Below are 114,320 nucleotides of genomic sequence, written 5' to 3' on the forward strand. Positions count from 1 at the left end.
CGCCGTCGACTGCCCGTGCCCACAACTCCCGGTCGGATATCCCTCCCATAGGTGCGGTGGGACCAGCGTCGTTCAGTTCCATGCACTGTATGTGTCCGGCACCCGGCCGAAGGTTCCCGCTGAACTCGCTTTTTTTGACGGACGCCCCTCGGTGTCAATCGCCCCGGGATTCAGGATCTCGGAGCGGAACAAGGGGGTAAGTCATGATCGGCATCGGACTCGGCGCCTACAGGACCTGGCCGGAGGACGAGTATGGACAGTCGTCCTCGGGATGGCGCCCGGGGCTCACCGACGAGGAGGTGTACACGGCTGCGCGCGGCCGGTGGAAGCTCGGTGTCCGCACGGACCGGGAGCGGTACGTGGTTCTCACCGCCATGGGCATCGTCGTGCTGGCCATCGAGATCGAGAGCATCTCGGATGCCGACCCGGAGGGCCGCCGCACCATCAGCGGCACCATCCTCAAGCCCGGCCAACCGGTGTACGGAGGCCCCTTCGACGACCGGACCAAGATCGTCCACCTCGGCCCGGACGGAACACCACCCATACACCTTCGCGCATGAGGCGGTCTCCCCAGCCAGCCCACTGAGCCCTACGCTGGCACACCTACGAGACAGTCCGATCCACCGACACAAGCTGGGTCTACGCATACGTCGGCGCCGCCCCGACCACCAACAACTGAGGTCCAGCGCCAAACCGCTTGACCGAAACCATAGGGGCACCCCCGACGCCGGTCTCGTCTGCCGGATGTGCGCGCGTCGCGATGGTGGCCGTACAGCGGTCGTTGGCACAACGGTGCCAAGGGTAGCTGGCTGAGGTCCTGGATGGAGCGGCCGAGGCGGTCCAGTGACGGGACGACGAGGGTGTCGCCCTCGCGGAGGAAGTCGAGCGCCTTCCAGAGTTCTTCGCGCTCGGCGTTCTTGCCGGACTTCTTGTCGGCGAAGATCCGGATGCACCCCGCTTCGGTGAGTGCGTGGATCTGCCGGTCGAGCAGTTGCCCCTTGGTGGACACTCGGGCGTATCCCACGAGTCCGCCGGTGGCCGGAGGGGCGAGGAGATCGGCGGTGTCGTCGTCCGGAGGCTGCTGCACCCGCCAGATCGTACAGAAAAGGGGCATGCCGAAGTTCTTGAGCACGCCGACTTTTTGACACCGTTTTATGGGCGCGCTCCGGCGCTGATCCGACTGCGAACCGGCCCTAACCGATCTTGCTCAACAATCGGTCGATAGATCAACAGTCGCATCCCCCGCATGACCCCTCAAGATCACCAACAGAGTCTGGCCATTGCGCCTCCCCCCGCCAGTAGGCGAGGTTGCTGCGGTCGCTCAGGGTGTCGGGGTGGTCTTCGCCCAGGACCCGCGCCACGTGAGGAAGGAGTTCCTCGAACGCGGCCGCAGCACCGTAGGCATCCCCCGTTGCGAGGCCGAACCTCCGCTCTGGGTCTGCGGTCGGGGAACCCGCGACACCGCCGCCCCACCCCTGGTCACTTGCCGACGGGGCGGGCACGCACATGCATCCGCTCGCCCTGCTGTCCGAACAGGCTCAGCATCTCCACCGGCTCCGGACCGGCATTGAGCCATGCGTGCGGGGTGCGGGTGTCGAACTCGGCGGCCTCCCCGGCGGTGAGGACGAGGTCGTGCTTGCCCAGGAGCAGCCGCAGCCGGCCGGACAGGACGTAGAGCCACTCGTAGCCCTCATGCACCCGCTGCTCCAGCTCCCCGCCTACCCCGTGTCCGGCGGGGATGACCTGCTTGTAGGCATGGAGCCCGCCGAGGTGGCGGGTCAGCGGCACGAAGGTCATGCCATGGCGGGTGAAGGGACGGGCGTGGATGCGCGGGTCGCCGGTCGTGGGTGCGTCCACCAGTTCGTCCAGTTGCACGCCGTACGCCTTGGCCAGGGGCAGCAGAAGTTCCAGGGTGGGTTTGCGCTGTCCGGACTCCAGGCGCGAGAGGGTGCTGAGGGAGATCCCGGTCGCTTCGCTCAGCTGGGCCAGGGTGGTGCCGCGTTCACCGCGAAGGGCCCGCAGGCGCGGGCCCACGGCGGTCAGGACGGCCGAAAAGTCACTATCTGCCATTCACCTATTTGCCGTCTCGGCAATAAGGTTTGTCAACCGCTCGGGCGTAGGTGGAGCATCTCCCGTGGACGGAGGTACTTCGCATGACTATACAAACGGAACAAATCATGACTGCCGCCCTCGCGGACGGGGAGCGGCGTTATGACGTCGTGGTCGTCGGTGGTGGAGCTGCCGGGCTGAGCGGGGCGCTGACCCTGGCCCGGGCACGCCGCTCGGTGCTGGTGATCGACGCGGGGCGGCCGCGCAACGCTCCGGCGTCGCATGTCCACAACTACCTGGCGCGTGAGGCTGTAACGCCCTCGCAGTTGCTGGCCGTGGGCCGTACGGAGGTGACCGGCTACGGCGGCGAGATCGCGGAGGGCAACGTCGTGTCGGCCGAGCGCCTGGCGGCCGGGGGCTTCCGCCTCGTTCTCGAAGACGGGTCTGCGGTCGCGGCGGGCCGGCTGCTGGTAACCACTGGCCTGATCGATGAGCTGCCTGAAGTACCGGGAGTGGCTGAGCGGTGGGGGCGCGAGGTACTGCACTGCCCGTACTGCCACGGATGGGAGGTCCGCGATCAGCCGATCGGCATCCTGGCCACCGGGCCACTGGCAGTGCACCAGGCGCTGATGTGGCGGCAGTGGAGCCGGGAGGTGACGTTGCTCCTGCACACCGCGCCCGAGCCCGGCGATGACGAGTACGAGCAGCTGGCCGCCCGCGATATCAACGTGGTGGACGGAAGAGTGTCCGGCCTCAAGGTGACCGGCGACCGGCTCACAGGCGTGACCTTGGCCGGTGGCCGGGTGATCCCCTGCGAAGCTGTGGTGGTCGCTCCGCGCTTCACCGCCCGCGCCGACATTCTTACGAGCCTGGGTCTCGAACCCGTCGAGCAGGAGATGGCCGGACAGGTCATCGGCAGCTACATCGCCTCCGACCCGTCCGGGGCAACGCGGGTACCCGGAGTGTGGGCGGCCGGCAATGTCACCACCCTGACCGACACCGTCATCGGCGCCGCAGCCGCAGGGGTGCGCGCCGCGGCCGCGGTCAATGCCGACCTGATCGCCGAGGACACCCGCCGGGCCGTCGCCGCCCGCCGAAGCTGCTTCTCCCCGCAGATGGAACGAGAAGTCTGTGCGCGCGTGCTCGGCGACCGTCGGCACGGCCTGTGAAGGGGCCAACCGGAATACGGCTGGAACAGGCTTGTAGTTGAGCCAGCTCCAGGCATCGATAACCAGCGTGCGCAGACTCACAGCCCCTCCAGGCAGTCGGCCCCACGCCGCCACCAGGGTACGCGGCCAGGAATGCAGCACTTCGCTGCGGCGACGCCGCACGTGATTGCCCGGACAAGTCCTAGTCGAGCGCAGCTGTCGCGGCTCGAAGTTCGTCGAGTGCGTGGCGTGTGAGTTCGGTGAACGTCTGCTGGTTGGTCGGATCGGCCCGCTGAGAGACTCTGTCGGGGATCTTGGGATAGCGGGGTCAGTGGCCTTGCCGCCACCAGCATTCCCAGGTCAGGCCCCGCGCGTCGAGGTACAGCTGAAACGCTGTCAGTGATCGGGGACGGTCGGTGGTCGGGGGCGCGTGGGCCGAGAGGCGCTCGATGTTGATGGCGATGCCGGTCAGGACGTGCTGTACGTGGGTCTTGGCCAGGCCGTGGTAACGGCTGCGGCGTGCCCGGTGCCCGTTGACGAGTTCGCAGACGGTGCCGCCCTCGACGCCGGAGCGGACGGCGTAGGTCCGCCGCCACTCTTCCTCCTGCTGCTCGGTGCGGTTGTGGGCTTGGGCTTGGTGCAAGTGGCGGGGGAGGAAGGTGATGGTGCGGCCTTCTCGGGACTTGGTACACCGGGACCGGTCGGGGCATGGGTCGCACAGCCGACGGTCGAACTTCACTAACTGGTAGGGGGCTTGCGCGGGCGGCTCCAGCCAGTCTCCGCTGGTCTTTCCGTTCGAGCAGGTCGCCTGGCGGCGCTCGAAGTCGATGGTAAAAGCCTCGCGGGTGAAGCCGGTCTGCTGCTTCTCCTGCCAGGAGCCGGACGTCTTGACCGGGCCGATGAGCTGGACCTGATGGTCTCGGGCGGAGCGGTCCAGCAGAGCGGCGGAGGTGTGGCCGGCGTCGATGAGGTGCTCGGCGGGCAACAGCCGACGGGTGCGAAGCCGCTGGTGGATCCCCGGCAGGGCCTCCCTGTCCCTGGTCGGACTGTTGGTGGCCATGTCCGTGATCAGATTGACGCTGTCGTCGGCGTCGCAGGTCTCGGTGACGTGAAGCAGGTAGCCGCTCCAGCGGGTGTCGCCCCGGATGGACCGGCGGGACTCAAGATCGTAGGGCGAGACGATCCTGAGTGCTCCGCGGGGCTGTCCGTCCTGGTCGGCGCGGGGCCGCGGGCGGCCACGGGTGTCGATGAGGAAGTTCTGCACCATGATCTGACGCAGGGCCTCGGCGCGGGGGCCGCGTGCGGTGGGCGGCGTCGTTTCTCCTGGCCGTGCCGGGGATTTCGTCGTTGACAGGTTTGGATAATGAGATTAGCTTTTAGCTAACAGAATTAGCCAGACCTGGAGGATGTCATGACCGAGTACCTTGCCGTCGACGGCGGCACGATCGCTTACGAGGTGGCGGGGTCCGGCCCCCTGATCGTTCTCGCGCACGGCATGGGCGACAGCCGCTCCGCGTACCGTGCCGTGATCCCGCCACTGGTGGCGGCGGGCTATCGGGTCGCTGCGGTCGATCTGCGCGGCTGCGGCGAGTCCAGCGTCGGCTGGCCGGCCTGGAGCCGCACCGCCATCGCCGGCGACCTGCTCGCCGTGATCCGCCACCTGGGCGGCCCGGCCGTGCTCGTCGGCCACTCGATCTCCGGCGGCGCCGCCACCATCGCCGCGGCACAGGAGCCCTCACTGATCACCGCGGTTGTCGAGTTGGCGCCGTTCACCCGCAAGCAGTCGATCCGCCTCGGCGACCTGCGGGTGAAGCGCTTCCGGCGGGGCATGCTGCGGCTGCTCGGCACGGGCGCGTTCGGCAGCGTGCCGCTCTGGCGCTCGTACCTCGACGTGGCCTACCCCGGCGTGAAGCCGGCCGACTGGGCCGAGCGGCTCGGCCGCATCGACTCCCTGCTGCGCGAGCCGGGCCGGATGAAGGCCATGCAGGGCATGGGCCGCAGCGCCCCGACCGACGCCGGCGCGCAGCTCGGCAACGTCCGCTGCCCGGTCCTGGTCGTGATGGGCACGCTCGACCCCGACTGGGCCGACCCGCACGCCGAGGGTTTGGCGATCGTTGATGCCCTGCCGTCCGGCCTCGGTCGCCTTGAGATGATCGAGGGCGCCGGGCACTACCCGCACGACCAGTTCCCCGACCAGGTGGTTTCGCTCATGCTCGCCTTCCGCCGATCGGACGCCGCTCGTGCCTAGGGTCGGCCTGGACCCGGCGGCCGTGGTCGCGGCCGGTGCCGCCCTCGCCGACGAGGTGGGCCTCGCCAACCTGACGATGGGTTTGCTGGCCGAGCGGGTGGGCGTGCGTACCCCGTCCCTGTACAAGCACGTAGGCGGCCAGGAAGACCTCAACCGGCGCATCGCGGTCTTGGCATTGAGCGAGGCCGCCGACGCCGTCGGCGGCGCGGTCCAGGGATACGCGGGCCGCGACGCCCTGGCGGCCGCGGCCCGCGCCTTCCGCGCCTTCGTCTTGGAGCACCCCGGCCGGTACGCCGCGACGATCGGCGTGGAACCGTCCGGCCCGGACGATCCGCTGGCCACCGCGGGTCAGCGGGCGCTCGGCGCGTTCACGGCGGTCCTGCGCGGCTACGAGATCGCAGAGTCCGACGTGGACCACGCCCTGCGTATGCTCCGCAGCCTCTGCCACGGCTTCGCCACGTTGCAGGCGGCCAACGGCTTCCAGTGGAGCGCCGACATCGACGACAGCTTCGAGTGGCTGATCGCCTTCGCCGACCGGGGCCTGCGCGCTATGTGAGAATGCTGCCGCCGTCGACGATCACCACATTGCCGGTGACGTCGTCCTGCTCCATGAGGCCGACGTACACCTTCGCCACGTCCTCCGGCTCCGCCACCCGGCCCAGCAGGGTGTCGGAGCCGAGCAGGTCGAACGGCGCCCCGTCCGGCCACAGCGGCGTACGCACGATCCCCGGGGCGACGACATTGACCCGGATCGGGGCGAGCTCGGCGGCGAGCGACCGGCCCGCGGCGATCAGCGCTCCGCTGACCGTCGCGCCGAGCAGTCTGCCGGTCCCGCCGTGGAACGCGGCGGGACCGCTGTTAGGCGACAACGGCGTGGGCCACGGCCTCACCACCAACGAACGCACGGTCCGCAACGCCGACGCGACTTCGCCGTTCGGTCCGCATCCACTCGATGCGAGGCACACGGAGAGTCAGTGCAACCGCAGTACGCCGGGCTCGTCTGCCGGGTGTGTGCGCGCCGCGATGGTAGCCGTGCGGCGGTCGTTGGCACAGCGGTGCCAACGGTAGCTGGCTGAGCTCACGGGATTGTTGGGTTGCCACAACCCCAACCCCATCACACCACTCAACCCGCAAGGCTCACCGAGAGCCATTCGCACGCTCGCTGCACGCTCGGCCACCGGACGGCCACCACCCCACGCCGACTAGACCCGAGCGGACCTACTCTTGGGAACAAAAGGCCAGCTCAGAGGCGTGGGACGGCGAGATCAGCCACTCAGCGTCGACCTCGGACCTACGCATTACGATGCGGAGATCGCCAGTGCCCGATTCGCGCAGATTCCAAGGTCACCCGAAACAAGAAACCCCAGGTCAGAGGCTTGACCTGGGGTGCAGCATGGAGCCGCCTTCGGGATTCGAACCCGAAACCTACGCATTACGAGACCGTGAGCGATCATGTTGCGTGGTGCCTGCTCGTGCTGTCTGGTGCCGTTCTTCCTGATCAGAGCACATGCGACTAGTTGACCCATACTGCCTCGTACTGCACCGTCCAAAGGCGTCCGGCCACCGGCTGGCCACCGGAGGCGTCAGGATGCCCGCTCATGAGGGTTGTTGGTCTCACACAGACCCTCCTGCGAGTGGTCATCGGCTCGATCAGGATCTGAGACGTCGTCACGGTGTACTCGCGGCCGGTGCGGGCCTCCCGTTCGGCGACAATCATCACCCTCCGGTCGACGACCAATCCCGCGCTTACCGGTGACCCACAGGGCGAATCGGTCTCCCTTGGAGAGCTCATTCCGGTAGCGAACAACGGTCCAGGACAGCAACACGTGGCCGTCGCGACGGAAGGAGTCCAGGTCGAAGGTCTTGAGATTGCAGGTAAGGCGCCACGCTGTCATGAACGACACCCGTCATTGGCGTAGGTAGAGGTGGTGTGAGGAGATGACGTCGGGCGTCCGACACCTCGCGCCCCACAGGACTCGGCGCACGATCTGCCAACTCCCGGACGGGGGCGTGCCGTCGGCTAGCCGAGTCGGGCGCCTGCGGTCATACAGGTCACCATGGGCCCATGGCGGACGATACCGCCTGTGGTCGGTCGTGGGGGTTGCTGTCGTTCACTGCTCTACCGCGGGTGTCAGTTCCTGTTCGGCCCACACGGTTTTGCCGTCCGGTGTGTAGCGGGTGCCTCGTCGGTGGGACAGCTGGGCGACGAGGAAGAGGCCGCGGCCGCCCTCGTCGGTGGTCCGGGCGTGGCGCAGGCGGGTGAGGCTGTTGCTGGTGTCGGAGACTTCGCAGGTCAGGACCTGGTGCCGGATCAGGCGCAGACGGATCGGGCCGGTGCCGTGGCGGATGGCATTGGTGACCAGTTCGCTGACGATCAGCTCGGTGGTCGTCGCCAGATCCGGCAGTCCCCACTTGGTCAGTTGGCCGAGGGTCAGGGACCGGGCCTCGCTGACGACGGCCGGGTCGCTGGGCAGGTCCCAGGAGACCACCTGCTCCGGGCTGAGGGTGCGGGTACGGGCGAGGAGCAGCGTGACGTCGTCGCACGTTGCTCCGATCGGCAGCGTGTCGAGCACGGCCGAGCCGAGGTCTTCCAGCGGGAGGCGGGGGTGGGCGAGGGCGTTGGCCAGGCGGTGCATCCCGGTGTCGATGTCCTGGTCGCGGGTCTCGACCAGGCCGTCGGTGTAGAAGGCGAGCGTGCTGCCTTCGGGAAGTTCCAGCTCGACGGACTCGAAGGGGAAGGAGGTCAGTCCGAGGCCGAGTGGGGTTCCGGCGGGAAGGTCGGGGAAGGCGACCTGGCCATGCGGGTCGATGATCGCGGGCGGGGGGTGGCCGGCCCGTGCCATCGTGCAGCGCCGGGTGACCGGGTCGTAGACGGCGTACAGGCAGGTGGCACCCACCACGGCGGTGGCCGGGCCCTTGGCATCGGTGTCCTCCTCGGTGAGGCGGATGGCCAGATCGTCGAGGTGGGCCAGCAATTCGTCGGGAGGCAGGTCCAGGTCGGCGAAGGCGTGCACGGCGGTACGGAGCCGGCCCATGGTCGCCGCGGCGTTGATGCCGTGCCCGACCACGTCGCCGACGACCAGGGCCACCCGAGCCCCGGACAGCGGAATCACGTCGAACCAGTCACCCCCGACGCCGCGGTGAATGTCGGCCGGCAGATAACGCGAGGCCACCTCGACCGCGCACCCGCCCGACAGGCGCTGCGGAAGCAGGTTGCGCTGCAGGGCCAGGGCCGCGGTGCGCTCGCGGGTGTACCGGTTGGCCATCGGTCCACCTCCTTGAGGTGTGCGGCCCGCGTTGGGGGCCTTGGGGGGATTGGGGGCCGAGGGGAACGCCCGGCGTGGCGGATCGCTAAACGGAAGGGCGTCGTCGCCCACGGCCCTGCGGACGATTCGCCGTCAGACGCGGTGGGCCGGTTCGTGATGAAATCTACAATCTTAGATTTGACTAAGTCAAGTCTTTGCGCGTGGGTCAACTGGCCGGGGGAGCGACGGTGCTCGCGCTTAAGGTGCACAGGGCTGCGTTTCGCTGGTGGGCGGACGCTGCTGCGACCGGCGTGGGAACGGAGCGCGAGGGCCGGCCACCTCGCAGGGGCGCGTTCACCGTGGCCGTGTAGCGACACGGGCGATCGGGGTGCGCGCGCCCGTGGGAGGCGCAAGGAAGAGGCGCTAGCCGCGGGCGGCCGCGCGCCCGGAGCGGGACGCGGGAGGGGCGGGGTCGCGACGATGTGCGTGCCCGGACTCGACCAGGTGGATCTCGGCGTCGGGCAGGTCCTGCTGGAAGGCGCGGGGAGCGCCAGGGCCGAAGATCTCGTCGTTGTCGGGCCGGTCCAGCAGTGCATGGTCCAGGAGCCAGGCGTAGGGGGCAGATCACGGCGGGGAGTCGGCCCCGCCCGTTCTGGGGGCCACCTCGCCACCGTCACCCCTTCCGGCGCGCACACCCGCACCAGAGTTGACTCAGTCAAGTTTTGAGGTTACGGTTGCAGGCCCAGAACGCCGAGTGCATGCACGCGCACTCCACAACGCTGCGTCGGCCCCGTTTCCCGCCGACGGCCGTCGCGCACATCCAGACGGACGCGCGCAAGGCCCAGCAGCGCGGTGGGGAAATGAGCCTTACCGGCCGAAGCCGGGCACCGAAGGAGTGTGACAGCAGTCATGGAGCAGTCAGCTGGAGACCTACTCAAGAGCAAAGGGCTGCGCAACACGGCACCGCGCCGCGCCATCCTGACAGCGCTTCAGGGTCATCCGCATTCCACGGCCTCGGATCTTGAGAGGCGGATCGGGGCGCGCAAGTCCGGCTCCAGCGGACTGTCCAAGCAGGGGCTCTACAACGCGCTGGAGGTCCTGACGAACGCGCAGTTGATCCGCTGTTTCGAGCCGGCCGGCTCCCCGGCGCTCTACGAGTTGCGCGTGTGCGACAACCACCATCACCTGGTGTGCCGCAAGTGCGGGGTCCTCGAGGACGTCGACTGCCACACCGGGGTCGCCCCCTGCCTGGACCCTGTGGAGAGCAAGGGGTTCGCCATCGACGAAGCCGAGATCACCTGGTGGGGGCTGTGCGCGCAGTGCCAGGAGACCGTCGCAGGTTCATAGGCAGCCACCCCCGCCACCCCGCCGGCCCGCCCACGGACGACACACACGCCCCCGACGCGGCTTCTCCGGCACGGCCCACCCAGCAGCAGAGCAAAGCACTTCTTGGATTCGACCGAGTCGAATCCAAGAAGTGCTTTGCCGATTGCCGATGACACCGACGCCTCCCACCGGCCCGGCGGCCGCACGCGCCAGCACCTCGACCCCGGCGCCTCGCCGCACACTCACCACCCCACAAGACTTGACTCAGTCTAATCTAGAGGTAGTGTGGATGCTACGGGCGGACAGGCCACCACAAGGCCCACTCCCCGCCATCAGCCCGCATCCGCCAGCCACCCGCCCGGCCTGCGGCAAGGATGGTCACATCACGCCGAACACACCCATCCCACACACCGGAGGAACGGTCCGTGAACTGCCTGGAATGCACAACAGCCGCATCGTCGGCAGACCCGAAAGCCACCGTCGGCTGCTGCGCTTACTGCGGTGCCGGTGTCTGCCTCGATCACGTCGTAGGCGTCACTGTCCGCCGACAGCCCATCGGCGTGATCCCACAGTCACAGGCCGGAGCACGGCGGCTGGCCTGCTCCACCTGCTACGCGGCGATCAACCCCCGTCAGGCCAGGAGCACCGATCTCCAGCAGCGCCCCGGCCACAAGGAAAGCAGCCAACACCCTGCCGTCGCCGTCCTCTGACTCGACTGACTCCCCCCGCATGCTGTCCCGATCGCCGTGCCCGAGCCCATGGCTTACAGGCCAGGAGTCCGATCCTGCGAGGTCTGCAATCAGCCCACGACTGCCCCGAGCTTCCATCCCTGTAGGATGCCAAAACTGGCGCGTAGCCTCTGATCAGGCTCCTTGCAGTTCCAGGTGATCATGGCATGCTCGGACTGCATGGCGTTGCGCGTGCTGTACCTGATCTTCATCCGGCTGCTCGGACTGCTCCTGCTGCTGTCGCGCTCGGAGGAAACCAAGAACGTTGAGCTCCTTGCGCTGCGCCACGAGGTCGCGGCGCTGCGTCGGCAGATCGGCACCAGGCCACGCCTGACGTGGCCGGACCGCGCCGTGCTCGCCGCCCTCGCCCGGCACCTCCCGAGCAGGCTGCGCCGCCACCGCCTGGTAACCCCCGGCACCCTCATGGCCTGGCACCGCCGACTGCTCCGGTGGAAATGGAAGCAGAAACCCGCCCGGACCGGACGCCCGCCGCTCTCCGAGGAACTCACCGCCCTCATCCTGCGCTTCGCCCACGAGAACCCGACATGGGGCTATACCCGCATCCAGGGCGAACTGCGACGCCTCCGCCACCGAGTCGGAGCCTCCACCATCCGGCGCATCCTGCGCAGCGCCGGCCTCAACCCCGCACCCCGACGAAGCCGCAGCACCCCTACGTGGCGCGAGTTCCTGCGCACCCAGGCCTCCGGACTCCTCGCCGCCGACTTCTTCCACATCGACACCGCGACCCTGAGACGGCTGTACGTGTTCTACGCCATGGAGGTCGGTACTACCCGAACCGTGCACATCCTCGGCATCACCGCCCACCCCACCGCGGCCTGAGCCACCCAGCTGGTCGCGGCTGCACCTGCGGCCGGGCGGATTTCCCTGGCGTGGCGGGCAAGCGGCTGACCGGCTGGATCGTCATCGACATGGACGCCACCATCATCGTGTCCTCCTCCAAGAAGCAGGGCGCCGCCGCGACCTTCAAGAAGACCCACATGGCGGCGTGCTCGCGCGCGGACCTTGGCGATGGCCAGCCTCACCGGTTCGTCCAGGCGTTCCAGGAGCCGGTGCGTGGTGGAGTCGGAGGCGGGCGTCCCAAACAAGGCCCGCTGGTGCAACTGGAGTTGTTCGGCATCGGCCACGCTCGTGGCCCCGAGGACGATCGCCGAGGACAGGCACAGCAGGACATGCGCGCGATCGCGCCAGGTTGCACTGCCCCCGGCCGGGAACAGCCGCTCCAGCGCCGCCGTCAGCCCGACCCGGTCCGCGACCTGGTGCAGCAGCACCGCCCCCGCGTGCCCGACCAGTCCCTTCCCGTCAGCCACCACACGCAGCCGGTGGCCCCACCCTGTACGCTCACTCACCGAAAAGGTGCACCTGTTCTTGCGGCAGATCCGACTTCAGCAATCGCATCCTTGCAGCTCAGGGGCACCTTTTCCTAACCTGCCGTCAGATCGTCCCGATCGGTTGAATACCCGAGGTCGACCGCCACGTCGAGGACTACACCCGCCTCAAAACGGCCGCCTGAAACTTGACATACATGTGAGGAACTCACCGACCACAGATCGCTAGGCCGGCGGGAGGTTGAGGTGGTTGCGTATGGCTCCGACGAGGAATAGCGATCCGAGCACGACGATCGGGCGGTCGGGCGCCGCGGCCCGGGCGGCCAGGCCGAGCGCCTGTGCGGGATTGTCGGCCACCCCGGCGATGGCATGTCCGGTGCACAGGGTTGCCAGCGCTTGGGGCACGGCGGCCCGCTCGCCCTCCACAGTGGTGACGACGAGCGGCCACGTCCGCGGGATCAGGGCCACCATCTCGGCCAGCGCCTTGTCGCGCATGGCGGCGAACACCACCACCGGAGGCCGGCCCAGCAGGCGCTCAGCCTCGGGTATCACGGCCCGCAGAGCGTGGGGGTTGTGGGCACCGTCGAGCAGCAGGGATCCGTTCCAGCCGGCGCCCAGATCGGCTCCGGTGCACAGTTCGAGCCGGCCGGGCCAGCGCAGTTCGGCCAGTGCGCGAGCCCACTGCCCGTCACTCGGCGAGAGCCGTCCGGTCCGTGCGCACAAGGCGTCGACCGCGCCGACCGCGAGAGCGAGGTTCGCCTGTTGATGCGCACCGGGCAGCGGGGGCCGCAGCGCCCGGTGCCGCGCGACGGCGTTGCCGACAAGCACTTCTCCGTCTGCGGCGGCTTCCGCGGTCAGCGCGCACCGCATCCACTGTGCCCTGACACCCCCGCAGTCGTCGAGCACCTTCGTGATGACCTTCCGCGCCTCGTCGCGCACATCGCCGATCAGCACGTCGTCACCGGCACGGATCACTCCCGCCTTGTGCCAGGCCACCGAGGCGAGCGTGTCGCCGAGGAATTCCTGGTGGTCCAGCCCGATCGAGGTGATGACCTTCACTCCGGGATCGAACACGTTCGTCGCGTCGTCGCGTCCGCCCATCCCCACTTCGAGCACCACCGCGTCCACGCCCTGGCGGACGAAAAAGGAGAACGCGACGCAGGCCATGATCTCGAACTGGGTAGCAGCGTTGATCCCGGCGGCATCGAGTTCGTCCACTGCGAACTGCACCGCGGTTACCGCCTCGGCGAACTGCTCGGCACCGACCGGAATCCCGTTGATCCGGATCCGCTCGGTGTACTGCTGGAGGTGCGGGCTCGGCATGCTGCCCACTCGATACCCCGCAGCCACTAGCCCGGCGACCGCCATCGCACACGTCGAGCCCTTGCCGTTGGTCCCCGCCACCAGCACGCCCGGGATCTCATCGCCGCGATGTCCCAACCGGGACAACAAGGCCTGGGTACGCCCCAGGCCGGGCTCGATGCGGGACCGGCCTCGGCTGGCAAGCCACTCGACGCAATCCTCATACTGCATTCGACATCCCGTTTCTGTGATCACGCCCCGAACCCGCTCAGCACCGGGCCTTCCAGAGGGCGTTTCAAGCTTTCGCCCGCATTTAGAGCGATTTGGTGCCCTGGCTGCGCACCTTGCCGACCTGCAGGTATCGCCCTACGCCGCCGCACGCGGCGCTCGGGATCACAGAAGGCCGACGTTCTCCGCTCCTTGGTGCCCGAAATGACGGCTTTCGCGTGCGGGCGCAATGGATCAAAATGGTGCATTTTCTCTTAAAGCGCCCTCTCGGGGCCGCGACAGCTGGGAGGCCTGTGACCATCCGCCCGAGGTGACGTTGACGCTGCTGGCGGCGCTGCTGTACCGCCGGGTGCGGGAGATCAACCGACGCGCTGGTGGAGCTGTCGACCGTGGCGGACGAGCGAGACACTGCGGCCCCTGCGCGCAGGACGGGACGACGCGCCGTGAGCGCCGGTCACAGTGCCATGAGGGTCTTCTGTGACGACCGTTCGCGGCGTTTTTTGGTCTGTGGCGTAGGAGGTTCGAGATCGCCGATGGCGAGCAGCACTTCGTGCAGTGTGTCTGACGCGGCCTGGCGCAACTCGGGCGGCACGGCCTGGAAGAAGTGGGATTCGGCTTCTGACCATGCCTGCATGGTGGCGCCGGCGGTCTCGATTCCGGTGTTCGTCAGCCGAACCCACGAGCTGCGTCCGTCGGTGGTGTCCTGCTCCCGTTCGATCAGGCCCGCCTTCTCCAGCCGCTTGAGCACGGTGGTGACCCCGCCGGAGGTGAGCAGGAGCCGGGTCTTGAGGTCGCTGGGCCGCAGCTCGTAGGGAGCGCCTACCAACCGCAGGGCGCTGAGCACGCCGTAGTCGCTCTTGGTCAGGTTCCGCGACGCGAGCACCGGGGCCAGCGCGTCCTCCAGCAGGACGCCCAGACGGACGGCACGGCGTGCCAACTCGTACCCGGGCCGGTCCAGGTCGGGCATCTCGCGCTGCCGGGCGTCGACCATGCCGTCGATCAGGTCTCGACCACTCGTTCTGCGCGTCATCGTTCCCCCTGGTGGGTGCAGGCCAAGTCCTCCATTGTGGATGATCCTACCACTGGCAAACCAAAAAGCCATTCGACTATCTATTCAGATAGCTTGTTTGTAAGCTACTTTCTGTTGGGGGCCGAGATTCGGTCGCCAAGAGGAGCAGGAGGCGTCCATGAGCTATGGGGAACGGGAAGACGTCCGAGGCGCGGTGGCAGCGCTGGCGACTGGGGCGAACGTCGAGGTCATCCCCCTTCGGGGGGTGGAGCAGAAGCTGTCCGAGATACCGATCAACACCACTGTGACCGTCACCTGTTCACCGAAGTTCGGACTGGATCGGACACTCGACTACGCGGAACTGGCCGTGAAGACGGGTCATCGGGTGGTGCCGCACCTGGCGGCGCGGCAGGTGGCGGACAAGGCGGAACTCCTCGGATTCGTCCGCCGTCTCGACGCTTTGGGCGTCAAAGACCTGTACGTCATCGGCGGCGACGCCGCCACGCCGGCCGGTGATTACACCTCGGCGGCCGAGCTGATCGAGGCGTTGGGCGCGATCGACCACGGTTTGGAGCGCATCGGCGTCGCTTGCTATCCCGAAGGGCACCCGAAGATCGCCGACAACGAGCTGCTCGATGCCCTGCGGCGCAAGCAGCCGCACGCCCACTACATGGTCAGCCAGCTCTGTTTCGACGTCGACACCCTGGTCAGCTGGTTGCGACGGATGCGTTCGGCGGGAATCGAGCTGCCGCTGCGGCTCGGCCTGGCGGCGCCGATGAACATCCTCAAACTGACGGAACTGTCGATCAAGATCGGTGTCGGATCGTCGGTCCGATTCCTGACCAAGCAGCACGGGCTGGTCGGAAGCCTTCTGCGCGGCAGCTCCTACCAGCCCGAAGAACTGCTGTACCGGATCGGCGCGGAGCTGACCTCTGACGAACTGCGCATCGAGGGGCTTCACCTGTTCTCGTTCAACCAGATCTCGGCGACGGTCGGCTGGCAGCAGCGCGTCGGTGGCGCCGCGACGGTTCAGAGGATCTGACCGCCGCCGTGGTGTGGGGAGAGCCGGACGCCGGAGCGCCCCGGCCTCGGGTTGGAGTGGCACGTACAGGGCGGCGGTCGGTACGACGCCCTTTGGGATGACCGCGATCGGCGGTAGTGGAGGTGCATTATGGCGGAGCAGGCAACCGGCGCAGTCCGGTCGTGGACGGTCGGCGATTTCATCGACGCGGTGGCGGATGAGTCGCCGACACCAGGCGGCGGCGCGGTGGCCGGCACGGTGACCGCACTGGCGGCCGCGCTGGCCGCGATGGCCGGCAGGTACGCGCTGCGGCAGGCCGCTGACTCGGCGAAGTTCGCCGGGCTGGTGGCGCGGGCGGAGGCGCTGAGAGCGCAGGCAATAACGCTGGCCGACGAGGACGCGGCCGCCTACGGCCGGTACGTCGAGGCGTCCCGTCTGCCGAAGGAACCGGACCCGCAGGCGCGGCGTGAGGCGATCCGGGCGGCTTTGGACGCCGCGGCCGATGTGCCCGCGGCACTGGCCACAGTGGCGGCGCAGGTCGCGGAGGTCGGAGCCGAACTGGCCGCGTCCGGCAATCCCCGGCTGCGGTCCGACGCGTGCACCGCCGCCCTGCTCGCGGCCGCGACCGCCGGCAGCGCGGCACTCCTGGTGCGGGAGAACCTACGCGCCCGCCCCGACGATCCCCGATCGGCCACGGCCGAACGGCGTGCCGCCCGGGCCGCATCGCTCGCCGCCGACCTCGTTGCTCCCTCGCACCACCTACCAGATGGGACCACGTCATGACCGCACAGCTCATCGACGGCCGCGCGAGGGCCGAGCACCTGAAGGCCGACGTGGCCCGGGAGGTCAAGCAACTCACCGCGGACGGGATCGGCTGCGGCTTGGCCACCGTGATCGTCGGCGAGGACTACCGGGCCGCTGCATACGAGGGCCGGCTGGCCAGGATCGCGGCCGAACTCGGCCTACCCCACCGCCGGCTGGTGCTGCCCGCGACCACCACCCAGACCGACCTGCTGGCACAGGTGCGTCTGCTCAACGACGATCCCTCGGTCACCGGCATCCTCGTGCTGCGGCCGCTGCCGGCACACATCAGTGAGGCCGAGGTGTTCCGGTCGCTGTCCCCGATGAAGGACATCGAAGCGGTGCATCCGGAGAACGCCGGACTACTGGCACTCGGTACACCGCGCTACGTCCCGTCGACGGCGGCCTCGGTGTTCCACGTCCTCGACGAGTGGCTGGACTCGGTCGGTGAGGACCGGCCGGCCTTCTACCACCGCTCGCTGGTCGTCGTTGTCGGCCGGTCCAACAACGTCGGCAAGCCGGCGGTTTCGTTGGCCTACGAGCGTGGGGCGGCGGTGGAGTCGGTGGACGAGTGGGCCAGCCGGACCGGCCGGCTCGGCTGGCACACCCGACGCGCCGATGTACTGATCGTCGCGGCCGGCGTTCCCGGCCTGATCCGGTCGGAACACGTGCGAGCGGGCGCCGTCGTGCTGGACGTGGGCATCAACCCGATGCGGGACTCGAACACCGGCGCCGTCCGGATGGTCGGCGACGTCGACACCGAGGACGTACTGCCCAGGGCCCGGGCGGTGACACCGGTGCCCGGCGGGATCGGGCCGGTGACCGACGTGTGGCTGCTGCGCAACACCGTCACCGCCGCCCGCAACGCCGCCCAGGCCCAACCATCGTCGGTCTCCGCAGAGAAAGAATGGAGCAGGCCATGACCGCTGCCGTAATGCCGGAATCCCAGGCCACATCGCGGGTGTCGGACTACGTGCTGACCTTCTCGTGCCCGGACCAACCGGCCATCGTCCACGCCGTCGCCACATTCCTGGTCGACCACGGCTGCAATGTCGTGGAGAGCCAGCAGTTCGGCGACCGCGAGGCGGGCACGTTCTTCATGCGCGTCCAGTTCGAGCCCGTCAACGGCACCGAGTTCGATCTCGCCGGGCTGCGGCGTGACTTCGCCGACGTGGCAGGGCCGCTGCACATGTCCTGGCGACTGCTCGCCGCCGCGGAGCGAGCGCGGGTCCTGATCATGGTCAGCAAATACGGGCACTGCCTGAATGATCTGCTGTTCCGGGCGAACAGCGGCTGGCTGAACATCGACGTGGTGGCTGTGGTGTCCAACCACCCGGATCTCGCCGTGTTGGCGGACAACTACGACGTCCCGTTCCACCACATTCCGGTCACCGCTGACACCAAGGCCACAGCCGAGGCGACGCTACTGGAACTGGTCGCCGACCTGCGGGTCGACCTGGTGGTGCTGGCCCGTTACATGCAGGTCCTGACGACGGATCTGTGCAAGCAGTTGGAGGGCCGCGCGATCAACATCCACCACTCGATGTTGCCCAGCTTCAAGGGCGGTCGTCCCTATCAGCAGGCTTACCGCAGAGGCGTGAAGCTGGTCGGCGCCACCGCGCACTACGTGACCTCCGACCTGGACGAGGGGCCGATCATCGAGCAGGAGATGGCCAGGGTCGATCACTCGATGACCGCGCAGGAGATCACGGCGCTGGGCCGGGACAACGAGTGCCTGGCGCTGGCACGTGCCGTGCGCTGGCACACCGAGAACCGGGTGCTGCTCGACAACGGCCGCACCGTCGTCCTCCACTGAGCCGCGCGGAGAGAAATCGAGCGCCTGCACACGTTTTCGTGCAACCAGATCGCCGCCACCCTCGAGTGGCACAACGACCTTGGTTCACGGCGTGCGGACAGCCACGGCGTGAACCAACCGGACAACCCCTTCCCGGCTGGTCGGCACACCGCCCCCTTCGCCGACGGAGCGGGTGTCAACTCACGGCACACATCACTGCGTGGGGCCCGAATTCGCCGCAGTAGCGGTGAGACAAAGAGAGGTAAGCAACATGTCCAGCGAAAGCCTTGAGTCCAAGATCCAGCGGTCCGGAAATCCGGCGCACATGCTCCGCAACGCGCCGACCGGGGCGTTTCCGTTTCCGATCCCCAGCGAGTACAGCAACTGGCGCGACGAGCAGGAGTCGTGGAACACGACGGCGGTCCTGTTCGACCAGTCGTTCCACATGACCGACATCTACTTCGAGGGGCCCGACCTGGGCAGGTTCCTGTCCGATGTCGCAGTGAACAGCTTCCGCACCTTCGGGAAGAACAAGGCCAAGCAGCTGATCGTCTGCAATGACGACGGCCGGCTGATCGGCGACGCGATCCTGTTCGGCCTGGAAGACGACAAGGTCAGCCTGGTCGGAACGCCGAGCGCGCCCAACTGGGTGGCGTACCAGGCCGAAACCGGCGGATACGACGTCAAGGTCACCCGAGACGAGCGGACCGTTGAGAACAAGGGCAAGCGTCTGATCTACCGCTACCAGCTCCAGGGACCCGATGCCCTCAAGATCGTCGAGAAGGCGCAGGGCGGCCCGGTCGATCGCATCAAGTTCTTCAACATCGGCGAGTTCACCATCGCTGGTCGCCCGGTGCGGGCCCTGAACCACACCATGGTCGGAATCCCCGGACAGGAGATGACCGGGCTGGAGATGTTCGGCCCGGCCGACGACGGTCCGGCCGTGCTGGAGGCGCTCCTGGAGGCCGGTACCGAATTCGGCCTCCGCCAGGGCGGCGCCCTCGCGTACTCGACGACCGCGGTGGAATCGGGCTGGATCGGCACGTTCGTTCCGGCGATCTACACGGGTGAGCGGATGAAGCCGTACCGGGAGTGGCTGCGCGCCGGGAGCTACGAAGGAGTCGCCTCGCTGGGCGGGAGCTTCGCCTCCGACGACATCGAAGACTACTACGTCACGCCGTGGGACCTCGGGTACGGCCACGTGATCAAGTTCGACCACGACTTCATCGGCCGGGCCGCACTGGAGGAACTCGCCGACCAGCCGCACCGCAGGAAGGTGTGGCTGCGCTGGAACGACGACGATGTCGCCCGTGTCATCGCCAGCAGCCTCTTCGGCGGCAGGGACCGAGCCAAGTACATGAGCACGCCCGCCGCCGGCTATGCGACCTTCCAGCACGACAAGGTGCTTATCGGTGACCGGCTGGTCGGGGCGACGTTCCGGAACGCCTACACCGTCAACATCGGCGGCTGGGCCTCGCTGGCGACGATCGACGAGGCCGACGCCCAGGACGGGGCCGAAGTCACCGTCATATGGGGAGAAGACAACGGCGGAACCGAGAAGCCCGGTGTCGAGCGGCACGTGCAGACACCGATCCGGGCCACCATCAGCACTACTCCCCTCGTGTGATGCCCCTCTGCGGGCGGCACTGAAGTCGAACAGGATGGTGACACAGCGATGACCGCGACCCGGATCGGAACCGGCGTGCCCTGGCACCGCCAGCGGGCACTGACCGACCCTGTTACCGGCACGTCGGTATCCGGTCGGGTCGCGGGGCTCCCCGCGCGCGAGCGTTGCCTGGTCATGGGAATCCTGAACGTGACCCCCGACTCGTTCTCCGACGGCGGAGACTACGTGGCGACCGCGCGGGCGGTGGATCGCGGTCTCGCTCTCGCCGCGGCCGGGGCCGACATCGTGGACGTGGGGGGTGAGTCCACCCGCCCTGGAGCGCATCGGGTCCCGCTCGACGTCGAACTGAGCCGGACGGTGCCGGTCGTGCGCGAACTGGCGGGCTCCGGGGTGATCGTGAGTATCGACACCATGCGCTCCGAGGTCGCCCGCGCGGCCCTGAAGGCGGGAGCGCGTGCCGTGAACGATGTCAGCGGCGGGCTTGCCGACCCTGCTATGGCCGCATCAGTGGCGCGGGCCGGGGTGCCCTACATCGCCATGCACTGGCGCGGACCGAGCAGGACGATGCAGCAGCGTGAGGTCTACCGGGACGTCGTCACCGAGGTCAGAGCGGAACTCGACCAGCGGTTGCACGCCTTGGTCGACGCCGGTATCGCGGCCGAGCGCATCATTCTCGACCCTGGACTCGGTTTCGCGAAGAACAGCGCGCACAACTGGGAGCTGCTACGTCGTCTCGACGAGCTGTCCTCACTGGGCCGCCCGCTCCTCGTCGGAGCCTCCCGCAAGTCCTTCCTGGGCGCGCTGCTCGCAACGGACGGGAGCCCGGCCCCGCCACGCGCGCGGGATGCGGCCACCGCGGCGGTTTCGGCTCTCGCCGCCGCGGCCGGCGCCTACTGTGTCCGGGTGCATGAGGTGGCCGAGACGCTCGACGCCGTCCGGGTCGCCGCCGCGTGGACACGGCATGAGCGGATGGCAACGGGCCATTGAGGCCGCCTGCCGCCGGCGCCCGACCGGGTGATGCTCGACAGGAGAACCCGAGTCCGTTTCGACGACGGACGGGAACTGCTGGACCAGGCGCGGCACCGGATGGCCGCGGTGCGGCTCGACGGGCTCCGGGCGTACGTCGACGATCCGGAACACACCTGGCGGTCCCTCGAGAAACCGCCTGCACCTTCTGAACGTCCTTTAATCGGAGATCAGTTGACCACGTCACCCACCGCCTCCTCGGCATCGACCGCAACCGAGCAGGTACCCGCCGCGGCTTCGCATCCGCCCTCGCACCGGCGCCCACCGACGTTCCACCGGGTCGGCGGGCCGCGACGCTGCTGGGACTGGGTGCTCGCCGGGGATCCCGGGCTCGGCCACCTGCAGGCGGGATGGTCCTCGCTGGTTTCCATGACCGTCTACCTCGCCGTGGGCTACGGCATGTCCAACGCCCTGGGCGTCCCGGCCATGCTGGGGATGCTGGTCTGCGGCCTGATGGGCATGGTGAGCTCCTTCGCGGTCGCCGGGAGCACTCCGCTGCGGCTGGCGCGGGCGATCCTGTGCTTGGCGATCCCGTATGCGGCCATGCTCCCGCTTGCCTCGTGGCTGCACCCGGACCGGCCACTCGAGCTCTGCCTCAACGTGTTCACGGTGGCGCTCGGCAACTTCCTGATCCGGTTCGGGCCCATCGGAATGCTGATCGGCATAGCGATGTTCAGCGGCTTTTCGGTTGGCGTGACGGCCGACATCCCGCTCGAGGACTGCGGCCCGCTCTTCGTCATCGCTGTCGTCGCGTCCGTCGCGGTGCTGGCCGCCCGCCTACTGCTGTGCTACCCCAGGCCCCGCAAGGATCTGCTGCGCACCCAGCGCGCCTTCGTCGTCCAGGCGCGCCGGGTCGTGAACGCCGCCGCGACCGCGCTGGACCCGGATGCCGGCCAGGCCATCGCGATCAGGCGGATCAGCCGTGCACTGCACCGGCTGAACGTCACCACCGTCACCATCGACGGGCACCTCGCCCGGCCCGAGGTCGCCGCCGATCCGCACCTGGCCGAGCTGCTGCACCAGTACCTCTTCGACGCCGAACTCGCCCTGCAGGGCATCGGCAAGGCGGTGCAGCAGATAGCCGGCCGCCCGGTTCCGGCCAAGCTTCGCGAGGCTATGGCCGTCGCACTGGTCATCGCCCGGGACACCCACCTGGGGCAGCTCGACGCGCTTGGCCCGGCCGCCGAGCTGATCCGGCAGCAGACCACCGCCATGCCCGACGGTGCGACCGTCAACGAAGACGAGGTCCGAGCGCTGGCACGGCGCGTCGCCGACCTGCTGGACGTGCTCGCCGACGCCCTCGCCCACTGGCTGAACCTCGGCTGGAGCTCGCCCACGACGCAGGCCAAGGTGTCCTTCCAGCCCACTGTCGCGCTAGAACGTAACCGGCCGGCCGGAACCGGGCCGGCCGCCCGGCGGGTAGGCGCCGCCCAGGGCGGCAGCGGCTGGCGGCGGGCCGTCCCCTACTGGCGTTTGACCCTGCATGCCGGGGCCGCCGCCGCGATCGTCTGCCCGATCGCCGACGCCATCAACCCATCCCGCTACTTCTGGGCCCTGATCGGCGTGATGATCACCTTCGGCGGGACCAACACCACCCACGAGCGCCTGCGCAAGCTCGCGCACCGCATGGTGGGCACCGTCGCCGGCGCGGTCATCGGGATCGCCCTGCTGCACCTGATCGGCCCCGGCCACATCTACTGGACCCTGGCAGTCATCGTGGCCGCAATCGCCTTCGGGGCGTGGGGCTTCCAGCGCCGGTACGCCTACTGGCTCACCGGCCTGGTCGCCGCGCTGGTGCAGACGTACGGCCTGACCACGCCGTACCGCGACATGGACTGGCTCCTGACCCAGCGCCTGATGGACAACGCGCTGGGCATCCTGGTGGCCACCGCATGCGCGGCGCTCATCTTTCCGGTGCCGACCCGCAAGGTCGCCCGCGAGGCACAGCGCGGCTACCTCTCCGCGCTGGAGCACTTGGTCGGCCAGGTGGCGGTGCGCTGGAAGGAACCCGACGCCCCGGTGCGCCTGCGCGGCGCGGCGCGCGGCGTGGACGCCGCCCTGCTACAGGTACAGAGCGCGGTCCTGCCGCTGGTGCGGATGCCGCTCGCAATCCGCGGGCGCAGCGGCGAGAACCTGCTGGCACTGCTCGGCACCGCCACGCAGCACGCGCACGAGCTGGCCGCGGCGGCGGACATCGACATCGACCTCGCTCCGCACCTGCGTACCCGGGTAGACCACATCACCGAGGTGTTCGCCTCCTCCCTGCACGCCCTGGACCGACAGATCGCGACGGGTGAGCGAGACGGCACCTGGATACGGGTCAGCCCGGTGATCCACGAACTGGAATCGGTCCTGAGCGGCCCCCCCGGTCAGCGGGCTGACCGCCTGCATGTCGCACTGCGCGAGCTCGCCGCGCTGGAGGAGGTACTCGCCAGCATCGCGGACACCCGCGGCCTGACCATCATCGCCGCCCCGCCCGCTGCGGTGCCTGTGGCGGACGGCGCTACCACCAGCCCGGTCCCGGCCGGCGTGCCGAGCGCGCCTCCTGCCGTCAGCCGTGACGCCGCGTCAGCCCCCGCCGGTTCCACCATAGGCGCGTCCGCGGGCAATAAGGCGGCCCGTCCCCTCGCGTCCGCCGCTGCGGCCGAAGAACCGTTCCGCGGTGCGGCAGGCAACGCAGGAGCCGTGACCCTCACCGGCTCGCTGCGCTGCCCGGAGCATCCGCGCGGCTGCGAGGCGTGGATCGTCGTGGTGACCAGCCAGGGCGAGCGCCGGGCGCTGGCGCAGGTAGCCGGCGGCCGGTACCAGGTCACCGGGCTGACGCCCGGCACGTACACCCTGATCGTGATCAGCACGGCGCACGCGCCGAACGCCCAGTCCCTGCTGGTGCGCCCAGCAGACGGGGAAATACGGCGCGACATCGTCCTGCCGTCCGCCTCCTGACCGACACGTGGCCGGGGCCGCAGCAACGCTGAGAGAGACACGAGATGTTCCCACTGATGGCTCGCTCCACCTGCACGGACCAGGAAGCGACCGCCGCGTTCAACGAACTCGTTGCGCGGACGGGCGAGCAGATCAAGGCGCATGAGCCCGGGAAAACCCATCTGCACCGTGCACCGGGTCGACGGCCGTTGCTGCAGCGGAACTTCGACGGCTGTACCGGGACCACAGTTCAGTGGCGTGATTCGCCGGAGCGCTTCGGGCCGTGGCAAACGGTCTACGGCCGCGATGATGCCCGAGGCACGCACCACCAAAGCGGTGCTGGGCCACAGCCACCTACTCGCCGCCCCCGCCCTGACCCGCGACTACAACCTGTCCACCCGCCCGCACGTACTGTTGCGGGCTGATCAACGGAGACGATGACCCCCCGTGACCACAATCACCTCACTCGACCCTCAGCCGGGGGATCCGCTCGACCCCAAGCACGGCGGCGAGCTCAATGGCCAAGCCGGCATTGACCTCGACCTGGCCGCCCGCCACGCCCGCGCCATGCTCGCCTGTCTGGGCATCGCCTGCGAGGACGAACACACGATCCGCACCCCCGAGCGGTTTGTGCGCGCGATGGCCGAGATGACCGCGGGACGCCACCGCGACCCCCACCGGTTCCTTGATGTCACCTTCCCCGCCGAGCCCACCGACCCCGGCATGATCGTGGTAACCGGTGTCCGTTTCGTCTCGCTCTGCCAACACCACCTACTGCCTTGGGCGGGCACAGCCAGCGTGGCCTACATACCCGCTCCCGGCGCCCGCATCGTCGGATTGTCGAAACTGGCCCGCCTGGTCAAAGAATTCGCCGCCCGCCCCCAAATCCAAGAACGACTCGGCCAGCAGATCGTGCACGCGATCGACACCAAGCTCAGCACCATCGGCGCAGCCTGTGTGATCCGCGCCTCGCACTCATGCATGAACCTGCGTGGCGCCCACGCCCAGGGCGCCCACATGGTCACCACCCACGTGCTCGGGGCATTTCACGACGATCCAACCGTCCGCGCAGAATTCCTGTCCCTGACCCCGACTACCCAACTCGACCACAACTGGTAGCGATGACCGGCCTGGAAGCGATCCTGGCCGACAACAAGCCGGTGTCCGGTGTCCTCGCCTCGATCTCGCTGGGCACCCTCGGACTTCCTGGCTACCAAAACCGCCCGTCACACCGGCAACGTACTCGGTGGATTCGTCACCTACGCCGCAATGGTGAATTGCCGGTGTATGGGTCTGTACGGTCATCGGTGTAACTCCCGATCATGGAAGTAGCACCTGATGAGCGACATGTCTGTCTCCGTTGAGACGGTTGAAGAGGTTCGGCCGGTCGAGCTGTAGGCGGACCTGCTGGACGACCAGTGATCGGGCAGCTGGTCGATCGTGCCCGCGCCGGCGGCCTGCAGTTGACCGGCGAGGACGGGCTGCTCCAGCAGCTGACCAAGCGCATGCTGGAGTCCGCCCTGGAGGGCGAGATCACCGACCACCTCGGCTACGAGAAGCACGACCCGGCCGGTGCGGGCAGTGGGAACTCCCGCAACGGCATCCGCGCCAAGACCGTGCTGACCGAGGCCGGTCCGGTCGGGATCGAGGTGCCCAGGGACCGCGACGGCAGCACGCCGACGTTGAACAGACTGGTGGCCTTGGTGTGCCGGAACCGGTGGGTGCGGTTGAAGTCCACCAGCCTCCCGGCGCTGTCGCGGATGCCGAGGCGACGGGCGAACTTGGAGAGCGTCTGGTGGACGCTCTCCACGGGGTAGGGCTTGTCGGCGTGACGGTTCATCTTGTGCGCCAGGAACAGGTACTTCGGCCTGACTCCCGCTGCCCAGCGGGGTCCGAGGTGGGCATCGGCCCACTGGTACTGCGCATCCTCGACGCCGCGCAACAAAGGGAGTAAGCAGCAAGGGCGCCGATCACGTGCAATAACCCAATTCTTGCGGGCCGAAGCCAGAAGTTCGTCTTGCCGACGGCCAGTTCGCACCTTGCCTCGCGGTGCCCGCCAGCAACAGCCCGACCGACGGGCAGATCGTCGTGCTCGGGCAAGAACGCTGGCCATTGACTCTGGTTCCGACCTCTGGCGGCGGAGGGCCTTTTGCGGCGCGCAGACGTATGGCCCTCCATTCGGTGCAGCCTAGTCTCGGCGAGTCACGCCAGGTGATTGTCGGAACTCGACAACATCTCAGCCCGCGCGGCGTGAGCCCTGGCAGTACCGCTGCACGCTCGCTGCACGTTTGGCCACCGGATGGCCACCGGACCTTCCCTCAGAGCGGAGACGGGAAGGCGAACGGTGACAAAGCCACAGGTCAGAGCGTTGCGCCAGGTAATGGCTGCTGACGGCTAACCGCAGACCTACGCATTGCGATGCGCAGACTACGAGTGTCCGATTAGCCCTAATTCCAAGGTCAACGGAAACAAGAAACCCCAGGTCAGAGGACTGACCCGGAGTTCACCATGGAGCCGCCTTCGGGATTCGAACCCGAGACCTACGCATTACGAGACCGTGAGCGTTCGTGTTATGTGGTGCTGGGTCATGCTTCCTGGTGCTGTTCTGCCTGATCAGAGCATGTACGGCTGGTTGACCGATACTGCCTCGTGCTGCACCGTCCAAAGGCGTCCGGCCACCGGCTGGCCACCGGAGGCGCCGAAGGCCTCGCTCATCGAGATTGTCGTCCTCCAACAAGGGGCGGTCATGCCGGTGTCTGTGGGTCACTGAGCCTGTGGCGTGTCGGTTCGGGTTGTGAGGTGGCACCGGATCTGCTGGTAGAGGTCGGCTATCTCTTGGGGTATTTCGGGGTGGGCGGCGGCGAAGGCGGTACCGATGCGTGGCTTGCTCTTGCGGTGGATGTCGCGGGTCCGTTCCAGCAGGTTTTCGTCGATGCGTTCCAGGAAGGCCTCGAACTCGCCGGACTTGCCTGGGTCCCCGCCGAAGGTATCGGCGACGGTGAAGACGCCGGTGCGGTTCCAGTACTCCCGCCAGACCTGGAAGGCGTCGTCATCGTCGGGGCGCCTGTCGGGGGGTGCCAGCCGGAGCTTGCCGAGCTGTTTGCTGAGCCCGCTGGCCGGCCCGAATGCGGGACCGTCGGCCACAGCCGCCCAGGGGATCTGGAACGCTTCCAGGTAGTTGATGTAGCCACCGAAGTTGTTGTCGCCGCCAACGTCGACCAGGGCGATGTTGGCACCCTGCGGATCACCGAGTCCAGCCGCACCGTCCTGCCACCAGTGCCCGAGCGCGCCGAGCTCGGTTGAGCCTTCGCACAAGATGACCGCGGAGGCGAACAGCAGCGCCCGCACGTCGGTCAGCAGCAGGTTCTGCAGCCACTCACCGAGCCGCCCTTTGTTCTGCGCGGGAAGAGTGGCGACCCGGGTGCCGTCGGGGTGTGGAGTGAGCCGGACGACATGATCCAGGTCATCGATGCTGGAGCACGGGATCAGGTCCGGACTGTGGGTGATGACGATGCCGTGGACATCGGCAAGGCGGCGGGCCAGACGCCGCTGCATCGTGGGGTGCAGGTTCACCGCGGGCTCGTCCAGCACGACGACCCGCCCCGGTTCGCCGGCGAGCAGAGTGGCCAGCAGGAGCGCCTCCTGGATTCCGGCGCCCGCGAACTGGGCGATACGGGCCTGGTCGGCTTCTCCGACGAGGATGTCGACGGCGACAGTGGAGTCGTCCGCCGGCAAACTGCGCAGGTACAGGGACAGCCCAGTGATGCCAGTGAAGATCCCCCTGGCCTGTTCGAAGCGCTGTTGCTCGTCTGGGTCTCCATTCTTCAGCCGGAACAGCTCGGCGGCCACGCCACTGCCGTCGCGCAGATCAACCGGCGCGCCCAGGGCTGCTAGCGGGAAATGCCGCGCCAGCGGCAGTCGGCGGTTGTCGGTGAGGACCAGCCCGCGGCGCAGCACCTCGGCCAGCACAGTTCGGAATTCGAAGCGGACTTTGGGCTGCTGCTGCTCGTGACCCAGTGCCCGGGCGAGCATGCCCAGACTCACCGGCTGCCGAGCACTGCCGTTCGTCAGGGGTTGAACCTGCATGACGAACGCGACCATCTGATCGAGAGTGTCGAGCATGCGACCGAAGTCGACTGCAGAGGGCTGCGGCTTGCCCGCTCTCTCCGACATCTCCTCGCGCAGGAAGGACCTCAGCACGGCGACACCGCCGGTCGTGTCTGCGTCCGGTGTGTGTCCCAGGGGCGGCACCGTGGTGCGGAAGTGATTCACAAGGCCGTCCATCCACGGGAAGATGTGGCCTCGCTGAAGCCGGTTCCTGCCCGGCCCGTCGACCAGGAGTTGGAAGTCCTCATTGGCGTGGCGGAAGTTCCAGGCGGCCCACCACCGTTCGGGCTGCCGGGCGTTGTAGGCGACACACAATGTTCCCCTCAGCAGGGAACGCACGGAGTCCGCAGCCACTCCCAACTCTGTAAAGAGCGCCAAGACAGCCGCCCGCGGGCTTGGATCGCCGGGGGAAACGTCCTCAAGAGCTGCGGAGGCGACGGCCGCTTCGACGAACCACCGCACCAGGTCTTCCTCCCAGGGCTGGTCGAGCTCGATGTCCAGACTGACGGCGTAGGTGTCGGCCCCGAGCCGGCCCGCCTGCTGAAACACCTCCAGCGGATCCGCGTCTGCGCCGCGCAGCCCGCGCTCCAGAACAAGCAGAGGTAGCGCCACAGCCGACGCCAGGTTCGACTTCCCGGCACCGTTCGGTCCGGTCACGATGGTCGTCCCCGGCCGCAGCGACAGGGCAAGCGAGGCGAAGGAGAGGAAGTCCTCGGCGGCTATTGAGTGAATCTTCATGGAAAGAGAGCCGTTCCTCGCCAGTCAGTCAGTGGTGAACACGTCGGTCTGCATCGCCTCAGGATCATTTCAGACGAACTGTTGTCGCACAGGCTCCTGAGCAACGGCTACTGTCCTCGGCGGGAGTGCTCACGTGCGACTGGCCCGAGCCCGGCGCCCACGCGCCGACGGGGTTACCGGGCCGAGCCGGGCCGTTTGCACTGCGACAGCCGTACGGCGCACGCGCGGGCCTGGCAGGAGTCTCGGTGGTGGGCCGCAGCGCGGCTACTGATTGGGTGACGACGGTGGGCTCAGGAACGTTCGCAACGCACGAGGCTCCTGCGTCATCCAGCGCGCCAAGGCCCGTCCCAGTCGGGCGCGTTCCGCCGGGACAGTAAACATCACCCCTGTACTTGTGTTGACGGTCGCTCCCGTGCAGCCTGGGTGACGAAGGCTTCCAGGCCGCTGCAGGGGTGCATGTAGACGTAGCGTCTGGCGGCGTAGACCTGCACGGTGTTGAGCGCCTCGACTTCGGCTGCGGACAGGGTGCCCGCCCTGTTGCGCGGGCCGAGGGCCACCAGATGCTGCGGGCCGATCGGCAGTACCATTGAGGTGGCATCCCCGAAGGGCATCCCCCATTCCGTGACCCCACTGCTCTGGTTCAGGGTCACCGCGGGGTTGTCGCCGATAAGGAACTTGCCCGATGCGGGTGTGTGGATCTCCACCTGCCAGGTCGACGCCTGGGCCTGCACCTTGCGGAAGGTGCTCTCGACGCTGGTGCGGAAAAGCTTCCCACTCTCGTGGTCCCGCACCGTCTGCGAGCGGTCGATGAGCAGTTCGGCGTAGGCGCCTAGGGTCCTGCGGCCGGTCAGGTGCAGTCCGGTCTCGCGTAGCGCCTCATGGTGCAGTTGCTTTCCATAGATCTGGACCAGCGAGCTACGCAGTTCGGCTCGAACCTTCGCGAACGCGCTTACGTGCACCTCTCGGTAGTGAAGGGAGCGGACGAAGTGCAGTACGACCAGGTCACGGAGCACCGAGGCATGGTCCGGGTCCGCGAACGGAACTCCCGCGTGCACCGCAGCGAGCGCCGCGGGCACCTTCCGCTCGATCGAGCCCCACAGGTCCTCTGCGGCCTCGGAGTCGAAGGCGACGAAGTCCTCGACCCAGCCGCACGCCCGCGTCGTTTGCAGCTTATGCCGACGCTCCGGATAACGAAGGTCGAACGGGAGCAGTCGGCAGCCGCTGCCCCTTGGCCCGGGCTCGGTGAACGCTTTAAGGATCACCTGGGACACAAGGTGCTGCCGCGACGTCTGCTGAACCGCTCCCACTCTCCCAATTCTGCCCGAGCCATCTCAATCTCACAGAGCGCCGAGAATTTCAGTGACCCGAGTGAGCCTACGCAGCGGCTGCCCTTCGCGACGCGTGAGCGGCTCGAAACCCTACGAATCAGCGCGATGCGCTGGGCTCACCGAGCGGCATCGAGGAGGTCGAGGACGGCAAGTCTGATCGGCCGGGGTGTCATCAGGGGATTGTCGTGCAAGACGCTGTCGCTGTCGGCGAGCGGCGCCAGGGCTGCGGCTACGTCGGCGGGCAGCCCGGTCGCGGTGCCCAGGATGCCGGCCAGGAGAATCTGGTGGTGGGCTCGCTGGCTGGACGCAGCGGTGTAGGTGTGACCGTCGAAGTCCCATGCGGCAGTGCTGGTGTTCATGGCGTCGGGGCTGGTGATGGCGGCGATCACGGCTTCCTCAGCCTCGAGGTCACGGCGGATGCGGTGGGCGGTGGCGTCGACAAGATGCGGGCCAGCAAAGGTGACGCCGCGGCGCTGTAGCCGCTCGGCGATGCGCAGCGCGAGGTGAGGCACGTGGGCGGCCGGGGCAAGACTGATCGTCACCTCAATGGCCTCGGGCCAAGTCCAATTGAGTCGATAGCCGCTGGCGAGGTCTTCTTGCAACTTGCGGTACAGACTGCGCGCGTGCGGGTCGTCGGGCGAGAGCCGGGCCAGGGCGATGCGACGCCAGCCGGTGACAGCCAGGTCGATGTCATCGTCGCTTATCAGCTGCGATGACGGTGCTCTGCGCCTTGGGTGAGTCAGAAGCTCCAGCAGTTCGCGTCGGTGGGCGTCAGCAGGACGGAGTCTGCTAGCCACGTGGAGGACGGGTTGGGGGTCGTTGTCAGCCTGAGCTGCCTGGACTGCATGGTTGAGCAGGCGCGGATCTTCCGGATTGGCACCGGCATACCAGGCGAATACCCCTTTTTCTCGAAGGAGTTCAGGGTCGTCGCGCACGGCATCGCTTAGGGCTCGGTCGAGATCTGGGTGGCGAGCGGCAACGGTCGCCAGCCGTGACCACACGTCAGTGAGGTCTAGGCTTTCGCGGCGCACTCGTCCGGCGAGACGCTCGACCAAGCGGTTGTCGCTCTGTTGTTGCAGCGCGGTCCAGTGAGTGGCGATCAGTTCGGTCAGTTGGGGGTCGTAGTCCGACACGAGATCGTCGAGTTCGATGGCGGCGGGACGGCCGTCGTAGCGTTCTACAACGCCTCCCAGCAGGGTGACATCGTCGAGCAGGAGCATGATCACCCAGGCAGTGCGGCGGCGGTCGTCACCCATCTCAACATCGTGGGCGAGCAGTTCCTGTCGGCACTCGGTACGCAGGCGCTGGAGTGCCTGTTGCTGGTGTGTTCGCTGCGTCGTGGCGGAATTGGGCAACAGCGCGGCATCAGTGTCGGGCGCCGTGGAGGAAGTCGGGGCGAGCGCGCGGGCGAGCGCTGTTACGGCGGCCCGGCGCACAGGGCCCGAGGTGTCGTGGCGCCAGTCCTTCGTCAGTTCGATCACGATATCGGCGTCGATGCCGCGCCGTGTGAGCTGCTGGGCGATCAGTGCGCGCAGGGCGGGTGGGAGGGGGTTGAGCAGGGCTGTCGCTTCGGCGACGATCTGTGCCGCTTCCGGACTGTCGAGCGGGCCGTAGCCGATGAGAACGGCGCCGGCCTCGGGAGAAGCCCCGTTCAGACACTGGTGGGCGTAGGCCAAGACCTCGGGGACTTCCGGCCACGCGCCGATGATCCAACCGCGCGCGGTGCCGAAGTCCTCGCTCGGCACCGCGTCAAGGCACAGGCTGGCAAGAGCGCGTGCATCGTGACGTTCCAGGGTGCGCTCGGCCTGAGCACGCTGGAAGGGGGAGGATTCACCGCGTGCGGCCTTCTTACAGTCGATCCAGAGGCTGCACAGGGCGGCGATGACGTGCTGGATGCCCTTCTGCGGGCGCTGCTGGATCAGCTCGACCAAGCGGTCGATGCCCTGCTCGGGTCCCAGGGCAGCCGCGACGACCTCCGTAAAAGGCACCGCGTCGTCAACAGGTCCGTTGATCTTGCGTAGCAGTGCTTCCCGCGCGGCAGGGTCGTCGCCGTAGTTGTGTTGCAGTGCCCGGGCCGCCGCGGCTGTGCCGAAGACGGCGTCGAGCGCGTTGATCAGGTGGTCGCGGACCTGGTCGGTCCTGGCCAGCCGGGCCAGGTTGGAGGGATCGTCCCCGAAGTGGGCGGATTCGCGTAGCAGGCGGGTCTGGGCGGCGTCGCGGATGGCGGGCTCATCCGCCCAGTCGGCAGGCGCCTGGGCCAGGGTGTAGGGGAAGTACTCGTCGGAGGCGATTTCGCGGGCCACCCACCTGACCGCCTTCGGGTCGTGCGGGAATGCGGTGAGCAGCACCCACCAGGCGAGTTCCCGTGACCCGGGGGTGCCGGGTCGGCCGGGGCTGCCCGACAGGATGCCGAAGCAGAGGTCGCGCACGGACTCGTCGCCCCGGGCCGCTTCGCTGACCATCTCCACTGTGGCACGGTCCCAGAAGTCCCCTGGGGAGTCCCGTTCCAGCAGGCTGAGCAACCGCTGGCGGTCGTTCTCATCCCAGGCGGGGGTTGTACCGCTGGTGGAAATATCGCGTTGCAGGGCCCGGTGCGCGCGCAGTGCGACGGCCCGGATGCCAATGGCACCCTGGCGCATGCCCCAGGAGACCATCGCCATCGTCCGGGGATGGTCGGGCCAGCCGGTAACCAGTGCTTCGAGGGCAGCGGCTTGGGTGCGGGCCTCGCTGCCCGAAGAAACTACCAAAGCTAGGGACTGTGCCACTTCCTCGGTGCTGCCCATGCGCTGGGCGAGAGCCTGGGCCGAGGCGTGCTTCACAGTGTGAGAGGGGTGTTCCAGAGCCCGCAGCAAGATCGCCTCGGTGTCCGGTGCGGCGATATTCGCGCGGCGCAGCGCCCAGTATGCGTTCGGGTCGTCGGTGGTGGCTATGGCTTTGCGGGCGAACCATGGGAGCAGGACTCGGCTGGCGGTCGTCTCGGTGAGGGCGCCCGTGAGGGCGGCGAGCAGGCGCGCCCTGTGGGGCATCCAGGGGTGGCGTTCGACGCGGTCGTACAGCACCCGGGCGAAGCGGGTGACGTCGCGGGGAAGCATGCGGACGCCAGCTTCTAGGGCTTCTGCGGCCAGTTCGTGACCGCCCATTTCCGCCTGTGAGTTCTCCGGTCCTGCACTGATGGCCGTCTGCAACAGATCGGCGACCTCACTTGGTCGTCCCTGGCCAGCCAGCAGGGCAAGCAGCACGTCGCGCCAGGAGCGGGAGCCCACCCTGGATCGGACGATGTCCTTCTGGTCGGCCAGGGGCAGGGTCGTCAAGTACTCGGCGGCAAGCTGCTCGGCGACGGCACGGTGGGCGAAGCCCAGGGTGTTGGCTCCCTGCGCGACCAGGATGCCGAGATCGCCTTCGGCTGTCTCCATGACCTGCGGGGCCAAGCGGCGGGCTTCCGCAGGGTCGTAGCCGAATAGGTCGTCATCGCACAGTGCCCGGACCACGCTTGTGCGCCACACGCGGGCGCTGGCGGCAGGTCCTGTCTCGGCCTGGCGCAGTTCGTACGCGACAGCGGCGAGAACCTGGCGGATCTCTCGCGATTCCAGCGCGTTGCCGGGTCGGCGCATGTCCCGTCGGCGAATTGCGGGGTGCTGCTCGACAAGGACGTCGACCAGCCGCCGGTAGGCTTCCATGCGTCGTGTGGGCAGCGGGCCACTCGACCACATCCCGGCCAGCATCAGAAGGAACAGCGGCACGGTAGCCAGTGCCTTCAGGTCGGCTACGGCCTTGACCTCGTCCAGGAAGCGGTCAGCGGTGTCTCTTTTGAGGCGTTGGGCGACCTGGCTTGGACCCCGAGGGTCTGCGGAGGTGGTCGGCTCGGCCGGCACGGCCCTGGCGAAAGCGGCCCGTGCCATGCTCTGCTGCTGAGCTTCAGACAGCGAGGCCAGGTTTCCCACCCGCCAGCCGGCCAGCGGCATCAGGCGGCGCAGGGCGTAAGGGCGGCTCGAAACGATGGCAGCGACGTTACGGCTGCGGACGAAGTTCTCAAGGAGGTTCAAGGCAGGGTGGGCGCTGTCCTCGTCGGTCCATTCGTCCAGGCCGTCAACGACCAGCAGCAGCCGATCGTCGGCCAGGGCCCGTGCCACCAGATCGTGCAGGTGCTGCGCGGAGTACCGTGAGAGCCAGGCCCGGACGGCAGACTCGATCGACCGTTCCGCGTCTTCTTTGAGGTATTCACAGAGAAATGAGAAGGGAAGCCACACCGGCAGGCTCGAGCCGAACTTACCCGCCAACGCTGGGGAACGGGGTGTCTCGTCCAGCAGGTCGGACACAACAAAGCGCAACAGTCTCGATTTGCCCGCACCGGGCCCGCCAGCCACGACCGACAGATCACCGGTGGCCAGCCACTCGTCGCAGGCTCTGCGAGTGACGTCCGCGCCGCCCAGGTCCTCCTCGACTCGGTTGAGCTGTAACATGCGGTCCACGGCGAGCACCTCGTCCCGGCCCTGCCAGAGTGTCTTTCTTCCGAAGGTCTTTTCCCCTTGGCGTGCCGAGTTCTCCTCCCCGTCTCTGTGGGGGCGGCGCCCGGCCGGGTGATCGTCCGTCTGACCCTGATAGTCCGCAGCGTCCCGACTGCTGCCGACCCGGGAGTCCTCGCCGCTGTCGGTGATGTCCAGCATGATGTACTCAAGCGGTGCAGGAGCGTGTGTGGACGTCGCCGGGTTGAGGAGCATTGCCCCGGTGTCCTGCAAAGCGAAAGATGCTCGGTAGAGGCTGCGCAGGCGGGTGCGCAGTTCAGTCACGTCCCGACCAGGCAGCCTGTCTGTCAGTGCCTCCGCTGCCTCGGGGCCGCAGTACCGGGCGACCCAGGAACGGCCGAAGAAGTCGTCGACGACCTCAGGCAGTTGTCGCAGTTGTTCGCTGACCGACTCTTGTCCCCAGCGCTCGAACTGGATCCCATTCCGCTCCAGCCTGTCCGCCTGGCGGTTGAGCTCCTCGGCCAGCTTGATGGGTCGCAGGGCGTGAGTGGTGGCATAGATGAAGACTTCCGAGCGTTCGGCCCAGGAACCTCTCAGGAACTTATCGACCGCCTGGACGATTTTCGCCGCGCTCAGCGTCTTCACGTGCTTCGACTGCAGGGTCGTGTAGCGGCGCTCTGGATCTGTCAGGGAACACGCTTCTGTCTCACGGGTGTTGCGGACGAACAGATCAATGCCTTCTTGGCCCTGCCCTGGCGTGCCGTACAGCTCGGCGTGCTCGGCCCGGCCGTTGCGTTCCGCAAGTCGCAGGAACAGGCGTTCCACGTCCGACCACGGAAGCTGGTCCAAGGGCAGATAGTCGACCTTTGTGACAACCGGCGGCGCAACGCTGCCGGACGGAGGGACGCGCAGGCCCGGAGGCACCTTCCCCGAAGACCGCACCGCCGCCGCGCTCTGTCCAGCCACGATCCGTATCTTCGCACGTCGACCTCACCGATAACACGCAGACGACGTAAGCCGTAGTGCGGGCGCATAAAGCACCCGCGCGGCCAGAGTCGACCGCGCCGATCGCTTCCAGGAGCGCGAGGCGACTCGCTCTCGCCCCCGTCTCCGCACCACGGAGGGGCGCGCAGCGCTGCAAATACGCGCCTTGTGGGAACTCGACAACTCTCAACCCAGCGCGGCCTGAGTCCTGACAGCACCGCTGCACGCTTCCTGCACGCATGGCCACCGGATGGCCACCGGGGCTAGCCTTCGGAGCGAAGGCTAGAAGGCGGATAGAGATAAATCCGCAGCTCAGAGCACTGCGCCGAGAAATGACCACTGACGGCCAACCGGAGACCTACGCATTGCGATGCGTAGAGTGCACGTGCCCGATTTACCCGAATTCCAAGGTCGACGAAAACAAGAAACCCCAGGTCAGAGGCATGACCCGGGGTTCACCATGGAGCCGCCTTCGGGATTCGAACCCGAGACCTACGCATTACGAGACCGTGAGGGATCATGTTGCGTGGTGCCGCGCCGTGCTGCCGAATGACGTCCTGCCTGATCAGAGCACGTTCGGCTCGTTGGTCTGTGCTGCCTCGTAATACGTCGTCCAAAGGCGTCCGGCCACCGGCTGGCCACCGGAGGCAGCTAAGGGTCGGCTCAGGAGTGTTGTCAGCATCCCACAGAGGCGCTGCGGGTGCCGATGATTGCGGAGCTGTCCTGCTCACCGCCGTCCCACTCGGGGAAGTAGAACCCGGGGTCGTAGGTGCGCAGCAGCACCCGCTGTTTGCCTGGTTCCCACGCCAGGGTGAACACGTCGTCGCCGCAGCGCACCGGGCAGCGTTCGGCCTGCCAGCTCCAGGCATCGATAACCAGCGTGTGCAGACTCACAGCCCCTCCAGGCAGTCGGCCCCACGCCGCCACCAGGGTTGCGGCCAGGAATGCAGCTTTCGCTGCGGCGACGCCGCACGTGATTGCCCGGACAAGTCCTAGTCGAGCGCAGCTGTCGCGGCTCGCAGTTCGTCGAGTGCGTGGCGTGTGAGTTCGGTGAACGTCTGCTGGTTGGTCAGATCGGCCCACTGGTCGAAGGCGCGGTCGAAGGCGCGGATGCCGAGTTCGGCGGCGAGGCTCGCGGTCGGTTCCCGTACGCCGCGCTTGTGGAGTGCGTCTGCCATGGCTCCGGCAAGTCCGGCACGCTTAAAGGCGGCGCGCTCCTGCAGTTCGCCGCTGCCGGCGATGACCGGACGGAGCTTGGCGCTGAACTCACGGCGGTCGTCGGTAAAGGTAGCCGTGATCGCGTCGAGGGCCGCGCCGACCGCTTCGAGTGGCGTGGCCGGGCTGGGCGCCTCGGTGATCGCGTCGGCGAGGAGCCGAGCGTGCATGTCCTGGCCGGCGAAGAGCACTTCCCGCTTGTCGGGGAAGTGCCGGAAGAAGGTGGTCTTGGTCAGACCGGCCCGATCGGCGATCTCGTTGACGGTGGTGGCGTCGTAGCCCTGTTCGGTGAACAGGTCGAGTGCGGCGCGCACCAGCCGTTCCCGCGCGTTCGGTTCCCATCGAGCCATGGGGACAGCATAAGTGATGTGACTTGGTACCGTCACGTCGACTATGGTGACGGCACCAAGTCACATCACTTCGCTCCGCGCGGGCGGGGCGCCCCATCCCAGGAGAGCTACTCATGCGTGTATTCGTCACCGGCGCCAGCGGCCACATCGGATCGGCCGTGGTGCCCGAACTGATCCACGGACACAAGGTCGTCGGCCTGGCCCGATCCGACGCCTCGGCCGCCGCCGTCAAAGCCTTGGGCGCCGAGGTGCGCCGCGGCGACATCGACGACCTGGACGGTCTGCGCGAGGCCGCGGCCGACGCGGACGCGGTCATCCACCTCGCGTTCAACCACGACGCCATATCCGCCGGGAACTTCGCCGGTGCGGTGGCCGCCGACTTGGCTGTGGTGCAGACACTCGGCGACGCGCTGGCCGGCACGGGCAAGGCCCTCATCGGCATCGGCTTGACGCACACCGGCGACGCGAAGCGCGACGCGGTGATCGACGCCAACCCCCGCTCCGCCGTCGCGCGCGCGATCGCCGGGTTCACCGAACGCGGCGTGCGGACCGTGCTCGTCGCGATCCCGCCGGTCACGCACAGCACGCGGGACAAGATCGGCTTCATCCCCACGCTGATCAAGACCGCCCGCGACACGGGCGTGTCCGGCTACGTCGGCGACGGCACCAACCGGTGGCCCGCCGGTCACGTCCTGGACATCGGCCACCTCTACCGGCTGGCGCTGGAGAAGGCCCCGGCCAGCTCGCAGCTGTACGCCGCGACCGAAGAGGGCATCACGGTACGCGAGATCGCCGAGACCATCGGCCGCCACCTGAACGTCCCGGCCGTGAGCATCCCGGCCGAGCAGGCCGCGGACCACTTCAAGGCCTTCCCGTTCATGACGCTCGACATCACGATGTCCAACGCGGACACCAAGCAGTTGCTGGACTGGGAGCCGGTCCACCCCGGCCTGATCGCCGACCTCGAAGACGGCCACTACTTCACCACCGACTGACGCCGACCCACCCCACCAGCCCAGCCGGCGGTTAGTCCGCCGGCAGGGCTGGTGGGGGCTCCGCGCCCCCGCCACATAATCGCCCGGACAGGCTCCAGTCGTACTTCACCCTTCCGTGGGGCGGGCGGTGTTGAGTCGGCTGATGGCCTGGCGGTTGGCCGCCCGCGCGGCCTGCAGTTCCTCGTCACGTTCCTCAAGCTGGCCGGTCAGGTCGATCACCTGTGGTTCCAGCGTGGTGATCCGGCTCTTGAGCTGCTCAACGTCATCGGGATCCCCGAGCCCGGACTCCCGCCACGCCTGCTCGCCAAGGAGTTCGGAGAGCTTGGTCTCCAGGTGCCTGACGCGGGCAGCGCGACGGGTGCCGCAGTCCAGTGCATTCGCCAAGTCTGCCTGGAGCGACGCCCGGCTGACGACGGGGCCAGCGTCGTCGCCGGGCGGTTCGGCACCAGCGGCGTGGACCTGGACGAGCAGGTCCCACCCACGAGGGATGACGCGGGTCGTCGATCACCGCGAAATGATCGACCAGATCCACGACCGTCGTGTCCAGGGCCAGGTCATCGCCCTGACCACCGTCAGAACCGTCATCGCCGGCCGACAACGATGACACCAACACCGACCAGACATCCGCCTCGTCGGACGACAAGGTGGCAGAATGCACGGACAACGGAACTCCGGTGATGAGAGGTCTTGGCGGACGTCTCTGGAGGACCCCGAGGGCGTACGTCCTCGGATCTTCTTTCAGCAGGTCCCCGAGGGCCGCCAAGAACCGCCTGCACCTGGACGTACGCGCCGCACCCGGCCTGCACGGCGACGAGCGGATGGCCGCCCTCGAAGCGGAGTGCGAGCGCCTCGTCGGTCTCGGCGCCACCCGCTTGCGCCGCGACGAGCCGGCGCCTCCTACCAGCGCGGGCTACATCGTGATGGCCGATCCGGAGGGAAACGAGTTCTGCTTGGACTGAACGACGGGGAACTTCACCCCGGTGAGGTCTTCGGAGACGGCCCACAGCCGCTGCTGGACGGCTACCTCGTACGACTCCGGGCTGGAGGTGACCAGCCGGGGGTGGCCCATGACCTCGTTGCGTCCGCCGGGACCGTAGTACTGGCCGCCGAGCGCGGCGGGGTCGGTGGCGGCGCGCAGGGTCGGCAGCGCGCCCATCGCCGGCGTCTGGGTGATCAGCGGCGCGAGCCAGGTGAGCGGAAGCCGGAGGGCCGCGGGGGTGTTGCGGGCGAGCTCGGTGCTGGACATGCCGGGGTGCGCGGCCACCGCGACGGTGGTGCCGTGCGTGGCGAGCCGGCGCTGCAGCTCGTACGTGAACATCAGGTTGGCCAGCTTGGACTGACCATAGGCGGCGGCCCGGCTGTACGACCGCTCCCACTGCAGGTCGTCGAAGTGGATCGCGGCCCGGATGCGGTGGCCGGTGCTGCTGACCGTCACCACGCGCGAGCCGGGCACCGGCAGCATCAGGTCCAGCAGCAGCCCGGTGAGCGCGAAGTGGCCGAGGTGGTTGGTGCCGAACTGCATCTCGAAGCCGTCCCGGGTGGTCTGCTTCGGGGTGTACATCACGCCGGCGTTGTTGATCAGCAGGTCGATCCGGTCGAGCCGGGACCGCAGCGCCGCCGCCGCGGTCCGGACGGAGTCGAGCGAGGTCAGGTCCAGCGCCTGCACGGTCACGTCGCCGGTCATGCGGGCCGCGGCCTGCTCGCCCTTCTCGACGTTGCGCACGGCGAGCACCACGGACGCCCCGCGCTCGGCGAGCGCCTTGGCGGTCTCGTACCCCAGTCCGGTGTTGGCCCCGGTCACCACGGCCACCCGCCCGCGCTGGTCCGGAATGTTCGCCGTCGTCCACTTCTCGCTCATGTCAGGCTCCCAACTAACTAACGTACCGAAGGTATCTTGTGTCGACGACGTTAAAGTACTTGCGGTACGTTGTCAACGTACCGCAGGTACCTAAGTTAGGCTGGCGATCGTGACTTTCCAGCGGGCGCGAACCGAAGAGCAGCGGGAGATCCGCCGACGGGCGATCCTCGACATGGCGTCGGCGATGCTCGACGAGATGCCTGTGGCCGCGGTCACCCTAAACGAGCTCAGCCGCCGGGTAGGCCTGGCGAAGCCGAACGTGCTGCGCTACTTCGAGTCTCGCGAGGCGGTGCTGCTAGAACTGCTGGACCACTTCCTGCAGGAGTGGCTGACGGAACTGGCAGGCGAGTTGGCCGCCGGCATCGACGAAAATCTACCCATGGCCGAGCGAGCGGCAGCGGTGGCCGAGATCCTCAGCCGCTCACTCTCCGGCCGAGTGGTGCTGTGCGACCTCTTCGGCGCACAGGGCAGCGTCCTGGAACACAACGTCTCCGTCGAGGTCGTAGCACGCTACAAGCGCGCCTCCCTGGACCGCCTGACAACCATGACCGCCCTTATCCAGAAGTACCTGCCGGAGCTGGGCGAGAACGCAACACTGTTCAGCCTGCAAACCATGGTCATGGCCGGCGCGCTGTCGGCGTACAGCACACCCCCACCCAGCCTGCAGGCGGCCTACCAGGCCGAGCCCGACCTGGCCCGCTTCCACTTGGAGCTGAAGGACTACTTGAAGCTGGCCCTGACCGCAACCCTCCTGGGCGTGCTACCCCGCCGCTGACCTGCGTTGCACTGGACAGGCCAAAACCCCTGTATTTCTCGCGCTCGGACGGTGGAGGGGCCGGGGTGCCCAAGCTCGGGCTGCTGGCCCTGACCACTTCGGACTCCGCGTCAACGCTCTTCCTCCCTCGGCGAGCAGGGCGCGTCGCTGCTGATGCTGATGGCGAAGTCCCGGCACAAGAAACCGGAGAACGTCCGCCGTTACTTCAAGCCCTCCCCGGAGGCCATCGCGGAGCTCACCGGCCTGCTTGCGCCGGGTGACAGCAGGCGCTGAGTCACCCGGCAGCCGGAAGTCAGGCCGTCAGGGCCGGCTTGAGTACGTCCTGGCACCACTGGCGGAAGCTGGTCGGGCCGGCGGTCTGCAGGGTGCGCTGCTCGGCGTCGTAGATGCCGTCGTTCTGGGCTGTGGCCATGTCGACCAGTCCCTGTGTGAATCCGTCGGTCATCCCGTACTGCAGCATCGTCGTCTTGTATGCCTCGTTGCTGATCTGCTGGAAGCGGACCGGTCGTTCCAGGACCTCGGAGAGGACCTTGGCCATGTCGTTGGGGGACAGCGCGTTGGGGCTGATCACCGGGACGCTGCCCTGTCCGCTCCAGGAGTCGTCGAGCAGCAGGTCGGCAGCCGCCGCGGCGATGTCGCGGGTGGCGACGGTCGCGAGCGGGCGGTCTGTGGAGTTCGCCAGGAAAAATATCCCCTGACTCTTGATCGCCTCGACCTGGCTGAGCAGGTTCTCCATGAAGAACGGCATGGCCAGCGACCGGTAGTTCACGCCGGTGCTCTCGATCAGCTCGTCCATCGCGAACGCGGGCGACAGAAGCCCGGCGGGCTTGCCGTACGCACGGCCCAAGCTGGAGACGCCGATCACACGCTTGACTCCTTGGCTATTGATCGCGTCGCATGCCGGCCGGGTGAAGTCCAGGTAGTAGTCCTCGATGTCGTCGGCGCGGGGGTTCGGGGGCACCAGCCACAGCACGCTGTCAGCGCCCGCGAACGCCTCGGTGACAACGTCGCTGTCGCTGTGCGACCCCTGGACGATCTCGACGCGCTCGCGGACCTGCGGGGAGAGGCGGGCGGGGTCGCGGGCGATCACGCGGATCGGCTGACCGCTGTCGAGGAGCTTGGCAAGGGTCTGGTGGCCGATCTGGCCGGTGGGGGCGGTGATGACGATCACGGAAACCTCCGGGAGGGATTGCTTCGAGGATGTGACGGTGTGCCTTCGGATCGCTGCCCATCGACACCGTTTCCGTCGATAACGAAAACACGTTATCAATGAGTTCGCAAATCGCTAACGAGCTTCCGTTAACATTGGAAACATGGAGACCGATCGCTCTGCCTCTGCGGACAGCCACCGTGCCCGAATCATCACCGCCGCAGCCCGGCTCCTCGCCGAAAGCGGCCGCGAGGCGGTGTCGACCCGGGCAGTGAGCGCTGCGGCCGGCGTCCAGGCCCCGACCATCTACCGGCTCTTCGGCGACAAGCAGGGCCTGCTCGACGCGGTGGCTGCCCACGGGTTCGCCGCGTACCTGAACGAAAAGACCGACCTCACGCCCAGCGGCGACCCGGTCGAGGATCTGCGCACCGGATGGGATCTGAACATCGGCTTCGGCCTCGCCAACCCAGCCCTGTACGCCCTCATGTACGGCGAGCCCCGCCCCGACGCGACTCCGCCGGCAGCGCTCGCCGCAGCCGAAGTCCTCGCCGCCCACATCCACCGGATCGCCGAGGCGGGCAGGCTTCGGGTCGATGAGGAACGCGCCGCGCAACTCGTCCACGCCGTCGGCGGCGGCACGGCCCTCGCGCTGATCGCCACTCCTGAAGACCGACGAGACCTCACCGTGTCCGACCTGGCACGGGAAGCGGTCATCGCCGCGATCATCACAGACGCCCCCGCCCTGGCCGTGCCCGGGCCGGCCGGCGCCGCGGTCACCCTCCGTGCAGTCCTCCCGCAGACTTCCGCACTGAGTGCCAACGAGCGCAGCCTGCTTAAGGAATGGCTCGACCGCATCGCCAGATGCTGATGCCCCTCCTCACTCGTCGTCGGTAGCGTCCGGATCGCACAGCGGCCGCAGACCGCCAGGCAGTTCGGGAAGCTGGAAGGAGTACCGGCCGAGCATGTTGTGTGCGACATCCGTGGGTTCCCCTGAGCCCCGCTGAGTCCCTGACCCCGTGGCCAGGGGGTTCTTCCTCCTTCGGGTGCTCTGTGGCCTTGTGACGTAACTTCGGGATTCTTGAAGCGTTCTCACCTCGTCCGACCGATCCACAGTCGGGCCGAAGGCGAGGAGGCTCGGGTTGGCAGCACTGGCAGTCGTACGGGACCTGTGTGAACACTGGGCGCCCGCGTCGGCGGAAGAGCTGGAGCAGTTCGAGACCGACGTGCTGTCCGGGTTCGTCCTGGCGCAGGCCTCGGCGGGCCTGGCGGACGGCACCATCCGCGGCGACGTGGGGCACCTGGAGCAGATCAGGACCTGGTTCGGCCGACCACTGTGGGCCATGGAGCCCGCCGACGCCGACGCGTACTTCGGGAAGGTGCTGCGGAACTCGCCGAGCGGCACCCGGCTGGCCCGGTCGCAGGCGCTGACCACGTACTTCATGTTCCTGGAGCTTCGGCACAAGGTCGAAATCCACCGGATGACTGGCCGGGTCGTCGAGTGCCCGATCGACGAGATGAACCGACCGCGCGGGGCCAAGGACGCCCAGTTGCGGATCCCGCCGAGCGAGCCGGAGGTCGGAACCCTGTTCACCGGCTGGGGGGGTGAGCTTGCCACCTGCCGCAAGTTCGCCCCTACCGCCAGGAACTACACCGCCTCGAAGCTGATGTCCCAGGTCGGCCTGCGGGTGAGCGAGGCATGCAAGCTCGACCTCGCCGACATCAAGTGGGACCTGGGCCGCTTCGGCAAACTCCACGTCCGCCACGGCAAGGGCGCCCGCGGATCGGGTCCGCGTGAGCGGATGGTGCCGCTGATCAACGGCGCTGACCGCACGCTGCGTTGCTTCATCGAAGATGTGTGGGGCCAGTTCGACGACGACCACACCCGCCCCGGCGCCCCTTTGTTCCCCTCCGAACGCAAGAACACTGACGGCACTTCGCGCCGGGTGGGCGACGACGCCCTGCGCAACGGTCTCAGGGGCGCGGCCACAGCGCATCTGCCGAGGTGGGGAGAGAAGCTGACGCCGCATGTTCTGCGGCATTTCTGCGGCATTTCTGCGCGTCCCAACTCTATGGAAACGGCCTGGACTTGCTGGCAATTCAGGAGGTTTTGGGGCATTCCTGGATCGCCACGACGATGCGATACGTACATGTCCAGCAGACCCGGGTCGAGGACGCCTGGACCGCCGGGACCGAGCGGGCCGCGAAGCGGCTGGAAGGGCTGATCCGATGAGGTGGAACCTGCGGCTGACCGCCGCGAACAAGGGTATCTGGAAGGCATCCGAGCTCCAGCGAAGCCTGGCTGAGCACGGGCTGGTGATCTCGGCGGGGAAGATGTCCGGGCTGTGGTCCGGCCAGCCGGTGTCCCTCAAGCTGGAGGACCTGGACGTCATCTGCGTCGTCCTGGGCTGCGAGATCGGCGACCTGTTGGTCCCCGAACCGGACAAGGTCCGCCGCCCCGGCGAGGAGAGCGGACAGCAGGCCGCCGTCGGCGCCCCCGTACCGGTGGTGGTGCCCCGCCGGCGGGACGGCCGTTCCCTGCCTCCGCGGTGACGGGCCGGTTGGCACGAGGGTGGTAACTCCATGCTGGAGCCGAAGAGTTGCCCGCACTGCCTGGGCTGGGGACTGCTGTTCATGCGGTGCTGCGGAGGATGCTCCTCCTTCGCCCGCCCCGGTTCGGACGGCCGGTGCACCGGCTGCACTGGATACGGCCCGCTACGGAAGGGGTGCTGCCGGCTGTGCTGGTGCCAGGCGCGTACGGATGCTGCGGCCGCCGGTGCCAGGGCGGAGCCACCTCTGCCGACGCTGCGGCATCACCAGTTGTTCTTCGCGCACATGGCCCCGCTGTGGGAGCGGGTCCCGCGTCCACAGCAGCCGAAGCACGAGCGGCGGGGGCGCCCCCGCAAGCCCGACCCACCTCCTGCCTCACCGCCCGGCGGCTGGCTCCAGCCCCCTCTGTTCGCGGCCTGCCGCAACTTCACCCACATCGACCCCGACCAGCACACGGGCCCGGACAATCCGTGGCTCGCCTGGGCCCGACACACCGCCCACCGCCTGGGCGAGGCCCGCGGCTGGCCCCGCAAGGTCCGTTTCAGCGTCGACCGAGCTCTGATCATCCTGATGTCCCGGCACGTCGGCGGCGTTGTCGTGCGCTATTCGGAGCTCTATCCGGCCCTGCAGCCGCGTCGGCTGAACATGGAGCTGACCATCGAGGTCCTCGACCACATCGGCGCTTTCCTCGACGACCGGACGCCGTCCTTCGAAACGTGGCTAGAGTGGAAGCTCGACGGCATCACCCCCGGCATCCGCCGCAACGTCGAGCACTGGATCCGGCTCCTGCACGACGGCGGCCCCCGGTCGAAGCCCCGGGACGAGGCCACGGTCTGGAACTACCTCAACCGCATCCGGCCCGTGCTGATCGACTGGTCCAGCCGCTACGACCACCTGCGCGAGGTGACCCGCGACGACGTCCTCGCCCAACTCGACGCCCTGAACGGCAGCCAGCGTCAGCACACCCTCATCGTGCTGCGGTCCCTGTTCGGCCGGGCCAAGAAGAACGGCACCATCTTCAAGAACCCGACCGGCCGCATCCGCGTCGGCCAACGTGAGCACGGCATCATCCAGCCCCTGGAACCCGAGCACATCGACAACTCGGTCGCCGCGGTCGCCAAGCCGGCGGACCGCCTGGTCCTCGCTCTCGCCGCCGTGCACGCCGCACGGTCGGACGAGCAGGTCATCGCAGCCGGAAGCCTCCTGCGGGCCCTGCACGACGCCACGAGCGGCAGCGACCTCGTCGGCCGGTTCCCCGTGGTCTGCCACCACGATCCCGGCCCGAACAACACGATCTTCCGCAACGGGACGCCGGCCGCGTTCATCGACTTCGACACCGCGGCGCCCGGCTCCCCGTTGGAAGACCTCGCCTACATGGCGTGGATTCTCTGAACTGACTGGTGGGCGGATGGCTCGTTCGGGACCGTGCGCATCGCGACCCGTAACTCCTGTGCTGTACAACCCTCGAGACTCCTTGCCGAACGCGGTCAGGCGACGCCGATGTGCAGGACGTGGCCCCCGGCCGGTTCGTAGACGGGCCAGCCGGGATCGCCGGCCAGCTCGGTGAGCAGGCCTCGCAGCGGCAGCGGGACCAGCCCGCTGCTGTCCACTTCTTCGATCGCGGGCTCCACGTCCGCGTCGGTGAGTGAGGGCTTTGCGCTGGACACGCATGGCTGCCAGTCGCTCGTGGCGGTCATTGGCTGCTGCGCATCCGCCGGTCACTGCTCGCGCCGAGGCTGAGCATCGCGAGGGCGATGAGGGACCTGGGGTCCTTGAAGCCGAAGGCGATGCGGGCACGTCTGTTTGTAAGCACCTCAGTTGGCCCCGGTGTACGGACTTGTTTTGGCTCCACTCGCACGTTCGACGGCGGGTGCCCACCACCCCCTGTAGCTGCGTCTTTTCGCTCGAACGGGACCGAACGAGTGGGGCCACTTCTGATCCGTGCGGTGGGGCCAAAACAAGTGCTTACAGACAGGCACGTCGATCGTCGGGTCGAGTTCCTTGAGTAGGTCCAGCGAAGCCCAGTGCGTTGTTGCGCGAGGACGTCCTCGCGGGAGTCGGCCGGGTTCACGCCGGGGGGTGGAGGTGGGTGCGCTGTCCGTCGTGGTCGAGGATGACGAGAATCTCTGTCGGACCGCCGTGTGCCTTGATGGCGTGGGGGATCATGGTGGAGAACTCGGCGGCCTGGCCGGTCTCGACTCGTATGGCGCGCTCGCCGAGGATCAGCGCGACGGTTCCCGACAGGACGGTGAACCATTCCTTGCCGGGGTGCACTCCGAGCTGATCGGCCCCCGGTCCGTGCGCCTCGTCGGTGATGCGCATCTTGGCGACGGTGACACCGGCGGGCGCGGATCCGCGGCTCAGCAGCCAGGTGGTCAGTCCACGCTGATCGTCGCGCTCGGGCCTGATCACGACGTCGTCGTCATTGACGGTTTCCACCAGCTGGTCGATCGAGGTTCCCAGGGCGCGTGCCAGTGAGGTCAGCTGGTCGAGGCTGATGCGCTGGCGGCCGGTCTCGATGCGGCTCAGGCCGGAGGGGCTCATCAGGGCGCGCTCGGCGAGGTTGTCCAGAGACCAGCCGCGTGCCTGCCGCAGACTCCGGATGCGCATGCGGACCGTGCTGTCCAGATCGCCTTCTTGCGTCATATGCAAGAGTGTATGTGATCCATGCAAGGCCGCATTACGGTCGAAGTATGAACAGCACCGAAACCAGTCCGTTTCACCCGCACCAGAACCACACCGGAGCCGACGCCGACGCCGTCGCGATGGCCGAGCTCCTGGAACTAGATGCCGAGGTCCTGCGGGCCTACCTGTCGGAGCTGACCGACTGGCTGGGCGAACTGTCCGACCGGGAACCGGGCCGCATCGTCGACCTGGGCAGCGGGACCGGGACCGGCACCCTCGCCCTCGCGCAGCACTTCACGCAGGCCGGCATCACGGCTTTGGATCTTTCCCCCCAGATGCTCCACCGGCTCTCGAAGAAGGCATCGGGGTCCCGCCGGTAATGCTGCTGAATTGAACGCTAAGCCGCAGTGTCCGTCTCCTCGGCTTCGGCGAAGGCTCGGTAGGGGGAGGCGACCGAGGGGGACTTGCCCGCGTTCTTGCCGGTCTTGATGGTGAGCTTCTTCGCGATGTCTGGGACGGGGGTGCCCTTGTCCTTGAGGGCGCGGGCGAACAGCAGCATGTCGTCGTCGATGACCTTCGGGCGTCCGCCGTGGTTGCCCTTGCCCGCGGCGGCGACCTGGCCCTCCAAGGTCTTTTCGCGGATGTAGTTGCGGTCGAGCTGGGCGGCGACGGCCAGGACGGCGAAGAGCATGGAGCCCATGCCGTTGGGGTCGTAGACGCCGGTGAGCGGTCCGGTGAGGAGTTCGAGCTGGATGTCGCCGGCCTGGAGCGCGGCGGACAGCGTCATCAGCTCCGCCGCGTTGCGGGCGAGTCGCTTGAGCTCGTGGACGGTGAGGATCACCGTCTGGTCGGGCGCCGCCTCCTTGAAGTCGTGCGCCAGTTTGAGCGCCTCCTCCAATTCGGGCCGGACCTTGACGCGGGTGCTGATCTTCTCCGAGAAAACGCGCTTGCAGTCGGCCCGCTCCAGGGCTTGGAGCTGGCTCGCCAGTTCTTGCGTGGCAACTGAGCACCGTGCGTACCCGATCCGGATCGGCTTGGCCACGCTCGCGGCGGCGGGCACCTCCGGGGCGGGCGGGCCCTGCTTCCACGGCCGGCCCGGCTGCCGGTCGGCCGGAACAGGGATCTCCAGTTCCTCGCGGAGCGCTGGGACGAGGATGAAGCGCGCCGTGTGGTACTTCACCGCGGTCTTGCTGGCCCGGGTGCGGCACGGACTCCCGGCGGGGACTTCGCACTTGGGGCAGTTGTGGCGCTCTACCGCATGTGCCGCTTGATCGGGCGTCAGCTCCATGCGGGAAGTCTCTCAGAAGTGCTTCTCAGAACGCCGGAGTTTTGAGAGGTTTTCTGCGAGCGATTCCCGGGGCAAACCGGGCACGATTCGGGGGTCTCTCAGAACTGTCTCAACTGTTCATTTATGAGAGTCGCCGAGCGTCACACCTGTTGCGAAGAGTTGCGGACGGACCGCTCGGCGGCCCCACGATGCGGTCGCCAGCAGGGACCACCAGGGCTGTCGCCCAGATCGCCACGACGGCCTTCGCGAACGCTTACGGGCAGTGACACCACGTGCGACGCCGAGACCGTCACCGACCGCCTGGCGGCGGCAATGGACGCCCTCTGAACGCCCTGGCGACCTGATCACGCGGGGGCCGTGGGGCGGGCGCACACTGGCTCGGGGCTCGCGTATTGCGGTCGCTTACCCCGCTCCGGCGCATGCCTCCGCCTCAGCCAGGTAGCGCGCCACCGGGCCCAGGGTCAGCATTCCGCTGGCGGCGCCGGCGTGTTCGGCACGGGCATTGCGCAGGGCAGCCTCGGCGCGTGCGGCGATTCCGCGCTCGCCGAGGCGTACGGCGGCGCGGGCGGTCAGGCACCACAGCGCTTCCTGCATGTGGTCACGCGGTGGTTCGGGCACCGCGGCGAGGGTGGCACGGGCCTCCTCGACTCGGTCCTGGGCGAGCAGCACGAGGGGTCGCGCCCAGGGTCGGTACGGGCCCCAGTCGAGGTGCGGGTCGGTGGGCGCGGGCCGGTCGTGCAGCAGGCGCAGCCCCAGTAGGGCGAGCGGGAACAGGCCCCGGTGCAGCCCCGGCATTCCGGCCGTCTGGAGGGCGTCCTCGGCAGCGCGGTAGTGCGCTGCGGCCGTGGCGGCGGTCGGTCCGCCGGATTCGGCGCTGCGGGCGGCCGTGGCCCGGGCCCTAAACCACCCGGTGAGGACGGAGACGAGGGGCGCTTCGGTGGTAGCGGCGAGCTGTTCGGCTGCCTTGGCGTGCGAGGTTGCGGCGTCGAGGTCGCCGAGGGCCGAGGCGGATTGCAGGCGGACGAGTCGGCCGAGTACGGCGAAGTTCGGCAGCTCGTGCCGGGTGGCCAGGTCGAGGATCTCGGCGCCGATCCGGTCCCGTACCGCCGCGAGCCCGGGGCGGGTGAAGGACTGCAGGAACACCCCGTTGAGGGCGAAGGCCAGCAGGGCGGGATCGGCCAGGTCCCGTGCCAGTGCCTCGGCCTGCAGTGCCGCCTGCTGCGCGCGCTGCAGCTCGGTCCTGGACAGATCGGCGCTGCGGCTCTCGACGGCGATCGTGGCCAGGAGGCGGGCGGGCAGGTCGGCGGGGCCGTCGGGACCGAGCGCGGTGAGCGTGCGCTCGGCAGCCGCGACGACGGCGCGGGACTGCTCGGGGTCGTCGGCCCGGCTCCAGATGGCGGGCACGTCGTAGGCGCCGATGATCCGGGCGGTCAGGGAGAGGTCTCCCGTGCTTTCCGCCGCCTGGACGGCGGCGAGGCGGTCGCGCCGCGAGTGGACGAGGGCGTCGCCGCCCGCCAGTGCGAGGGTGCGGGCCAGATCCACGGTGGTGCGCGGGCCGAGACGGACGCCATGGCCGGTCCACGCGGTACGTGCGCCTTCGGGGGGCACGGACCCGTTGAGGATGTCCGTCTCCAGGCGTTGGAGGTCGGCACCAGGGTCGAGCCCGAGTTGATCAACGAGCATCTTGCGGGCGCGGCGGAGGGTGGCCAGCGCGTCGGCCTGGCGGCCCGCGCGGTGGAGCGCGCGGGCAAGGAGCCCCCAGGCCGGCTCGCGCCACGGATGTTCGGCGACGTGGGCACCCAGTTCGGCGACGAGGTCGGCCCCTTCCCCGGAGTCGAGGAGGATGCGGGCGCGCAGTTCCGCCCCCTCCAACCTCAGCTCCTCCAGTCGGGTCCGCTCGCGCTGTGCCCATGGGGAGCCGGTCACATCGGCGTAGGCGGGTCCACGCCAGTCCGCGAGTACCGTGCCGAGGTCGGTCACCGCGTCGGGGTTGCGGCGGGCGCGGGCCAGGGTGTCCTGGAACCGATGGACGTCCACGTCCTCGCGCGGCAGGCGCAGGGCGTAGCCGGGACCTTCGGTGACGAGTACGCGCGGCGGATCGCGGGGCGGCCGGTCGGGTTCGAGGGCGCGGCGCAGCGCGGCGACGAACGTACGCAAGGCGCCCACGGCGCGGGCCGGCGGATCGGTCCACAGGTCGTCGACAAGGCCGTCGGTGGTGACCATCCGTCCCTCGGCGGCGACGAGCCGGGCGAGTACCTCGCGATGGCGGGGTCCGCCCAGGTCAACCGGACTGCCGTCGTCGCGGAAGGCCCGCACGGCACCGAGCACGTCGATTCGCATGACCCCATCCTCTGCGCCTGGGGTCGGCTGCGCCCAACCGTACTGATCGGCTGCTGATCGCCGTCGCCCAGGCTGATCCGGTCAGTCCCCCACCCGAAAAGATGGCCTTCATGACGCTCACCCTTCCCGGCTTCGATCACATCCGCCTGCCCGGTGCGGACGGTGTGGAGCTGGCTGCCGCTGTCGGCGGCAGCGGCAGTCCGGTCGTGCTGTTGCACGGTTTCCCCCAGACCCACCTGATGTGGCGACACGTCGCCGAGCGGCTCGCCGACAAGCACACGGTGATCTGTCCTGACCTGCGGGGCTACGGCGCCAGCGACAAGCCGACGGTCACCGACCCCGATGTGTACGCCAAGCGCACCATGGCCGCCGACGTCGTGACCCTGGCGGCGGCCCTCGGCCACGAGCGCTTCGCCCTCGTCGGCCACGACCGGGGCGCCCTGGTCGCCTTCCGGGCGGGGCTGGACCACCCCGAGACCATCACGCACCTGGGCATCCTCGACATCGTGCCGACGCTCGACATGTGGAACGTCCTGCGCGGTGCCTCGGCGGCGGTCGGCTACCACCTCTTCCTCATGGCGCAGCCGCCAGGCCTGCCGGAGGCGATGATCGCCAACAGCGCGGACGCGTTCTTCGGCTCGTTCCTCGACGCCTGGGCCAACGACCCAACCGCCATGCCGGAGGATGTGCGTGCCGAGTACCTGCGGGCGAGCGCCGCGGCGGTGACATCGATCGTCGCGGACTACCGGGCCTCGGCGGGCATCGACGTCACGCACGACCAAGCGGACCTGGACGCCGGGTCGCAGCTGGCCATGCCCGTGACGGTCGTCCAGCAGGACTGGGGCGCGCAGCTGGGCTATGACGCTGCCGCGGTATGGAAGGCGTGGGCGCCGGACCTGGACCACCGGCTGACCCGAGCGGGGCACTTCATGGCCGAGGAGGCACCCGACGAGATCGCCGAGGCGATCCAGGACCTGCTGGCCCGCTGAGCCTCCTGTTCCCGATTCGCCGGCTGGGCCACGGTCGGTCGGCGAGCCCTAGGTTTTCGGCAATGGACCGGTCCCGGGCGCTGCGAGAGGCCAGGAACAGCTCCAGTCCCGGGTGTGGACGCACCCCCTGGCCATGCCCCACATGTCCGTTGCCGCGGTGGCCAGCACGCCGGACAAGGTGAGAGGGAGAGAAGGCGAAGGCCGCAGCGGCGATCGCGACGGTACTCACGATGTCGACAGCGTTCGGCGCGGGGCCGTCTCCCCCCAGTAGGAAGCGGGGGGAGACGGCCCTTCGTTGTACAGACGTACCCACAGGCCGCCGCCCGATATTCCCGATCCCGGCCCCGGACTCCGCCCCTCCCTCCGTGGGGCGCCGCCGGGCCGACTGCCGCCGGGGCTATTCGTCGGTCGCGGCCGGGTCGCGCAGCGGGCGCAGCGAGCCGTCGCCGTGGGAGCGGACGATCGGGTACCGGCCATGGAAATTGATGTGTTCATGGACCAGTGGAGAGAGCCGGGAGCGGATCTCGGATGAGATGGTCAGCCCGCCGGCCTCCAGCTCCTTGACGGCGGCGTCCATGTAGAGGGTGTTCCACCAGACCACTGCGTTCAGGGCCATGCCCAGTGCCCCCAACTGATCCTCCATCCCCTCCCGATAGGCGTGCCTGAGTTCACCGAGCCGTCCGAAGAAGATGTTCCGGGCCAGCGCGTGGCGGCCCTCGCCGATGTTCAGCTGGACACCGATCATGCGCCGGTAGGCTTCGGAGTCGATGAACTGGAGCAGGTGGAGGGTCTTGAAGATCCGGCCGTAGTGCGCGAACGCGTCGCCCAGGCCCGTCATGCGGTCGCCGCTGGTCATCATCCGCAGCAGGTCGTACGCCCGCACCTTGCCGGTCGTGAGCGACCCGGCGACGCGGAGCATGTCCTCCCAGTTCTGCCGGATCCGCTCGACCTGCACACGCTGGCGGGAGACTGGCTGGAGCGGCCCGTAGTCCCTGGCCATGTCCAGGCGCCACAGCCGGGCGTCGGAGATGTCGGCGATCCTGGGGGAGAACTGGTAGCCACAGATCGCGAAGAGCCCGAAGACCAGGTCGCTGTACGAACCGGTATCGGTGATCACGATCTCCGGGCGGACCGGGCCGTCGAGGTTGAACATCGCGTCCAGGATGCCGAGCGAATCCCGCAGCGTGCCGGGCATCACGATGCCGCCCAGGCCCATCACCCGGTCCGAGACGACGTTGAGCCAGGTCGCCCCGCGACCTGTCGAAAAATACTTCCGATTCGGACGGGTATATATAGATCTGAGCGGGACAGTGAAGCGCATCCCGTCGGCAGAGGCAACGTGCCCGCCACCCCAGTCAGAGGCGAGGTCGATGTCGCCCTGCCGGGCGACCAGCAGCCCGGAGGCTGCACTCATCCCGGGCAGGTTCCAGTAACCCCACTCCGCAGCGGCCAGCCGCGAGCGGGTCAGCGCCTTCTCGCCGGGCTTGATGACCGGCTCGAACCCGATGTTCGTGGACTTGCTGACCAGGAGCGCGGTGAGCTTCTCCGACGGCGACCGGCAGTGGATCATCACCGCCTACGCACTGGCCTTCGCCTCACTGCTGCTGCTCGGCGGCCGCCTCGCCGACCTCTTCGGCCGCAAACCCGCCTTCCTCATCGGCGCGGCCGGCTTCATCGGCGCGGCCGGCTTCGCCGCCGCCTCCGCCGTCGGCGGCATGTCGACCAGCTTCGGCATGCTGGTCAGGAGAATGTAGGCGCGACGGTGGCTGTCGGTGCTGTTCCCACGGGAGTAGTAGAAGGTGGCGCCGCCATAGGCTGCGGCTTCGCCGGGGTTGAGGGGGACGGGGGTGGTGAAGTTCCCCCCAGATCGCCGCCCGTGCCGATCACCCGCCCGACGGACCACGCAACGGAACCTCACTCTTCGGCGATCCATTGGGCGAGGGAGATCAGGGTGGCTTCGACGCTGTTCGTCATGTAGTCGCGGAGTGCGTCGAGGTCGCCGCGGGTGGTGCCCAGCACCGGGTCGAGGCGGAGGAGTTGCCAGGACTGCTCGACGACGGTTCCGCGTCCCTGGGGGTGGAAGGCTTGCGTGATCCAACTCGTAGGCGACAACGGCATGGACCACGGCCTCACCACCAACGAACGCACGGCCCGCAACGCCGACGCGACTTCGCCGTTCGGTCCGCATCCACTCGATGCGAAGCACACGGAGAGTCAGTGCAACCGCAGTACGCCGGGCTTGTCTGCCGGGTGTGTGCGCGCCGCGATGGTGGCCGTGCGGCGGTCGTTGGCACAGCGGTGCCAACGGTAGCTGGCTGAGCTCACGGGATTGTTGGGTTGCCACAATCCCGGCCCCCATCACACCGCTCAACCCGCAAGGCTCACGAGAGCCATTTGCACGCTCGCTGCACGCTCGGCCACCGGACGGCCACCGCCCCACGCCGACTAGACCCGAGCGGACCTGCTCTTGGGAACAAAAGGCCAGCTCAGGGGCGTGGGACGGCGAGATCAGCCACTCAGCGTCGACCTCGGACCTACGCATTACGATGCGGAGATCGCCAGTGCCCGATTCGCGCAGATTCCAAGGTCACCCGAAATAAGAAACCCCAGGTCAGAGGCCTGACCAGGGGTCCACCATGGAGCCGCCTTCGGGATTCGAACCCGAGACCTACGCATTACGAGTTGTCTGATCTTGTTCCGGGGACGTCCGACACGGTCCGCCCGCCGCTCAGCTCCGCAGGTCACCGGCCACGACGCACGTCTGTGGACGACTACGGACTGCGCCAGAACCCGAGGCATTCGAGACCAAAACTGAGACCGCCTTCTCGGCCCTGGGCAGCGGAGCTTCCCGCGAGTGAACGACGGTCGTTGGAGGTGCTCATTGGTCGTTGTCGGCCGCCTCCGCACGGCCCACTGGCGGCCCCGCTCAGGGCTCTGAAGGGCAAGGCGCCGATAATTCATTCACGAGGGTTCAGCCCTCGCATCGTGGCGCCACCGCAGCGGAGATACACGTACGGCCCGGACCCCGCGCGGGTCCGGGCCGTACTCAGGTCATCAGCGGAAGAGGTGGACCGGCACGGAGAACTGGTCCTTCATGTCCTTCCACAGGGCGTCGCCGCTGACGGCGGGCAGGCCCAGGTGCTCGGCGAGGGCGACGCACAGGGCAAACACGTTTTCGCAGGTCGGCCCAGAGGCGCAGAGATAGGCCGAAAAGATCACATCCTGACGACCAGGGCATCGCCTTGCATGACATTGAAGCGCTAGTGTGGGGAGACCATCGGTCTGGGGGGGCAGTGGCCAATAACACCAATAAGCGTCGTACCAGGCTCGCGGACATGGGTGCCGAAACTGCCGTGAAGCAGTACAAGCCGCCATCGTGTCCACCTGCGGAAGAGCTGAACTTTAGGCTGGAGTTCACAGAGACGGACGAGTTTCGCGTCCGGCAGGTGCTGTATCGCGACTTCATTGTTGACTTCGCGATCATGCAAATGGTCAGGGAAGATGGTAGCTGGGTCCACGTGGCTCGTATCGACTGCTGCCACAGTACGATCCACCGCCACCAGTTCACCCATGCTGGTGACGACCTGTACGACCACCTTGAGATCACAGCCATACCCCCCGATGGTGGAGACAGGTGGAGCATCGTCCATGCTGGCTACTTCAGCGCTCTAGGGACGATGCAAGAAGAGTGGGCAGAGAACCTGCGGAGGTGGCGTGATGGCCGGTGAGCGCGAGCTGCGGCTTAAGGCAGGGTTCGCGCTGGCGCGCGCGCTCGGTGACAAGGCCACTCGGAAGGTCTTCGACGACAACGGCTACAAGTCTGAGCAGGTAGTCATCGCCTTGGAGTCGGACACGGTCGAGGAAGTCTTCCGCAGGATCGAGCGGTACGCGCCACCAGTGGTTGTCGCCATCTACTGGCCGGACGAAGACCGCTTCGGCTTCACGGCCCTGGCCCCCACAGAGCCCATCGCCAGCTATGTCCCTTCCCGCGATGACGTGGGCGGAGCCAGCACGATCGGGATGCTCTACACACACGTGGATCGCCAAACGAATGCCAACTTCAGGTTCCGTCTCACCTGGGGCCAGCCATCAATGAAGGTAGTAGCGAACTTTGCCGTTCCCGCCTAAGCCTCGTCTGCGTCTGCCGGCCATGAGATGGCCGGCAGACGCAGAAGCAGGCACACGGTCGGCTTGGGCACCACCCCCGACCTGACGCCCGCCAAGGGCGGGCATGAGGTCGCCTTGTCAGCATGTGCTCGCCTTCCCCCTCAGCCATCTGTCGCCGCGGCCGCGCGGCAGCCTCGCGCACATGATCCCTCGCAACGAGCAGACTCCAGACGAGGTGGCAGGGTCACAGCGAACGGCACCGCCGCTGTACTGCGTGAGGCCTGCCAGGCTGCACAGCTGGATCCGGCGGGCGCCAGGCAACCTGGCCCGAGGCCGCCATGGTCCTGCCGTCGTCTCTCACCCCGGGGCCGCGATGCCTACTGGCCGCCTTCGAAGCGTCGCCGCTCTTCTGCCTCCGCGGCAGTAATCACTGGGCGCAGCAGAAGCTGCGTAAAATCAGTGACCTTCAGATGGTGGGGGGTGTCGTCGCGAAGGAGGAGCGGCAGGGTAGGGGTGATCCCAGGGAGGAGTTGCGGAAGCCGGGCGTTGATTTTGATTCCGTACGGTGGCGTCACCTGCGACAGGTAGTGGGCGAACAGGACCGTCTGCGTCGGCAGGGGCACCAGAACCACGTCGTGAACGGTAGCCCCGGGTGGGGGCACCAAAGTGGGCAGGCGGCCTACAGCGGCTGCATTGAGGCCGAACTGCCCGGCCATCCCGGCAATGAATTGGTCGAGGGACTTGAGGTCGAACCGTCGATCCGGATCGGGCTCGCTCTTCTCAAGCGCGCGCAACGCCGCAGCAAACGGGCTGGTGGCGAAGCCAGGGCCGTAGGCGAGCGTGCAGGCGCCGAGAGCTGATTTGATCGCAACCCTCTCGGCAGCCTGATACGGGTACCTCAGGTTCATCGATAGATGGGTGTAAGAGACCCGGGCGACGGCCTCAGGCGGCAGGTTTTTGAACTCCGGGATCCGCTCGAAGTCGGGCTGACGGCTTCGCCACTTGTTGAATGCGGCCTCCGCCTCGGTCGGCGTGCCCTCAATGCGGATAGAGTTCGCAACGGACTTGTCCACCGTGGGATGGGCAAACACAGTTCCTTGCTGAGGATCGAACAGCGCCTTTCTCCCGGAGGAGAATGTCGCCGGGATCCTCTGGGCCTTGAGCCCGTGGTTTGCCTTGATCAGGTTGAATATGGTGTCCGGGCGCTGCAGGGCCCCTTCAGCGCCCGAGCCGCTCTGATTGTTGCACGACTTGTGCGCGGTGACGAGGGTGCGCCCGCCGAGGGCTTCGCCGAAGATGTGGTCCAGGCTCAGCTCTTCCCGCTCTGGGAACATCTCCAGACCGCAGAACGGACAACGTTCCCAAGCGGGTGCAGGCAAAGGGTCCATAGCTCAAGTATCAGACATCGTGGCGCAGTTCATGGTCCAGAAGCCGGATGCATCCTCCGCGCGCCGCGTGAACTCCCCTTTCTGCCCACGCTCCTAGCCGGGCCGCTGCTCGCTGCGGCTGGCGTTCGCTGCTGGGGGCAAGGCCCTTCATATCCGCATGAGTGGACGGGTAGACCAGTTCGCAGAACCGCCGGCAGGATTGGGACTTACGCGCACGGCTCCGGAGAGCATGCAGCCCTGCGCTATAACTCCCCGCACGGAAATCGCCGCCTCACTGGACCGGCTCACCGTCGTCGAAATCAGTGACGGGGGGCACCTTGAATCTCCGAGGTGCCCCCCCTTGCAGCGGATCACCCCTGGTCGGTCTCCCCGCCGGCTGTCTCGTCCGGGTCATCCTCTCCGGGGTACGCCTCGTCCGCTACCTCAGCGATGGCGGCGTACATCTTGAGACGGCCGCTGATCTTGTCGAGTCGCGCAGCCAGATCCTCAGCGTGTACTTGTGGCCATCCGCGTTCCTTGACGAGAGGTCGGCTTCGCCCCTGGACGGCCTCCGCCGCCCTAATGGCGTTCTCCAGTGAAGCGACCATGCTGGCGAAGTGGCTCTTCGATTGTTCGAACCGCGCCTCCGGCGTGTCGACGGTACCCTCGATGGGCGCGGCGGGCACGTTCTCACCGAGAGCCGGGAAGGTGGTTCGCAACCAGTCGTCGGTGGCGGCGAGCGGTTCTCCTCGCACGTTGTATCGGAGCGAGCCGCTCTTGTCGACCTGCTGTGGCTCGTTTCCCTGCCGACCGTCGAGGATCGCGCGGTGCAGAGCCCTCAGGCCCTGAGGACTCTCGGTCATCCGCTGCACCACGGAGGAAGGCGCGCGGTAATCCTGCGTGCGACCGCGTGCCTCGCGTACGAGCGAGCCGTGCACGGCAAGGTAGTAGCCGCCTCGCACTCCCAACTCGACACCCGCCGCTCCTGAACTCCCGTCGGTCGACAAGTCTTTGAGGGCGACCTCAAGCATCTTGTCCGGATCGTTATCGCCGCCGCGGCGCCAACCGGATTCCTGCAAGATGGGCCACTTAAGCATGCGTTGGAGCGTGCTGCGGGCACCACTTACCCTGTCGACTCCGTCCGCGTCGGGGTGGGCTGACCGCCACGGCCTCAAGACCATCTCAGTGACAACCTTGGCCTTGAAGTCAGATGTCACCTTGCCCTTTGCGGTGATCCGCAGTACTCCCTTGCGGAAGACGTCGTGCTCGGTTTTAGGTAGAATCCTGCCGACGATTTCAGCGACCCGGGTGTCGGGGTTCGGGTCGAGACCGCGTGCCTGGACCTGGTCGGGGCTAAGGTCCGCAGCGAACCACTCCGCTTGCGACTGGTTGATGCGTCGAGCGGCGAGAAACTCTTCAATCACCGGATCCGCGAGGGCATCGTTCTCGCTCGCCATGCCCCACGGCTTGGGCGGTTCGACATGTGTGATACCCACGATAAACCTGATGGCTTGGTCGAAGCGCAGGATTGATCGTGTATCCGGCCGGAAGCGCAGGATGAAAGTCGCAGGTGCGACCAGAGCTTGAGCCCGTTTGACGTCCTCGGGGCCCAGCTCGTCGCGGCTCTTTTGAGTGCTAGCGAGCACCTCGCTCAACAGCCCTCGGTACTTACGGTCTTCGGTAGCCAGGGCGTAAACGACATCGCTCGCTCCCAGTCCGTGAATGCGGTGACCGGCCGAGATCCGGCTGCTGCCGTCCGCTCCCGACAGTGTCCAAGCCGGGTCCTCCCCGTTCGTGTGGTTGATCCTAATGACCGTTAGAAGCAGTTCCCGCAGGATGCCGTGCTGCCCGATGGTCTCTTCGAGGTCGTTGTGCCGGGCGAGGAACGCATTGGACTGGTCGAGCGCGCTGACGACGTGAGCTCGAGATTGGGCAGTGAGCACCAGCTCACCGGTCTCGCCCGGCGTAGCTTCCAACCCTCGAAGTGGCGGGTAACTACCCGGCTGAAGCTCCCCAGACAGAGGGTAAGTACGGTGACCGGCTTCTCGGTTGTTTCCGGGGAAGTGGCTGACGGACGGGAGCCAGACCTGGGTGGTAATGGTCTCCAGGACCCCACCGGGGACGCGCATGATGTCTGGGTTCTGAAGGCGCTTGCGGGCCTCCTCGGGACGGGCGATTGCCCTCGCTACAGCGGTGGCCGCACCTTCGCTGTAGCCATAGCTGACTAGCGCACCGGCAAGTTTGCGGACGGCTGCGGTCTTGGGCAGGGCCGGGAGGCCGTAGGGCAACGCCGGCAGATCCTCGTCAGAGTCCTCAGGCTTTTCGGCCTCGACGGTCTCCGGTGACTCGTCCCCGGTGCCGGAGTGCTCGTACTCACTCGCCGGGGGTGCTGAAGGGCCAGGGGGAGCCGTTTCGTGTTGAGGCTCCGGCACCCCGTCCGCATGACCGTGGCTGTAGTCGTCTTCCATCAGGTTCCTTCCGCGATCGCTGTTGTTCGTGGGGCACAGCGATGCTGTGCTCCGTCGAGGCGCGCATAGGGACCTGTGGGTATCGCATCGATAAACCAATGCGAAATGACAAAGACCTTCGCGCCTCAGTCTGGAGAGCGAAGGTCGTGTGGACCTTGATTCCCCGTCGTGGCATCCCACGGGTGTGGTGTTGCCAGACGGCCATACGCCGAGCCAATCGCCCGTCAGGTCCTCCGCGTTGCATCGCGGTGCGACCTCCGCCAACAGAAGGGTTGTGGGCCTTCTGTCGCGACGTGTTGAGGCGACGTATGTCCAGTGGGCCGACACTCTGTCACGAGTTGTGAATGCAGCGCAAGTTGCTCCCAGGAGTCGCGGACCGTGGGGCGGCGGCGCCGTTGCAGTAGTACAGGCGTGCGCTCGTGCGCGGCCGGATACGTGATCGCGTAGCCAGGGAGTACGGTGATCTGCCACGGTGAGCGGAGCTGGGAGCCGGTCCAGAGTGAGACGCAGCGGGCCGCCGCTGCCGTGGTTCGCATCACCAGTTCCGGCCGTTGGGGGGTGAGCGGTTAGGCGAGCTCGATGGTGGTCGGAGGGTCGGACTAGTACGCATGCTCGTCAACGCCGGTGCCCCTCGAATCCATGTTCTCCGGAAGTGACCACCACCTGCCGGTGTGCATTGGCCTACAGGCGTAATCCGACCTATTTTTAACATCGAAGGAGACATGGATGGAGCAGAGATCACGAATGGCCGCTAAAGTGGATGCACTGCGCGAACGCGGCTTGCATCCGGAAACACCGGTACCAGAGGCCGAGCTATGCATGGAACGCGCCCGTGAGATAATGGAGAAATATTCTCTCGCCGAAGATGAAATAACCTCCCCCAAAGACGGCGGAAGCGGCAGCGAATGTGCGATCGCCCTTGTGATAGACAATATAGGCGGCCGGGGTCGGCAATGGCTTTTGTTTTACGAGGAAATCGCCGCCGCCGTTGGCGCCTACCTTGTCTATGAAAGACACAAGGCCTCTGACCGTAAGATCTTTGTCGAACTTTGGGGTGACCCCCGGGAGATCGAGATTCTTAAGGTCTTGATACCGGACCTATACCTCCAAGCGGAGTCCGCTATGGACGTGGCGGCCGGATGGTTCAGGGATAGATACCTGGACGGCTGCGGCGCAAGCCGCAGGAATCAGCGTATGCGAGAGTTCAGGCGCAGCTATATCGTCGGCTATGGTCGCGGAGCGGCCAAAAAGATAAGAGCTTCGCTCATTGTTCCTGAGACGCGTCACGCTCCCGTAAAAGCTGATGACGAGAGCGGGGAGGAATGGATTGAGTACCTTGAGGGGATTGCGCCTGGATATATCCAACAACCTCCGATGGACCGGCCATCATATGGAAAAGGAAAGCGTGACGGCGTGAAGGCATCCATATCCCTGAATCAGTTGCGCTCATGACCGCACGGCTCCGGGGGGGACGCCTCGCTTCCGATCGACTATGGCGCTGGCCTGCGTAAACGCCGACTCCAGATCGTGTACTGCTGCTGCTTGTCGCCGCTCGTGCTCGTAGCCCGGCCCGCGTGTCTCTCGGGCAACGTTGGACACTGCGGTCTGTAGGTCGCGGACTCAGCCTTCCGACCTCACGCCAAGCGTCGGAGGCGCGCTGAACGGCGCAGTGATGCTATTCGTCGGCGGGTTCCTCTTCGATCTCGCCGGCTGGTTCGGCCTCCGGGGTACTGGTGACCACGTCGGTACCCCGGTAGTAACGCCACCCGCTGGGGTAGTCCACGCGCGCGTCCTCATACATGATCGCGTAACCCATGAGGGCGCTTATCTGCCAGTCTTCGGGAAGGACTGGGGCGATGAGGCGGAAGAGCTCGTCGGCGGTCGTCCGCGCGTCAGGCACGGCTACGAGTGCGTCCTTGAAGGTTGTCGGGGCCTGGTAGCGGAAGTTGTAGGGAAGCCCCTGCTTCACCGCTTTGAGGAGCTCATGCAGCTTCCAGGGCCCTGCGGTGACCCCTTCGACGGTCCGACCCAGGTCTATCGGGTGGAGCATGTCGAAATGATTGACCTTGAGGGCGGTGTGGTCGCGCTTGCGTCCGGGGTCCTTGTTGCCGAATCCGTTGGTGTTCCAGGGGATGCGCCCCTCGGCCTTGTGCCGCTTGATCAGCAGTTTCTCGGGAGCCACGGCGGAGAAGTCCTCCGCGACGTAGAGGCACGCGAAGGACACCGCCTCTATGTCGAGTTCGCGGCGACTGGAGAGCTTGCGCAGGTGGTTGCCCAGACGGGACGGCAGGGACTTGTCGGCCTTGCCAACGTAAACGAACTGATCCCGCAGATAAAGCTGATACACCCCGGGCTTGGCCTGTAGCACGTTGAGGTTGTCCTGCGTCAACGGCGCCGGCCTCAAGGTGGTTAGCGCGTCGGCCAGTTGGTCACCGAGCGCCCTGGTGATACTGAGCCTGAACTCCTCGCTGAAGGGAGTGTTCATCGGTCGCCGGACCTCCTTGACGTGAGTGGGTTCGATCACTCTAGGGCCTGGCCACGTCCCCGATTGATCTCAGTTCGCACAAGGCTTACGTAGATCAACAACTCCGCGGTATGCTTTCGCCATGGTTCACCATGGAGAGCTCCCCATCGAGGTCGGCGCCAGTGTCGAGCTGTTCACCGGCGGCGGCGGACTGGCAATGGCACTGCACGAGGCGGGCTTCCGGCACCTTGTGGTCAACGAGTTCGCCAAGCGCGCCTGCGAGACCTTGCGCAGCAACGTCGCCGTGGACCGCAAGGGGGAGGACCACGTGCCCCAAGGGATGAGCGACCCCTGGCCGCTCATCGAGGGCGACGTCCGCTCGGTGGAGTTCGCCTACCTCCGCGACAGGGTCGACGTGATCGCCGGCGGTCCGCCCTGCCAGCCCTTCAGCCTCGGGGGCGCGCACAAGGGCGACGACGACGAGCGCAACATGTTCCCCGAGCTCTTCCGCGTCGTCCGGGAGACCCGCCCCAAGGCAATCATTTGCGAGAACGTTCGCGGACTGCTCCGAGCGTCCTTCCGCCCCTACTTCGACTACATCTTGCGTGAGCTGGCGCTGCCCTTCGAGGAACGAAGGCCCGGCGCCACCTGGACCGAGCACGACGAGTATCTGCGTGCCAGGGACGCACTCATCCCCCAGGACTCCCCCCAGCGGTACATCGTGACGCCGATGCCGGTCAACGCCGCCGACTTCGGTGTCCCGCAGGTCCGCAACCGCGTCATCATCGTGGCCTTCCGCGCCGACCTTGGAATCAACCGGGAGACCTGGCAACGGGACTTCATGCCCCAGCCCACCCACTCCGAAAACGCGCTCCACCTGTCCATGAGGGACAGCTCCTACTGGCGGCGTCACCGTGTCCCGGCCGACGCCCGTAAGCGCGCCATGGACGCCTTGCCCCAACGCCCGGCCAAGGATGACGGCCTGAAGCCTTGGCGGACGCTGCGGGACGCCTTGTATGGGAATCCTGACCGCCCTTGGGAGCCCGCACTTCCCACTGACCTCCTGGAGAAGAAGGAGCACCGGGACCCTCGCTTCGTCCACCACCAGGGCTGGCCCGGCGCCCGCGTCTACGCCGGCCACACACCCAACGTCCTCGACCGGCCAGCCAAAACCGTCAAAGCAGGCGTGCACGGTGTCCCTGGCGGCGAGTCCGTCATGCTCCTGGACGACACCACACATCGCTACATGACAGTGCGCGAGACCGCCCGTGTCATGACCTTCCCCGACTGGTGGCGCCTGGAGGGACCCCGAGGAGAGCAGATGCGCCAGCTCGGCAACGCCGTCCCCGTCCAATTGGGCAAGGTCTTCGCCGAGGCAGTCGTACAAGCCCTGCGCTCGGTCAACGCCCTGTCCGCCAGCGACTGAGCCGGACGAGGAACCGATCATGGCGCGCACCTGGAACGACCGGCTCCCTCCGGAACAGTCGTGGAAACCCCGCAAAGGCATGACCGCCGCCCTCAGGACGGCCGAGCAGGACAAGGCCGCCAGTGGCCCCGAGTACCGCCGCGTTCCCCTCCCGAACGGCGGCGACGCCACGGGATCAGTCGCCCTGCGCCTGTACCAGCGCACACGTCGGGTGCGCGCCTACCTGCGCTGGTCTGAGCACGGCCGTACTCGTGAGCGGTATATCGGGGAGGTCCGGCAGGCCACCCGGGCGGCCAACTTGGCCGACGCCTGGGCTCTCGCACGGCAACGCGGCCTGACACTCGTCCCCCGAGTCGGTGTCGAACCCCAGTCCTGGGCGTCCTCGCCAGCCGTCCGCGCGGTCATGCGCGCCAACCGCGGGCGGGACACGAAGCCCGAGATGCTGCTCCGATCTCAACTGCACCGCATGGGACTGCGCTACCGCGTGGCCGTGCGCCCGCTGTCACAGGTACGCCGCACGGCCGACGTGGTATTCACCAAGGCCAAAGTCGCGGTCTTCGTCGACGGCTGCTACTGGCATGGATGCCCAGAGCACCACCGGCCAGCAACAAAGAACGCGGCCTTCTGGTCCGAGAAGATCGCTGGTAACAAGAGCCGCGACGCCGAAACGGACCAACTCCTCATCAATGCCGGATGGACCGTCATCCGAATCTGGGAGCACGAATCCCCTGACGCCGCTGCCGCGACGGTGGCAGCCGCCGTCAAGAGCCGAGAAAGTGATACGACGGGTCCCTGACCTGGGCCGAAGCGACGGCATGATGCCCCATGCCCTCCCGCCCGATCGGCACGCCGCGTCGCCTCGATGCGGACAGCCAGCGGTGCCCACCCGTCCCCGGCGCGTCTCGCCTCATACTCTCGGGCCCACCCGGGCCGATCTGTCTGGATGAGCAAAGGAGCGGGCGGCCTGGAAGGTGAGCACTCCGTCACGCAACGCAAGGATTCAATCGGGCGAGGCGCGACCTCGCAGGTGCCGTTAGCCTGGTGCGTACCAGGTGAGCGAATCGGGAGTGTGCTCAGGGAATGGGACCGAAGACCGCGCGGGTTGACCGGACGATCCGGGAGTGGATCGCTACGGGGAAGCTGTCGCCGGGCGACAAGCTGCCGTCTGAGCGCACGTTGACCCAAGAGTTGGACATCGGACGCACTGCCCTGCGCCAGGTTCTCGCACGGCTCGTGGCTGAGAGCGTGCTTGAGGTACGGGGGCGCAGTTCCTACCGGGTGCCCGATCGCGACGTGCCCGGCACGGCGGTGAGCGTTACCCCGCCGGCCAGGCTGGACCCGTGGCAGATCCATGGCGAGCGAACCCTGTACGACAACCGATGGGTAAAGCTAACGCTAGTTGACGTAGAGCCGCCCGGCGTTGAGCGGTTCGAGCATCACGTCGTACGGCTAGATCACGTCGCCATCGCGGCCGTGATGGATGAGCACGACCGCGTGCTCATGCTCTGGCGCTACCGCTTCGTACCTCAACAGTGGGGATGGGAGCTCCCGGGCGGCATCGTGGACCAGGGCGAGGACGCTATGGCGTGCGCGCTGCGCGAAGTCGAGGAGGAGACGGGCTGGCGACCTGACTCCCTTGAGCACGTCGTCACCTATCAGCCGGTGGTCGGCATGGTGGACTCGCCTCACGCCATCTTCGTTGGGCACGGTGCGCAGCACGTCGGGGAACCGACGGACGTGGAAGAGGCGGGGCGCGTGGCGTGGGTACCGTTGGCGGACATTCCCGGGCTCATGGCTCGTGGTGAACTGATGGGGTCGGGCACCCTGGTTGCCCTCCTGCACATCCTCGCGTCACGTCGGGGAACGGCGCCTACAGCCGCGCCGTGAGCTGTTCGATACGCCGGCGGTAGCGCACCGAGCCCGTGCGGTTGGCAACCAAACGGGCTGCGCGCAGGTGCTCTTGGGCCTGCGCATACTCCTCACGGGCGAGGTGCGCCGTGGCGAGGTCGAGGCGCAGGCCGGCGGAGGCCCTGACGAATGTGGGGTCCTGGGTGCCGAGGGCATCGTAGAGGCTGCTCACCGCGTCGTCGTCGCCGAGCAGGGCGAGCGCATGGCCGCGCCAACGGGCCAGGTGTCCGGTGTTGAGGAAGATGCTCAACATATCGGGGTCGCGTGCCTCCTCACCGTCAGGGAGGTGCGCGTCCGCCAGTTCGAGGGCCTGCCGGCACTCTTTCGGCTTTCCGGCCCTCGCGCACAGTTCGGCTTCGCCGGCGAATAGCCAGGCCCGGAGCCGTGGCGACATCTGCCCGCCGCCTACCCGCTGGGCACCCCGCATCAGCTCCAACGCCATCTCTGGCCGCCCTGCTTCGTCCAGAACGTAGGCCTGTTCCGCCATGGCGTGCGCTAGGTACATGGGCTCTTCGGCCTCTTGGGCGGCCCGCTTGCCTAGTTCGTAGTGCCGCCACGCCCGCTCTACGGCGCCAACGTCCAGCGCTTGCCAGGCTGCCAAGGTTGCAGCCCCTGCGAGTGCGAGTGCGACAGGGCGGCGCGTGTCGGGAAGCACCGCGAACGTCAGTGCTTCTTCCAGCGTCGCCAGATGCCCGGTCATCTGGTCCACCAGGCTCACAGCGCCCATCTGACGGTCCATCGTACGTAGCAACTCGGTTTGATCCATGAACGTCTTGACCATGGTCAGGCTGACGTTCCGTGCCGAGTCGATGCAGCCCAGTAGCTCGTCATACCCGCCCGCGGTACTGGGCGCGTCCAGCTGGCCGCGCCGCCCCGAGAGTTCGGCGTGCGTCACACCGAGCAGGGCACGCAGGATGGACGCGTACCGCTCTGAGAGCGACCGCCGACCGTTCTCCCACTCCGAGAGGTAGACCCGCAGGCTCGCCGTAGAGGCGATGTCGAGCATGTGCTGACGAGCGTGGCGCTCAATCTCGCGCACAAGGCGTTCCTGGGACCACCCTCGCGCGGTCCGCGCTTCTCGCAATCCTGCGCTCACGCGTGCTCCTCCTGCCGCTGCTGCGGTGACCACTACCAACAGCATGCCTCACGTTCTCGCAGGTCGTCAGAGGTTAACCCGCTTTGGGTTAACCCCTGTTGGCTACCGGCCGGGTGCACGGGGGGCTTCTCTGGGAGGCGTCACAGGGAAGCCCTTGACATCTGGTGCGCACCAGATAGAGACTTCTGGTGCGCACCAGATGGGGCGTCTTGGTCAACTGACCAGGGCCTCTCTGTCGGTGCTCAACAACAGGGGATGTCACCCACACGGTCACCCGGACCAGAACACGGGAGGTCACGCAGGCACCTAGCCGCCTGGACCTACGCAGATGGGGGTCACATCCCGGGCGCCGAAGAACCGCTTCGCAGGCGGATGACCAAAGAACTAGGAACCCAAAACCCAAGCCATTACAGGGCCCACGTCGCCATCACGGGCGCGGCCCCGGTGCTGACACACCGGGGCCGCTGTTCGGGCCGTCCCTTCGAGAGGACTACGACCCATGAGCAACATCGTTCCTGATCAGGAGGCTGTTACCGCCTCCGATTTCGACCGCGAGCCGACCGAGGCCGAGCTTGCCGACATCGACCTTGAGATGCCCGTCATCCTCGCCGAAGTCGAGCTGCTGGATGTACAGATCAGCCTGTTGGACCGTCCGCTGCACCCGATCAACTGGCGTCGGCTGCGGCGGGCGGAACACCGCCTGCTCGCCGCACGCTCCTGGCTCGCCGCCGCCGAGACCGAGCTTGCTCAGTTCCTGGGGGCCAGGGCATGAACATCTCTTCCCCACGCGGACTGGCGCTGGTGCTGGTCATGCTCGGCAGTGTCATCGCCGTCACGGGTTCCGTGAGCGCCCTGGTGACCGGCGACCGGCACCTGATGGGCATCGCCGCTGTCGGGTTCGCCGTGCAGTTCGCCGGATGGGTCCTGCACGGCCGCCGGAACGGCGGTGCGCGATGAGCACCCTGATATCCGCCGCCACGATGGCCGGCCCGCTCGCCGCCGGCTGGTCCGTCCACACGCTGTGGATGCGCCGCCGGATCGAAGCGGCGCGGCGCGACCCGCTCACTGGCCTGCTGACCCGCGACGGCTTCACCAAACGTGCCGAGTGGCTGATGAACCGCACCCCGGTGGCGGTCCTGGTCATCGACCTCGACGGCTTCAAGGCCATCAACGACACCCACGGCCACCACGCCGGCGACGCGATCCTGACCCAGGCCGCCCGCCGCATCTCCACCACGACCATCGGCGGTGTCCGGGGACGCCTGGGAGGTGACGAGTTCGCCGCCGTCGTCCCGCTGCCCGACCCCGCCCGCCTGCCAGCGCGGTTGCGGCAGACCCACGAATACCTGACCGCGCCGGTGGACTTCGAGGGTGACGAGCTGCTGATAGGCGCCTCCATCGGCGGTATCTGGAGCGGCACCTACCCCGTGGACCTCTCGCGGGCACTGCGGCGGGCGGATGAGGCGATGTACGCCGTCAAGCGCACCGGCGGCGGATGGATGGCCGCCACCAACCCCGAGCCCACCCAGCCCAGCGTCAACGGCCGCCGCGACGGCCGCCCCGGCACCGGCAACGCCCCGGAAGGAGCCACACCATGACCCCCACACCGGATGCCGCCGTGCGGGCGGCGGTGCCGCCGCTGAGCAGGGCGGAGAAGTTCTTGCTCGGCTTCGCCGCCGTCTTCGGCGTCGGGGTCGGCGGGATCGGCCTGGTCGCCTCCTTCGCCACTGTCACCGCCGCCGGCGCCCGCTGGGGCTTCGCCACCCCCCAGACGCTCCCGATCGGCATCGACACCGCCATCCCCGTCTTCACCGTCGTCAACCTCCTTCTCATCCGAATGGACATGCCCCTGGCATGGGTCCGCTGGGTGCCCTGGGCGCTCACCGGCGTGACGTGCTGGCTCAACATCGCCGCCGGACAATCGATGGTGGCCAAGCTCGCGCACGGCACCATGCCTCTGCTGTGGGTGGTCCTCTCCGAGGTCGCCGCCCACGTCTACGCCTCCCGCATCGGCGCGGTCACCGGACGCCGGATGGACAAGATCCGCCGCTCCCGCTGGATCCTCGCACCGCTGTCGACCTTCACCCTGTGGCGCCGCATGACGCTGTGGGAGATCACCTCCTACGACACCGCCCTGACCCGCGAACGCGACCGCCAGTTGGCCCGCGCGGACCTGCGCGAGACCTACGGCCGCAGGTGGCGGCGATCGACCCCGCGCCGCACCCGCGTCCTGCTCAAGCTAGGCGAACTCGCACCCGCCGCACCGCCCGCGATCGACCAGACCGCAAACCAGGATCAAACGGCGGCAACGTCCGTAAATCAGTCGGGGTATGACCTGCCCGAATCGACCCCCACACCCGCCGCCCCGGTGGTCGATGCATCGGCCGGCAGCGTGCCGACCGCCGCCCCGACCGAAGTGGAGGCCGTGGCCGATCGATCGGGCCTTCCCGTCGTCGCGCTCGCGACGACTACGGCGGCGCCGCGTCGGGCGACCGGTCGGGTACCGGCCGCCGCCCGCACCCCCCGACCGCGCCGCACCGCCGACCAGCTTCTGCTGGAGGCGCGGGAGGTGACGGCCGGGTGGGAGGACGACGCGTTGACCGGTGAGGCGATCCGCAGGGCCCTGCGTACCGCGCCGGACAAGGCCCGTGTGCTGCGCGAGACGCTGAAGGCTGAGCGCGCCGCCGTGGGCGCTCCGGCGTCGTGAGGTTCTACGACCCGACCGGCGCGAAGTACGGGTTGCCCACTTACCCGTTCCGTCTCGCGCCGGACGAGTACGCCACCCGCCGCCAGCTGAGGGCGGCCGGCCTGCGGCCGGGCGGGCAGGACGTCGCCGCTCAGCTCATGTGGCGCTCGCGCCGCTACGGCCGCCGCGTCCGCATCGCCTACCTGTACCGCACCGACCGCGCCAAGCCGGTGCGGCCGATGACGCCCGCGAAGTGGGCCGCCCTGGCCCTGGCGAACGCCGCCCGCCGCGTCTGCCCGCAATGCCGCACGGATGCCGGATACATCATCTCCACCTCGCTCGGCATGTGCGTGACCTGCGCATTCCCCGAAGAACAGCGCGCCGCATAACCCCCTCCCGCCTACTCGACCTGAGGAGCAGACCAACCGTGTCTGAGAGCAACGACTTTGACCACAAGCCGGAGCCGGAGAGCTCCGGGGCCGCGGTCTACGACATCACCACCAAGCGTCCCGCGTCCCTGCCGGCCGATGCCCCGATAACCGAGCAGGCCGCGGCGCCCGTCGCCGCGCCCGACACGGAAGACGACGGGGAGCAGGTGGAGCCGCACGCGGTGCGGCTGGTGGACTCCCCGGACCTGCCCTCCCCGGGGATCCGGGTGGACAAGCGCAAGCCGATCGTGCCGACCTGGCTGCGCTCGAAGCCGGGGTTCGTCTCCACGGTGCAGCGGGCGGCCGGCAACGCCTTCTACGCCACCGTCTTCCACGGCATCCGCACCCCCTGGTACGCCCTCCAACTGGGGGTGCTCGCCCCGCGCGGCGTGGCGCGGATGGTCGGTGACACCCGGCGTTGGGTGTGGGACGCCGAGGGCGCGCCGTTGCGCGCCTATGAGGTGGCCCACGAGCGCACCGCCGAGTACCTGAAGCTGTCCCGGCAGCGCGATGACCGGGTGCGGCTGCGGGTGCTGGTCACCACCGTCGCGGCCGTGTTCGGGACGGTGTTCGCGCTGGCCCTGTACGTGATGGCGCCCTTCTGGCTCGCGGTGCTGGCCTCTGCCGCGGTGCTGGTCGCGGGCTTCTGGGGCTCGCCGAAGGACCACCCCGTCATCGGGCCCGCGGTGCTGAAGACCGAGGTGCAAAAGCTCACCGGATCGATCGTGATGCGGGGTCTGGACAACATCGGAAACGCGAAGATCTCCGCCGCCATCAAGAAGGGCGGTGACATGAACGGCATGCGGTTCACCTCCGAGATCACCCGGGACGGGCCCGGCTACCGCGCCGACCTGGACCTTCCCTGGGGTGTCACCCCGGAGGACATCATGGAGTCCCGCAAGGCGCTGGCCTCGGGTCTTCGCCGCAAGGTCGGGTGCGTGTGGCCGGCCGCAGACCCCACCGAGCACGACGGACGGCTCATCTTGTGGGTGGGCGACAAGCCCATGAACGAGACGAAGAAACCCGCATGGCCCCTGCTCAAATCCGGGACGGTGGACCTGTTCCGGCCGGTGGTGTTCGGCAACGACCAGCGGATGAGCGACGTGTCGGTGACGCTCATGTTCGCCTCCGTCGTCGTCGGCTCCATCCCCCGCATGGGCAAGACGTTCCTGATGCGCCTGTTCCTGCTCATCGCAGCCCTGGACCCGCGCGCGGAGGTCTACGCGTTCGACTTCAAGGGCACCGGCGACTTCGGCGCCCTGGAACCGGTCTGCCACCGCTACCGCGCCGGCGACGAAGACGAAGACATCCTCTACGTCCTGAACTCCCTGCGGGAGCTGCGGGAGGAGCTGCGGCGCCGGGCGAAGGTGATTAAGTCCCTGCCGCGCTCGCGCTGCCCGGAGTCCAAGGTCACCCCCGAACTGGCGAACGACAAGGCGCTCGGACTGCACCCGATCGTGGCCGGGTTCGATGAGTGCCAAGTGCCGTTCGAGCACGAGAAGTACGGCGCGGAGATCGAGGACATCGCCACCGACCTGGGTAAGCGCGGTCCCGCGCTGGGCATCGTGACGCTGTTCGGCACGCAGCGCCCGGACGCGAAGTCCCTGCCCACCGGCATCTCCGCAAACGCGGTGCTGCGGTTCTGCCTGAAGGTGATGGGCCAGCCGGCCAACGACATGGTGCTCGGCACCTCGATGTACAAGGCGGGCTACCGGGCCACCATGTTCTCCCGCACCGACCGGGGCATTTGCTGGATGGCCGGTGAAGGCGACGACCCCCGCATCGTGGCGTCCGCGTTCGTGGACGCGGTGGGAGCCGAGCAGGTCGTCACCCGCGCCCGGAAGATGCGCGAGGCCTACGGCAACGTCACCGGCCACGCCATCGGGCAGCAGCCCGCCGCCAGTGGAGCAGGGTTCGACCTGCTCGCCGACGTGCTGCGGGTCGTGCCGGCCGATGAGGACAAGGTGTGGAACGAGAAGGTCGCCGCCCGCCTGGCAGACCTTCGCCCGGAGGTCTACGGCGGATGGAAGGCCGCGACCGTGGCGACGAACCTGCGCACCCACGGCATCGCCGCCCTGGACGTGTGGGGCACCACCGAGGCCGGCAAGGGCACCACCCGCCGCGGCATCGCCCGCGCCGACCTCACCACCGCAATCACCCAGCGTGACAAGGATCAGTCGCGGAGCTGACCCCGGTCCGGTGCTAGGTCTAGCACCCCCGGGTGCTAGACCTAGCACCTCTACTAGCACCCCATCCTGTGCCTGAGCTGTGATCTCGTACCTAGCAGCCGACCTGCGCAAACACCCGAAACCTTAGCCGGAAGGCACCCCGTGACCCCCTTCCTCCTTGCTAGTGCCTGCCTCCTCGCCGTCACGCTCTGTTACGCGGGTCTGTGTGCGGTGCAGCCGTTCGCGGACTGCCGCCGCTGCCACGGCATGGGCCACGCGACCAAGACCACCCGCCGCGGCACCCTCAAGCGCGGCAAGGACTGCCGCCACTGCAAAGCCACCGGCAAGCGCATACGCACCGGCCGCCACCTGTACAACCTGTGGCGCCGCACCCACCGCGACGGCACCCGGTAACCAACGTGTCCGGTCTCATCCCCACCGCCGACCTCCCCGGCCTGTGGGTCAGCGCACCACCGGACCTACGCAACTGGCAGACCCTCGCCACCACCCCGCGCGCGGTGTTCGTCTGCCGCTGCGGACTCACCCGCCGCGCCACCGGCACCGCCGCGGTCGCCGCCCTGGTCGCCGAATGGAACAGCCACCGCGGCGACTGCCCGGCCGTGCCGCTGCGGCCGTGCCAGCACTGCGGCACCCCCACCACGGGCCGCTCCCACCGCACGCAGAGCTGGCCCGCCTGCCCCGACTGCCACGCCGCATGGCAGCTGCGCCCCGAAGAGCAGCGCCGCCGCGAGCAGGCGGCCAAGTCCGTCGGGCGGCGGGAGCGGCAGCGCCGACAGACCCGCCGCACCCGCCGCTATCTCGAATCGACCGGCGTCAGTGCGCAGGTGGCCGCCGCCATCGTCAGCGGCGCACTGGCCGAGCCCGACGAACCCACCCCCTGACGCCGCCCCACACGCCCGGAAGGAAGCACGCCCGTGCTGGTCTCCATCTCCCTCGCCCTGCTCTTCGGCGGCATCCTCGCCGTCCTGCTCAAGACCGGATCGCTCAAGGGCGGGAGCGCCTTCATCGCCACGATGTTCGGCTTCTACCTCGCCTCCACCGGCCTGAACGGCCCCATCACCGAGCTGACCATCTCCACCGTCCACACCCTCAACGGCCTGCTCTAGGACCAGATACGGGAGCCCCCGCCATGACCGAGCACTTCACCCCAGCCGGGTCGGCCGGCCGCCACTGGCTCGCCGACGCCGTCCCCAAAGCCGCACCCGCCCTCGCCACCTCCACCGTGCTCGCCCTCGCCCGGATCTGGAACGCAGGCGGCGCCGAGCACTCCACCGGTGACGCCTGGCTCATGGGCACCCTCGCCACCGGCACCGCCGTCGCCGGCGGCCTACTGTCCACCGGCCAGCATGGCGACAGCACCGCCGCCGCGATCGTCTACGCCGGATCCGGGGCCCTCGCCTTCGGCGGCATCGCCGCCTACACCGACGGCCTGCCCCTGCCCCTGCTGCTGTGGGCCATCGCCACCGTCCTCGGCTACACCCTCGCCGCCCGCTACTGGCGCACCGACCGCCGCGAAACCATCGCCTACCAGCGCCGGACCGAAGAGCGTCGCGAGACCCACCGGCACGTCGAAACCGTCGAAGCCATCCGCGCACGCGCCCAGGTCGATATCGCCCGGGTGCAGATCGACGTCGCCAACGCCGGCGTCGCCCAAGCCACCGCCCTGGTAGAGGCCATCACCGCCCGCAACGCCCTGCCCGGCTTCAACCCCGCCGCCCTCATCGGCAACCACCTGCCCGAACTCCCCGCCACCATCACCACCAAGGAGCACTGACCCCGTGACCGACCCGCACACCGGCGCCGGATTCGACGCCCCCACACCCGCCGCCGCCTACGCCGACGCACCACCCCTCATCCGCGAGATCAGCACCGTGCTCACCCTGACCGTCAGGCTCGTCAGGCCCGGGGAGCGCACCGGTCAGGCCGTCCGTGAGCAGCGGCTGCGTAAGGCAGCGGTGTTGGACCGGATCGCGCTGCAGGAAGCCGACACGTACGCGCCCGCGGTTGCTGCCGACGCCGTCACCACCGCGGCGGCCGCAGCCCACGCCCTCGCCGACTACGACCGCGAGCACGGCACGAGCGCCGGGCCCATCGGCCCCGGCTCGCCGGAGTGGGACCCCTCGCACCGGCCCTACGTCCGCCAGGAATACGCAGCCTGGCACAACGCCACCCGCACCTAGAGCCGCCCGGGGCGGTCGCCCGATCTCGCCAAAGACACGCGACCGCCCCGGCTCTCACCCCTGCTGCACAGAACACAGGAGGAACCCCAGCATGACCCAACTCCCCCCCTTCCGGCGATCCCGCCGCCCCCGCGTCCTTGACGCTTTCTGCTGCCAGGGCGGCGCCGGCAAGGGCTACCACGACGCCGGATTCGACGTCACCGGCATCGACATCGCCCCGCAGCCCCGCTACCCCTTCACCTTCGTCCAGGGCGACGCGGTGGAGTTCATCCGCGAGCACGGGCACGAATTCGACCTCGGCCACGCCTCCCCGCCCTGCCAGGCCCACACCCGGTGCCAGCAGATCCAGGGCCGCCACCACCCCGACCTCATCGACCCCGTACGCGACGCCTTCGAAGCCGCGGACATCCCCTACATCATCGAGAACGTCCCCGGCGCACCCCTGCACGACCCGGTGACCCTGTGCGGCGCGATGTTCGGCCTGCGCACCTACCGCCACCGCCTGTTCGAGACCACATTCCCCATGGCAGCGCCGCGCCACCCGCAGCACACCGCGCGCACGGCCAAGATGGGCCGCCCGGCCCGCGAGGGGGAGTTCCTGCACATCGTCGGCAACTTCTCCGGCGTCGCCCTCGCACGCGACGTCATGGGAATGCCCTGGGCCAACCGCGACGGCCTGCGCGAGGCCATCCCGCCCGCCTACACCCGCCACATCGGCCGCGCCTTCCTCACCTCCCGCGCGCAGGAGGTGGCCGCGTGAACGGCCACCTGCGAACCGCCCTGGAACTGGCAGCAGCGGGCGTGCCGGTGCTGCCTCTGCGGGAAGGGAAGCTGCCGTTCGGGAACTGCCGTGCGTGCGCGGGCTGCGCATGTGGCGGGCGTCCCCACATGAAGAGCACGGGAGAGTGCCGTTGCCCCGCCGTGTGCCACGGCTGGGCAGCTGCGACGACCGACACCGCAGTGATCACTTCCCCCGCGTGGACTGCGCCGTGGCGTGAGGCCCAAGCCGTCGCCTACCACCCCGCAGGAGCCGGGCTGACCGTCGTGGACCTCGACGACCTACAAGCCGTCGCGTGGGCGCGAGAGACCCTGCCGCCCACCAGGACCGTGCACACAACACGCGGGGAGCACTGGATCTACCGGGGCGTCACGCGGTCGGCTAACTCCGTCCGGCACGGTGTGGACATCAAGTCGCGCATGGCCTACGCCCGCTGGCTCGGACCCGGCTCCGGCACCATGGCGCACCTGCCGTCTGCCGTCCGTGACCTCCTCGCAGGGCAAGAGACCACCCCAGCCCCGGGGAGGGTGGTCTCTTCGGTCCCCGAACGCGCCGAGTGGGACCCGGCCGTGGCCACCGGATGCCGACACACCCGCCGGTACGTGCGCACCGGCCTGGAACGCGGTGTGGCCATGGTGCGAGCCCGCACCGAATCCGGCGCCGGATCACAGGCGTTCGGAGTGGCCCAGTTCCTGGGCGCTCTGCACGCACAATGCCCCGGACCATGCGACCTGGAGACCATAGGGCGGCAGATCATCGCCGCGGCCGTCTCCGTCGGCGTCCCCCAAGCGTACGCGGAACGCGCCGTCACCAACGGCCTCAGCACCGGCACGGGGAGGGCGGCATGACCACCCCCTCCCCCCACCGGCTGGCACACGCCCCCGCCGCCGACACCCCGCACGGCGGTGGCGGCCGTTCCTGGAAAGCCGTCGGCCGTCAGGCCGTCCTTCTCCGCCTCTCCGCCCCGCACGTCCCGACCGCCGAAGCCGTCAGCGGCGCCCTGGCGCCCTCAGGGCTCACCGGCACCCCAAGGGAACTGGAGTTCGATGCCACGGGCCGTAGCGGGCCCTACCGGGGCGCCACGGGGCAAGGGAGCACGACATGACCACCCAACACGACCTACCCGCCGGCGGCCTGTGGGACGGCTTCGCCCTCGACACCGCCCCGGACGCGCCGGAAGTGTGGGAGGAGCCCATCCCCCTGACCGGCAAGCGGGAACTTCCGGCGTTCCCCTCGCACGTTCTGCCCGGGTGGCTGCGGGAGTTCACCGAAGCCGTGGCGCAGGAGACACAGACCCCCATCGACCTGCCCGGCTGCATCGCCCTGGCGGTGCTCGCCACCGCCGCCGGGGGCCGCTCGGTCGTGCACGTGCGGGGCAACTGGAGCGAGCCCACCAACCTGTTCGTCGTGGTCGCCCTCCCGCCCGCCAACCGCAAATCCGCCGTCTTCGCCCTACTCACCGACCCCCTCTACGACGCCGAAAAGCAGCTCAAGGCCCGGTTGCAGCCGGCCATCATCGAAGCGGAGATGACGGCCCGGATCGCCAAGGACGCCGCCGACAAAGCAGCGGCCAAGGCAGCGTCCGCCGCCGCCGACAAGCGCGACGAACTCATCCTCGAAGCCATCGGCATGGCCCAGACGGCCGAGACCGTCACCATTCCCGCCGAACCCCAGCTCTTGGCGGACGACGCCACCGCCGAGACCGTCACCTCCCGCATGGCAGAGCAGGGCGGCCGGATCTCGGTCATGTCCGCCGAAGGCGAGATCTTCGACATCATCGCCGGCCGCTACTCCGGCGCCCCCAACATGGGGGTCTTCCTCAAAGGCCACGCAGGCGACCGCCTGCGGGTGGACCGCCAGACCAGGAAGGAGTACATCGACCACCCCGCCCTGACTATGGGCCTGTCCGTCCAACCGCAGGTGCTGCACGACATCGCGAAGGTGAAGGGCTTCAAGGGGCGCGGCCTGCTCGGCAGGTTCCTGTACTCCATGCCCACCTCCCTCGTGGGCCACCGGGACATCATCACCGACCCCGTCCCCGCGGATGTCGCCGCCGCCTACGCCGCCAACATCACCGACCTGACACTGTCCCTCGCAGAGTGGACCGACCCCGCTGTCGTCCAGCTCACGCCCGCCGCCGACGCGGCCCTGATCGCCTACCAACAGCGCATTGAACCCAAGCTCGCCGCACGCGGCGGCACGCTGGGGCACATCAGCGACTGGGCCGGGAAACTCGCCGGCGCCACCGCCCGCATAGCCGGCCTGCTCCACCTCGCCGACCACCCCCACGACGGCCACGCCCACCCCGTCCCCGAAGCCACCATGCACGCCGCCATCACCCTCGGGGACTACTTCACCGCCCACGCCCTCGCCGTCTTCGACGCCATGGGCGCCGACCCCACCATCAACCGCGCCCGCACCCTCCTCGACGTCCTACGCGCCAACCAATGGGACGACGTCAGCCGCCGCGACCTCTTCGCCAAACTCAGCCGCACCGAATTCCCCACCGTCACCGACCTCGAACCCGCCGCCACCCTCCTCGAAGAACACGGCTACCTGCGCACCTACACCCCCGAACGCACCGGCGGACGCGGACGCCCACCCGCACCCCGCTACCAAATCAACCCCGCCACCCACACCGAACAACCCCCCGCATGACCCGCCCCCACCCCCCGACCCCGCCCGCACAAACCGCAAAATCGCAAAAATACCCGGACACCGGCACTGACCTGCGGCGACGCCCCGCCCCTGCACCCGCAGGGCGGCTGCCGCACAAGTCGCAGAAACCGCAAAAATCCCCGGCACCCGGCGCCGCCGAACGGCCGACCCATGTTTTTGCGGATTCTGCGGATTCTGCGGCAGACCCGCCCCCACACCCGGGCCCACCGCATCCCCGCAGGTCAGCAGCATCCCACCGGGTTTCTGCGGATATTGCGATTTCTGCGGCGGGGGTGCGGGGCCTCTTCCTCTCCCCCAAGCCCGCCATAGCGAGGAGGCACCACCGGTGAGCACCGCTACAGCGCCCGTCGCGCCGCTCCTCTACACGCCAGAGGAAGCCGCCGAGGCACTACGGATAGGACGTTCCACGGTCTACGAACTGATGGCAGACGGGACGTTGAAGTTCGTCAAGCGCGGTCGGTCGCGCCGCATCCGCGTGACCGACCTCGAAACATACGTGGCCGGGCTAGCCACGGAATCCAACTGAACACAGAGCAACCGAGGCGGGCCGGTCACACCGGCCCGCCTCTCGCATTGGAGGAAGCGTGAGCTCCCGCAAACCCAACATGGAATCGTCCGTCTACCTGGGGAATGACGGGTGGTGGCACGGTCGCGTCACGATGGGGATGAAGAGCGACGGGACACCCGACCGCCGCCACCGTCGCGCGAAGACCGAGGCGGAAGTCCGCCGCAAGGTCAAGGAGCTGGAGAAGCAGCGCGACGCCGGCCGCGCGCCCAAGGCGGGCCGCATCCCGACCGTGGCGAAGTGGATGGACACCTACCTCGGCACCATCGCGGTGCACAAGCTCAAGCCCCGGTCGCTCGATGACTACTGGTCAAAGACCCGCAACGACATCATCCCCAATATCGGCGCGCACCGCCTCGACCGCCTGCGGCCGGAGCACCTGGACGAGATGTACGCCGCCCTGCTCAAGAAGGGCCGCGCGCCGTCCCACGTGCTGAAGGTGCACCGCATCCTCTCCCGCGCGCTGAAGATCGCGCACCGTCGCGAACTGGTCGGCCGGAACATCGCGACCCTGGTGGACCCGCCGAGCGTGGACGAGGAAGAGGTGAACCCGTTCACCCAGGAGGAGGCGCGCGCCTTCCTCCATGCCGCCACCAAGCGGCCTACCGCACTCCGGTGGGCCCTCGGGGTGGGTCTCGGCATCCGGCAAGGAGAATCGCTGGGCCTGCGATGGACGTACGTCGATCTGGACGCCGGGCACCTGAAGACGCTGTGGCAGCTTCAGCGCCTCACCTGGCGCCATGGGTGCGAGGACCCGCATGCCTGCGGCGCCCGGCTGCACCGGTTCGAGCCGTGCCCGTCCGGCTGCACCACGCATAAGGACTACAAGCGAGGGTGCCCGAAGCCATGCCCGCCGAAGTGCGCGAAGCACGCGAGCACCTGCCCGGACCGGCAGGGCGGCGGTCTGGTCTTCACCCGGCCGAAGACCAAGAAGAGCCGCCGCATCATCCCCATCCCGCCGCCGCTCATCCCATTCCTGCGCGAGCACCGCGCCCGCCAGGAAGAACAGCGGGCGGCGGCCGGTGAGGCGTGGGAGGAACACGACGTGGTGTTCGCGCGGCCGGACGGTAGGCCGCTTGACCCGCGCCAGGACTGGCAGGAGTTCAAGGACCTGCTTGAGGAGTCGGGCATCTCGGACCGGCGCCTCCATGACAGCCGCCACACCGCAGGCACGATCCTGAATGAGCTGGGAGTGGACATCCGGACCATCATGGAAATCTTCGGCCACTCCGGGCTCAACATGACCCGCCGGTACGTGCACGCCACGACACCCCTCACGGAGGAGGCGGTCCGCCGGATGGGAGACGCGCTCTGGCCGGAGCCTGAAGCCAAAACTGAGACCAAGACTGAGCCCACGCCATCACGCGACGCTCGCGCACGCCGCCGCAGGCGCATCCAGTAATGCCAAAAGCCCAGCTCAGATACCCTCTGAGCTGGGCTTTATGTGAGCCGCCTTCGGGATTCGAACCCGAGACCTACGCATTACGAGTGCGTTGCTCTGGCCAACTGAGCTAAGGCGGCGCGCTGCCGGGCCACGGTGGGCGTGACATCAGCAGCGGCGCCAAGTCTACACAGTCCGGAAGGGTGCTCCTCACCGCTCAGCTGCAGGTCTTGCCGTTGGCGGGGGTGGCGCCGTCGAGGAGGTAGTGGTTGACGGCGGTGTCGATGCAGGCGCTGCCGCGGTTGTAGGCGGTGTGGCCGTCGCCGTTGTAGGTGAGGAGGACGCCGGAGGTGAGCTGGGAGGCGAGGGACTTGGCCCAGGCGTAGGGGGTGGCCGGGTCGCGGGTGGTGCCGACGACGAGGATGGGGGCGGCGCCGGGGGCGGTGATGCGGTGGGGGCGGCCGGTGGCGGGGACGGGCCAGTAGGCGCAGGGGAGGCTGGCCCAGGCGAGGTTGCGGCCGAAGTGGGAGGAGGCGCGCTCGAAGGAGGGGAGGGCTGCTTCGACGGCGGCGGGGCCGGTGAAGGCAGGGGGGAAGTCGAGGCAGTTGACGGCGGCGTTGGCGTACATGAGGTTGGGGTATTTGCCGGAGCTGGTGCGCTCGTAGTACGCGTCGGAGAGCTGGAGGAGGCCGCTGCCGTCGCCCTTTTCGGCCTTAGTGAGGGCAGTGCGGAGGGAGGGCCAGAAGGCGTTGGTGTACATGGCTTCGACGACGCCGGTGGTGCCGAGTGCCTCGGTGAGCTTGCGGGTGGTGCCGGTGGGGAGCGGGTTGGCGTCGAGCTTGGTGAAGAGCTGGTCGAGGCGGTGGCCGGCGTCGGTGGCGCTCTTGGTGCCGAGGGGGCAGGCAGCGAGCTTGACGCAGTCCGCGGCGAAGGAGTTGAAGGCGGTTTGGAAGCCGCCGGCCTGGGCGCGGCTGGAATCGAGGGCGGATACGGAGGGGTCCACGGCGCCGTCGAGGACGAGCCGGCCTACGCGCTTGGGGAAGAGCCCTGCGTAGGTGGCGCCGAGGAAGGATCCGTAGGACTCGCCGACGTAGGTGAGCTTGTTGTCGCCGAGGAGTGCGCGCAGGACGTCCAGGTCGCGGGCGGAATCGACGGTGGAGACATGGCCGAGGAGCTTGCCGGAGCGCTTCTCGCAGCCCTGGTCGAAGCTCTTGTCGGCGGCGACGAGCTTGTTGATCTCGGACTGGTCGTCGGGGGTGACGTCGGTCGCGGTGTAGGCGTCCATCTGCTGGTCGGTGAGGCAGATGACCGGCTCGCTGCGGGCGACCCCGCGCGGGTCGACGGCGGCCATGTCGTAGCGGGCCCTGACCGCGGCCGGGAAGCCGGAGGCGGTCGCGGCGTAGCGCAGGTAGTCGATGGCGGAGCCACCGGGGCCGCCCGGGTTGACCAGGAGGGAGCCGAGTCGCCCGCCGGGGCCGGAGGCCTTCTTACGGGCCACGGCGAGCTTCAGGTCGGTTGCGGAGTCTGGGTGGGCGTAGTCGAGCGGCACCTTCATGGTGGCGCACTGGAAGCCGGTGTCGAGGCAGGAGCGCCAGGTCAGCTTCTGGCTGTAGTACGACGTCAGGTCGGCGGCCGGGGAAGCGGCGGCGGACGCTGCGGCGGGCTGCGTCCCCGAGACGTTCGGTGGGGAGGAGGCGACGGCGCTGTGGCCGGTGCCGTTGGCGGAGCAGGCGGAGAGCAGCGCCCCGGCGACCGCCAGGACAGTGCCGCAGGTGCGGAGCAGGCGAAGGGTATCCATCGGTTGCTTCTGGTTCCTCCCGTCGGGTGGTTGGGAGCGTATCCGTCCGATGTGGGAGGACCGTCCTCTGCCACCCACTTACGAGTGAATACGATCAGGTCCGGTCAACTTCTCGGTCAAATATCCCGCTACGGCGCCGAAGACGCGACTTCGCTGCCCGGCCCCGTCCGTGACGCGGATCTCGGTCCGGCCGTGCCGGCCGCGCAGCGCCTCCCTGAAGCGGCGGGCGGAGAGCCGGGCGGCCTCGTCGCCGGAGGCTGTCGCCAGCAGCAGATCGGTGCCGGAGCCGGGTGGCAGCCGCGCCGGGTAGGTGCCGGAGACCCCGACGGCGGCGCGGTAGCGGTCCGGGTGGGCCCAGGCGTCGCGTACGGCGCAGGCCGCGCCGTCGCCGACGCCGAGCACGCCGCGTGCGGCCTGGCCGGGGACGACGCGGTAGCGATAGCGGCGGGCGACGACCGACGGGGCCCGGGCGTCCCGGGCCGTTGCCTCGCAGCGGGCCGGCAGGACCAGCACGAACGGGTCCGCGAGGCCTTGTGCGACGTGCGCCGCGAAGCCCTCGAAGAGATTCCGGTCGTCGGCGCCGGACGCGGATGCGTACGCCACGACGACGGGAAAGGCCACGTGGGCGGCCTTGCGGTAGGCGTATTGCGGCGGCAGCCAGACCCGGGTGCCGTCCGCCAGCCGTTGCAGGGTGCCGTGGGCGGGGTGGCCGATGGTGCGGGGCGGCGCCGCGGGCGGCTCAGGGGCGGGCGGCGCGGGCCGGGACCGCGCAGGTGCGTGGACGGGGGCGGCGGCGAAGCGGGCGACCGCCGGGGGCGCCGCATCCGGTGCGGCCGGCAGTGCCGCCGCCACCGCCAGGGCCGTCGCCGCCGCTGTTGCCGCTCCCGCGGTGCGCAGAGCCGTGCCGAAGTGCCGTACCGGCAGCTCGTACGGCAGCCCGGCGCGCTGGGCCCACCGGTAGCGGAGCGCCGACCGCGCCAGCGCGGCGGCGGTGATGCTTGCCAGCGCCAGGAGGGCGATCAGGACGACATGGGCCACGTTTGCAGCGTGCGCCATGCGCTGGTGTGCGGGGGGCGGCGACGCGGCGGGGGCCAAATGATCACCCGCTTGCAGCAGCCTCCGCCTGCCGCTCCCGGACTACGGGCGGGGCTGGGCCGCTCGGCGGGAAGCACCTCGCGGCGTAGGCGCGGCACCTGCCGTCAGCCGGCGCGCAGCGCCAGGGTCATGGCCTCGACGGCGAGCAGCGGGGCCACGTTGCGGTCCAGGGCCTGGCGGCAGGCCAGCACCGCTTCTATGCGGCGGAGGGTGTTCTCGGGCCGGGAGCCGGAGGCGATGCGCTCGATGGCGTGGCGGGTATCGATGTTGGCGAGGGCGACCCGGGTGCCGATCTGGAGGGCGAGGACGTCGCGGTAGAAGCCGGCCAGGTCGGTGAGGGCGAGGTCGAGGGTGTCGCGCTGGGTGCGGGTGGAGCGGCGCTTCTGGCGGTCGGCGAGGTCCTTCATGACACCGGCGGTGCCACGGGGCATGCGGCTGCCCGCGCCGGCACCGGCGCCGAGGGCGGCGCGAAGCTCTTCGGTCTCTTTCGTGTCGACCTCGTCGGCGACCTGTTTGGCGTCCTCGGAGGCGGAGTCGACCAGCTCCTGGGCGGCCTTCAGGCAGCCCCCGACGTCGCCGACGCGCAGCGGCACCTTCAGGACGGCAGCCCGGCGCGATCGGGCCCCCTCGTCGGTGGCGAGGCGGCGGGCCCGGTCGATGTGGCCCTGGGTGGCGTGGGCGGCGGCTTCGGCGACCGCGGGCTCGATGCCGTCCCGCCGTACGAGGAGGTCGGCGACGGCCTCGACGGGAGGGGTACGGAGGGTGAGGTGCCGGCAACGGGAGCGGATGGTCGGCAGCACGTCCTCCAGGGAGGGGGCGCAGAGCAGCCACACGGTGCGGGGCGCGGGCTCCTCGACTGCCTTGAGCAGCACATTTCCGGCGCCCTCGGTGAGGCGGTCGGCGTCCTCCAGGACGATCACCTGCCAGCGGCCGTTCGCGGGGGAGAGATTCGCCCTGCGTACGAGGTTACGGGTGTCTTTCACGCCGATGGAGAGCTGGTCGGTGCGGACGATCTCCACATCGGCGTGTGTCCCGATCAGCGCCGTATGGCACCCGTCGCAGAAGCCGCAGCCGGGCGCACCGCCCAGCGCCCGGTCGGGGCTGACGCACTGCAGCGAGGCGGCGAACGCCCGCGCCGCGCCGGCCCGCCCGGAGCCGGGCGGGCCGGTGAACAGCCAGGCGTGGGTCATCTTCGACGCGGACGAGGCGGCGACCGCGTGCGACACCACGGCGTCGGCGTCCCGCGCGGCAGCGGTGAGCTGCGCGGTGACCCGTTCCTGGCCGACCAGGTCGTCCCACACTGCCATTGCCGTCCCCTGGTTCCTTCGGTGTCCTGGGTTCCCATTGTGGGGGACAGCACTGACAGTGACAGTGACAGTGACGGTCCCGGTCACAGCGAAAGCCGCTGCACGCCCCCCGCTACCGCACGCTGCCCCGGCGCGTCCGTTCCGGTCCAGCACGACCCGCGCCGGGCGAGCAGCCGCCGTAGCCACACCTCGGTGCCCACCAACTCGGCGAGCCCGTCCAGCGGAAGCGGTTCACCGGCGGCGGCAGCCCGGAGCGCGCCCTGTACGACGCGGGCCTCTATGAGCCCGGCGTCGGCGAGGAGCGGGGCCTCGAAGAGCTGGACCAGGTCCTCGACGGAGGTCCGCAGCCCGGCCCGGGCCGCGGCAGCGGTCGAGGCGTGCGAGTTGGCGCCCCAGCCGGGCGGGAGGTCGCGGATCCCGGAGGCGGCGAGGACTGCCCGGAGGACGGCGGAGCGGGCGCCGGGCTGGACGCGCAGGGCCTCCGGCAGGGCGCGGCAGGCGCGGACGACCTGGTTGTCGAGGAAGGGGGCATGGATCCGCTGGTCCGGCACGGCGACGGCCTGCTCGAATACGCGGTGGTCGGCGGCGTACCGGGCGAGCGCGGCGCGGGCGCGCCGTTCGCCGGGGCGCTCGGTGGGGGCGGGACGGGCCGCCGCGTCCTGGAGGCGAACCGATACTTCGGCGAGTGCCTCGCCGGTGAGCCAGCGGGCGGCGGGCCCGGGCCGGCACCAGGCCATGGCTGCCAGCGAGGCGAAGAGCGCGCTGCCGGCCCCGGAGCCGGCGGCCAGCCCCATGGAGCCGGCCGACCCGCCGCTGACGTCGTCGTCGAAGCGCCCCTGAAGGAGCCGCGCCGCGACGTCCTCCACACCCTGTTGATAACCGGTGCGGGCCAGCCGCCGCGCCGCGCGGTACACGGAGAGCGGCGCGAGCGCCCCGTCCGCCTTGGCCAGGGCGGTGACCGGCCGCAGCAGATGGCGCCGGCGGCGGTCCATGAGCAGGTCCGCCAGCCGAGCCGGGTGGGCGTCCAGCACCTGCCGGGCGCCGTGTCCCACGAGATGATCGGCGCCACCCGCGAGCAACCGCGCCCGGTGCCGTTCGGCTATGACGAGTGCGGGGCCGGGCTCGTCCGTGAGGGGGCCGCTGCCGAGGTCGGCGTAGGGCAGCGCGTCCGCGCCGCCCTGCACCACTACGTGGTGCAGCCGGGGGTCGGCGGCCATGGCGTGGGCCCGCTCCAGCTCGGCGGCCCGGCCCGGGTCCCTGCCGCCCGCGAGGTCGTTGAAGGTGACGGCCAGCAGCCGCTGCCCGGCCTGGCCGCCGAAGCCGAGCGGCATGCCGGGTTGCCCGGGCAGCCCGGCGGCGAGCAGTGCGAGGGTCCCGGAGGCGCTGCCGCCGGACAGGTCGGCGCCGATCCCGGGCGCGGGCGCCTCCTCCCCGGACCCGGGATCGGGTACGAAGCGGGGCTGCGCGAGCCGGGTCCGTACGGCCTCCACGAGGGCGTCGCGCACCCCCGCGACCGCCACGTCGGGATCGGCGACGGCGGCGCTGACGACGAGGGACACCGCGGGTTCGTAGTCGGCGACCTGCGGCACACCGTCCCGCAGGATCAGGGCGTGGCCCGGAGGCACGCGGCGGACGCCCGCATATGGGGTGCCGTCGCCGAGTGCCTCGGGCGAGTCGGGGCAGGCGAGGGTGGCCGCGAGATGGGTGACGTCGAGCGCGGCCTCGGTCAGGTCGGCGAGCGGGAGTGCGGCGGTCGCATATGCGGTGCGCCCCTCCCAGGGGGTGTGGAAAACCGGCCGCGCGCCGGCGAGGTCGCCAAGCACCGTGATACGGCGCCCGATCTGGAGAACCACCGTATAACTGCCGGGCCAGGCCGTCAGATGCCGCAGCGCTCCGCCGCGTGCCGCGAAGAGGCCGACGCGCAACTGGGCGTCGCTGGCGCGGCACTGGCCGAGGACGGCGAGCCGGGTGATCCCGGAGTAGGCGTCACCGGTGCCGTTCCGCCGCCCGTTGGCGCCGCCTCTGCCGCTGCCGCTCCCGTCGCGATATCCGGCCCCGTACTCATATCCGTACCCGCCGCCCTGACCGTCGCCGCCACCTGGTTCGGCATGCACGACGCGCACTTCGTCCGGGCGCCAGTCGCCTACGGCCCACAGGGGATCGGGATCGCCCCACAACACCTGTGCGCCTACCGGCAGTACCGTGCGGGCCCTTGTACTCCGGGCCCCCGGAACACCCCCGGATCCCGGAACTGGGCCCGCGGCGGCGCTGCTCCACCCCACCAACCACCGCATCGCCGCCTCCAGCTGCTGTGGACAACTTGTAGACATGCTGCCACGGAGCGGGGCGCAAGAGGGCGCGTGGAGGCATGCAAGAGCGCCGGGCCGCGCTTTTCGCGCGGTCCGGTGGGGCCTCGGCCGGTCGACCCCAGCCGTTTCGAACGCTCTTACAGGCTTGAAACGTCGTAATCACGCCAAAATGCGCGTGGGCCATGGACACGCGTTTGTGCCACAGTCCGGGAGGTGCCGATACACCTCCCGGACCGGTCCGCCGCCCGCGGGGATTGTGGCGGCGGAGCCCCCTGGCCCGCCGCCGCCCCCCATAGCCGCTAGTGGGAGCTGCGGGCCGACCCACATCACCATGGAAGCCCGGCCCACCATCCGGGCACAGAGCGCGCGGCCGGGCGCACAGCCGCATACGCCGGTAGCACACGCCAGGTGCAGGGCAGTAATCCCGCCATCGTCACGACAGCCCTTAACGGTAGGGATGCGGCGAACTACTCTGGGTGTACCCGATAAGCGAACGTCCCGGTCAGTCCTCCACAAGGGGCCACCGGGGCGGCCGTTGTTGCGTCGAGGGGGTGTAGTAGGGCGTGAGCGTGGTAGCAACAGACGTACGCAGCCCTCTCGCGTCCGGCGAGGAGTGCCCATGACCGTCATGAACAAGGAACACCGGGGGCCGAACGAGAAACTCGGCAGCCTTCTCGCCCTGGCCGGCATCAGTAACGCCGGCCTCGCCCGGCGCGTCAACGATCTCGGAGCCCAGAGAGGTCTGACGCTCCGCTACGACAAGACCTCGGTCGCCCGCTGGGTCACCAAGGGCATGGTGCCCCAGGGCGCCGCCCCCCATCTGATCGCGGCCGCCATAGGCAGCAAGCTCGGCCGGCCCGTGCCGCTGCACGAAATCGGCCTGGCCGACGCCGATCCGGCGCCTGAGGTGGGCCTCGCCTTCCCGCGCGATGTCAGCGAGGCGGTGAAGTCCGCCACCGACCTGTGGCGGCTCGACCTCGCCGGGCGGCGCGGGCCGGGCGGCGGCGGGATCTGGCAGAGCCTCGCCGGGTCCTTCGCCGTCAGCGCCTATGTGACCCCCGCCTCGCGCTGGCTCATCACCCCGGCCGACGCCAGAGTTGCGCGGGACGCGCCCGCACCGGGGACCGCCCATGTGGGGCACTCCGATGTCTCCAAGCTCCGCGAGGCCGCCGAGGACGCCCGCCGCTGGGACTCCAAGTACGGCGGCGGTGACTGGCGTTCCGGCATGGTGCCCGAATGCCTGCGCGTCGAGGCGGCCCCGCTCCTCCTCGGCTCGTACACCGACGAGGTCGGCCGCTCCCTCTTCGGGGCCACCGCCGAACTGACCCGGCTCGCCGGCTGGATGGCCTTCGACACCGGGCAGCAGGAGGCCGCCCAGCGCTATTACATCCAGGCGCTGCGGCTCGCCCGCGCCGCCGCCGACGTCCCGCTGGGCGGCTATGTCCTGGCATCGATGTCACTGCAGGCCACGTACCGCGGCTTCGCCGACGAGGGTGTCGATCTGGCCCAGGCCGCCCTGGAGCGCAACCGCGGGCTCGCCACCGCCCGCACCATGAGCTTCTTCCACCTAGTCGAGGCCCGCGCCCACGCCAAGGCGGACGACTCCGCCGCGTGCGCCACCGCCATCACCGCCGCCGAGGGCTGGCTGGAGCGTTCGCGCGACGGCGACGGCGATCCGGCATGGCTCGGCTTCTACTCCTACGACCGGCTCGCCGCCGACGCCGCCGAGTGCTACCGCGATCTCCGCGTCCCCCGACAGGTCCGGCGCTTCACCGAGACGGCGCTCGCCCGCCCCACGGAGGAGTTCGTCCGCTCGCACGGCCTCCGCCTGGTCGTCTCCGCCGTCGCCGAACTGGAGTCCGGCAATCTCGATGCCGCGTGCGCCGCCGGCACCAAGGCTGTGGAAGTCGCCGGCCGCATATCGTCCGCCCGCACCACCGAGTACGTCCGCGATCTCCTCCACCGCCTCGAACCGTACGGGAACGAGCCCCGGGTCGCCGAGCTCCGCGAACGGGCCCGCCCGCTCTTGGCGGCCCCGGCGTAGCGTAGCCCTCGCCGGGCTGGCCGATGCGGTGCCGGGGCGCCCCGGTGCGGGGTTGCCGTTTTGTCCTCAAGCGCCGGACGGGCTGGGTTAGCCCTGCTGGGCCAGCACGGTCCCGCCCCCTCTGCCGGGCGTACCAGTTCCTCCCCCAGCTACCTCCCCCAGCCTTCGGCCGGGAGGCGCCGCCAGGAGGTGCCCCCACAAACGCCGGACGGGCTGGGTGGTCGTGCGTGCCGGCGCGCGATGTGGTGGTGGGGGTCGGGGCCGCTGTGGGGTGATCTCCTCGGGGCTCGCACGTGCGGGTCCGCAAGACACGCACCCGGGGTGCATGTGCTCGTCCCCTGCGGGGACACCCCGGCGCGTCCGCTCCCGGCCGGACAGGCGCGTGACGGCCTCGCCGTGGCGGAGACCGTAAAACCAACGCACCCCAAGCCGGTGGTCTGCACCGCAGGACACCACGCACCGCAAGGCGCTGTGACGGCCGGAGGGGGCGGTGCAGGGGTGTCTCTGCAGACTGTGTCGCCCAAGTGCCGCCGGCGATGGCGCAAAGCACGCCGGGTCCTGGCACACAGTCGTGGGGGCACCTCCCGGCCGAAGGTTGGGGGAGAGTCACCCCGGAGGCGACCCCGACCCCAACAACCGAGCAAGCGCACCCCGGCGCGGAGGCCGTATCGCCCATTTTGGCCGGTGATGCCGCATGCTATGACCCAGAGTCCGGTCAAGGGAGGTTTGCGGCCACTGTCAGTGGGCCAAGGCATCATCGTGGTGAAGGGTCCGACAACGGGCCCGGCGCAGAACCCGACAACCCCCGGGGAGGTGCACCGTGGACACGACGGACGTCGTCATCATCGGCGCGGGCATCGTCGGCCTCTCCACGGCCTACGCGATCACCCAGGCCGCGCCCGGCACCCGCGTCACCGTCCTGGAGAAGGAGCGCGGCCCGGCCCGCCATCAGACCGGTCACAACAGCGGCGTGATCCACAGCGGGATCTACTACAAGCCGGACTCGCTCAAGGCCCGCTTCGCGGTGCAGGGCGCCGCCGAGATGGTGAAGTTCTGCACCGAGCACGACATCCCGCACGAAGTCACCGGCAAGCTGATCGTCGCGACGGAGCGGGACGAGCTGCCCCGCCTCCATGCCCTCGTCCAGCGCGGCCGTGAGAACGGCATTCCCGTCCGCGAGCTCGGCCCCGCCCAGATCGCGGAGTACGAACCCCGGGTGTGGGGACTGGCCGCCATCCATGTCGGCACCACCGGCATCTGTGACTTCGGCGCCGTCGCCACCACCCTCGCCCGGCTCGCCACCGACGCCGGCGCGGATATCCGCTACGGCGCCGAGGTCACCGCGATCATCCGCCGTGGCCCTGACGTCCTCGTCGGCAGCACCGCCGGGTCCCTCCGCTCCCGGTCGCTGGTCAACTGCGCCGGTCTGCACTCCGACCGCGTCGCCCGCCTCGCCGGCGATCACCCGCCCGTCCGGATAGTCCCTTTCCGAGGCGAGTACTACGCGCTGACCCCGCCCCGCAACGGCCTCGTGCGGGGCCTGGTCTACCCGGTCCCGGACCCCGCCTTCCCCTTCCTCGGCGTGCATCTCACCCGCGATGTCCACGGCGGCGTCCACCTCGGGCCCAACGCCGTCCCCGCCCTGGCCCGCGAGGGATACCACCGCCGCACCATCCGCGCGCGTGATGTAGCCGACACCGTCCGCTTCCCCGGCACATGGCGGGTGGCCCGCCGCCACTGGCGTTACGAGACCTCCGAGATCGCCCGTTCCCTCTCCAAACGCGCCTTCACCGCCTCCGTCCGCCGTCTGCTCCCCGAAGTCCGTCCCGAGGACCTCATACCCGCCGCCTCCGGGGTCCGCGCCCAAGCGGTCCACCGCGACGGCACGCTCGTCGATGATTTCCTCTTCTCCGGCAGCGCCCCCTTCACCCACGTGCTCAACGCGCCTTCGCCCGCGGCCACGGCTTCGCTCCCGATCGGCCGCGAAATCGCCGACCGCGCGCTGGCCGCCCTGCAGACCGCCTAGGGCCTGTCCGGACAGGCCCTAGGACCTGTCCGGACAGGCCCGCGCCGTAGAATCAACGCATTGTGAGCACCTCCCCAAAATTCCCCACCGGCCCGGCATCGGACCCCGCCACCTCGCACCATGAGCGCCGTATCCGCACGTTCCACGCCCGCCGGGGGCGTCTGACGCGAGGCCAGGCCGCAGCGCTGGAGCGCCACTGGGCGGAGTGGGGTGTGGAGATCGACGGCACTTCCCTCGACCTCGGCAAGCTCTTCGCCGGAGCGGGGCTCGCCCCGGACAACCCCGTGATCCTGGAAATCGGCTTCGGCATGGGCGACGCCACCGCCCGGATGGCCGCCGATGCCGCCGCCGAAGGCATCGGCATCCTCGCCGCGGACGTCCACACCCCCGGCCAGGGCAATCTGCTCAACCTCGCGGATCAGGCGAACCTCACCAACATACGGATCGCCAACGGCGACGCGATCATCCTGCTCCGCGAAATGCTGGCGCCCGCGTCCCTGGCCGGCCTGCGCATCTACTTCCCGGACCCCTGGCCGAAGGCACGGCACCACAAGCGCCGCATGATCCAGCCGGAATTCGTCGCGCTCGCCGCCTCCCGGCTCCGCGCCGGGGCGGCCTTCCACTGCGCGACCGACTGGGAGCCGTACGCCGAGCAGATGCTCGAGGTCCTCTCGGTCAGCCCGGACCTGATCAACCAGTACGGCGACGGCTACGCCCCCCGCCCGGCGTTCCGTCCGATGACCAAATTCGAGCGCCAGGGCCTTGAGAAGGGCCATGTCGTTCATGACCTGCTCTTCACCCGCACACCGTAATCCCGCTCGCCCGACCGGCTATGGTCGAGTGGTGCCGCTCCCTCCCTCGTACTCACATTCGCCCGGCCCCGAGCCAGGGCCGGGCCTGGCCGTCCCGGAGTACCCCGGACAGCAGCAGCACCAGTTCGCTCTTCCTGAGCAGTACCGCTGGCAGTACAGGCCGCGCCGCGCGTTCTGGGAGAGCCGGAAGCTCCGCATGGCCGCCATTTTCGCGCTGCTCGCGCTCTGCGGAGTGATCATTCTCGCCCTGGTGCGCCAGCAGACCGGGACCGAGGGCTTCCTGGTCGGCCTGACGCTGGCGATCCTGCCGGTGCCGCTGCTGCTCTTCGCGTTCCTGTGGCTGGACCGGGTGGAACCGACCCCGTGGCGGAACGCGGTCTTCGCCTTCGCGTGGGGCGCCTGCGCGGCGACGCTCGTCGCGATCCTCGCCAATTCGTACGCGACCCATCTGCTGGCGACGACCTTCACCGCCACCCCCAGCCAGACCGACAGCTGGGGTGCCACCTTCGTGGCGCCTCTGGTCGAGGAGTCGGCGAAAGGCTCCGCCGTCCTGCTCCTCTTCCTCTTCCGCCGCCGGGACTTCACCGGCGTCGTGGACGGCGTCGTCATAGCCGGCCTGACCGCCACCGGCTTCGCCTTCACCGAGAACATCCTGTATCTCGGCTCGGCGTTCAGCGAGGACCAGGCCTACAGTGCGGCCGGGCTGTCCAGCTCGACGACCGCGGCGACCTTCTTCGTGCGCGTCGTCATGACCCCCTTCGCGCACCCCCTCTTCACCTCGCTCACCGGCATAGGCTTCGCGATCGCCGCGACCAGCCGCCCCGGTCAGGCCCGCCGCTGGCTCGCCCCGCTCGGCGGCTGGCTGCTCGCGATGACGCTGCACGGCACCTGGAACGGCTCCGCCTCGCTGAGCCCCGTCGGCTTTCTGGCGATCTACGCGACGCTCATGATCCCCGCCTTCGGGCTGCTGGTCTGGCTTGCCGTCTGGTCCCGCGCCAACGAGCTGCGGACCATCCGCACTCAGCTCCCCGTCTACGCCATGGCCGGCTGGCTCACCGCCCCCGAGCCGTTCGCCCTCGGCTCGATGAAGGCCCGCAGCCTCGCCCGTACGACCGCCCGCCGCGTGGGCGGGGAGGCCGCGGCCCGTACCGTCCGCGAGTACCAGTCGTTCGCCACGTCCCTCGCGTTCCTCCGCGCCCGCGCCGCCCGCGGCACCGCCGGCCCCGACTTCGCCGCCCGCGAGCAGGAGCTCCTGCATCACCTGTGGCAGCGCAAGGCCGTCGCCCAGCCCGCTCTCGCCCACGCAGCCTTCACGCTCCGGCCCCCGTACCCCCCGCCGGGCTGGGGCCGCCCGTGGCCCGGCACGGCGCCCGTCGGGCAGGCATGGCAGCCCTGGCAGCCGCACGGCCGGCATGTGCCGCCCCAGTACCAGTTCCCGTACGTGCAGCCACAGCCGTACGTGAATCAGCCGTACGTGAATCCGTACCCTGATTCGAATCCCTACAGCTACTAAGTCCTCCGGTTGCCGCGCCTCTGCCCCGGGGTTGCAATGGCGGAATGAGCACTCCCCGCGCCCGCCGTCCGTCCGGCCGCACCAGCTGGATACGGCTCGCCATCGTGATGGTGCCTACCCTGATCGTCTCCGGCGCCGTGCTGGCCACCGTGGCCGCCGGTCTGCTGCCGGTGTCACTCGCGGTGTCCGCACAGCCCGGCGCGATCTCCGGGCAGAGCTTCCAGGTCGCCGCCGACCGGCTGGAAGGCACTGGCTTCACCCAGTACGTGGCCGTGGACAAGACGACCAAGGGCGACTTCCCGGAGGCGGTGTCCGGCATCAAGTCGGCCGACCTCCACAACCTCTGCCAGTCGGTGGTCACCAAGATGCCGGTGATGGGCTCGGTCACCCTGGTGATCAAGGCAGGCGGCGGCAGCAAGCCCGTACACGCCGACCGCCTCGTCGTGAACACCGACGATCTCGCCGGCGACGCCGAGTTCCACAACATCATCTTCGGCCAGGACGCCTCCACCCTCAGCGGAGTGAGCGACGGCCCGGCGGGCACCCTCGGCCAGCAGGCCGACACCGTCCGCATCGACCACCTGCGCCAGACGGCCCGTTCCGTCAGCGCGGCGACCTTCCGGCTCACCGACCTGCACCTCACCGTGCGGAAGGGCTCAAAGCCCTGCTTCTGAGCCGGTCAGCACCACCTTCCGCTCTGACGCCGGCGCACCACCATCACCGCCAGCACCGCTACGACGACACCGGCGGCGACCAATACGGGCCCCCGATTGCTGCGGCTGGTCCGCGCGACCTCCGCCCCCGCCGTCTGTACGTGCTCCGCCGTCCTGCCCCCGTGTACCAGGTGGAGGACCTGGGCCGCCCTGTGCTGCACCTCGTCCTTCGCATGCGCGGCTTTCTCCTCCGCCCTGCCCTTCAGATCGACCTTGGCGGCCAGCGCTTCGACCGTCTCGCCCAGTTGCTCGCGGGTCCGCCTCACCTGTTCGCGCAGCTCTCCCGGGTCGTTGCCTGCGGGACCCGCGCCAGGGCTGTTCGTCATCGGTGTGCCCTTTCCTTGATCTCATGGACGTCGGCCTTCACACTGCCGATCGCCTGCTCAGGGGTGGGGGGCATGGCGCGCCCCATCTCCTTCTTGCCGGCCAGCGCCAGGATCCCCGCCGCGGCGAGCAGCCCACCCGCGACGATCAGCGCGGCGGCCCAGACAGGCAGCACGAGGGAGAGAGCCGCGATCGCCGCCGCTGCCAGCGCCCCCAGCGCGATGAGCCCGAACACCGCGGCGACGCCGAACATCCCGCCACCGATGCGCGCGCGCTTGCCCTTCGCCGCCAGTTCCGCCTGGGCCAGCCGCAGCTCGTCGCGGACCAGCTCCGACAGCTGCTCCGACGCTTGTTTCACCAGCTCTCCCACCGATTGCCCGGCCGTCCCGACCGGCTCGACCGTTCGGTGGTGTGCAGACCCGATCATGGGTGCACCTCCCTTTTGGGGGCTATTGACCGTTCTGTTGATCGCCTCACCCACTCCTGCCGTCGTAAACCGGCCTGGTCCATCCGGGCTACAGCCACGTACCGATGGAGTGATCAGCAGCTATTAGGGGCCACCGATCGCGGTCCCGCACGTTTGCCACCATGTGACGAGTACCGCCCGCATCCGCTCTACGGGCCGCACCCGCTGGAAGCGGCTGGCCCTCGTGATGGTGCCGACCGTGACCGCCTCCGGCGCCCTGCTCGCGGCGATGGCCAGCGGCGCGCTGGCCTCGTCCTTCGGAGTCTCGGCCAATTCGTTCACCGTCTCCGGACAGAGCTTCCAGATCTCCGCCGACATTCTCGACGGCCATGACTTCATCCAGTACGGCGTGGTGGACCGAGGCACCGACAAGTCCTATGCCGAGGCGTTGTCAGGTATCCGCTCGGCGGACCTCTACAACCTCTGCCAATCGGTCGTCCAGGACTTCCCCTTCCTCGGAGAGGTGACGATGCGGCTGAACTCCGGCGGCGACGGACACCCGCCCGCCCACGCGGACCGCCTCGTCGTCGACGCCCACGACCTGCATGGCGAGACCGTCTTCCACAACATCAACATCGGCCAGGACGCCTCCACCGTCGAAGGCGTCCCAGGTGTCCAGGGCTCCCCGGGCGGCTTCGGCGAGCAGGCCGACTCCATCCGCATCGAGGACCTCCGCCAGCTCACCCGTTCCGTCAGCGCGGCGACCTTCCGGCTCCCGGGGCTCCATCTCCGTGTGGAACGCGGCGACGACTCATGTTTCTGAGCGACTTCCGGGATCATTTCCGCGCCTGGCGCCGCAGCAGACCCTTCTGGGCCGGGGTGTGGACGCTGCTCTCCGGGCTGGAGATCCTCTCCATTCCGCTGGCCCCGGTCGACCTGATGATCCACGAGGGCATCGCCGGCGTCTCCGGGCTGCTGATGGGCATCTTCCTGGTCATCCTCGGCCTGACGATGTGGCTCGCCCCCGACCACCGAGTCTTCGCCGGTATCGCGAGCCTGATCTTCGCCGTCGCCTCGCTCGTCCTCTCCAACTTCGGCGGCTTCCTCATCGGCTTCCTCCTTGGGATCCTCGGCGGCGCCATGGCGGTCAGCTGGGTGCAGGACCACCCAGACGATCGCTACGGCAAGCCCCCCGTCGCCCCCGACTGGGGCGGCGGCTCCCCCACCCTTACGAGTCCCCCCGGAGGACCGGATGACCGGGGCGGTCCGGACGCCGGCGACAAGGCAGCGCCCGCCCGGCGGACGGGGAGTGCCCCGTGCAGGCCGGCGCCGTCCGGCCGCCGTGGAAGCCCGTCGGTGGCCTTACGGGGCAACCGACTGCGGGCCCTCGGGGCCCTGCCGGTCGGCGGAGCCCTCATCGCAGGCGGACTGCAGCCCATGTCACCCCCGGCGCCCCCGGCGCACCCCGGCCGGCCGCCCGCACCGGCTGACCGTCCCAGCGACCCGCAGCTCAGCGTCTGCTCGCTCCTCGACGGCCTGCTCGGAGCCGGAACCGGGGCCCAGACCGGCTCCGGCACCGGCACCGGCCACACCGCACAGCAGCCGCACCCCCGCAACGACGGCAACGGCCTGCACGTAGGCGTGAGCGTGCCGCCCCTGCACGGCTCCCTCAACCTCGGCAAGGGCGGCGCAGCCGACCCCCACCCCACCACCGTCCCCGGCCAGCGCGCCGCCGAGCCGCGGTCCGCCGCCCCGGGCGGCCTGCTCGGCACCGTAACCGGACTCCTCGGCCTCAATGGATCCCCGACCCCGCAAGCCGCACCATCGCCGCCGCGGTCCTCCCCGTCATCGTCAGCGCCTTCCGTCCCCCGCGCCACCAAGCCCCATCCCGGAGCGCGCCAACCCGCCCGCAACCAGCCCACCCGCAACCAGCCCGCCCCGGACCAACCCGAGCCACCCCAGGACGGCCTCACCGGACTCATCTCCGACCTCCGCCTCACCCTCCCGCCGCTCCCCCGGGACGGCGGCATGGACGAGCCGATGTCATTGCTCCCCCTTGGCCTCCCCCTCCACCTCGACACACATACCAGCGAGGCCAATTCCCCCTGGTGCCTCCCCCAGATCTCCCTTGACCTCTCCCTGGGCGCCGTCAACTACGCCGACATGGCCACCGCCGCCGCCCAGCCCTTCCGGGTGCGCACCCCGCTCCTCGTACTCACCGGCCTGACCTATCACGGCATCGCCGCCACCCCCACCCGCTACGGCCGCCAACGCCTCCTGGTCTTCACCGCCTTGCGCGTCGACATCGCCTCCCTGCGCCAGACCGCCCCGCTCCTCGCCCCCTCCTGCGCAGCGAGCCACCACCCCGAAACCAACCGGGAGCCCCCTTTCCACGGCCTCCCCGGCATCGGTATCCCGGGCACCGGAATCGGTCTGCCCGGCATCGGTCGGGTCGCCCCCACGCCCACCCCCTGGTTTCCCTGCCAGCGCCGTCTGGAGAGCGACGCAGCCCCCTGGAGCACGACGACCGCCACCGGCCGCCCCGTCGTCCTGCTCACCAGAGTGCTCAGCGGCAACCTCCTCGGCCTGCTCCCCGTCACCTTCACCCCCGGCATGCCCCCGCCCCTGCCCCCTGGCCTCACGGTGCCCATTCCGCTCTTCTTCACCGGAGTCACCACCTACAACCAGCTCCTCCGCGCCGACCGGCTCTCCGTCCCTGGCCTGCACCAGCACCCCTACGACCCCCCGAGCGACAACGACTGAGGCCGCTTGGACGACCTAATTACCCCTAGTAGTCACTCGCATCCTCTAAGTTAACGGCCATCGATCCACCACAGTTCCCGACTCGAAAGGTGAGTTCATGCCCCTCCTCAAGAAGACCCTCTTCGTCGCCGTCCTCACTGCCGCCCTGCTCGCGAGTGCCATCACCATCGCCTCCGCCGCCCCCCGACCCCTCGGCCCCGGCAGCCCCGGCAGCCCCGGCCGCCCGGGCAACCCCGCCGGCCTGGGCTTCCTTTCCGGAAACGCCTGACGATTTCCGTCACTGCCGCGCCCCCGCCGCGCCGGCCACGGCGGTCGCTGTACCGGCCGCCGTGGCATCACCGCCGCTACCCCGCAGCGGAACGCCTCGCACCCCGTCAGCCCGCGCATCACCCACCTGAACTCCCGTGCGAAAATGCTTTCCTGAGCGCTACTCAGGAGCTACGGACGCAGCTACGAGGCAGGCGCAGCGAGCGGAGGGCACCATGACGACCACGAGCAGCGGCAACAACGGCACACCATCCGAGGACATCGACACCAGCCGGCCGCACCCGGCCCGGATGTACGACTACTTTCTCGGTGGCAAGGACAACTACGAAGTCGACCGTGCCGCCGCCGAACGCGTCGCGGCAGCGGCCCCGGAGGTCCGTGCCAGCGTCCGCGCCAACCGTGCCTTCCTGCACCGCGCCGTCCGTCACCTTGTCGCCGACTGCGGCATCCGCCAGATCCTCGACATCGGCACCGGCCTCCCCACCGCGCCCAACGTGCACCAGGTCGCGCAGGCGATCGCCCCGGACACCCACGTCGTCTACGTCGACAACGACCCCATCGTCAACGCGCACGCCAACGCGCTCCTCACGGACACCGGCAACACCTCGGTCCTCCTCGCCGATCTCCGCGATCCGGGTGCCATCCTCGCCCACCCCGACGTCCGCAAGCTCATCGACTTCGACGAGCCCGTCGCCCTCACGCTCCTCGCGATTCTCCACTTCATAACCGACGCCGAGGACCCCGCCGCCATCCTCGCCACCTTCCGCGATGCCCTACCCGAGGGCTCCTACCTCGTCCTCTCCCACGTGACCGGCGACATCCACGACGACCGCACCGAGGCCGCCGCTGTCTACAACTCCTCCACCGCCCCTCTGACCCTCCGCACCCGGGCCCAGATCGTCGACCTTTTCACCGGCTTCACCCTCCTCGACCCCGGCATCGTCCAGGTGCCCAGCTGGCGTCCCGACGGTCCCCTCCCCGCCGACTCCCACACGGTCGGTTTCTACGGCGGCGTAGCGCGCAAGGACCGGTGAGGTCCGGACGGCGGCGGGTGTGAACTCCTGTCAGGGACCGGTGGGCCGCGCGGCCTGCGGCCGCTTGTCCTCAATCGCCGGACGGGCTCATTTTGGGAGCGCCCCCAGCTGCCTCCCGGAGATAGCTGAGGGAACCGGCACCGGACGGACCCGGTGAACCAATGCGGCGGCTCAGCACCACCCGTGTGTCACGTGCCGCGCGGACGGCCGACGCGGACATGCCCCCAGCGATCTCTTCCATGCCCCCACGCAAAAACCTTCAGTCTAAACTGTCCAGTCCAGCCTGCTCAGTCTGTGCTGAAAACCATTCGGCGCAGCAGCGTGCCCGCGGCCCGCCGAGCGGGTCGCGGGCAGCGGCGTGCGTGTGTGAGTGAGTGCCTGCTCAGGCCGCGAGTGCCGGGTGCAGCACCACCTTCGTGTAGCCCTCGATCCGCTTGTCGAACTTCTCGTACGCGACTGGCGCCTCGTCGAGCGGAATCTCGTGCGAGACAACGAAGCTCGGCTTGGCCCTGCCGGCGATGATCAGGTCGCGCAGCTGGCGGTTGTACCGCTTGACGTTGGTCTGCCCGGTGCCGATGCGCTGGCCCTTTTCGAACATTCGGCCAATGGAGACCAGCAGCTGGCCGTGCTTGGCGGCTTCGTCGGGTGCACCCGGGTCGGACGGGACGTAGAGGCCGGGCACGCCGAGCTTGCCGGTGGCCCGTACCGTCTCGACGAGCGAGTTGAGCACAACCGCCGGCTCCTCGTGGCTGGCGTCGTGGGCCTGGGCCTGGTAGCCGACCGCGTCCACGCCCTTGTCGGTCCCTTCGCCGTCGGTCTGGTCCTTGATCTGCTCCGCGGGGTCGCCCTTGGTGAAGTCGATGGGAATGGCCCCGATCTCCTTCGCCTTGTCGAGCCGCTCGGGCACCCGGTCGACGCAGAACACCTTCGCTGCTCCGCGCAGCAGCGCGCTGTAGGCAGCCATCAAGCCCACCGGACCGGCGCCGTAGACGGCCACGCTCTCGCCGGGGGACACTTCCGCGAGCTCACAGCCGTGGTAGCCGGTCGGGAAGATGTCCGCGAGCAGGACGAAGTCGGTCTCGAACTCCTCGCCCGGCGGCAGCTTCAGACAGTTGAAGTCGGCGTAGGGAACGCGCAGTTTCTCGGCCTGGCCACCGGGGTAGGGGCCCATCGCCACATAGCCGTAGGCGCCACCGGCGAAGCCCGGGTTCACGGTCAGGCAGAACCCGGTGTAGCCGGCGAGGCAGTTCTTGCAGAATCCGCACGCGACGTTGAACGGCATGACGACACGGTCGCCCGGGGCGAGCGAGGTCACGCCCGAGCCGATCTCCTCGATGATGCCAAGGTTCTCGTGACCGAACACGATGCCCGGCTGGGCTGCGGTACGGCCCTCGTACATGTGCAGGTCGGACCCACAGATCGCACTCGACGTGACGCGTACTATCACGTCGTTCGGGTGCTGGATCTGCGGATCCTCGACTTCCTTCACCTCTACGGCAAAGGGGTGTTCATAGACAACAGCCTTCATCTCCACCACCTCCGGGTCGGCCGGACCGGCGGGTGAGAGCAGGCAGCGCCAGAAGGCGCGGCGGGAGCGGCCGGCTTTGTCGTCATCGGTCTGTACCGCGTCCCTGGTACGACCTCGCTCCACTGCCGGATACTTCCAGGTAACCGCCGTTCGGCGGCCGGCGCAAGTGCGGCCGGTGGTACCCGAAGGGCCAGGGATACGGCCGGGACTACGGCCGGGAGTACGAGCCGGGAGTACGAGCTGGGCGCCTACTCGACCTGCACCCAGTCGAGGGTGCGCTCGACCGCCTTCTTCCAGCCCGCATAGCCCTCCTCGCGCCGATCCTCGCTCCACTGCGGTTCCCAGCGCTTCGACTCCTGCCAGTGGGAGCGCAGTTCATCGGTATCGCGCCAGAAGCCGGTGGCGAGGCCGGCGGCGTAGGCGGCACCGAGGGCGGTGGTCTCGGCGACGACCGGGCGGCTGACCGGCACACCTAGGACGTCGGCCTGGATCTGCATGCACAGGTCGTTGGCGGTGACACCGCCGTCGACCTTGAGTACGTCGAGGTGGACCCCGGAGTCGCGCTCCATGGCCTCCACCACGTCGCGGCTCTGGTAGCAGATGGCCTCCAGGGTGGCGCGCGCCAGGTGGCCGTTGTTGTTGAAGCGCGCGAGGCCGACGATCGCGCCGCGGGCGTCGGAACGCCAGTACGGGGCGAACAGCCCGGAGAACGCCGGGACGAAGTACATTCCGCCGTTGTCCTCGACCGTACGGGCGAGCCACTCGCTCTCGGCCGCGTCGCTGATGATCTTCAGCTGGTCGCGCAGCCACTGCACGGCCGAGCCGGTGACGGCGATCGAGCCCTCCAGGGCGTAGACCGCGGGGCTGTCGCCGAACTGGTAAGCCACCGTCGTGAGCAGGCCGTGTTGCGAGCGGACCAGCTCGGTGCCGGTGTTGAGCACCAGGAAGTTGCCGGTGCCGTAAGTGTTCTTCGCCTCGCCGACCGCGTAGCAGACCTGCCCGACAGTGGCGGCATGCTGGTCGCCGAGCACGCCGGTGATGGGGACGGCGGTGCGCAGCGGCCGGGTGGTGCGGGTGCGGCCGAACGCCTCGGCGTGGGAGGAAGGGTTGATCTTCGGCAGCATCGCGCGCGGGATGTTGAAGATCTCCAGCAGCTCGTCATCCCAGTCGAGGGTCTCCAGATCCATCAGCATCGTGCGGCTGGCGTTGGTGACGTCGGTGGCGTGGATTCCGCCCCGGGGGCCGCCGGTGAGGTTCCACAGCACCCAGCAATCCGTGTTGCCGAAGACCGCGTGGCCCTGCTCGGCCGCCTGGCGTACGCCGTCGACGTTCTCCAGGATCCACTTGATCTTGCCGCCGGAGAAGTACGTGGCCGGCGGCAGGCCCGCCTTGCGGCGGATGGTGTCGCCGTGGCCGTCGCGTTCTAGGGCGGCCGCGATGGAGTCGGTCCGGGTGTCCTGCCAGACGATCGCGTTGTAGTAGGGACGGCCGGTGCGGGGGTCCCAGATGACGGTGGTCTCGCGCTGGTTCGTGATGCCGATCGCGGCCAGATCGGAGGCGTCCAGAGACCCCTGCCGTATCGCGTTCTGCATCACGGAGTTGGTGCGCTCCCAGATCTCCACCGGATCGTGCTCGACCCATCCCCCGCGCGGCAGGATCTGGGTGTGCTCCAGCTGGTACTTCGCCACTTCGCCACCGTCGTGGTCGAAGATCATGAATCGGGTGCTGGTGGTCCCCTGGTCCACCGCTCCAACGAAGTCGGCCATGAGTGGTGCCTCTCTGGGTGTGTGCGGGCGGACAGGGCCTAGGCCCTGTCCGGGCGATCTCCGTGGGAGAAGGAGCGGGGTCTGGTGCCTGCGATCGCAAGGCGGAGGAAGGAAGCGACGCGGAGCGTCGTTGACTGACGACAACGCCGCGAGCTCCCCCAGCTACCGCTGGGAGGTGCCCCCAGTGCCAGACCCCGCGACGCCGCGGAGATCGCCCGGACAGGGCCTAGTCGCGCGCGGGGGTCCGGCCGGGCTCCTGCTGACCCGGGACGGGGAGGTACCGGCTGACGAGGAACTTGTACAGCGCGGCGCCGACCAGACCGCCGACCAGTGGCCCGACGATGGGCACCCAGAAGTAGTAATTGCCGTACTGGTCCCGCCACGCACCGCGATAGCCCGTGATGAACTCCGCCAGCCTCGGGCCGAAGTCACGCGCCGGGTTGATCGCGTAGCCCGCGTCCGTACCCCAGGCCATACCGATCGCCACCACGATCAGACCGGTGATGAACGGTCCCATGTTCCCCCCCGGCGGCGTGTTCAGCAGGTCGGTGATCGCGAAGATCAGCAGCACGAGGATCGCCGTACCCATCACCTGGTCCCGCAGCGCGCCCAGCTCACTGACCGGCAGGACGCCGTTGCCCGGAAGGGTGGAGAACACGAACTGGGTCTTGAGCGTGTGCCCCGGGTCGGCCTTGGCCAGTACCTCCGTATAGTTCCAGCGCACCAGCAGCGCCGCGACAAACGCCCCGGCGGTCTGCGCCACGGCGTAAGGCACGACCTTCGGCCACGGGAAGCCCTTGAAAGCGGCGAGCGAGAGGGTCACCGCCGGGTTGAGGTGGGCGCCGCTGATGCGTGCGGCCACATACACACCGAACGTCACGCCCAGACCCCAGGCCCAGGAGATGCTGTCGTGATTGCCCAGCCCGCCCGCCACCACCTGGGCCACCACGCCGGTGCCGAACAGGATGAGGATCATCGTGCCCGTGAATTCGGCGGAGAGCTCTCCGACCATTCCCGACGTGCGTATACCTTCAGCCACGGGTGCCCCACTTTCCCAACGGTTCCAGGGACGGCCACGGGGGGGCGGCCACATCCAGATCCACCCCATCGTGCGCACGCCCCCACCTGGGTGGCTCGCGATACTCCGCCGTTCGGGTGACACAGAAACGGTTTTGGCGCCCACTCACAATGCCGCCCGCCGCCCGGCCGTGGCACTCTGACGACATGCGCCAGCAGCCACCCGCATCGTCCCGCGCCGCCCGGTCCGTCTACCGGTACCCCTCATGAACCTCGTCGGACAGATCGTCGACCGCATCCTCGGCCTGCCGCCGGCCCGGGTACGCGAGGCCGCGATCGAGGTCGAGCGAAACCTCGCGATCCCGATGCCCGACGGGGCGGTGCTGCTCGCCGACCGGTACCGGCCGTCCGGCCGCGCGGCCATGCCGGCGGTCCTGGTGCGCACCCCTTACGGCCGGCGTGGCCTCGGCGGCGCCGTTTTCGGCGCCGCGTACGCGCGCCAGGGCCTGCAGGTGGTGGTGCAGAGCGTACGGGGGACCTTCGGCTCCGGCGGCGAATTCCGCCCGCTGCACCAGGAGAAGGAGGACGGCCTGGCCACCGCGGCGTGGCTGCGCGCCCAGCCGTGGTGCGACGGCCGGCTGGCCACCGCGGGCCTCAGCTACTTCGGCTACACGCAGTGGGCTCTGGGCCCCTACCTCGACCCCCCACTCGAGGCGGTGTGCCTGGGCGTGACCACCTCGGAGTTCAACAGCCATCACTACCCCGGCGGCTCTTTCGCCCTGCACGGCGCCTTGTCCTGGTCCGCGCTGACGAGCCTGCAGGAAGCGGCGCCGCTGGGCGGCATCCTGCTGGGCCGGCGCCAGGCCCGGCGTACCGCACAGGCCATGGCCCACCTCCCGCTGCGCGAGGCCGACACCGTCGCGATCGGACGGCCGTCGGCCTTCTGGCAGGACGTGGTGGGACACAGCGAGCCGGGAGACGGATTCTGGGCCGCGGCGGATCACAGCGCGGCGGTCGCCGGTCTTACCTCGCCCGCGACCATGGTCACCGGCTGGCACGACCTGTTCCTCCCCTGGCAGCTCCGCGACTTCCGGACCCTGTCCGACGCCGGACGAACAGCGCGCATCACCATCGGTCCGTGGGCACACGCCGACCTGCCGGCGCTGAAGGCCCAGATCCTCGACCAGGCATCCTGGCTCCGTGCCCACCTGCTCGGTGACGCCGTGCCCGAGCGTGCCCCGGTGCGGGTCCACCTCCAGCACGCGCGTTCCTGGCGGGAGTTCACGCAGTGGCCGCCGCCGCAGTCCACCCCCACGCCGCTGTATCTGCGCCAGGACGGCGCCCTGGACTGGCGTTCGCCGCCAAGCGCCGGATCCGACCGGTTCACCTACGACCCGGCGGACCCGACCCCCACGGTCGGCGGCCCGCTCATTGACGGAAAGAACAAGCAGCAGGACAACCGGGCCATCGAGGCCCGTCCCGACGTCCTCGTCTACAGCACTTCCCCGTTGCAGCGTGACCTGGATGTGCTCGGGGAAGTACGCGCGCGCGTCCATGTCCGCACCGACCCCGGACACGCCGACGTCTTCGTCCGGCTGTGCGACGTCGACGAACGCGGCGTGTCCCGCAACGTCTGCGACGGGATCCTGCGGCTGCGACCGGGCAGCCCGCCTCCGGGCGAGGACGGTGCCGTGGCCGCGGACATCGAGATGTGGCCCACCGGGTACCGGTTCCTGCGCGGCCACCGCATCCGGGTCCTGGTGGCCGGCGGCGCCTTCCCCCGCTTCCCCCGCAACCACGGCACCGGCGAGCCGGTCGCCGACGCCGTGACCATGCGGCCCTGCCTGCACGAGGTGCTGCACGACCCCGCGCACCCGTCCCACGTACTGGTCCCGGTCCTGGCCGACGGGGACCGCTGAGCTCGCACCCGGTGCCGGCGTCCTCAGGCCCCGACGGTCCCGTCGATGCCCTCGCGCAGGAAGTCGGCGTGTCCGTTGTGCCGGGCGTAGTCGTGGATCAGGTGCAGCATCACCAGCCGGAGCGACACGTCCTCGCCCCACCTGGACTGGTGGCCGGTGACATCGAGCGACTCCGCCGCCGCCTCGATCCGGCGGGAGTGCTCGACCTCCCGCTGCCACGCTTCGAATGCCTCCGACCGGGTGGCCGCGCTCGCGTCGTACGCCACCTGGTAGTCGTCCTCTTCCGACCACACCAGCGGGATGTCCTCCCCGTTGATCACCCGGCGGAACCAGGTGCGCTCCACCTCGGCCATGTGCCGCACCAGGCCGAGGAGCGAAAGCGTCGAGGGCGGCATCGACTGACGGCGCAGGTCCTCGTCGGAGAGGCCGTCGCACTTCAGGGCGAGCGTCGCCCGGTGGTAGTCGAGGAAGGCGCGCAGCATCTCGCGCTCACCTCCGGTGAGGGGCGGGCCGATTCGTTCGGTGGTCACTGCTGAGTCCTTTTCGTACGGCGTCCGGGCACCAAGATCGCTTCATTGTGACGCCCGGCTCACCGAGCCGGCACCCTGATTACCGCCGTGCAGCGGAGCGTTGCTGGGCGGGCAGCAGCCGGCTTTCTGTGCAAGGCCGGCCGACGGACATTCCCAAAAGCCTCACAAGGCACACTCAATACCTTCGACAGGCGCAGATAGCGTTGTAGGCCGTGTGACCCCCTGGCATCCGGCAACCCCGCGAACCCGCGACCCCGCCATCCCGTCATCCGGAGTACAGAAAGATCGCAGATGGACTACTGCTCTTCGTGCCTTCGGCACACCAACGGTGCACTGGTGTGTCCGGGATGCGGCGCGTACGCCGCAGACATTGCCACCCCGCCTGCCCACGGCCTCCGCACCACGGCGGTGATACCCGCGGCGACGAGTGACGGGTACCGCACGGAGGAGCCCTCCTCCCCGGCGCCGTACCCCGACGGGGACTGGCCGGCGGCCGGATCGCGCGCGGCCGGATCGCGCGCGGACACCTCCGGCGAAGCCGAATACACCGCCCGCCCCTCGCAGGGACGGGCGGCACGGCGCCGGCAAGTGGCGCGTTGGAAGAAGAACCGGCGCCGGGCGGCGGCCGCCACCGCCGTCGCGCTCATAGGCGGCGGCCTGACCATCACTGCGATGCGGAGCGCGTCTTCCACCGGCTCCGAAAAGCAGTTCTCGATGCCCGAGCCGGTGGCTCCGGCCGCGGATGCCACATCGACAAGCACGGGACCTTCATCGGCGACGCCGACCACGCCCATTGCCTGGCACTCCAGCACTCGCGCGGCCGCAACGACGAGTTCGCGGCCGATCACCTCCGTGGCACCGCGCTCCATCGCGACGACGAACCCGCAGTCGGCCACAACAGCGGCCGGGACGCGATCCGCCAGGGTGTCCAGCCCGTCACCGAGCGCCTCCCCTACGGCGACCTACGGGGCAAGCTCCACCTCCGCCGCCGCGTCCGGCACCACGGCCTCGCAGACCACCACCCCCTCGTCCGCAGCCTCATCCACCGCCGCGACTCCGACCCCGAGCGCCACCACACCGGCAACTTCGTCGCCGACGCGCCTGTGCCTCCTCGTGGTGTGCCTCGACTGACCCCGCTGTGGGCAACCGGCCGCGCCGATGGTGCCGGGCTCAGTGAACGGAGAACCCGCCGTCCACGAAGATCGCCTGCCCGGTGACGTAGGCGGAGGCGCGGCTCGCCAGGAACACCGCCGCGCCCGCGAAGTCCTCGGCCAGACCGTTGCGCCCGACCATCGTGCGCGCGGCCAGCGCCGCCACTTTCCCGGGGTCGGAGGAGAGCCGCGCGTTGAGCGGCGTCATCACGAATCCCGGCACCAGCGTGTTGGCGGTGACGCCGTAGGGCGACCACGCCTCGGCCTGTGAACGGGCCAGCGACTCCAACGCCCCCTTGGAGACGCCGTAGGCGCCGCTCTGGACGAACGCCCGGTGCGCCTGTTGGGAGGTGATGTGGATGATCCGCCCGAAGCCCCGTTCGGCCATGCCGGGGCCGAACCGCTGTCCCAGCAGGTAGGGCGCTTCCAGGTTCACCGCCATCGTGGTGTCCCACACGTCCTCGCCCAGCTCGCCCATCGGCGGCCGCAGGTTGACCCCCGCGCAGTTGACGAGAATGTCGGGCTCCCCGAACGCCCCGGCTGCCTCCTCGGCCGCCGCGCGCACGCCGTCGCGAGTGCCCAGGTCGGCGCTCACCCACGCCGCCCGGCAGCCGTCGGCCGCCAGCTCGCCGACCGTAGCAGCCAGCTCCGCCTCCTTGCGCGCCACGATCACGACGCTCGCCCCCGCCTTCGCGAGGGCCCCGGCGACAGCCCGGCCGATGCCGGAACTCCCCCCGGTCACGACGGCGACCCGGCCGTCCAGCGAGAACAATTCGGAGAGGTAATCCTGCGACGTCATGCCTGCACGCTAAGAGCTTCCCGGTGGCGGTGATACGGCGGGGTCCGGCCGGGGGGCTGTGGCGGTGCTGGTGGTGGTGGTCTTGGATCAGAGCTGGGCAAAGGCCGCCTGGAGAAGGCCGGCGAGGAGGGCTGCGCAGGAGCCGTCCGGGTCGAGATCGGGGTCGTAGATGGTGAGGTTGAAGCCGACGCAGCGCTCCGACCGCACCAAGGCCCGCAGCAGCGGGGCGAGTTCTTCGGGCAGGAGGCCGCCGGGGTCGGGGCTGTCGACGGCCGCGTCCTGCAGGGCCTGGGCCACCTCGGCTGGTGGATCCTGACGGGCTGCGGCGCCCTGATCGCAACCCTGGGCATCCTGACCACCACCACCCGGGCCACCGCCAGCGCCGCAGGGATCTCCGCCCGCTTCCCGACCGAGCCCCCACCCCAGCCCGCACCCCCACCCCACCCCGTCGAAAGCCGCACACCGGCACGGTGAACCCACACCCATTCGAAACATATATATTAGAGGTATGGAAACTTCGGCGACGCCGGACGTGCAACGGATCGATCAGGCCACAAGAGGCCTGCTCAGCGGTATCGGACGCCTTTCCCGCGTCCTGTTCCGCGCAGGCGAATACGGGGTGCCGCGCAGCTACGCCAGCGCCCTGGACGCCCTGGACGAGGGACCGCGCCGGGTCACCGACCTCACCGGCTACACCGGGCTCACCCAGCCGCGGGTCACCGTCGTGCTTCAGGAGCTGGAGGAGCGCGGGCTGGTCCAGCGCCAGCGCTGCGCCGAGGACCGGCGAGTGATCAGGGCCTCCATCACCCCCCTCGGCCGGGAACTGCTGGAGCAGGCGCGCCAGCGAATGGCCGCGACCCTCCTCGAAGCGCTGCACGCGAATCTCGATGACCCGGAAGCAACCGTGACAGCCGCCAACAAGGCTGTCTGCGCCCTCGTGAAAGCATTGGAACCGGGAGTCTCTTGAGTACCCCTGCCACCACATCTGCCATCGACTCACCCGCCCCGCCGCCTCCTACGACGTCGGCTGCTCCGGGCCCGCACACCCCCCACCGGGTCGGCGGGCCGAGGCACTGGTGGGATTGGGTGCTCGCCACCGATCCCGGACTCGGCCACCTGCAGGCCGGCTGGCGCTCCCTGGTGTCCATGGTCGTCGCCCTCGCCGTGGGCTACGGGATGGCGCACGCCCTGGACATCCCGTCCATTCTGGGCATGATGGTCGGCGGCATGATGGGCCTGATGGGCGCGTTCGCCATCGCGGAGAACACTCCACTGCGGCTGGCGCGTGCCAGCCTGTGGATGCCGATCCCGTTCTCCGCCGCACTACCGCTCGGCGCCTGGCTCCAGCCGCACCGGGTGCTGGACCTCTGCCTGATGGTGGTGATGCTCACCCTGGCGTTCTTCCTGGTCAGGTTTGGGCCGCTGGGCATGCTGACCGGCATGATGATGTTCAACGCCTTCTTGATCGGACCGATAGCGGTCATCCCGCTGGACGACTGCGGCCGGCTGTTCATCGTCGCCCTGGTGACCGCGGCGGCCGTGCTCGTCGCCCGGCTGGTGCTCTGCTATCCCATGCCGCGCGAGGACCTGCTGCGTACCCAGCGCGCCTTCGTCGTCGAGGCGCGCCGGGTCGCGGACGCGGCCGCGACCGCGCTGGACCCGAACGCCGACCAGGACGTCGCGATCAAGCGGATGCGCCGCGCGCTGCGTCAGCTGAACGTCACCACTCTGACCATCGACGGGCGGCTGGCCCAGCCCGAGGTGGCCGCCGAGCCCGACACGGCCGAGCTGCTGCACCAGTACCTCTTCGACGCCGAACTCGCACTCCAGGGCATCGGGCATGCCGTGCGGGAGATGACCCGTCGTCCCGTCCCCTCCGCGCTGCGCGAGGCGATGGTGGTCGGGCTGGTCATCGCCCGGGACACGCCCCTGGGCCGGGCCGACGCGCTACGCCCGGCCGCCGAGCTGATCCGTCAGGAGGCCGCGAACGCCCCCGAGGGGACAGGCTCGGACGAGGCCGAGCTGCGCGCGCTGGCCCGACGGGTCGGTGACCTGCTGGACGCACTCGCCGACTCGCTGGCGTGCTGGCTCCAGCTCGGCTGGAACACGCCCACCGCCAGGGCCAAGGTGCCTTTCCAGCCCAGCGTCGCGCTGGAAAGGGGGCTTCCGCCCGGGACAGGACCGGCTGCCCGGCGACTGGCAGCCGCACAGGGCGGCCGGGGCTGGCGCCGCGCCGTCCCCTATCTGCGCGCCCCGCTGCAGGTCGGGATCGCCGCCGCGATCACCCTGCCGATCGCGGACGCCATCAACGGGCGGCATTTCTACTGGGGACTCATCGGTGTGATGATCACCATGTTCGGGACCAACACCACCCACGAGCGCCTGCGCAAGCTGGGGCACCGTGCGGTGGGTACGGTCATCGGCGCGGTAATCGGTATCGCTCTGGTCCACCTCATCGGCCCCGGCCACATCTACTGGACGCTGCTGGTCATCGTGGCCGGGATAAGCATCGGCTCCTGGGGCATCCAGCGCCAGTACGCCTACTGGGTCATCGGCCTGGTCACAGCGCTGGTGCAGCTCTACGGGCTGACCACGCAGTACAGCAAGATGGACTGGATGCTGACGCAGCGTCTGATGGAGAATGTGCTGGGCATTGTGGTGGCCACCATCTGCGCCGCGCTGATCTTCCCGGTGTCCACCCGGAAGGTCGCGCGTGAGGCCGAGCGCGGCTACCTGTCCGCGCTGGAGCAGCTGATCACCCAGGTCGCCGAGCGGTGGAAGAGCCCCGAGGCGCCGGTGCGGCTGCGCGGCGCGGCGCGTGGCGTGGACGCCGCGCTGTACCAGATGCAGAGCGTGGTCCGGCCTCTGGTCCGGATGCCGCTCGGGACACGGGGCCGGGGCGGCGACAATCTGCTCGCACTGCTCGGAACGGCCACCCGGCATGCGCGCGCGCTGGCCTCGTCGGCGGACATCGACATCGACCTCGCCCCGCAGCTGCGCGGCCGGGTCGAGCGGATCACCGAGATCTTCACCAGCTCGCTGCACGCGCTGGACCAGCAGGTCGCCACGGGCGAGCGCGGCGGTACGTGGATCCGGGTCAGCCCGTTGATCCGCGAACTGGAGTCCGTGCTGCGCGCCCCGGCCGGACCGCGGGCCGACCGGCTGCGCATTGCGCTGTGTGAGCTGGCCGCGCTGGACGAGGTGCTGGCCAGCCTGGCCGACAACCGAGGACTGACGATCAGGACCACCGCCGCTGCCCCGTCCCCGGTCGCGGCGGGAGTCACCTCGCCCGACTCGCCCGACCCCCGCATGGCCCTGACCGGCACGCCGGGCGCGCCCCCGGCACTGCGGAAGGCCGCGGAGGCGACCTCCAACGGCAGCGGTACCGGCGGCACAAGCGTCCGGACGGAGAGCGGCACGGTGACCGTGCGCGGTGCGGTTCGCTGCGCGGAGCACAACAGGTGCGAGGTGTGGATCACCATCGTGACCGACCGGGGCAAGCGCCAGGCGATGGTGAAGGCCGGCAATGGCAGCTACGCCGTCAACGGGCTGACGCCCGGCGGGTACACACTGATCGTCTCCAGTTCGGCACATCCGCCGCACGCGGAGTTCCTGCTGGTGGACCGGCCGGGCCGGGATCTTCAGCACGACATCACGCTGGGCCCGGCGTCCTGACCGACGCAGGGCCGGGACGAGGTGGCCCCCGCTCAGCACAGAGCTGTCAGCACAGAGCTGTCAGCCTCAGCAAAGCGCGCAGGGGCCACCCGTCAGTGCCCGACGTCGCCGGACAGGCAGGTTGCAGGACTCGCTGTCAGAGAGCCGGCGTGCTGACCGGGAGTTTCCGGGCCTTGGTGGCCTGCTCGTAAGCGTAGGCAAGCGAGAGCAGCAGCGGCTCGCTGAATTCACGCCCGAGCAACTCGGCGCCCACCGGCACGCCGAGCGGAGCTGACGCAGTGGGAGTGGAGAACCCGCCGGGGAAGCAGACGGCCGGGAACCCCGTGCCGTTGGACAGGGTGCCATTGCGTTCGGCCTGCGGTACGCCGACCAGGGAGACGAGCACCTTCTGCAGCGGATACAGGATCGCCTCAATGTTCAGCTCGGCCATCTTGGCCGAGACTGCCAGCCGAAGCTTTTCACGGTTGACGAAGTGGTCCTTGTAGGTCGCGTTGTTCAGGCCGTCCACGATCGCGATTTCCGCCTCGAGCGCCGCCTGCGCCTCCGGCGTCGCCGTCTTGGAGGCGACCAGTTGGTCGAAGGTGTGCACGGGAGCGTCCGGGCCGAGTGAAGCGAAGTACGCGTCCATGGCCGTATGCGCTTCCCACGTGGAGGTGACCACGATGGACTGCAGGGTGTCGTACGCGGGCAGGGTGAAGCGGACGATGGTCGCGCCCTGCGCCTGCATGCTGGAGATGACCTCCTCCATCACACGATTGACCTCCTGGTGGCGTGCCTCGGTGCCGAACAGGTTGGTCATCACGCCGATGCGGGCGCCCTTGAGCGCGTCGGCTCGCAGGTGGTCCGCATAGCTGCGAGGAGGGACGCCGACGCCGTATCCCGTGACGGGGTCGGCCGGGTCGAAGCCCACCATGACGTCGAGCATCTTGGCCGCGTCCTCCACCGTGCGGGTGATGGGTCCGAGCTCGTCCTGCGTGATGCTGGCCGGTATGACGCCGCTGCGGCTGATCAGGCCCCTGGTGGAACGTACACCGACGAGGCTGCAGGCGGAGGCGGGCGAGCGGACCGACTGACCGGTGTCACTTCCTGTGCCCAGGACGGCGAAGTTCGACGCGATCGACGCGCCGGTGCCGCCGCTGGATCCGCCCGGTGTCCGGGTGAGGTCGTAGGGGTTGAGGACCTGCCCGCCCAGCGAACTGAGCGAGTTGCCGCCCCGGGCGAATTCCTGCAGGTTGGCCTTGGCGAGGATGAGTGCCCCCGCCTTGCGCATCTTGTCGACTGTGAACGCGTCGGTCGGCGGCACGGAGGTACGCATCGCGGTGTTGCCGCCGGTGGTCGGCAAGTCGAAGGTGTCGTAGTTGTCCTTCAGAATGACCGGGATGCCGTGCAGCGGGCCGGTCAGGCCGGAACGCCTGTACTGGCGATCCAGTTCGTCGGCGACCTCAAGCGCGCGCGGGTTGACGGTGATGAGCGCCGTCAGGGACGGCCCTTGCTTGTCGTAGGCAGCGATCCGGTCGAGGTATTGCTGCACCAACTCCCGGCAGGTGAGCCGACCGTGGCGATAGGCATCGTGAATGTCGGCAATGGTCGCTTCCATCAGCTCGAAGCTACCCTTGCTGGACCGCGGCCCGGACGTACCGTTCGCCGCCTTTGGAGTGGCCGTCCCCTGCGCGGAAGCCGAGACTCCCGTGCCACCCACGATGCCCAGCGCGCCGGCCGCGCCTGCGGCGCCGATGAAGCTACGCCTGTTCAGATTTCTCAACTTGCTCAACGCGTCTCACTGATCCTCGGTCATGCGAAACCACAGATCGGACAGCGGCACGTTATTTGCTGTATGTTACAAGCGGATATCGTCGTGTGCTCTGGGCATCACGAGGTTGCGCGGATCTCCCAACTGCACTGTCTGGCCACTCAGTTGGTTTCTCAAAAATTCTCGTACTCCGTCCCGGCGCTGGGGCCGACGCGACGTCCGGCAGGACGGGCCCAGGCCGAGCCCCTACCGCAGGACGGCGATCTCCTGGCCCCGGCGTCGCGGGGCATCGCCGAGATACCAGGTGCCCTCACCACCAGCACCGCCACTTGTCGCAGTGGTCCCAGCCGTGACGGTACCAACCATCACGGTTCCAACCATCGCGGCTCCAACCGTCACGGCCGCGTATGCGACGGTCCCTTTCCCTGTCCCTGTTCCTGCCATCTGCGGGAAGCAGATGCTTAAAGATTTCCATGATCTTTTGCCTTCCTCGGGTACGGCTCAGTAAAGATACGTACGAAAGAAGGCAATAGATGGGTATTTCTTGCGGAATCTCCCAGTTTGTTGTGCACCAGCGGGGCACATGGGTTTGTGTCACTGCGCGAGGGTGCGGGTGAGGGTGGTGGCGGTGCGTACGGCGCTGGAGATGGCGTCTTCGGGGTCCAGTCGGCACAGGTCGGTGAGGGTGAAGAGGGCCGTAGCAGGTGCTCGGTCGGCCTGGAGACCACAGGGTTGCGGAACCGGCGAGCACGCACGCTTCCTCTCGGAGCGGGGCTGCTCGCCCTGGCGCTGCTGCGCCTGGGGCTCGCGGCCGGCCCGGAACCGGCGCCTGACGCGACCCCGAAGAGACCTCCATCGGGAGCACGTCCCGTTACACTCTGCCGTGAAACAGTTACACTGGGTGGGCAGGCCGGTGTCACTCAGCGAGGACTCAGCAGAGAGGGACGCTACGATGCACGCCTCAAAAGGGGACCGTCTCGTGATGCACGGTCGAGTCGTAGGCAAGCAGGATCGAGTCGTTGAGATCATCGAGGTTCTCGGTCCGAATGGAACCCCGCCCTTCCGGGTGAGGGCCGAAGACGGCCGCGAAACGATCATGTCTCCGGGGCCGGACACCATGATCGACCACCGCCGATCGCCTGAGCCGGCCTGACAGGCGAGCACTGCCCGGGACGTTGGTAGCGGGTCGGCGTCCCGGGCTGCGGGTGTCAGCCGGCCGTTCTTCCAGGTCCGTCCCTAGTGCCGGCGGCCCGGTCACGCATGATGGAACCGGGGGATGTCAGCTCCGAAGTCGGCCCATCTCCCGTTCCGCAAAGGCGCGGAAGCTGCGCGGCGGGCGGCCGGTGAGGCGCTGGACAGTGTCGGTGGTGCGGTCCTCGGTTGTGGAATCTCCTTCACAAGAGTTGACTCGCATGACCATAAAGGGCTCTCGCCAGATTGTGCAAGTCTACTTTCATCACGAGTGGTAGCTCGCACATTCGCCCACCAACTCCCACGCCGTGGCGGCACGCGATCTGCCGCCGCAGCCCGTCCGCCCGCTCACCGCCGCCAGTTGTGGTCCGCCAACGCCTCAGCGGGACCGTCGAAGCCTGGTTCCTCTTCCTCCACGTGCGGCCTGCGCAAGGACACGGTGTCGAAGGCCCCCGCACCGTGATAAGTGAGCCTGACCGTTGGACTGTCGTCCCTGGTGTAGCTTGCCCAGTCCAATCTGGGGTCCCGTTTGGCACCGTGCCAAAACGGTAGGCGTTCTGGTGCGGGCGGCAGTTGGGGTGTGTACGGGGCATAGGCCGGGTACGGCGGTATTTCTTTACGGTGTCTGCCTTGCTGTGCTGCGGCTTGTTCCCCGCTGCCGCTCGTCACCACGACCGTGACGCCGATGATGATCAGCAGGAGCCCGGGCATGGTCGCGGCCTTGATGTGTTGCCCCAGCAGCCACCATGCGGTGAGCGCGGCCACGGGGGTCTCCAGCAGGAGGAGGACACTCATCGTCGTCGCCGATGTCCTACCGAGGGCGAAGTTCAGTGAGCCGAGCCCCAGAATCTGGGGGAGGATCAGCAGCCCGAGCAGCGACAGTTGGGTGGTCCTGTCGAAACCTGTGAGCGGGATGTGGGCCAGCCAGCAGACGGCGAGGAGTTCCAGACCGCAGACCAGCGAAGTGACCGTCGAATACAGCGGTGTGCTCACATCCGCGCGCGACCGTTCGCTCAGGGCGGTGTACCCGGCCTGAGCGATGGCCCCGACGACGGCGAGCAGGTCACCCAGCAGCGCCGTACCGCCGGACTTTATGTCGAGACCGCCGGCCGCGGCCGCTCCCACTACGGAGAGCGCGAGACCCGTCCATGTCCTGCGAGATGTACTGACGCCCTGCCCCGCGGCGATGAGGGCCTGCCAGACGGGCTGGGTGGCGACGAGTGCCGTGGACATGGCGACCGAGGTCAGCCGGGTGCTCGTCATGAAGGCCGCGAAGTGGAGAGCGAGC

The 114,320-nt window shown here is 69.0% G+C and carries 99 protein-coding genes, 1 tRNA gene and 10 pseudogenes (1 of these 110 running past the window's edge); 67 read left to right on the plus strand and 43 right to left on the minus strand.

Annotation, left to right across the window (positions count from 1 at the left end):
* Window positions 1–203 precede the first annotated feature (203 nt).
* Entirely contained in the window at window positions 204–560 is a 357-nt protein-coding gene (locus tag FCI23_RS21690; RefSeq protein ID WP_136725605.1) for a hypothetical protein, read from the plus strand.
* 29 nt (window positions 561–589) lie between these two features.
* On the opposite strand, the gene FCI23_RS59905 is transcribed toward FCI23_RS21690, so the two are convergent.
* Window positions 590–1,087 (minus strand): recombinase family protein, encoded by a 498-nt coding sequence (locus FCI23_RS59905; protein ID WP_246143892.1) that lies wholly within the window; start codon window positions 1,085–1,087, stop codon window positions 590–592.
* Window positions 1,088–1,479: 392 nt separating this feature from the next.
* Entirely contained in the window at window positions 1,480–2,070 is a 591-nt protein-coding gene (locus FCI23_RS21700) for a helix-turn-helix domain-containing protein (RefSeq protein ID WP_136725606.1), read from the minus strand.
* Window positions 2,071–2,177: 107 nt separating this feature from the next.
* Between FCI23_RS21700 and FCI23_RS21705 the strand changes: the two genes are divergently transcribed.
* Complete coding sequence (locus tag FCI23_RS21705; protein ID WP_136725607.1) at window positions 2,178–3,218, plus strand: NAD(P)/FAD-dependent oxidoreductase; 1,041 nt, start codon at window positions 2,178–2,180, stop codon at window positions 3,216–3,218.
* A 307-nt stretch (window positions 3,219–3,525) separates the two neighbouring features.
* On the opposite strand, the gene FCI23_RS21710 is transcribed toward FCI23_RS21705, so the two are convergent.
* On the minus strand, window positions 3,526–4,464 hold the full coding sequence (locus tag FCI23_RS21710) for a transposase (protein ID WP_136725608.1): 939 nt from the start codon (window positions 4,462–4,464) through the stop codon (window positions 3,526–3,528).
* 144 nt (window positions 4,465–4,608) lie between these two features.
* Here FCI23_RS21710 and FCI23_RS21715 point away from each other — a divergent pair, with 144 nt between their 5' ends.
* Together FCI23_RS21715 and FCI23_RS21720 are read left to right on the plus strand one after the other, a co-directional pair.
* Window positions 4,609–5,445, plus strand: a complete 837-nt coding sequence (locus tag FCI23_RS21715) for an alpha/beta fold hydrolase (protein ID WP_136725609.1) — start codon at window positions 4,609–4,611, stop codon at window positions 5,443–5,445.
* Window positions 5,446–5,467: 22 nt separating this feature from the next.
* Complete coding sequence (locus FCI23_RS21720) at window positions 5,468–6,001, plus strand: TetR/AcrR family transcriptional regulator (RefSeq protein ID WP_136725712.1); 534 nt, start codon at window positions 5,468–5,470, stop codon at window positions 5,999–6,001.
* Here FCI23_RS21720 and FCI23_RS21725 read toward each other — a convergent pair.
* The 4 genes and pseudogenes from FCI23_RS21725 to FCI23_RS63820 form a co-directional block, all read right to left on the minus strand.
* Window positions 5,994–6,314, minus strand: coding sequence for an SDR family oxidoreductase (locus FCI23_RS21725; protein ID WP_169316877.1), 321 nt, complete (start codon window positions 6,312–6,314; stop codon window positions 5,994–5,996). The two genes, FCI23_RS21720 and FCI23_RS21725, sit on opposite strands and share 8 nt — an antisense overlap.
* A gap of 644 nt (window positions 6,315–6,958) precedes the next feature.
* Entirely contained in the window at window positions 6,959–7,162 is a 204-nt protein-coding gene (locus FCI23_RS21730; RefSeq protein ID WP_136725611.1) for a hypothetical protein, read from the minus strand.
* Window positions 7,163–7,556: 394 nt separating this feature from the next.
* A pseudogene (locus FCI23_RS21735) lies at window positions 7,557–8,708 on the minus strand (ATP-binding SpoIIE family protein phosphatase); the annotation flags it as partial.
* Between the two features lie 468 nt (window positions 8,709–9,176).
* Window positions 9,177–9,263, minus strand: a pseudogene (locus tag FCI23_RS63820) (alpha/beta hydrolase); the annotation flags it as partial.
* A gap of 336 nt (window positions 9,264–9,599) precedes the next feature.
* Between FCI23_RS63820 and FCI23_RS21740 the strand changes: the two are divergent.
* The 4 genes from FCI23_RS21740 to FCI23_RS63085 all read left to right on the plus strand — a co-directional run bounded on the left by FCI23_RS21740 (window position 9,600) and on the right by FCI23_RS63085 (window position 12,189).
* Window positions 9,600–10,037, plus strand: a complete 438-nt coding sequence (locus FCI23_RS21740; RefSeq protein ID WP_127361695.1) for a Fur family transcriptional regulator — start codon at window positions 9,600–9,602, stop codon at window positions 10,035–10,037.
* 404 nt (window positions 10,038–10,441) lie between these two features.
* Window positions 10,442–10,726 (plus strand): DUF2180 family protein, encoded by a 285-nt coding sequence (locus tag FCI23_RS21745; RefSeq protein ID WP_169316878.1) that lies wholly within the window; start codon window positions 10,442–10,444, stop codon window positions 10,724–10,726.
* 198 nt (window positions 10,727–10,924) lie between these two features.
* Window positions 10,925–11,584, plus strand: coding sequence for an IS3 family transposase (locus tag FCI23_RS21750; protein WP_169316879.1), 660 nt, complete (start codon window positions 10,925–10,927; stop codon window positions 11,582–11,584).
* Between the two features lie 50 nt (window positions 11,585–11,634).
* On the plus strand, window positions 11,635–12,189 hold the full coding sequence (locus FCI23_RS63085; RefSeq protein ID WP_322973874.1) for a hypothetical protein: 555 nt from the start codon (window positions 11,635–11,637) through the stop codon (window positions 12,187–12,189).
* A 126-nt stretch (window positions 12,190–12,315) separates the two neighbouring features.
* On the opposite strand, the gene FCI23_RS21760 is transcribed toward FCI23_RS63085, so the two are convergent.
* Entirely contained in the window at window positions 12,316–13,623 is a 1,308-nt protein-coding gene (locus tag FCI23_RS21760; RefSeq protein WP_136725615.1) for a bifunctional folylpolyglutamate synthase/dihydrofolate synthase, read from the minus strand.
* Between the two features lie 451 nt (window positions 13,624–14,074).
* Window positions 14,075–14,650 carry a MarR family winged helix-turn-helix transcriptional regulator gene (locus FCI23_RS21765; protein WP_169316881.1) on the minus strand — a complete coding sequence of 192 codons (576 nt, stop codon included), beginning with the start codon at window positions 14,648–14,650 and terminating at the stop codon, window positions 14,075–14,077.
* Between the two features lie 157 nt (window positions 14,651–14,807).
* Here FCI23_RS21765 and FCI23_RS21770 point away from each other — a divergent pair, with 157 nt between their 5' ends.
* From FCI23_RS21770 to FCI23_RS21815, 10 genes and pseudogenes are all read left to right on the plus strand, one after another.
* Entirely contained in the window at window positions 14,808–15,671 is an 864-nt protein-coding gene (locus FCI23_RS21770; RefSeq protein WP_136725617.1) for a methylenetetrahydrofolate reductase, read from the plus strand.
* Window positions 15,672–15,800: 129 nt separating this feature from the next.
* Window positions 15,801–16,433 carry a cyclodeaminase/cyclohydrolase family protein gene (locus FCI23_RS21775; protein WP_136725618.1) on the plus strand — a complete coding sequence of 211 codons (633 nt, stop codon included), beginning with the start codon at window positions 15,801–15,803 and terminating at the stop codon, window positions 16,431–16,433.
* A complete protein-coding gene (locus FCI23_RS21780; protein WP_136725619.1) occupies window positions 16,430–17,374 on the plus strand; it encodes a bifunctional 5,10-methylenetetrahydrofolate dehydrogenase/5,10-methenyltetrahydrofolate cyclohydrolase in 945 nt (314 codons plus the stop codon). Before FCI23_RS21775 ends, FCI23_RS21780 begins: the two co-directional genes overlap by 4 nt.
* On the plus strand, window positions 17,371–18,267 hold the full coding sequence (gene purU / locus FCI23_RS21785; RefSeq protein WP_246143893.1) for a formyltetrahydrofolate deformylase: 897 nt from the start codon (window positions 17,371–17,373) through the stop codon (window positions 18,265–18,267). The genes FCI23_RS21780 and purU overlap by 4 nt, the downstream gene beginning before the upstream one ends.
* A gap of 250 nt (window positions 18,268–18,517) precedes the next feature.
* Window positions 18,518–19,873 carry an aminomethyltransferase family protein gene (locus FCI23_RS21790; protein WP_136725620.1) on the plus strand — a complete coding sequence of 452 codons (1,356 nt, stop codon included), beginning with the start codon at window positions 18,518–18,520 and terminating at the stop codon, window positions 19,871–19,873.
* A gap of 174 nt (window positions 19,874–20,047) precedes the next feature.
* Complete coding sequence (gene folP / locus FCI23_RS21795; protein WP_246143904.1) at window positions 20,048–20,860, plus strand: dihydropteroate synthase; 813 nt, start codon at window positions 20,048–20,050, stop codon at window positions 20,858–20,860.
* Window positions 20,861–21,073: 213 nt separating this feature from the next.
* Complete coding sequence (locus FCI23_RS21800; protein ID WP_169316882.1) at window positions 21,074–23,842, plus strand: FUSC family protein; 2,769 nt, start codon at window positions 21,074–21,076, stop codon at window positions 23,840–23,842.
* Between the two features lie 285 nt (window positions 23,843–24,127).
* On the plus strand, window positions 24,128–24,262 hold the full coding sequence (locus tag FCI23_RS62410) for a hypothetical protein (protein WP_265737760.1): 135 nt from the start codon (window positions 24,128–24,130) through the stop codon (window positions 24,260–24,262).
* 6 nt (window positions 24,263–24,268) lie between these two features.
* Window positions 24,269–24,940, plus strand: coding sequence for a GTP cyclohydrolase I (gene folE, locus FCI23_RS21810; protein WP_211265429.1), 672 nt, complete (start codon window positions 24,269–24,271; stop codon window positions 24,938–24,940).
* A 299-nt stretch (window positions 24,941–25,239) separates the two neighbouring features.
* A pseudogene (locus FCI23_RS21815) lies at window positions 25,240–25,494 on the plus strand (transposase); the annotation flags it as partial.
* Window positions 25,495–26,584: 1,090 nt separating this feature from the next.
* Here FCI23_RS21815 and FCI23_RS21820 read toward each other — a convergent pair.
* The 5 genes from FCI23_RS21820 to FCI23_RS21840 form a co-directional block, all read right to left on the minus strand.
* Complete coding sequence (locus FCI23_RS21820) at window positions 26,585–28,666, minus strand: AAA family ATPase (protein ID WP_136725623.1); 2,082 nt, start codon at window positions 28,664–28,666, stop codon at window positions 26,585–26,587.
* A gap of 380 nt (window positions 28,667–29,046) precedes the next feature.
* Window positions 29,047–29,973 carry a DUF4238 domain-containing protein gene (locus tag FCI23_RS21825; protein WP_169316883.1) on the minus strand — a complete coding sequence of 309 codons (927 nt, stop codon included), beginning with the start codon at window positions 29,971–29,973 and terminating at the stop codon, window positions 29,047–29,049.
* Window positions 29,974–30,110: 137 nt separating this feature from the next.
* A complete protein-coding gene (locus tag FCI23_RS21830) occupies window positions 30,111–35,306 on the minus strand; it encodes an NACHT domain-containing protein (RefSeq protein WP_136725625.1) in 5,196 nt (1,731 codons plus the stop codon).
* Between the two features lie 810 nt (window positions 35,307–36,116).
* Entirely contained in the window at window positions 36,117–36,335 is a 219-nt protein-coding gene (locus FCI23_RS21835; protein WP_136725626.1) for a hypothetical protein, read from the minus strand.
* Between the two features lie 98 nt (window positions 36,336–36,433).
* The gene (locus tag FCI23_RS21840; protein WP_136725627.1) at window positions 36,434–37,006 is read right to left on the minus strand and encodes a TetR/AcrR family transcriptional regulator; all 573 of its coding nucleotides are present in this window, start codon (window positions 37,004–37,006) and stop codon (window positions 36,434–36,436) included.
* 113 nt (window positions 37,007–37,119) lie between these two features.
* On the opposite strand from FCI23_RS21840, the gene FCI23_RS21845 reads away from it, so the two are divergent.
* A complete protein-coding gene (locus tag FCI23_RS21845; protein ID WP_136725628.1) occupies window positions 37,120–38,001 on the plus strand; it encodes an SDR family oxidoreductase in 882 nt (293 codons plus the stop codon).
* A gap of 105 nt (window positions 38,002–38,106) precedes the next feature.
* Here FCI23_RS21845 and FCI23_RS21850 read toward each other — a convergent pair whose 3' ends face one another.
* Window positions 38,107–38,385 carry a hypothetical protein gene (locus FCI23_RS21850; protein ID WP_136725629.1) on the minus strand — a complete coding sequence of 93 codons (279 nt, stop codon included), beginning with the start codon at window positions 38,383–38,385 and terminating at the stop codon, window positions 38,107–38,109.
* 313 nt (window positions 38,386–38,698) lie between these two features.
* Here FCI23_RS21850 and FCI23_RS21855 point away from each other — a divergent pair.
* A pseudogene (locus FCI23_RS21855) lies at window positions 38,699–38,960 on the plus strand (VOC family protein); the annotation flags it as partial.
* Here the strand turns inward: FCI23_RS21855 and FCI23_RS21860 are convergent.
* The gene (locus FCI23_RS21860; RefSeq protein ID WP_108149534.1) at window positions 38,912–39,859 is read right to left on the minus strand and encodes an SDR family NAD(P)-dependent oxidoreductase; all 948 of its coding nucleotides are present in this window, start codon (window positions 39,857–39,859) and stop codon (window positions 38,912–38,914) included. The pseudogene FCI23_RS21855 and the gene FCI23_RS21860 overlap by 49 nt on opposite strands.
* 109 nt (window positions 39,860–39,968) lie before the next feature.
* Here FCI23_RS21860 and FCI23_RS21865 point away from each other — a divergent pair, with 109 nt between their 5' ends.
* Together FCI23_RS21865 and FCI23_RS21870 are read left to right on the plus strand one after the other, a co-directional pair.
* Entirely contained in the window at window positions 39,969–40,634 is a 666-nt protein-coding gene (locus FCI23_RS21865) for a TetR/AcrR family transcriptional regulator (protein WP_136725630.1), read from the plus strand.
* Window positions 40,635–40,754: 120 nt separating this feature from the next.
* A pseudogene (locus FCI23_RS21870) lies at window positions 40,755–40,907 on the plus strand (site-specific integrase); the annotation flags it as partial.
* A 19-nt stretch (window positions 40,908–40,926) separates the two neighbouring features.
* Here FCI23_RS21870 and FCI23_RS21875 read toward each other — a convergent pair.
* A complete protein-coding gene (locus FCI23_RS21875; RefSeq protein WP_136725631.1) occupies window positions 40,927–41,805 on the minus strand; it encodes an NmrA family NAD(P)-binding protein in 879 nt (292 codons plus the stop codon).
* A gap of 142 nt (window positions 41,806–41,947) precedes the next feature.
* Between FCI23_RS21875 and FCI23_RS21880 the strand changes: the two genes are divergently transcribed.
* The 5 genes and pseudogenes from FCI23_RS21880 (at window position 41,948) to FCI23_RS59910 (ending at window position 45,723) form a co-directional block, all read left to right on the plus strand.
* Window positions 41,948–42,652: a TetR/AcrR family transcriptional regulator gene (locus tag FCI23_RS21880; protein WP_136725632.1), complete on the plus strand. Its 705-nt coding sequence runs from the start codon at window positions 41,948–41,950 to the stop codon at window positions 42,650–42,652.
* Between the two features lie 796 nt (window positions 42,653–43,448).
* Window positions 43,449–43,691 (plus strand): annotated as a pseudogene (locus FCI23_RS62415) (site-specific integrase); the annotation flags it as partial.
* 95 nt (window positions 43,692–43,786) lie between these two features.
* Entirely contained in the window at window positions 43,787–44,014 is a 228-nt protein-coding gene (locus tag FCI23_RS62420) for a tyrosine-type recombinase/integrase (RefSeq protein ID WP_265737761.1), read from the plus strand.
* Window positions 44,011–44,334 (plus strand): helix-turn-helix domain-containing protein, encoded by a 324-nt coding sequence (locus tag FCI23_RS21890; RefSeq protein WP_136725633.1) that lies wholly within the window; start codon window positions 44,011–44,013, stop codon window positions 44,332–44,334. Before FCI23_RS62420 ends, FCI23_RS21890 begins: the two co-directional genes overlap by 4 nt.
* A gap of 30 nt (window positions 44,335–44,364) precedes the next feature.
* Window positions 44,365–45,723 (plus strand): phosphotransferase, encoded by a 1,359-nt coding sequence (locus FCI23_RS59910; protein WP_246143895.1) that lies wholly within the window; start codon window positions 44,365–44,367, stop codon window positions 45,721–45,723.
* A 95-nt stretch (window positions 45,724–45,818) separates the two neighbouring features.
* Here FCI23_RS59910 and FCI23_RS21900 read toward each other — a convergent pair whose 3' ends face one another.
* On the minus strand, window positions 45,819–46,028 hold the full coding sequence (locus tag FCI23_RS21900; protein ID WP_136725634.1) for a hypothetical protein: 210 nt from the start codon (window positions 46,026–46,028) through the stop codon (window positions 45,819–45,821).
* Window positions 46,029–46,398: 370 nt separating this feature from the next.
* Entirely contained in the window at window positions 46,399–46,977 is a 579-nt protein-coding gene (locus tag FCI23_RS21905; protein ID WP_136725635.1) for a helix-turn-helix domain-containing protein, read from the minus strand.
* Window positions 46,978–47,024: 47 nt separating this feature from the next.
* Between FCI23_RS21905 and FCI23_RS21910 the strand changes: the two genes are divergently transcribed.
* Window positions 47,025–47,336 (plus strand): class I SAM-dependent methyltransferase, encoded by a 312-nt coding sequence (locus tag FCI23_RS21910; protein WP_246143896.1) that lies wholly within the window; start codon window positions 47,025–47,027, stop codon window positions 47,334–47,336.
* A 17-nt stretch (window positions 47,337–47,353) separates the two neighbouring features.
* Here FCI23_RS21910 and FCI23_RS21915 read toward each other — a convergent pair whose 3' ends face one another.
* Both FCI23_RS21915 and FCI23_RS21920 read right to left on the minus strand, forming a co-directional pair.
* Window positions 47,354–48,244: a recombinase family protein gene (locus FCI23_RS21915; protein WP_136725636.1), complete on the minus strand. Its 891-nt coding sequence runs from the start codon at window positions 48,242–48,244 to the stop codon at window positions 47,354–47,356.
* Between the two features lie 402 nt (window positions 48,245–48,646).
* On the minus strand, window positions 48,647–50,584 hold the full coding sequence (locus FCI23_RS21920) for an AfsR/SARP family transcriptional regulator (RefSeq protein ID WP_127354816.1): 1,938 nt from the start codon (window positions 50,582–50,584) through the stop codon (window positions 48,647–48,649).
* A gap of 110 nt (window positions 50,585–50,694) precedes the next feature.
* Here FCI23_RS21920 and FCI23_RS21925 point away from each other — a divergent pair, with 110 nt between their 5' ends.
* Complete coding sequence (locus tag FCI23_RS21925) at window positions 50,695–51,573, plus strand: alpha/beta fold hydrolase (protein WP_127354817.1); 879 nt, start codon at window positions 50,695–50,697, stop codon at window positions 51,571–51,573.
* A gap of 397 nt (window positions 51,574–51,970) precedes the next feature.
* Here FCI23_RS21925 and FCI23_RS21930 read toward each other — a convergent pair whose 3' ends face one another.
* Window positions 51,971–53,143 carry a Tn3 family transposase gene (locus FCI23_RS21930; protein WP_136725637.1) on the minus strand — a complete coding sequence of 391 codons (1,173 nt, stop codon included), beginning with the start codon at window positions 53,141–53,143 and terminating at the stop codon, window positions 51,971–51,973.
* On the opposite strand from FCI23_RS21930, the pseudogene FCI23_RS21935 reads away from it, so the two are divergent.
* A pseudogene (locus FCI23_RS21935) lies at window positions 53,109–53,315 on the plus strand (MFS transporter); the annotation flags it as partial. The gene FCI23_RS21930 and the pseudogene FCI23_RS21935 overlap by 35 nt on opposite strands.
* A gap of 172 nt (window positions 53,316–53,487) precedes the next feature.
* Here FCI23_RS21935 and FCI23_RS21940 read toward each other — a convergent pair.
* A complete protein-coding gene (locus FCI23_RS21940; RefSeq protein ID WP_211265430.1) occupies window positions 53,488–53,691 on the minus strand; it encodes a hypothetical protein in 204 nt (67 codons plus the stop codon).
* Between the two features lie 1,217 nt (window positions 53,692–54,908).
* On the opposite strand from FCI23_RS21940, the gene FCI23_RS21945 reads away from it, so the two are divergent.
* A complete protein-coding gene (locus FCI23_RS21945; RefSeq protein ID WP_136725638.1) occupies window positions 54,909–55,301 on the plus strand; it encodes a DUF7718 family protein in 393 nt (130 codons plus the stop codon).
* Window positions 55,291–55,701: a hypothetical protein gene (locus FCI23_RS21950; protein ID WP_136725639.1), complete on the plus strand. Its 411-nt coding sequence runs from the start codon at window positions 55,291–55,293 to the stop codon at window positions 55,699–55,701. The genes FCI23_RS21945 and FCI23_RS21950 overlap by 11 nt, the downstream gene beginning before the upstream one ends.
* Before the next feature lie 356 nt (window positions 55,702–56,057).
* Here the strand turns inward: FCI23_RS21950 and FCI23_RS21955 are convergent, their stop codons facing one another.
* Together FCI23_RS21955 and FCI23_RS21960 are read right to left on the minus strand one after the other, a co-directional pair.
* Window positions 56,058–57,068, minus strand: coding sequence for an HNH endonuclease (locus FCI23_RS21955; protein WP_136725640.1), 1,011 nt, complete (start codon window positions 57,066–57,068; stop codon window positions 56,058–56,060).
* Between the two features lie 350 nt (window positions 57,069–57,418).
* On the minus strand, window positions 57,419–59,515 hold the full coding sequence (locus FCI23_RS21960; protein ID WP_136725641.1) for a hypothetical protein: 2,097 nt from the start codon (window positions 59,513–59,515) through the stop codon (window positions 57,419–57,421).
* 726 nt (window positions 59,516–60,241) lie between these two features.
* On the opposite strand from FCI23_RS21960, the gene FCI23_RS21965 reads away from it, so the two are divergent.
* Complete coding sequence (locus tag FCI23_RS21965) at window positions 60,242–60,967, plus strand: hypothetical protein (protein WP_136725642.1); 726 nt, start codon at window positions 60,242–60,244, stop codon at window positions 60,965–60,967.
* Between the two features lie 223 nt (window positions 60,968–61,190).
* On the opposite strand, the gene FCI23_RS21970 is transcribed toward FCI23_RS21965, so the two are convergent.
* The gene (locus FCI23_RS21970) at window positions 61,191–62,000 is read right to left on the minus strand and encodes an Eco29kI family restriction endonuclease (protein WP_136725643.1); all 810 of its coding nucleotides are present in this window, start codon (window positions 61,998–62,000) and stop codon (window positions 61,191–61,193) included.
* A gap of 121 nt (window positions 62,001–62,121) precedes the next feature.
* Between FCI23_RS21970 and FCI23_RS21975 the strand changes: the two genes are divergently transcribed.
* From FCI23_RS21975 to FCI23_RS21985, 3 genes are all read left to right on the plus strand, one after another.
* Entirely contained in the window at window positions 62,122–63,405 is a 1,284-nt protein-coding gene (locus FCI23_RS21975) for a DNA cytosine methyltransferase (protein WP_136725644.1), read from the plus strand.
* A gap of 19 nt (window positions 63,406–63,424) precedes the next feature.
* A complete protein-coding gene (locus FCI23_RS63090; RefSeq protein ID WP_322973875.1) occupies window positions 63,425–64,201 on the plus strand; it encodes a very short patch repair endonuclease in 777 nt (258 codons plus the stop codon).
* A 284-nt stretch (window positions 64,202–64,485) separates the two neighbouring features.
* Window positions 64,486–65,292 (plus strand): NUDIX domain-containing protein, encoded by an 807-nt coding sequence (locus FCI23_RS21985; protein ID WP_136725645.1) that lies wholly within the window; start codon window positions 64,486–64,488, stop codon window positions 65,290–65,292.
* On the opposite strand, the gene FCI23_RS21990 is transcribed toward FCI23_RS21985, so the two are convergent.
* The gene (locus tag FCI23_RS21990) at window positions 65,276–66,319 is read right to left on the minus strand and encodes an XRE family transcriptional regulator (protein WP_211265436.1); all 1,044 of its coding nucleotides are present in this window, start codon (window positions 66,317–66,319) and stop codon (window positions 65,276–65,278) included. The two genes, FCI23_RS21985 and FCI23_RS21990, sit on opposite strands and share 17 nt — an antisense overlap.
* A gap of 589 nt (window positions 66,320–66,908) precedes the next feature.
* On the opposite strand from FCI23_RS21990, the gene FCI23_RS21995 reads away from it, so the two are divergent.
* From FCI23_RS21995 to FCI23_RS22075, 17 genes are all read left to right on the plus strand, one after another.
* Complete coding sequence (locus tag FCI23_RS21995; RefSeq protein WP_136725647.1) at window positions 66,909–67,181, plus strand: DUF6284 family protein; 273 nt, start codon at window positions 66,909–66,911, stop codon at window positions 67,179–67,181.
* Window positions 67,178–67,366 (plus strand): hypothetical protein, encoded by a 189-nt coding sequence (locus tag FCI23_RS22000; RefSeq protein WP_136725648.1) that lies wholly within the window; start codon window positions 67,178–67,180, stop codon window positions 67,364–67,366. Before FCI23_RS21995 ends, FCI23_RS22000 begins: the two co-directional genes overlap by 4 nt.
* Window positions 67,363–68,007, plus strand: a complete 645-nt coding sequence (locus tag FCI23_RS22005; RefSeq protein ID WP_136725649.1) for a GGDEF domain-containing protein — start codon at window positions 67,363–67,365, stop codon at window positions 68,005–68,007. The genes FCI23_RS22000 and FCI23_RS22005 overlap by 4 nt, the downstream gene beginning before the upstream one ends.
* Window positions 68,004–69,116, plus strand: coding sequence for a DUF2637 domain-containing protein (locus FCI23_RS22010; protein ID WP_136725650.1), 1,113 nt, complete (start codon window positions 68,004–68,006; stop codon window positions 69,114–69,116). Before FCI23_RS22005 ends, FCI23_RS22010 begins: the two co-directional genes overlap by 4 nt.
* Window positions 69,113–69,484 (plus strand): RRQRL motif-containing zinc-binding protein, encoded by a 372-nt coding sequence (locus tag FCI23_RS22015; protein WP_136725651.1) that lies wholly within the window; start codon window positions 69,113–69,115, stop codon window positions 69,482–69,484. Before FCI23_RS22010 ends, FCI23_RS22015 begins: the two co-directional genes overlap by 4 nt.
* A 128-nt stretch (window positions 69,485–69,612) precedes the next feature.
* Window positions 69,613–71,712 carry a cell division protein FtsK gene (locus tag FCI23_RS22020; protein ID WP_407646008.1) on the plus strand — a complete coding sequence of 700 codons (2,100 nt, stop codon included), beginning with the start codon at window positions 69,613–69,615 and terminating at the stop codon, window positions 71,710–71,712.
* A gap of 141 nt (window positions 71,713–71,853) precedes the next feature.
* Window positions 71,854–72,105: a hypothetical protein gene (locus FCI23_RS22025; protein ID WP_136725652.1), complete on the plus strand. Its 252-nt coding sequence runs from the start codon at window positions 71,854–71,856 to the stop codon at window positions 72,103–72,105.
* 5 nt (window positions 72,106–72,110) lie between these two features.
* Complete coding sequence (locus tag FCI23_RS22030) at window positions 72,111–72,593, plus strand: hypothetical protein (protein WP_136725653.1); 483 nt, start codon at window positions 72,111–72,113, stop codon at window positions 72,591–72,593.
* A 33-nt stretch (window positions 72,594–72,626) separates the two neighbouring features.
* Window positions 72,627–72,818, plus strand: coding sequence for a hypothetical protein (locus FCI23_RS22035; protein ID WP_136725654.1), 192 nt, complete (start codon window positions 72,627–72,629; stop codon window positions 72,816–72,818).
* Between the two features lie 23 nt (window positions 72,819–72,841).
* A complete protein-coding gene (locus FCI23_RS22040; RefSeq protein ID WP_136725655.1) occupies window positions 72,842–73,486 on the plus strand; it encodes a hypothetical protein in 645 nt (214 codons plus the stop codon).
* Window positions 73,487–73,490: 4 nt separating this feature from the next.
* Window positions 73,491–73,892, plus strand: a complete 402-nt coding sequence (locus FCI23_RS56525) for a hypothetical protein (protein WP_169316884.1) — start codon at window positions 73,491–73,493, stop codon at window positions 73,890–73,892.
* 91 nt (window positions 73,893–73,983) lie between these two features.
* Window positions 73,984–74,652, plus strand: coding sequence for a methyltransferase domain-containing protein (locus FCI23_RS22050; protein ID WP_136725657.1), 669 nt, complete (start codon window positions 73,984–73,986; stop codon window positions 74,650–74,652).
* The gene (locus FCI23_RS22055; RefSeq protein ID WP_136725658.1) at window positions 74,649–75,518 is read left to right on the plus strand and encodes a bifunctional DNA primase/polymerase; all 870 of its coding nucleotides are present in this window, start codon (window positions 74,649–74,651) and stop codon (window positions 75,516–75,518) included. Before FCI23_RS22050 ends, FCI23_RS22055 begins: the two co-directional genes overlap by 4 nt.
* Window positions 75,515–75,775 carry a hypothetical protein gene (locus FCI23_RS22060; RefSeq protein ID WP_136725659.1) on the plus strand — a complete coding sequence of 87 codons (261 nt, stop codon included), beginning with the start codon at window positions 75,515–75,517 and terminating at the stop codon, window positions 75,773–75,775. The genes FCI23_RS22055 and FCI23_RS22060 overlap by 4 nt, the downstream gene beginning before the upstream one ends.
* Window positions 75,772–77,328, plus strand: coding sequence for a YfjI family protein (locus FCI23_RS22065; protein ID WP_136725660.1), 1,557 nt, complete (start codon window positions 75,772–75,774; stop codon window positions 77,326–77,328). The genes FCI23_RS22060 and FCI23_RS22065 overlap by 4 nt, the downstream gene beginning before the upstream one ends.
* 346 nt (window positions 77,329–77,674) lie before the next feature.
* The gene (locus tag FCI23_RS22070; RefSeq protein WP_136725661.1) at window positions 77,675–77,875 is read left to right on the plus strand and encodes a helix-turn-helix domain-containing protein; all 201 of its coding nucleotides are present in this window, start codon (window positions 77,675–77,677) and stop codon (window positions 77,873–77,875) included.
* A 58-nt stretch (window positions 77,876–77,933) separates the two neighbouring features.
* A complete protein-coding gene (locus tag FCI23_RS22075) occupies window positions 77,934–79,316 on the plus strand; it encodes a site-specific integrase (protein ID WP_136725662.1) in 1,383 nt (460 codons plus the stop codon).
* Window positions 79,317–79,361: 45 nt separating this feature from the next.
* On the opposite strand, the gene FCI23_RS22080 is transcribed toward FCI23_RS22075, so the two are convergent.
* The 5 genes from FCI23_RS22080 to FCI23_RS22100 form a co-directional block, all read right to left on the minus strand.
* Window positions 79,362–79,435, minus strand: a tRNA-Thr gene (locus FCI23_RS22080).
* 77 nt (window positions 79,436–79,512) lie between these two features.
* Window positions 79,513–81,093 (minus strand): alpha/beta hydrolase, encoded by a 1,581-nt coding sequence (locus FCI23_RS22085; RefSeq protein ID WP_136725663.1) that lies wholly within the window; start codon window positions 81,091–81,093, stop codon window positions 79,513–79,515.
* Window positions 81,094–81,171: 78 nt separating this feature from the next.
* Complete coding sequence (locus FCI23_RS22090) at window positions 81,172–82,131, minus strand: hypothetical protein (protein WP_136725664.1); 960 nt, start codon at window positions 82,129–82,131, stop codon at window positions 81,172–81,174.
* 161 nt (window positions 82,132–82,292) lie between these two features.
* Window positions 82,293–83,495, minus strand: coding sequence for a DNA polymerase III subunit delta' (locus FCI23_RS22095; protein WP_136725665.1), 1,203 nt, complete (start codon window positions 83,493–83,495; stop codon window positions 82,293–82,295).
* An 83-nt stretch (window positions 83,496–83,578) separates the two neighbouring features.
* Window positions 83,579–85,789: an asparagine synthase-related protein gene (locus FCI23_RS22100; RefSeq protein ID WP_136725666.1), complete on the minus strand. Its 2,211-nt coding sequence runs from the start codon at window positions 85,787–85,789 to the stop codon at window positions 83,579–83,581.
* Between the two features lie 643 nt (window positions 85,790–86,432).
* On the opposite strand from FCI23_RS22100, the gene FCI23_RS22105 reads away from it, so the two are divergent.
* The 5 genes from FCI23_RS22105 (at window position 86,433) to FCI23_RS22125 (ending at window position 92,873) form a co-directional block, all read left to right on the plus strand.
* Window positions 86,433–87,848 carry an MFS transporter gene (locus tag FCI23_RS22105; protein WP_136725721.1) on the plus strand — a complete coding sequence of 472 codons (1,416 nt, stop codon included), beginning with the start codon at window positions 86,433–86,435 and terminating at the stop codon, window positions 87,846–87,848.
* 820 nt (window positions 87,849–88,668) lie between these two features.
* Window positions 88,669–89,874: an L-2-hydroxyglutarate oxidase gene (gene lhgO / locus FCI23_RS22110; RefSeq protein ID WP_136725667.1), complete on the plus strand. Its 1,206-nt coding sequence runs from the start codon at window positions 88,669–88,671 to the stop codon at window positions 89,872–89,874.
* Window positions 89,875–89,936: 62 nt separating this feature from the next.
* Window positions 89,937–90,686: a tRNA (guanosine(46)-N7)-methyltransferase TrmB gene (gene trmB, locus FCI23_RS22115; RefSeq protein WP_246143898.1), complete on the plus strand. Its 750-nt coding sequence runs from the start codon at window positions 89,937–89,939 to the stop codon at window positions 90,684–90,686.
* Window positions 90,658–92,199, plus strand: coding sequence for a PrsW family glutamic-type intramembrane protease (locus FCI23_RS22120; RefSeq protein WP_136725722.1), 1,542 nt, complete (start codon window positions 90,658–90,660; stop codon window positions 92,197–92,199). Before trmB ends, FCI23_RS22120 begins: the two co-directional genes overlap by 29 nt.
* 44 nt (window positions 92,200–92,243) lie before the next feature.
* Window positions 92,244–92,873 (plus strand): DUF6230 family protein, encoded by a 630-nt coding sequence (locus tag FCI23_RS22125; RefSeq protein WP_136725669.1) that lies wholly within the window; start codon window positions 92,244–92,246, stop codon window positions 92,871–92,873.
* A 5-nt stretch (window positions 92,874–92,878) separates the two neighbouring features.
* Here the strand turns inward: FCI23_RS22125 and FCI23_RS22130 are convergent, their stop codons facing one another.
* On the minus strand, window positions 92,879–93,238 hold the full coding sequence (locus FCI23_RS22130) for a DUF3618 domain-containing protein (protein ID WP_136725670.1): 360 nt from the start codon (window positions 93,236–93,238) through the stop codon (window positions 92,879–92,881).
* A complete protein-coding gene (locus FCI23_RS22135; RefSeq protein WP_136725671.1) occupies window positions 93,235–93,663 on the minus strand; it encodes a phage holin family protein in 429 nt (142 codons plus the stop codon). Before FCI23_RS22135 ends, FCI23_RS22130 begins: the two co-directional genes overlap by 4 nt.
* 163 nt (window positions 93,664–93,826) lie before the next feature.
* On the opposite strand from FCI23_RS22135, the gene FCI23_RS22140 reads away from it, so the two are divergent.
* The 4 genes from FCI23_RS22140 to FCI23_RS22150 all read left to right on the plus strand — a co-directional run bounded on the left by FCI23_RS22140 (window position 93,827) and on the right by FCI23_RS22150 (window position 97,706).
* A complete protein-coding gene (locus tag FCI23_RS22140; RefSeq protein ID WP_211265431.1) occupies window positions 93,827–94,465 on the plus strand; it encodes a DUF6230 family protein in 639 nt (212 codons plus the stop codon).
* Window positions 94,456–96,405 carry a DUF6114 domain-containing protein gene (locus tag FCI23_RS58335; RefSeq protein ID WP_211265432.1) on the plus strand — a complete coding sequence of 650 codons (1,950 nt, stop codon included), beginning with the start codon at window positions 94,456–94,458 and terminating at the stop codon, window positions 96,403–96,405. Before FCI23_RS22140 ends, FCI23_RS58335 begins: the two co-directional genes overlap by 10 nt.
* Window positions 96,406–96,502: 97 nt before the next feature.
* A complete protein-coding gene (locus tag FCI23_RS56530; protein ID WP_169316885.1) occupies window positions 96,503–96,673 on the plus strand; it encodes a hypothetical protein in 171 nt (56 codons plus the stop codon).
* Between the two features lie 214 nt (window positions 96,674–96,887).
* Complete coding sequence (locus FCI23_RS22150) at window positions 96,888–97,706, plus strand: SAM-dependent methyltransferase (protein WP_136725672.1); 819 nt, start codon at window positions 96,888–96,890, stop codon at window positions 97,704–97,706.
* Window positions 97,707–98,088: 382 nt separating this feature from the next.
* Here the strand turns inward: FCI23_RS22150 and FCI23_RS22155 are convergent, their stop codons facing one another.
* From FCI23_RS22155 to FCI23_RS22165, 3 genes are all read right to left on the minus strand, one after another.
* Window positions 98,089–99,234: a glutathione-independent formaldehyde dehydrogenase gene (locus tag FCI23_RS22155; protein ID WP_136725724.1), complete on the minus strand. Its 1,146-nt coding sequence runs from the start codon at window positions 99,232–99,234 to the stop codon at window positions 98,089–98,091.
* Between the two features lie 248 nt (window positions 99,235–99,482).
* On the minus strand, window positions 99,483–101,000 hold the full coding sequence (gene glpK / locus FCI23_RS22160) for a glycerol kinase GlpK (protein WP_136725673.1): 1,518 nt from the start codon (window positions 100,998–101,000) through the stop codon (window positions 99,483–99,485).
* Between the two features lie 226 nt (window positions 101,001–101,226).
* The gene (locus tag FCI23_RS22165; RefSeq protein ID WP_407646009.1) at window positions 101,227–102,012 is read right to left on the minus strand and encodes an MIP/aquaporin family protein; all 786 of its coding nucleotides are present in this window, start codon (window positions 102,010–102,012) and stop codon (window positions 101,227–101,229) included.
* 271 nt (window positions 102,013–102,283) lie between these two features.
* On the opposite strand from FCI23_RS22165, the gene FCI23_RS22170 reads away from it, so the two are divergent.
* Window positions 102,284–103,936: a CocE/NonD family hydrolase gene (locus FCI23_RS22170; RefSeq protein ID WP_136725675.1), complete on the plus strand. Its 1,653-nt coding sequence runs from the start codon at window positions 102,284–102,286 to the stop codon at window positions 103,934–103,936.
* 23 nt (window positions 103,937–103,959) lie between these two features.
* Here FCI23_RS22170 and FCI23_RS22175 read toward each other — a convergent pair whose 3' ends face one another.
* The gene (locus FCI23_RS22175; RefSeq protein WP_136725676.1) at window positions 103,960–104,466 is read right to left on the minus strand and encodes a DinB family protein; all 507 of its coding nucleotides are present in this window, start codon (window positions 104,464–104,466) and stop codon (window positions 103,960–103,962) included.
* A gap of 291 nt (window positions 104,467–104,757) precedes the next feature.
* Between FCI23_RS22175 and FCI23_RS64610 the strand changes: the two are divergent.
* Window positions 104,758–105,111: pseudogene (locus FCI23_RS64610) on the plus strand (SCO2400 family protein); the annotation flags it as partial.
* A gap of 525 nt (window positions 105,112–105,636) precedes the next feature.
* Here the strand turns inward: FCI23_RS64610 and FCI23_RS22190 are convergent.
* Window positions 105,637–106,416 carry an SDR family NAD(P)-dependent oxidoreductase gene (locus FCI23_RS22190; protein ID WP_136725678.1) on the minus strand — a complete coding sequence of 260 codons (780 nt, stop codon included), beginning with the start codon at window positions 106,414–106,416 and terminating at the stop codon, window positions 105,637–105,639.
* Between the two features lie 87 nt (window positions 106,417–106,503).
* Window positions 106,504–106,689 (minus strand): annotated as a pseudogene (locus tag FCI23_RS22195) (arginase family protein); the annotation flags it as partial.
* Window positions 106,690–106,924: 235 nt separating this feature from the next.
* On the opposite strand from FCI23_RS22195, the gene FCI23_RS22200 reads away from it, so the two are divergent.
* Window positions 106,925–107,383 carry a MarR family winged helix-turn-helix transcriptional regulator gene (locus tag FCI23_RS22200; protein WP_136725679.1) on the plus strand — a complete coding sequence of 153 codons (459 nt, stop codon included), beginning with the start codon at window positions 106,925–106,927 and terminating at the stop codon, window positions 107,381–107,383.
* 119 nt (window positions 107,384–107,502) lie between these two features.
* Entirely contained in the window at window positions 107,503–110,091 is a 2,589-nt protein-coding gene (locus FCI23_RS22205) for an FUSC family protein (protein ID WP_246143899.1), read from the plus strand.
* 136 nt (window positions 110,092–110,227) lie between these two features.
* On the opposite strand, the gene FCI23_RS22210 is transcribed toward FCI23_RS22205, so the two are convergent.
* Window positions 110,228–111,688 carry an amidase family protein gene (locus FCI23_RS22210; RefSeq protein WP_169316886.1) on the minus strand — a complete coding sequence of 487 codons (1,461 nt, stop codon included), beginning with the start codon at window positions 111,686–111,688 and terminating at the stop codon, window positions 110,228–110,230.
* Between the two features lie 1,105 nt (window positions 111,689–112,793).
* Between FCI23_RS22210 and FCI23_RS22225 the strand changes: the two genes are divergently transcribed.
* Window positions 112,794–112,994, plus strand: a complete 201-nt coding sequence (locus FCI23_RS22225; RefSeq protein ID WP_136725683.1) for a DUF1918 domain-containing protein — start codon at window positions 112,794–112,796, stop codon at window positions 112,992–112,994.
* A gap of 126 nt (window positions 112,995–113,120) precedes the next feature.
* Here the strand turns inward: FCI23_RS22225 and FCI23_RS59915 are convergent.
* A pseudogene (locus FCI23_RS59915) lies at window positions 113,121–113,219 on the minus strand (ergot alkaloid biosynthesis protein); the annotation flags it as partial.
* A gap of 161 nt (window positions 113,220–113,380) precedes the next feature.
* A protein-coding gene (locus tag FCI23_RS22235) for a DMT family transporter (RefSeq protein ID WP_211265433.1) crosses the window boundary here: on the minus strand, window positions 113,381–114,320 show its 3' portion. 266 nt of this gene lie beyond the right edge of the window; 940 of the gene's 1,206 nt are visible here — the last part of the coding sequence; its start codon lies off the right edge, out of view; the stop codon is at window positions 113,381–113,383.

Origin of the sequence: Actinacidiphila oryziradicis (genome assembly GCF_005047355.1) — a bacterium.
Classification (GTDB): Bacteria; Actinomycetota; Actinomycetes; order Streptomycetales; family Streptomycetaceae; genus Actinacidiphila; species Actinacidiphila oryziradicis.

Excerpts from the sequence above, each read along its gene's own strand:
- FCI23_RS21775 (WP_136725618.1), top strand. The coding sequence starts at position 15,801 with ATGGCGGAGCAGGCAACCGGCGCAGTCCGGTCGTGGACGGTCGGCGAT.
- FCI23_RS22190 (WP_136725678.1), bottom strand. The coding sequence starts at position 106,416 with ATGACGTCGCAGGATTACCTCTCCGAATTGTTCTCGCTGGACGGCCGG.
- FCI23_RS22100 (WP_136725666.1), bottom strand. The coding sequence starts at position 85,789 with ATGCGGTGGTTGGTGGGGTGGAGCAGCGCCGCCGCGGGCCCAGTTCCG.
- FCI23_RS21950 (WP_136725639.1), top strand. The coding sequence starts at position 55,291 with ATGGCCGGTGAGCGCGAGCTGCGGCTTAAGGCAGGGTTCGCGCTGGCG.
- FCI23_RS22120 (WP_136725722.1), top strand. The coding sequence starts at position 90,658 with ATGACCTGCTCTTCACCCGCACACCGTAATCCCGCTCGCCCGACCGGC.
- FCI23_RS21770 (WP_136725617.1), top strand. The coding sequence starts at position 14,808 with ATGAGCTATGGGGAACGGGAAGACGTCCGAGGCGCGGTGGCAGCGCTG.
- FCI23_RS21925 (WP_127354817.1), top strand. The coding sequence starts at position 50,695 with ATGACGCTCACCCTTCCCGGCTTCGATCACATCCGCCTGCCCGGTGCG.
- FCI23_RS21710 (WP_136725608.1), bottom strand. The coding sequence starts at position 4,464 with ATGGTGCAGAACTTCCTCATCGACACCCGTGGCCGCCCGCGGCCCCGC.
- FCI23_RS21690 (WP_136725605.1), top strand. The coding sequence starts at position 204 with ATGATCGGCATCGGACTCGGCGCCTACAGGACCTGGCCGGAGGACGAG.
- FCI23_RS21845 (WP_136725628.1), top strand. The coding sequence starts at position 37,120 with ATGCGTGTATTCGTCACCGGCGCCAGCGGCCACATCGGATCGGCCGTG.
- FCI23_RS21945 (WP_136725638.1), top strand. The coding sequence starts at position 54,909 with ATGGGTGCCGAAACTGCCGTGAAGCAGTACAAGCCGCCATCGTGTCCA.
- FCI23_RS21940 (WP_211265430.1), bottom strand. The coding sequence starts at position 53,691 with ATGCCGTTGTCGCCTACGAGTTGGATCACGCAAGCCTTCCACCCCCAG.
- FCI23_RS21955 (WP_136725640.1), bottom strand. The coding sequence starts at position 57,068 with ATGGACCCTTTGCCTGCACCCGCTTGGGAACGTTGTCCGTTCTGCGGT.
- FCI23_RS22010 (WP_136725650.1), top strand. The coding sequence starts at position 68,004 with ATGACCCCCACACCGGATGCCGCCGTGCGGGCGGCGGTGCCGCCGCTG.
- FCI23_RS21760 (WP_136725615.1), bottom strand. The coding sequence starts at position 13,623 with ATGCAGTATGAGGATTGCGTCGAGTGGCTTGCCAGCCGAGGCCGGTCC.
- FCI23_RS62410 (WP_265737760.1), top strand. The coding sequence starts at position 24,128 with ATGATGCCCGAGGCACGCACCACCAAAGCGGTGCTGGGCCACAGCCAC.
- purU (WP_246143893.1), top strand. The coding sequence starts at position 17,371 with ATGACCGCTGCCGTAATGCCGGAATCCCAGGCCACATCGCGGGTGTCG.
- FCI23_RS56530 (WP_169316885.1), top strand. The coding sequence starts at position 96,503 with ATGCCCCTCCTCAAGAAGACCCTCTTCGTCGCCGTCCTCACTGCCGCC.
- FCI23_RS21740 (WP_127361695.1), top strand. The coding sequence starts at position 9,600 with ATGGAGCAGTCAGCTGGAGACCTACTCAAGAGCAAAGGGCTGCGCAAC.
- FCI23_RS22150 (WP_136725672.1), top strand. The coding sequence starts at position 96,888 with ATGACGACCACGAGCAGCGGCAACAACGGCACACCATCCGAGGACATC.
- FCI23_RS21750 (WP_169316879.1), top strand. The coding sequence starts at position 10,925 with ATGGCGTTGCGCGTGCTGTACCTGATCTTCATCCGGCTGCTCGGACTG.
- FCI23_RS21900 (WP_136725634.1), bottom strand. The coding sequence starts at position 46,028 with ATGACCGCCACGAGCGACTGGCAGCCATGCGTGTCCAGCGCAAAGCCC.
- FCI23_RS21990 (WP_211265436.1), bottom strand. The coding sequence starts at position 66,319 with ATGCTCGACATCGCCTCTACGGCGAGCCTGCGGGTCTACCTCTCGGAG.
- FCI23_RS21970 (WP_136725643.1), bottom strand. The coding sequence starts at position 62,000 with ATGAACACTCCCTTCAGCGAGGAGTTCAGGCTCAGTATCACCAGGGCG.
- FCI23_RS21730 (WP_136725611.1), bottom strand. The coding sequence starts at position 7,162 with ATGATTGTCGCCGAACGGGAGGCCCGCACCGGCCGCGAGTACACCGTG.
- FCI23_RS58335 (WP_211265432.1), top strand. The coding sequence starts at position 94,456 with ATGTTTCTGAGCGACTTCCGGGATCATTTCCGCGCCTGGCGCCGCAGC.
- FCI23_RS22165 (WP_407646009.1), bottom strand. The coding sequence starts at position 102,012 with ATGGTCGGAGAGCTCTCCGCCGAATTCACGGGCACGATGATCCTCATC.
- FCI23_RS21910 (WP_246143896.1), top strand. The coding sequence starts at position 47,025 with ATGAACAGCACCGAAACCAGTCCGTTTCACCCGCACCAGAACCACACC.
- FCI23_RS21890 (WP_136725633.1), top strand. The coding sequence starts at position 44,011 with ATGAGGTGGAACCTGCGGCTGACCGCCGCGAACAAGGGTATCTGGAAG.
- FCI23_RS21965 (WP_136725642.1), top strand. The coding sequence starts at position 60,242 with ATGGAGCAGAGATCACGAATGGCCGCTAAAGTGGATGCACTGCGCGAA.
- FCI23_RS22095 (WP_136725665.1), bottom strand. The coding sequence starts at position 83,495 with ATGGCAGTGTGGGACGACCTGGTCGGCCAGGAACGGGTCACCGCGCAG.
- FCI23_RS22155 (WP_136725724.1), bottom strand. The coding sequence starts at position 99,234 with ATGAAGGCTGTTGTCTATGAACACCCCTTTGCCGTAGAGGTGAAGGAA.
- FCI23_RS22125 (WP_136725669.1), top strand. The coding sequence starts at position 92,244 with ATGAGCACTCCCCGCGCCCGCCGTCCGTCCGGCCGCACCAGCTGGATA.
- FCI23_RS22135 (WP_136725671.1), bottom strand. The coding sequence starts at position 93,663 with ATGATCGGGTCTGCACACCACCGAACGGTCGAGCCGGTCGGGACGGCC.
- FCI23_RS21975 (WP_136725644.1), top strand. The coding sequence starts at position 62,122 with ATGGTTCACCATGGAGAGCTCCCCATCGAGGTCGGCGCCAGTGTCGAG.
- FCI23_RS21995 (WP_136725647.1), top strand. The coding sequence starts at position 66,909 with ATGAGCAACATCGTTCCTGATCAGGAGGCTGTTACCGCCTCCGATTTC.
- FCI23_RS21840 (WP_136725627.1), bottom strand. The coding sequence starts at position 37,006 with ATGGCTCGATGGGAACCGAACGCGCGGGAACGGCTGGTGCGCGCCGCA.
- FCI23_RS21790 (WP_136725620.1), top strand. The coding sequence starts at position 18,518 with ATGTCCAGCGAAAGCCTTGAGTCCAAGATCCAGCGGTCCGGAAATCCG.
- FCI23_RS22065 (WP_136725660.1), top strand. The coding sequence starts at position 75,772 with ATGACCACCCAACACGACCTACCCGCCGGCGGCCTGTGGGACGGCTTC.
- FCI23_RS21920 (WP_127354816.1), bottom strand. The coding sequence starts at position 50,584 with ATGCGAATCGACGTGCTCGGTGCCGTGCGGGCCTTCCGCGACGACGGC.
- FCI23_RS22085 (WP_136725663.1), bottom strand. The coding sequence starts at position 81,093 with ATGGATACCCTTCGCCTGCTCCGCACCTGCGGCACTGTCCTGGCGGTC.
- FCI23_RS21765 (WP_169316881.1), bottom strand. The coding sequence starts at position 14,650 with ATGACGCGCAGAACGAGTGGTCGAGACCTGATCGACGGCATGGTCGAC.
- FCI23_RS22005 (WP_136725649.1), top strand. The coding sequence starts at position 67,363 with ATGAGCACCCTGATATCCGCCGCCACGATGGCCGGCCCGCTCGCCGCC.
- FCI23_RS22130 (WP_136725670.1), bottom strand. The coding sequence starts at position 93,238 with ATGACGAACAGCCCTGGCGCGGGTCCCGCAGGCAACGACCCGGGAGAG.
- FCI23_RS63090 (WP_322973875.1), top strand. The coding sequence starts at position 63,425 with ATGGCGCGCACCTGGAACGACCGGCTCCCTCCGGAACAGTCGTGGAAA.
- glpK (WP_136725673.1), bottom strand. The coding sequence starts at position 101,000 with ATGGCCGACTTCGTTGGAGCGGTGGACCAGGGGACCACCAGCACCCGA.
- FCI23_RS21860 (WP_108149534.1), bottom strand. The coding sequence starts at position 39,859 with ATGAGCGAGAAGTGGACGACGGCGAACATTCCGGACCAGCGCGGGCGG.
- FCI23_RS21915 (WP_136725636.1), bottom strand. The coding sequence starts at position 48,244 with ATGGAGCTGACGCCCGATCAAGCGGCACATGCGGTAGAGCGCCACAAC.
- FCI23_RS21985 (WP_136725645.1), top strand. The coding sequence starts at position 64,486 with ATGGGACCGAAGACCGCGCGGGTTGACCGGACGATCCGGGAGTGGATC.
- FCI23_RS21930 (WP_136725637.1), bottom strand. The coding sequence starts at position 53,143 with ATGATCCACTGCCGGTCGCCGTCGGAGAAGCTCACCGCGCTCCTGGTC.
- FCI23_RS21700 (WP_136725606.1), bottom strand. The coding sequence starts at position 2,070 with ATGGCAGATAGTGACTTTTCGGCCGTCCTGACCGCCGTGGGCCCGCGC.
- FCI23_RS21780 (WP_136725619.1), top strand. The coding sequence starts at position 16,430 with ATGACCGCACAGCTCATCGACGGCCGCGCGAGGGCCGAGCACCTGAAG.
- FCI23_RS21960 (WP_136725641.1), bottom strand. The coding sequence starts at position 59,515 with ATGGAAGACGACTACAGCCACGGTCATGCGGACGGGGTGCCGGAGCCT.
- FCI23_RS22170 (WP_136725675.1), top strand. The coding sequence starts at position 102,284 with ATGAACCTCGTCGGACAGATCGTCGACCGCATCCTCGGCCTGCCGCCG.
- folP (WP_246143904.1), top strand. The coding sequence starts at position 20,048 with ATGGGAATCCTGAACGTGACCCCCGACTCGTTCTCCGACGGCGGAGAC.
- FCI23_RS22200 (WP_136725679.1), top strand. The coding sequence starts at position 106,925 with ATGGAAACTTCGGCGACGCCGGACGTGCAACGGATCGATCAGGCCACA.
- FCI23_RS21905 (WP_136725635.1), bottom strand. The coding sequence starts at position 46,977 with ATGACGCAAGAAGGCGATCTGGACAGCACGGTCCGCATGCGCATCCGG.
- FCI23_RS21820 (WP_136725623.1), bottom strand. The coding sequence starts at position 28,666 with ATGAAGATTCACTCAATAGCCGCCGAGGACTTCCTCTCCTTCGCCTCG.
- FCI23_RS21880 (WP_136725632.1), top strand. The coding sequence starts at position 41,948 with ATGGAGACCGATCGCTCTGCCTCTGCGGACAGCCACCGTGCCCGAATC.
- FCI23_RS22225 (WP_136725683.1), top strand. The coding sequence starts at position 112,794 with ATGCACGCCTCAAAAGGGGACCGTCTCGTGATGCACGGTCGAGTCGTA.
- FCI23_RS59910 (WP_246143895.1), top strand. The coding sequence starts at position 44,365 with ATGCTGGAGCCGAAGAGTTGCCCGCACTGCCTGGGCTGGGGACTGCTG.
- FCI23_RS22210 (WP_169316886.1), bottom strand. The coding sequence starts at position 111,688 with ATGGAAGCGACCATTGCCGACATTCACGATGCCTATCGCCACGGTCGG.
- FCI23_RS22060 (WP_136725659.1), top strand. The coding sequence starts at position 75,515 with ATGACCACCCCCTCCCCCCACCGGCTGGCACACGCCCCCGCCGCCGAC.
- FCI23_RS21705 (WP_136725607.1), top strand. The coding sequence starts at position 2,178 with ATGACTGCCGCCCTCGCGGACGGGGAGCGGCGTTATGACGTCGTGGTC.
- FCI23_RS21715 (WP_136725609.1), top strand. The coding sequence starts at position 4,609 with ATGACCGAGTACCTTGCCGTCGACGGCGGCACGATCGCTTACGAGGTG.
- FCI23_RS22040 (WP_136725655.1), top strand. The coding sequence starts at position 72,842 with ATGACCGAGCACTTCACCCCAGCCGGGTCGGCCGGCCGCCACTGGCTC.
- FCI23_RS22105 (WP_136725721.1), top strand. The coding sequence starts at position 86,433 with ATGAACAAGGAACACCGGGGGCCGAACGAGAAACTCGGCAGCCTTCTC.
- FCI23_RS22000 (WP_136725648.1), top strand. The coding sequence starts at position 67,178 with ATGAACATCTCTTCCCCACGCGGACTGGCGCTGGTGCTGGTCATGCTC.
- FCI23_RS22050 (WP_136725657.1), top strand. The coding sequence starts at position 73,984 with ATGACCCAACTCCCCCCCTTCCGGCGATCCCGCCGCCCCCGCGTCCTT.